A 115,343-nucleotide genomic window follows, 5' to 3' on the forward strand; every position below is an offset into this window, starting at 1 on the left:
CAGGCTGCCGATAAACACGCCCGATGCCAGTTCGCCGATATCGGACAATTCCGGCACCCATACGCCATCGACAAACACGAGCCGATGCGAATCGGCCCATTCATGAGCGCGCACCAGACGCGCCGCTTGTTCAAGCGCGCGATGATCGGCGCCCGGCGAGAAATGCAGCAGTTTCTGGTTCAGACCATCGAGGTTCGTGTATTTCCACGCCTCGTCCGCACGCGTCGGAAATCCTTGCACACGAAACTGTTCGAACGCACGCAAGCGCCGCTCGTTCATCCATTGCAGCCTCGCGCCTGGCAGCGTCGGTGCGAGCGTTCTGAACATTTCGGTCAAGTGGTCGAGTGATTCATGCTTCATACCGCCACCTGTGCGGATGCAGACGGATCTTCCGCGCCTTCGGTCAACCAGCCATAACCGCGCTGTTCCAGTTGCTGCGCCAGTTCACGCGTGCCGGACCGCACGATCCTGCCGTGCGACAGCACGTGCACATAGTCCGGCACGATATAGTCGAGCAGGCGCTGATAGTGCGTGACCATCACAATCGCGCGCTCCGGGCTGCGCATCGCATTAACGCCTTTCGCGACGAGTTGCAGCGCATCGATATCGAGCCCTGAGTCGGTTTCATCGAGAATCGCGAGCTTCGGTTCGAGCACCGCCATCTGCAAAATCTCGTTGCGTTTCTTTTCACCGCCGGAAAAGCCCTCGTTGACCGCGCGATGCAACAGGTCATCGTTCATCTGCATCGCGGCCATCTTGCCGCGCAACAGGTCGAGAAAATCGATCGCGTCGAGTTCGGGCTCGCCGCGGTGCCGACGCTGCGCATTGAGCGCCGCCCTCAGCAGATAGACATTGCTGACGCCCGGAATTTCGACCGGGTACTGAAACGCGAGAAAAATACCCTCTCTCGCGCGCTCTTCAGGCGCAAGCTCGAGCAGATTCGACCCAAACCACGACACCTCGCCGCCGGTAACCTCGTACAGATCGCGACCGGCCAGCACATTCGCTAGCGTGCTCTTGCCGGAGCCGTTCGGCCCCATGATGGCGTGCACTTCGCCCGGCTTCACATCGAGGTCGACACCGCGCAGGATCTCGTTGCCTTCGACGGTCGCACGCAAATTTCTGATTCTCAGCATGATTTGAACGCTCCTTGCCTGCTGTTAGCCGACGCTGCCTTCAAGGCTGATACCCAGCAGCTTCTGAGCCTCGACCGCAAACTCCATCGGCAACTGATCGAACACTTCCTTGCAGAACCCGTTGACGATCATCGACACCGCGTCTTCCGCCGACAGCCCACGCTGCATGCAGTAAAACAGCTGGTCTTCGCCGACGCGCGACGTCGATGCTTCGTGCTCGACCTTCGCGGTTGGGTTCTTCACCTCGATATACGGGAACGTGTGCGCGCTGCAGCGGTCGCCCATCAGCAGCGAATCGCATTGCGTGAAGTTGCGCGCGCCTTGCGCTGAGCGTGCGATACGCACCAGCCCGCGATACGCGTTGCTGCCACGGCCCGCGGAAATGCCCTTCGACACGATCGTGCTGCGCGTATTCGCGCCGATATGAATCATCTTTGTGCCGGTGTCCGCCTGTTGGAAATGGTTGGTCAGCGAGACCGAATAGAACTCGCCGATCGAGTTGTCGCCGCGCAGAATTACGCTCGGGTATTTCCATGTGATCGCCGAGCCGGTTTCGACCTGCGTCCACGAAATTTTCGAGTTCTTGCCGCGACAGTCCCCGCGCTTCGTCACGAAGTTGTAGATGCCGCCGCGGCCGTTTTCATCGCCAGGGTACCAGTTCTGCACGGTCGAGTAGCGGATCTGCGCGTCCTCGAGCGCGACCAGTTCGACCACCGCCGCATGCAGCTGATTTTCGTCGCGCATCGGCGCGGTGCAGCCTTCGAGGTAGCTAACCTGCGCGCCCTTGTCCGCAATGATCAAGGTGCGTTCGAACTGCCCGGTGTTTTGCGCGTTGATACGGAAATACGTCGACAGTTCCATCGGGCAGCGCACGCCGGGCGGCACATAGACAAACGAACCGTCGCTGAACACCGCCGAATTCAGCGCCGCAAAGAAGTTGTCCTTGTGAGGCACAACGGAGCCGAGATACTGCTTCACCAACTCGGGGTGATCACGCACCGCATCCGAAAACGAGCAGAAAATAATGCCGAGCGCCGAGAGTTTTTCGCGGAACGTCGTCGCCACCGACACGCTATCGAATACCGCGTCGACCGCGACGCCCGCGAGCATTTCGCGTTCCTTCAGCGGCACGCCAAGCCGTTCGTACGTGCGCAGCAGTTCGGGGTCCACTTCGTCAAGGCTCTTCGGAGCGCCATTGCGCGCCTTCGGCGCCGAGAAATAGACGATCGACTGATAGTCGATCGGCTCACGGCGAATCGACGCCCATTGGGGCTCGGTCATCGTGACCCAGTGGCGATATGCCGCAAGCCGCCATTCGAGCAAGAACGGCGGTTCGCCTTTTCTTGACGAAATAGCGCGAATCACGTCTTCGTCGAGGCCCGGCGGCAACGAGTCGGCCTGCACATCCGACACAAAACCATGCTTGTATTGTCGGTTTACGAAGGGGTCGAGTTCGGTCATCGTGTCTGTCATGAGTACTCTCCGTGCGATCCGTTTTGCCTCTAAACCCAGTTTAAGCTTTATCAGGAGGCCTTTATGTCGATACGGGTTTAGGGTCTTGTCGCGCTGCAGTCCATAATGCGAAGCATGATTTCACCTGTTTGAACCCTCTCAATCACCTTGTTTCCCGGATGGCTACCCAAGCGTTGACGTTTGTCCAAACGTAAGGCGAAAGGCGGTCCCAGCGTGAAGCGTCACACGAATCGCGTGTGACTTCTTCATCGGGAAAATCGGGTGTGGTGCGGGGGCTTTTCAAATATCAACACGCGTCAAAGCGTGCCAAAGGGCCTGCGTTCACTGCCATGCGCGCTTCGGTTCCGCCCAATCTTTTCGGAAACGCTCAGTTCCGATTCAATCTCCGTTTGTATCGCCCACGCGCTTTGATTCAGTGTGATCCGAATGAGCATGTGTTTGATCCATCCGGACTGCAAGCAGACGGACACCGCTTCCTAAAGTTGACCTACGCCATCGCCGATGGCGACGGATCGACCTACTGGCTGTCCGTACGCACCGCAACCCATTGGAGAACATGATGAAGAACCGCTTAACCCGCTCCGTCATTGCCGCCGCCGCGATTGTCGTTGGCACTACATTCGCCGGTACCGCCGCGCATTCCGCGCAAGCCGGTGAACTAACGCGTGCGCAAGTGCGCGCCGAACTCGCGCAATTGCGCGCGGCCGGCTACGACCAGTCGGTCGGCGAAGACGTTCACTATCCGGACGCGCTTCAACAATCGCAAGCGCGTGTGAGCGCGACCGGATCGGCAAGCGCGCGCCGCGACGATAGCTCGGGCTACGGTGGCACAACCGCCGGCACGTCGTCGTGGGGCCGCGACGGCGATAGGCTGCGCGTCGACAACGACGGCATGAAGCCCATCTATTTCGGTCAATGAAGCGTTACGTTCGGCTTGTCTCACTCACCGTCACTCACTCATCGGAAGAAAATCATGAACCTCTATACCGACTTTTTGCGGGTTATGAGCCGTGGCGACACGCTCGGCGCGAACCTGGTCCGCATTGCGCTCGCGATTGTGTTTCTTTGGATCGGCGCACTGAAATTCGTGCCATACGAAGCGGATAGCATTACACCGCTAGTCGCACAAAGCCCCGTGATGTCATTCTTCTACGAGCATCCGAAGGAGTACGCGCAGCACATGACAAAGGAAGGGCAACTCGTGCCCGAGCAACGCAAGTGGCAGCAGGCGAACAACACGTATGGCTTCTCGCGCGGTCTCGGTACGCTGGAAATCGTGATCGGCCTGCTCGTGCTGTCGAACTTCGCTTCACGCAAACTCGGGTTGCTCGGCGGGTTGCTGTCGTTTCTCACGCCGTTCGTCACGCTGTCGTTCCTGATCACGACGCCCGAGACCTGGGTGCCCGCGCTCGGCGATGCGCAGTATGGCTTCCCGTTTCTGTCCGAACACGGGCGGCTGATCATCAAGGACACCGTGATACTGGCCGGCGGCATCGTGATCATGGCGGATTCGGCAAAGCGGTTGCTGCTCGAGCGCGAGCTCGTCACGCCCTCAGCGGTCCGCCTGATGCACGCGAAACGCAGCATGTCCTGATGGACGCTCGAGCAGGCCGGCATCCGATATCGCTTATAGCAGTCGCATCGCCTACTTCCAGAACACATAGTTCGCGAAGTACGGCGAGTAAGCAATCTGATGCTCGGCCGTGCACATCGTGGCCGGCGCGCTGCCGCCGACCGTGTTCAGCCGTTGCACGAAGCGCACGCTCGAAAGCTGGCCGGGTTTATCGCTATGCGTCGTTTCGAGCAGCAGTTGCGGGATGCTGCCCGTCGATGCACTCGCCATCTGAGCGACCGCATGGCCGACGATGCGGCTGCCGTCGTCCGCCTGCCACGACGGACCCGCGTCGTGGTGATACACCGGACGCCCCAGCGTGTCGTAAAGCGTCGCTTGCGGGTTTTTAAACAACCACGATAAATGATGCGAACTGTCGTATTCGCACGAGTAAACCTGCACGCCGGTCGCGGTTGTCGATGCGAACAGTTGCGCGTTCATCGGCATGAGCGACGACGCGGTCGGCACAGCGGACTGCGCGGGCGCTGATCCACCTGCACACGCGGCGGTCAGCAGGGAAAGGACGCTAGCAAGCGTAAATTGACGGCGGTACATGGCATCGGTCTCCGGAAAAAAGCCTGTCCCGGAAACATTCGAGCCGGCATTTCTATTCCGTGTGGCGCGCGGCTATCGTTGCCGAACGCACAACCTTACGGAAACCTGATTGAATTGGCACCAAAAGCGGGCATTGAAACCGGCATTTCGCGACCCGCATTGAAGCCCGGCGTTTACCTCATTGTTGTGGTTTGCCGGACGCCAATTGCTCATTACGTTCCGTCAGAAACTGGATCAAGCCGTCGATCCCGCTTTGCTGGATTTTCTCGCCGAACTGCTGCCGATACGTCTGCACGAGCCACGCGCCGACCACGTTCAGGTCATACACGCGCCAGCCCTGCGGCGTTTTGTGCAAGCGGTAGTCGATCTCAACCGGTTGCGCATTCGTCTGCGCGATCGTGCGCACCACGGTATCGGTATCGCTCGGCGCGATCCGCATCGGCGGGTACGAGATCATCTGGTCCGGACGCAACTGCGCGAGCGCGCCCGCATACAGGTGAATCAGCAGCATCTGGAACTGATGCACGAGTGTTTTCTGCTGCTCGGGCGTCGCGGTCCGCCAGTAACGGCCTACCGCGAGTTGCGTCGTGTATTGGAAATCGATGTACGGCAGGATGTCCCGGTTCACGATGTCCATGATGCGGGGGATATCGTTCGGATCGATCGCCTGGGCGCGGACTTCGTCGAGCACCTGCTGCGTGACCGTTTTGATCAACGTCTGCGGATCGGATTTGTCGTCGATCTGCGCAAATGCACTGCCGGACCAGATGAACGTCGCGGTGAACGCGGCGATCAGGAAAAGCTTTTTCATGGGCGCAAATCCTCTCCGAATGCATTATTCCGGCCTTCGCCGCAACCAGTCGACGATGGCCGCTTATGTGACAAAAGCGATGACAAAAAGCGGTGGCAAGAGTGGTGGCAACAGCGGTGGACAACAGCGGCGACAACAGCGCCGCCGACTCGTGCGACGCGCAGCGCGTAGGTTAGCATTGCGCAGGAAATCGCGACGGGAACCACCCGAAACCCTGGGACGCGCGGATGTCGCGCCGCGCGGCATCGGCGGCAGCGGTTATGCGGCCACCTATCGCCGTAGCGGCACGCGACGTTCGGCCGGTAGTGCCGGCCAATGCGCCGGGCATCGAGCACCGCGGTTACGGCCGCGTAGCGCTCGCTGGCAAAGCGTAGGCCGTCCGGCGTCAGCGCGACCAACGGCCCTGCTCGCGCAGCGCTTCGTAGCACTGGTAGGGATCGTTGAAAAAGGCGCGGCACTGAAATGCAGCGGCCTTCATCGGCGAGGCCTGCCGAATCGAAGCAGAGGACGCCAGATGACGCCCTCTTCCCGATTACAGATCTCGCGACGCTTTTATTCGGTCTTTAAACGCGCACCTATTCGGTGGCCGCATGAGTGGACGCGGAAGGCGACGCCGCGTTTTCGGGGCCCACGGGTGACGATTGCGCCAGTCCTGCCGCTTGGGCAGGTTGCGTCGGTTGCAGCGCGTCGCCCGAGGGGGTGGACGTTGCCGTTTGCTGCTCGGGCTTCGGCAGCTGTTCAGCCGACTGCGACTGCAGTTCGGACGCCGGCGCCTCTTCAGCGGCCTGCGATTGCCGCTGGTGCGGCTGTGCCTGATCAGCCGTCCGCGGCTGCTGTTCAGCGGTCTGCGCCGCACCCTCTGCGTTGCGCGGCCGGCGCGGGCCGCCGCGTTGCGAATTGCGCGCGAAGGCCATATCGCGCGCGCTAACCTGCCCGGCGGGCGCGCCGTTCAGATCGACACGCGCGGCGCCCTCGGTCAGCGACATCCAGTAGCGGCTGCCGCGGCACCACGTCGCAATCGCTTCGCGTACTTCAGCTTCGCTCAACGACAGTTCCTGCGCATGCGGCAACAAATCTTCGAGAATGCCGATCTTGAGCGGCAGCTTCGGCGCGGGCTTCTTCGGAAAGGCGGCGGGGAACCGCTTTTGCAGCTTGCCAATTGCGTGCACGACCGGATCGACCGGCTCCTGCTGCGGCCGGTTTTTCTGGCGCCCGCGCGGGTCCGCCTGACGCGGATGCCCCGCCTGCGGACGTCCTTCCTGGCCCGTTGGATGACCGGCTGATTGACCTGCTGGCTGCGCTGCGTCCGAACCAGCCGGCCGCCCCTGAGCACCGCCGTGCGGCTTGCGCGCGTGCGGACGGCCCGGGCGCTCGCCCGGTCTCGCCTGCTTCGGCGCACCGTGCACGCCCTGCGGGCCGCCACGCCTGCCGCGGCCCTCGCCGTCCTTACCGGCGCGTTGTTCCGTCGACGGTTGCGCGGAGTCTTGCGCCGTTTTTTCCGCGGCTTCCTGCTGCCGTGCCTGCCGCGCCTGCTGCTGGAGTTGCTTCTTCAACTCCGCCAGTTGTTCGAAACCCATGCTGTGTCCTGCAAAATTGACGCGTGATTCTACCAGTCCTGTGTGATGCTCCGGCAGCACGGGTCCAAGCACCGCGCCGCCAGCCGTCGCGCTTACCGCTTGCGCCATGTTTCGCGCATGACCATCAGCCGCAACTCGGTCATGTCTTCAATCGCGTAGCGGATGCCTTCGCGGCCCAGGCCCGAGTCCTTCACGCCGCCGTACGGCATGTTGTCGACCCGGAACGACGGCACGTCGTTGATCACCACACCGCCCACTTCCAGCTCGTCCCACGCCTCGTGCGCATGCGCGAGCGAGTCGGTGAAAATTCCGGCCTGCAGACCGAAGTCGCTGTCATTGACCGCCGCGAGCGCATCGCTGAAATGCTCGAAGCGCTCGAGAATCGCGACCGGCCCGAACGCCTCCTTGCGATACAGGTCCGTGTCGCGCCCGACATTCTCAAGCAGCGTTGCCTCGAATTTCGCGCCGTCCACCTGGCCGCCCGCGACGATCTTTGCACCCGCTTTGACCGCGCTTTCCATCCAGCCCGCCAGACGCTTCGCTTCCGACTCGGAAATCATCGGACCGACGAAGGTCTTCTCGTCCTTCGGATCTCCCATCTTCAGCGACTTCGTTTTGGCGATCAGCTTTTCGCGCAGCGCGTCATACACGCTCGCGTGCACGAGAATGCGCTGCACGCCGATGCAGCTCTGCCCTGACTGATAAAACGCGCCAAACGTGAGACGGTCGACAACATAATCAAGTTTTTCGCGCTGATCGCCATCGACCACCGCCGCCGCATTGCCGCCCAGTTCAAGAATGACCTTCTTCTTGCCGGCTTTCTTCTTCAGATCCCAACCCACCGCGGGCGACCCGGTGAATGAAAGCAATTTGAAACGTTCGTCGGTCGTAAACAGATCGGCGCCATCGCGGTGCGCGGGCAGGATCGAAAATGCGCCCTTCGGCAAATCGGTTTCCGCGAGCACTTCACCGATGATCAGCGCGCCGACCGGCGTACGGCTCGCCGGTTTCAGCACGAACGGCACCCCGGCCGCGAGACCCGGCGCGACCTTGTGCGCCGCCAGATTCAACGGGAAATTGAATGGCGAGATAAAAGAACACGGCCCGATCGGCACGCGCTTCACATAGCCGTGATAGCCCTGTGCACGCGGCGAGATTTCCAGATTGATCACTTCGCCATCCATACGCACCGATTCTTCCGCCGCGACCTTGAACGTATCGATCAGCCGCGTGACTTCGCCGCGAGAATCGTTGATCGGCTTGCCGGCTTCGATACACAGCGCCATCGCGAGTTCATCATAGCGTTCGCGAAAGCGCTGCACGCAATGCTCGAGCACCGCTTGCCGCTTGAACGGCGGATACGCGCGCATCGCTGGCATCGCATCGGCCGCGAAGCCGATCGCCGCATCGATGGTTTTCGCATCGGCAAGCGCGACGCGCGTCGCGACCTCGCCGGTGAATTTATCGGTCACGTCGAGATCGGTATTGGCCGCGACCGGTTCGTTTGCAAGGTAGTACGGGTAGGTCTCTTTCAACATCGCAGGTTCTCCCTGGAGACAGTCCTGATTCGGATCGGGCTCAGCAAATCGCGTGCCCCGGCAGCGCGGCACGTGGGCCGCATGCAGGCTGGCCCGTTAAAGCTGCGCCGATAGCCGTTTGATTTCGCGATTGAGCACACGCTCGTTGTCGGAATAGTCGATCGGCACGTCGATCACATGCACACCCGGCGTCGCGAAGCAGTCGCGCACGAGCGGCGCGAATTCGGCCGCCGATGCGACCCGATGTCCATGCGCGCCGTAGCTCTGCGCATACGCGACAAAGTCAGGATTCGACAGCGTCATCCCATAGTCCGGGAAATTCATGTTTTCCTGCTTCCAGCGGATCATGCCGAACGCGTCGTCGCGCAGGATCAGCACGACCAGGTCGAGCTTCAGCCGCACCGCTGTTTCCAGTTCCTGAGAATTCATCATGAAGCCGCCGTCGCCGCATACCGCCATCACCTTGCGCTCCGGATGCACGATCTTCGTCGCAATCGCCGACGGCAACCCCGCGCCCATCGACGCGAGCGCATTGTCGAGCAGCAACGAATTCGGCTCGTGCGCACGGTAGTAGCGCGCAAACCAGATCTTGTACATGCCGTTGTCGAGGCAGATCATGCCGTCCTCGGGCATCGTCTCGTACACGTCGTTGACGATGCGCACCGGGTACATCGGAAAACGCTCGTCGTGCTGGCCTTTCGCGAGATGCGCCTCAAAGTGCGTCTTGATCTCGGTGAAGCGCGAGAAGTCCCAATGCTCGCCGCGCCCCTTGAGCGCCTCCTTCAGTTGCCACACCGCATTCGCGATGTCGCCGACCACCTCGATTTGCGGGAAATAGACGGCGTCCACTTCGGCGCCGAGAAAATTCACATGAATCACCGTCTTGTCGCCGCTGTCGGCGCCGCGCATAAAAAACGGTGGTTTCTCGATCACGTCGTGGCCGACGTTAATAATGCAGTCCGCGTGATCGATCGCGCGGTGCACGAAGTCGCCGTCCGAGAGCGTCGCATTGCCGAGCCACTGCGGATGCGATTCGTCGATCACGCCCTTGCCCATCTGTGTCGTAAAGAACGGGATACCAACCTGATCGACGAATTCGCGCAACATATTGCAGGTGGTTTTGCGGTTGCCGCCTGCGCCGATCATCAGCAGCGGGCGGCGCGCCGCGGCAATCGCTTCGACCGCGCGCGCGACGGCTTTTTCCTCGACCACCGGCCGCCGGCTATAGCTCTTTGGAATCGGCTTGCCGTCGCCTTCTTCGTGCGCGACGTCCTCCGGCAATTCCAGATGCGTCGCGCCGGGCCGCTCTTCCTCGGCGCGCCGGAATGCTTCGCGTACCGAAGCAGGGATGTTGCCTATCGATACGATCTGGCGCGTGTATTTGGTGAGCGGCTCCATCATCCGCACGACGTCGACAATCTGGAAGTGCCCCTGCTTGCTTGCCTTGATCGGTTTCTGGCCGGTGACCATCAGCATCGGCATGCCACCGAGTTGCGCGTACGCGGCAGCGGTCACGAAGTTGGTCGCGCCGGGCCCGAGCGTCGAGATGCAGACTCCCGTGCGGCCAGTCAGGCGTCCATAGGTCGCCGCCATAAAGCCCGCTGCCTGTTCGTGGCGCGTCAGAATCAGCTTGATACGCGAGCGGCGCAGCGATTCGAGCAGATCCAGATTTTCTTCACCCGGAATGCCGAACACGTATTCGACGCCTTCTGCCTCCAACGATTTGACGAACAGATCCGATGCTTTCATAAGGAGCCTCTGTAAAGCCAGAATGAGTGCGCGGGATTGAAGCGCGGGATGTAAAGCAGAATGCCGGGCTGACTAGCGGAACGTTGTGGATTACGCGCGCGCTGGCATTGGCGTACCCGCGCGGTGTCACGAATGAAAGCTTACTCTTTCACGCGCGATCGTGCGTTGCATGAATTAGACGAATCGCAAAGGCGGGCTCGAAGGCTTGAGCGCACGCAATAAGCCGCGGCGTCTAGCGCGATCTACGCGGTCAGCGAAAAGACCGCTGCGCGCGATCGCACGCGCAGCGGCCTTCGGTTTGTTCCGCGACCGGACGGACAGGCCGGGCGCGATCAGTGCATCACAGCCGTCAACGCTTCAATTGCTTGACCAGTTCCTTCGCAGCGGGGCCGGAGGACGCCGGATTCTGCCCGGTCGTCAACAGACCGTCGACCACCACATACGGCTCGAAATCTCCGCCCTTCGAGTAGTGGCCGCCCTGTTCCTTCAACATGTCTTCGACGAGAAACGGCACGACCTTGGTCAACTGGACCAGTTCTTCTTCGCTATTCGCAAACCCGGTGACCGGCCGGCCTGCAACGAACGGCCGGCCGTCCTTCCCTTTGACGTGTCGGAACACACACGGCGCATGACAGACCGCGGTGACCGGCTTGTCGGTCGCGATGGCCCGCTCGATCAGCGCAGCGGAGTCCTTGTCTTCCGCGAGGTCCCACATCGGGCCATGTCCGCCTGGATAGAACACGGCGTCGAAGTCGTCCATCGACATCGTCGACAGCTTATGGGTCGACGCGAGCGCCGAGGTCGCTTGCGCGTCCTTTTCGAAGCGGCGGGTCAGATCCGTTTGAAACTCGGGTTCGTTGCTCTTCGGATCGAGTGGCGGCTGGCCGCCTTTTACCGATGCAAGTGTCAGTTCCGCGCCTGCTTCCTTGAATACGTAATAGGGTGCCGCGAGTTCCTCGAGCCAGAAGCCGGTTTTTTTGCCGGTATTGCCGAGTTGGTCATGCGAGGTCAAAACAATCAGGATTTTCATATCGATTGCTCCAGAGTGTGCTTGCCGCTTACCCGCTTGCCGCCACCGCGATTCAACAAGAATGCTGAATCGCCGGCAAGTCATCTTTGGACGATCTTGTCAAATAGGCAAGGCGCGTTACAACTGCTCGAGCGCATTCACTTCAAGCAAGGTCTTGCGAAGAATTTCGACCCGCGTCCGAAGATTGATTCGATGCGACGCGGCCCACAGGACTTCGATAGGTGAACCATCGAAGCTCGCGCAGCACGAAGCGGGCCGGCTGACGCGACGCATCTTCTTTCTGCAGCACACCGATCCATCTTTGTGCAGCGAGGTCATCGCGAGTGGCGATGCGTTGCGCGCTAACGGATGGTCTTCAGGTATCGCGAGCAGCATCGGACCTTCGAGTACGGGCGCGGCCTCGAGGTCGGCGTCTTCGTGCGGCGGATCGCGCACCAGTGCGATTGTCGAGGCTGTGCTAGCGCGATCCTTCCAATTGATCTGTTGATTGATGGTTGGCGCCATTGCGCCCGCCGCCGCCCGCGGGCAGGTTCGCGCTGTCCAGCAAAGACCGCGCACGCACATTCGTGCCCGCCTGGGGCATACCTTCGTATAGGTACCGCAGACTGTCATTTGCAGATCGAACACCACCGTAGGATTTTCACGGGGCTCAAGCAACGATATGGTCGAGCTTTAAAGGCTGTACGCGTGTCCCGTCGATATCGGCGGCGAGGCCGGTTCCGCTCTCCGGCCGCCGCAGACACGACATGGTCGATGTTCCGTCCTCACTGACGAGGTGATTCGCGATGTCGTCGTTTATCAGTCTTTCCGGCCAGCCATCGATGCTGGCCGCAACCGGCCGCAGCGTGGGCACGCCGCTGCCGCCGGCGCAGCCGCGTGCGCTGCTGCGTCAAGAGACCTGCTGGCGTCGCATGCCGCTCGAGCACGCCGACGGCGGCACGCCGCCCAGCGAAGGCCCGGTAGTGCTCGCACGCTGGGCAATCGACTGCGAGGGGGAAGGCACCGCCGTGGGCCCACAAGGCTACTACGTGGTCGCGCTCGCGTTACGGCCGACCTTACTGCGTCTGTCCACGAACGGCAGCGTGTTGCACGACGGCCCGATCGATCGCGGCATGGTGCAGGTGACCGCGCCGGCGACGCCGACCGAGTTCCGTGCGCATGCGCCGGCGGATTTCCTGCATATCTACCTGTCCGCCGACTATGTCGCGCAATGTCCGGATACGGCGCTCGCGAAGCGCATGCAGGAAGCGCACGATGCGTGTTATCCGTTCATGCGCGACAGCGTGATCCGCCAGCTGATGCACGTACTGGTCGAAGCGCTCGAGAGTCCCGACCCGGCGAGCCGCTCCTGTGTGGACGCGGTGGCGCGCGCGATCGCGGCGCGCGCGCTCGGCATCGCGCTGCAACCGCCGGCCGCCGCTCACGCCGATGCCGGCAAGACGCCAGCGCTCGAAAACTGGCGCCTGCAACGGACCATCGCCTTTATCGACGACCATCTCGATCAGCCGATCTCGCTGCAGCAGCTCGCCCATGCGGTGGGCCTGTCGCCCACCTATTTCGCGGCGCGCTTTCGCGCGGCGGTCGGTGCATCGCCGCGCCTGTTCGTGATGCGGCGGCGTATCGAGCGCGCGAAGGTGCTGCTCGCGTCGACGCGGATGAGCATGATCGACGTCGCTCTGAATGTCGGGTTCAGGACACAGTCCCACTTCACGACGGTATTCGGCCGCCAGGAAGGCGCAACGCCATACCAATGGCGGATGCGCTGCGCGAGCGCCGAAGACACCGCCGCGCCTGACGATCCGCTTCATCCAGCGGGCGACACGTTGCCGGACCATGCGGACATGCGGGTCCACGAGCGGGTCCACGATACGGGGGCAGCGGCCCAGTTGCAAAGCGCCGCGGCTGGAAGCTGACTTGCGACCGATCGTTGCGCGCACAGCTAACGGCTGGGTGCGCATGCCGGGCGGTTTGCACGCTTGCAGGTTCGCATGCGTGTGCGTCGAGCGTTCAGTCCGGCATCACGAAGCAATGCTGCGCGACGCTCTCGTGAATCACAAACTCGTTCGCGCGTCCTGCGCGCACGTCGAGCAGCATGCGTTCGAGTTCGGCCAACTCGGCGCGTAGCGCGTCGGTGTCAGTGGCATGACGGTCGTCCAGCGCATCGCTAACGACGCGCCGCCGCACCATGATTTTTTCTATCGCGCGCGAGCGCGTCAAAAACAGGCGTTCCATATTTCTTCGTCAAATCGTCGTGCATGCGGCAGGCAGGCCCGGCCGCATGCCGTCGATTCGACTGCTTACCGCGCGCATGATTCCTTCGTGTGCGGAAAAAACTTCGACCGAACATCGGCGCGCCTGCAGCGTTCGCGAAACGTCGATTCCGGCGCTTATTCCTCTTCGGCGTATTCCCTCTTCCGACTATTCCTCTTCGATACTCAGCAGGTTATCGTCGCCATCGGTCCATCTCGGTTCCGGGCTGACAAAGCGCGCATCGCCGAATAGCGACTTGTAGCGATTCGGCTGCGCACGCAGATACTGCTTCGGCGCACGCACCCGCGCCCCCAGTTCCGCGGCCGCGTGCCACGGCCAGCGCGGATCGTAAAGCACCGTACGCGCGAGCGCGATAAAGTCCGCATCGCCGGTCGCAATGATGCTTTCCGCATGCTCGAAGCTGCTGATCATCCCGACCGCGATCACCGGCATACGCACCGCCGCTTTCACCACGCGCGCAAGCGGCACCTGATAACCGGGACCCACCGGTATCTCCTGCGCGGGATGCAAGCCGCCGCTCGACACGTGGATCGCGTCGCAGCCGCGCGCTTCGAGCGCCTGTGCGAATGCAACGGTCTGCTCGATGTCCCAGCCGCCATCGACCCAGTCGGTGCCGGACACCCGCACGCTGACTGGCCGATCATCCGGGAATGCCGCGCGCACCGCGTCGAACACTTCGAGTGGAAAACGCATACGGTTCTCGAGCGAGCCGCCATATTCGTCGCTGCGCTGATTCGACAGCGGCGACAGGAATTGATGCAACAGATAGCCGTGCGCGCAATGCAGCTGAATCAGATCGATATCGAGCGCGGCAGCACGCCGCGCGGAAGCAGCGAACGCTTCGCGCACGCGTCTGAGTCCGTCCCGGTCGAGCGCGGCCGGCGGGTGATCATGCGGATCGAAGCCAATCGCGGACGGCGCTTCTGTCTGCCAGCCGTTCGGGTGGCCCGGCGCAAACTGCATCCTGCCCGCCCATGGCACTTCGGTCGACGCCTTGCGGCCCGCATGGTCCAGTTGCAATCCGATCGGGATGGTCGACCAGCGCCGCACGCTTTCCAGGATGTTGCGCATCGCGGCCTCGGTCGCGTCGTCGTAAAGCCCGACATCGCCGTATGTGATGCGGCCCTCCGGCACGACCGCGGTCGCTTCGATGGTCAGCAGCGCGGCGCCCGATAGCGACAGCTGACCGAGGTGAATCAGATGCCAGTCGTTCATGCAGCCGTGTTTCGCCGAGTATTGGCACATCGGCGCAACCACGATCCGGTTCGGCAGGTTCAGGCCGCGAACCTGTATCGGTCTGAAAAGGGCGGATTGAGCCAAGATGGTCTCCTCGATCAGATTACCGCTTCCGTTGGAACACGCGCGTTTGAACGCGATATCGCTCGTCATCGAGTGTAGGTGATCGTCATGCGTATGCGGCGACCTGGTTTGCATAGCGTGCGGCTGCAGGAGTGCGTGCGCGATAGTTGTCCGGTAGCGCGATACGCTGCAATAATCGGTGCTGGCGCCGTTCCAGTCGTGATGCGGCGCAACGGAATTCATCGGCGGATTAACGCCATTTGACGCTCGCGGTACCCCGGTCCGACTGCCCGCCTTGTCATGGCCTCTCCTTCTCCTTCGCCTTCGCCTTCGCCGGATAGCCGCCGACGGAAAGATGCACAGTCTGCCGCGTTCGGTGCGCTGCCTGAAGAGGCCAACCATTACGCGCAACTGCGCCATTTCGGGTTCGTCTGGTCAGCCGGCATCGTCGCGTTCGCGCTAATTACATGGGCATGCATCGCGCTGGGGATCGACGAATCCGCCGCAAAATGCATTTATCTGACGGCGATTGTGTTTCTGTCGCTGATCGATAGCTTCGTATCGTCGGTCGTCTTCTGTGTAATCGCGGTTTTTTGTCTCGACTACTTTTTCGGACAACCGCCGTTCACGTTGCGCGTTCCATCCGCGGGACATCTGCCCGATCTGCTCACCTTCCTCGCCGCATCGCTCGTGATTACCGCGCTCGTGCGGCACACGCACAAGCTCGGACGCGCGCAACGCGAGCAGGCGAGCCTGCTGGATCTCACGCACGACACAATCGTCGTGCGCGACACCGGCGGCGCGATTACTTATTGGAATCGCGGCGCGCAGCGGCTGTATGGTTGGGAGAAAGACGAAGTGCTCGGCAAGCCGCTGCACGAATTGCTGAAGACGCACTTTCCGGTCCAGCTGCAGCAGATTGTCGACACGTTAGGCGCGACCGGCCACTGGGAAGGCGAACTGGTCTGCACCACACGGGACGGCGCGGAGCGGGTTATTGCGAGCCGCTGGTCGCTGCAACGCGGCGCTGACGGCGAGCCGGTCGCGACACTCGAAAGCGGCACCGACATCACCGACCGCAAACGCGCGGAAGACGCGTTGCGGCGGAGCGAAGCGACTTATCTTGCCGAAGCGCAGAAGCTCAGCGCGACAGGAAGCTTCGGCTGGGACATCGAAAGCGGCCGTGTGTTCTGGTCCGAGCAGAGCTTTCGCATTTTCGGCTACGAGACCGATATCGAGCCGACGCTCGACCGGGTCATCCAGCGTATTCACCCTGACGATATCAACTTCGTGCATGACCTGGTCGAGCACGCATCGTCGGGTCGGCATTCGCTCGATTTCGAGCACCGTCTATTGATGCCGGATGGCACGACGAAATATCTGCACGTTGTCGCGCATGCGATCGAGGCCGATCGGCTGCGGTACGCGGGCGCGATCATGGACATTACCGCCGCACGGCAAACCGAGTTGCGCTTGCAGGATGCGCAGGCCGAACTCGCACGGATCACGCGTCTGACGATGCTCGGCGAACTGAGCGCATCGATCGCGCATGAAGTGGGACAGCCGCTCTCAGCCACGGTAACCAGCGCGGAAGCGTCACTGCGCTGGCTCGACCGCGATCCGCCGCGCCTCGATGAAGTAAAGAGCGGCCTCACACGCATCATCAGCGAAGCACAACGCTCGTTCCAGATTGTCCGCCGTGTACGCACGCTCGCACAGAAAAACCCGGTGCAGAAGGCCGCGATCGACGTCAACGAGATCGTCAACGAATCGGTCGCGCTGATTCAGCGTGAAATTTTTCGTCACCGCGTGCCGCTGCAATTGAAGCTCGCGCACGACTTGCCGCTCGTGTTCGCAGACCGGATACAGTTGCAGCAGGTCGTGATCAACCTCGCGATGAACGGTATTCAGGCGCTCGACGGCATGATCGACCGGCCTCGCGAACTGTCGATCGAAACGCGCACTGGGCCTGCGCGCGACGATCCAGTCGTGATCGCCGTGAAGGATAACGGCGCCGGCATTTCGCGCGAGAATGAAGCACGGCTATTCGAAGCATTCTTTACGACAAAGCCGCAAGGCACCGGAATCGGGCTATCGATCTGCCGCTCGATCATCGAAGCGCATCACGGGACGATCCGCGCATCGAACAACGATGGTTACGGTGCGACCTTCGAATGCGCGCTGCCGCGGGCTTCCGCGGACAGCGTCGACGAGTTCTCACGCGCAGGCTCGCCGGCTTGACATTGCATGCCTGCAGAAACCGAGGCCTCAAATAACCGCGGGCGCGGTGACGATCGACTTCAATTCCGGCACCGGATGCGCGAGCTTCGCAAGATCGGGACGCGGACGCCGCAGCGCCGCGTCGCGCTGCCAGTGTGCCTCGAGCGACTGCGAGATATCGAGCAGCCGCGCGTCCGCGCGGTGCGCGCCGACCACCTGCATGCCGAACGGCATGCCCGCATGATCGACGCCGCATGGCAGCGAAATCGCCGGGTTGGTCGCAAGCGTCACCAGGTAAGTCAGCGCGAGCCAGCGGTAGTAGTTCGCCAGCGGCTTCCCGTTGATCTCGGCGAGATACGGTTGCGACCATGGAAATGGCGTGATCGGCGTGGTCGGCGACACGATCACGTCGTAACGCTCGAATACCTTCTGGAAACGCCGGAACAGATTCGTTTGCTCGGTATGCGCCCATACGACATCGGCGAGCGACATCGCACTGCCCATTTCGTAGTTGGTTCGCGTATTCGCGCCGAGCAACGCCGGGTCGCGTTCGTAGATCTCCTTGAAACTCGCGACGAAGTTCTGCGCACGGATGATATCGAAGCAACGGTCTGCTTCACCCATGTCGAGATCGAGCGGCTCGCACACTTTCACATCGCGCGCGAGCGCGTCGATCTTCGCGCGGAACGTTTTGCGCAGGTTGTCGTCCACGGCGCTCACGCCGAAGTCTTCCGTATACGCGACGCGCAGCGTGGCGAGATCGACCGGTTTGAAATGCGCGAATGCGGCGGCGTCGCCTGCGATGCTGATCGGGTCGCTCGCTTCGAGGCCGACGGTGGCCGCCAGTTGCAGCCGCGTGTCCGCGACGTCGCGGCCCATTGGACCGACCACGCTAATCGGCGTCCAGCCGAGCGTGCGTTGATCGTTCGGCACGAGCCCCGGCGACGGACGCAAGCCGACCACACCGCATAGCGCAGCCGGAATGCGCAGGGAACCGCCGGTATCGGAGCCGGTGCATATCGGCAGCATGTCGGTGGCCAGCGCCGTGGCCGAACCGCCGGACGAACCGCCCGCATTCAGCAGCGGGTTAAACGGATTCCCGGTTGCGCCCCACACTGCATTGCGCGTGTTCGCGCCCGCGCCGAACTCGGGCACGTTGGTCTTTGCCGCGACGATCGCGCCGGCCGCCCGCAAACGCGCAACTAGCACATGATCGTGCTGCGGCACATGCGCGCGGTAGATCGGCGAGCCGTAGGTGGTCAACAGGCCCGCGGTTTCCTCGAGGTCCTTGATGCCGACCGGCAAGCCGTGCAGCGGACCCAGCGGCTCGCCGCGCAGCACCGCCTGCTCGGCACGGCGCGCGGCGTCGCGCGCGCGCTCGAAGTCGGTCGCCGCAATCGCGTTGACCGCCGGGTTCAGCGCTTCGATGCGCGCGATGCACGCGTCCAGCAGTTCGACCGGTGACAGTTCGCGGCTGCCGATCATCCGCCGTGCGTCGACTGCCGAGAGAGCAACAACTGATTCATCCATTTCCGAGGCAATCCTTATGATTCGATAACTGGGCGATGCGCACGCCGCTGTGTCTGCCGTTGCGCGTGACGCGATCCCATTAGTTTGCCACGTCAAATGATTCGATGCTGCGTGTAATAACCTGCCGTCGCCTGCTAGAACGACATGACGCCCCAACGTGAAAGGAAAATGCAACGCGCCCCGCAAACCGCTTATGACTGAACGGCCCACTCGTGCATTATGTCTATGCCATGATGTCGCTCACGACGCGCCACACTCGCCTTCGACTTACCTTCGTTTCGCTTACTCGTTTCGTTCACCCTTCACCCAGAATGCACATGGAAGACTATTCGATATTCCACGCCGGCAACGTGGTCCTGCAATCCGGCATCACCTTTCGGGACGCGAAGCTCGCTTACAAAACGCATGGCCAGCTCGCCGCCGACAAGTCCAACGTGATTCTTTATATGACGTCGTTTTCGGCGCATCACTACGACGTCGACTGGATCATCGGTCCCGGCAAGGCACTCGATACCGACCGTTACTTCGTCGTGGCGACCAATCTGTTCGGCAACGGCCTGTCGTCGTCGCCGAGCAATGCGGTCGAGCCGTTTAACGGCGTGCGCTGGCCGAACTTCACGATCGCCGATAACGTCGCGATCCAGCATCGTCTGATCACGCAGCATCTGGGCATCGACGAATTGCAGCTCGCCTGCGGCTGGTCGATGGGCGGCATTCAGGCCTACCATTGGGCCGCGCTGTACCCGCAAATGGTCAAGCGTCTCGCGGTGATTTGCGGCGCCGCGAAGACGTCCGCGCACAACAAGGTGTTTCTCGAAGGCATTCGCGCGACGTTGACGACCGACCCCGCGTTTCAGAATGGCACGTTTGTCTCGCGCCCCGAACGCGGATTGCGGGCGATGGGCCGCAGTTACGCGGCAATGGCGATGTCGCAGACTTTCTATCGCGACGAACTCTGGCGCCACGCGGGCTTTTCTTCGCTCGAAGATTATCTGGTGATGGGCTGGGAAATGAACTTCCTGCGGCGCGACGCGAATAATCTGCTCGCGCATTTGTGGACGTGGGAACACGCGGACATCTCCGCGAATCCGATCTATCACGGCGATTTTCGCGCGGCGCTGCAAGCGATCACCGCGAATGCGCTGATCATGCCGAGCGAGACCGACCTGTATTTTCAGGTCGAGGACAACCGGCTCGAAGTCGAACAGATGCGACGCGCGAAGCTGCTGCCGATTCCGTCGGTGTGGGGACATCGCGCCGGGCTGCCGACCGCGAATGTCGAAGACGCGGCATTTATCAGCGATGCAATTGGACGGCTGCTTGCGGAGTGAGCGGGGCTCGCCGGGCGCTTGAATCGGTGCGGGGGCATGTGGCCGGTTCATCCGCGTAGCTGGGCTGTGCGACCGGTTCGCGCGGTCGGTTCGCGCGGTCGGTTCGCGCGGTCGGTTCGCGCGGTCGGTTGGATTACACGCCGTCCCCCATGAACAGCGAGCGACCGTCCGTCCCGCCGCGCGGCAAGCCGAGAAAATCGAGCATCGCACACGACCACGCGTCGATATCGACGCTATCCGCGATCGTCACCTATCCGTGAGCCGAACCGGCCAGCAACAGGATGTCGTCTCCTTGCATCCGCAGCTGCCGCACCGTGCGCCACACTTCAGCCACGCAGCGATCCGCATGCGGGCGGGCCGCAGAAAGGTTGGGCATCATCCGGGGCGCGATCCGCACGGGTCTCGCGCATGGGCTGATCACCGACGAAGCAACGGCGTCGGCGTTGCTGCAGGGTTAGCGGACACGGATGTTCGGCGCGGAATGACATTTTGTGAACCGCATCATCGGCCGAACAATGACAGACGCAAACGTTAGCGCGACGCGGACATCGGCGGCTTCGAGCCGTGATCATTGAACGCACGCCCAAGTTTCAGACGCACCGCGACATGCGCGAGCCTTGCGCGATCGACCGACACACCGAGCACTTCCGCGGTTTCCTCGTAGGTCAAGCCTTCGACCTCGGCAAGCAGCAACGCGGCACGCTCGGGCGGCGCGAGCGAACGGAACTCGGACAGAATTCGGGAATGAACGTCCGCATTTCGCGCACGCCGGCGCGCCGCGCCACCGGACGTGTCACGCCCGGCGCGGCGCGAACGCTCATATCGCTCGTACGCGGAGCCGCTTCTCAGCACGCTATGCGCGGCAGCCAGCATGCGCACCAACGTCTCGCGTTCGCTCACCGGGTGTCCCGCGTCGGCACTCGCATTGCACGCATTGGCGACCATCGCCTCAGCAAGCGGCACGTCCTCGGTGACCCGATAGGCAAACGACCATACCCGCGAAACGAGCGCGCGTAAAACTGCTGGATTCGAGACTGCATTCATGCGTAGTGCTCCGCTTGGACAAACGCCGTGATTGTTTAATCGAACGACGCAGCAAGAGCTTACACAGACGGCGACAGTCACGCTATGCCAATTACGTCAATTTTCTTGCTCATTAGGGGCTTTCGCTGTTGGCATCAGCATCATGCAAGATATCTGGAACAATACAACGCGAATGTTGCAATTTTCCATTAAGAGAATCTTTCTTTTCTGTTTAGTGATAATTACAGCATTTTTACGATGACAATGCGCGACCTGGCGTGGCATTGCGGCCATGCATGCGGCGCAGGATGGAATGCCGGAGAATGCCGGCGCTCGATTTAAGGCGAAAACCCGCTGTCGCATCTCCACATTCTTCATGCGGCGCATGCGGTCGGCTTATGGTTTTTTTGAGCGGAATTTTGACTACTTGAGTTAAACAGGCAAGGCGGCTTTGCCGGTTGATTTGGCAATTGCGCGAATCCGAACGCAATGAGCAGCAATGAATTATTGAGCGATTACTGTTAGCCGGCGGTGCCTGATGGTGCCTGGGGCCTTGACCGCCGCCGGCTTCAGGCAATCAATAGTACGGATAAGGCGCGTACATCGGCGGCGCAGGTGCGTAGTACCCGCGGGGCGCCGGCTGGTAGTAGTACGGTTGCGGCGCATAGACCGGCGCCTGCGGTTGCGCGATTGAATTGCCCTTGGACGTCATACATTGCGCGTATGCCGCGTCATACTGCGCCTGCAGTCCGCCAGCCGCGTACGTCGCGCCGTTCGCGCCGACCGCGCTGCCCAGCAGCAGCCCGCTGCCCGCACCGATTGCCGCGCCGACGCCGGCATTACCCGCTGCCGCACCGAGCAGCGCGCCGGCCGCCGCGCCGCCGAGCGTGCCGAGCGCGGTGCTGTTTACGCTGTTCTGCGTTGCGCCTTGTGCCGCGCCCTGCGCGTTGCTTGAACGGTACGCGTAGTCGCGACACGCGTAATCGTCCTGCTGGAACTGGTTGAGCGGTTCGCCCTGGCGCGGCAGCGCGACGATGCTCGGGCCCGTCGGCGGTGCGACTGCACAGCCGCCCAGCGCGAGCGCGATCGCGGCAACCGGCAGCACGACGAGGATAGTTCGGGTTCTGGTACTCATACCGGTTCGGTCTTCAATGAGAGTTTCGATAGTGGAACGTTAGACGAAATCCGACCCGGCATGAGTTACCGGATCGTTACTGGATATTTTCGCCGATGTGGGGCGTCGACGCAGCGAGTACCGTGCAAAAGCTGTGCGCCATCGGCGTCGTACGCTATATCGCGGATGCCGGTAAGAAATGCTTACCAATGTAACGCGCCCGTTGCGACGGCGCCGCGCTTTGGCCGCGTTTTTGGCACGTTTTTGCTACTTTTCGCGCTATGCAGCGGCGCCCCAACCCTCCCTTCATCTGCCCCAACGCAGTGCCGGCGTATGCACCGGACTGTCCCAGTGCCGAATCATCTCCGCGTCGAATGAGCACACCGTGAGCGACGCACCGGCCATGTCGAGCGACGTCGTCGGCGAGCCGACCTGCGCACGCGCGATCTTCAGACCACGTTGCGCCAACCACGCGCTTGCCGAGTTGAATAGCAGATACAGCTCGCTCAACGGCGTGCCGCCCAGTCCGTTGACCAGCACGAGCAGTTGCGCGTCGGCCGCCGGCTCCAGCTCACCGACGATGGCCGTCAGCAGTTCGTCGACGATCGCATCCGCGGGCTCGATGCGCGCCCGACGGCGTCCGGGCTCGCCGTGAATGCCGACGCCGATCTCGATCTCGTCATCGCCAATCGCAAAGGTCGGCTTGCCGGCGGCCGGCACCGTGCAACTCGAGAACGCGACGCCCATCGACGCGATGTTCGTCACCACCCGCTCGCCGAATGCCCTGCATCGCTCGAGGTCCGCGCTGCTTTCGGCGAGGCTGCCCACCAGTTTCTCGACGATCACCGTGCCCGCGACACCCCTTCGCCCGGTCGTATAGCTGGAGTTTTCGACGGCGACGTCGTCATTGACCCGCACCGTTGCATTCGGCACTTCACACATCTCGGCAGCCATTTCGAAGTTCATCAGGTCGCCGGAATAATTCTTCACGATAAAAAGCACGCCTGCGCCGGTATGCATGCCGCGACCGTCTTGCCATTCATAGCGTCCCCTCCTGTGCTGTTTCGTCACGGTTGCGTATATCGATCTTGCGCCCAACCGCCCGTGCCGTGTGGCCAGCGGGCGGTATCCGCACAGAACGTAGCGCTTTCGTCGCGTGAATACAGGCGTTTAGCGGACGACAGTTGCCGGATCACGGCGGCGGCCGCATGCGCCTATGAACACCAGCCGGCGCGGCCCACATTGCCACACATAAGGCGCGCGCCCGACTGCTGGTACAGTGGCGCGTCGGTGCACGGCGCCGCCCTGACCAGCATCCGTGTTCGCCGCAACATCCTCACCCACCAGCATCGGGAGAACGCACATAATGATCCGATCACACAGTCCGTTTTTTGTACGAAGCGCGCTGACCGCTGCCATCGCGGCAGCTTTATCGCTCGCCGGCTGCTCGAGCAGCACGCCTGTCGAATTTTCGCTAAAGGGCGCCGATGCCCCATCGCTGACGCGCGCCGACGATCTCGACTTCGGTCCGATGGACCACTCGATCGCCGAATGCAAGACCGTGTCGCACAACGCGGGTGCCGGACGCTGCACGCAAGTGCGCGCGTATGAGTCGTGCATGAAGACGCGCGGCTACATCACCGTGCTCGGACCGGAGAACCCGTCAGGCTGTGGCGACCCGGAATGGGAACAGGACGTGCGCAAATGGCTGAAGTGAAACGACATCGCGCGGCCGTTCAGACTCGCATGGATAGAAAGGAATAGAGGCGGGAAACGGCGCGCGCACGGCGGCGAACCGCAATAACGAGTCCGCTGGACGCGGCCCGGGCCGGCGCGCGATTCGCCAGCAGCGCTTATGCACCGCTTGTGCGCCGATCGCGCTGCGATCAATCGAGCAGTTTCAACGCGAGATCGGCTGCCTGCCGCATCTGTGCGCGCGCCCGGCCGGTCTTGCCGATCACGCGCATCCCTTGCAGCATGCATAGCATCAGGCGCGCGGTCGCTTCGCCGTCGATGCGCTTTGGAATCGAACCGTCTTTCTGCCCTGAGCGGATCAACGTGGCCAGCAGGGTTTCAGTCTTGCGGAAGCTGGCGGTCACGCGTTGCGCGACCTCGGCATCGAACGTGCCAAGCACCATCGCGCTGCCGGCCAGCATGCAGCCCCGCTTGCCCATCACGCCTGATGACGCATCCGCATAAAACGTCAGGACCTGATGAATCAGATCGCGCGCCGGGGCGTCCGTGGCGATGACTTGCCGCAGCGATCCGTCGCGCGTGGTCATCGCGCGCTCAAGCGCGGCGACGAACACCGACTGCTTGTCTTTAAACGCTTTATAGACACTGCCGGATGCGAGTTCCATCGCATCGGTCAGATCGACGATCGAGGTGGCGTGGAAGCCGCGCTCGCAGAACACCGCCGCGGCTTTGTCGAGCGCCGCGTCGATATCGAATTCGCGAGGGCGGCCCCGGCCTCTGGCTGGCGCTGCGGCGGTCGTATCAGTCATGCACGCATTATAGGGAAGGGCTAAATTCTTAATCAAGCCGGTTAATTGTAATTCAGCCGGTTGTTAGCCAAATGACAAATGCGTGTCTGTTACGCCGCCCCTATTCAATAAGCCGTCAAACCTTTGTATAGGGTTTGTCAGACTTTCTTGATCGTTGATTACCTCTTGTTCTTACGCTGCGCCGAAGCACGCGCGCCGCCGGCTGCCATCGGCTTGGCCGCATCGACCGCATCGCGCAGTAGCCGGTTTTCCTCGGTCTTCCGTTGCAGCAGCGATTGCAGATGCTGGATCTTCTCGACCGCGGCGCTCAGATCGGACACGAGCGCCGGCGGGTTACGCAGTGCGCCGGCTCGCGGCCGTTCTTCGACCAACGGAAGTTTGCGCGCCCGCGACGCAGGCGCAGCCGGTGGCGCCGGCTGTTGCAATGGAGCGGGTCGCGCTCGCTGCTCCGCTTCCCCCGTCGGCACGCGCGGCACGTCAAGCACCGACGACAGGCGAAACCCGACGCCGCGCACCGTCTCGATCGCGAGGCTGTTTTGCAGCGGTTCGAGCGTTTCCCTCAGTGACTTGACATAGACGTCGACAATGCCTTCCTTGACCGGCGAGCCAAACCAGACATTGCTGATAATGTCCTTGCGCGAAAGAACCTGGTACGGGTTCTCGACGAAAAAGCGCAGCAGCCTGTAGCAGGTCGGCCCAAGTTGAAGCTCGACTTCGGATTCAGGTTCGTCCTGGTCCAGCCCGGTCCGCGCGAACGCGCGACGCGCATCGAAGTCCATCGTCAGCGTTTCCACCGATACGCGATGCCGCACATCAGGATAGGCAATCGGCCGCAGCACGACCTGGATACGCGCAATCAACTCGCGCATGCCGAACGGTCTTCGGACGTAATCGTCCGCGCCCGACTCGAGTGCACGGATGCATTCGTCCTCGTCGGCGCCTTCTTCGCCTAGCACGATAATCGGCATGCGGCTGGTCGCCGCGCGCGTGCGCAAATCGTTGATCAGCGACAAGCCGGACGCGTCCGGCAATTTCCAGCGCAACAGAACAGCCTGAGGCTGCTGCTGTTCGATTAACGTCATCGCGCGCTCGACCGAAAATGCCGCCAACGGTTCATGCCCCGCCTGCCGAACCTCGTTCCACAGAAGTTCCGCGCTCGACGTATCCCATTCGACGATCAATATCTTTGCAATAGTTCCCATATGCGCGATGGCCCAGTCGAAGGCGCCTCTCAAGCAGCATGCCTCCGATCGTAAACGTCGGGCTCGTTCCTATAAACATCCGGTCATCCGGATAATTCGGTGCACTTACCCGATGTGCGCGACGCCGTCCACTGCATGCCGCAAATCGGCATCGCGTAGCACGTCCAGAATGCGCCGTAACGGTGCATTTCCGGGCACCAGTGCGGTTCTTGTCCTTACCCTGCGCGACGGTTGAGCGCGCAACTGTCGCACCAACTACATAAAGGAAACATAAACTTCCAAAATAAACGGAAACCAGAACTGCGGTTTCACATCCGAAACACCATTTCTTCAAGCTCGTCGGTCGCGCTCGGAAACGACCCACTGCACCGGCTCGCCCCTTTTCCGTGCAAATGTGCCGGCGGAAAAAAAGGAGTCGTCATTTCCATAACATTCTATGCAGCAGGTATATTCCACGGATCGTGGAGTGTCTGTCCTGTTATCGCTTATGTGTGAAATCGCGCCGGACCCTGCTGTTCGGAGGTCAAGGAAGCCGCAGTGGTGCAAACGCGGACAGCGATGCGTGCTGACTGGTAGACAGATGTGCGCGGCAGCGAACGTGCCGGGCGAAGTATCGAATCGTTTTGCGGATGCGGCTAATCGACCGTGTGGATCACGGGCGGACGCAGCCCGTCCGATGCCGTTTGCGGCGCGGACATCGCCCACGGCGGCGGCGGCAAACCGGTCAGCGTGCCGTTGTCGCTGGCCGGTGCGTTATCTTTGGACGCGGCGTCAAACACGCCGGATGCGGTGGCCCTGCCCGCCACCGTGTCGCGACTTTCGCCGCATGCGGCCAGCAGCACGCATGTGGCTAATACGGCAAGCGGGTACGCGTTCGTGAATGAGCGCGGCATCGGCATCTCCTCGAAGTTGTCGCGGTCGGCCGGCGACGCGCGTTGCATCTGGCGCGCGACCGGCCGACGCTTTTGCTACTCACGGGCGCAATAGCCGGTATGCGTCGTTACGACGCATACCGGTCGGCCTGCCGCGGTTACCGCGGCTTTACCCGCGCTCAACTGCCCAGAGCCGGGTCGGACGTACTGTCGCGCCCGGTCTCGACGTGCCCGGCAATCCGCCACTGCGTGTCGCTATCGGCGTCAACGGTGATTGTCAGGTCATACCAGCCGTGCGACTTGTGCAGATCGACCGTCACCGTGTTCACGTCGTTGCCGTGCACACGCAGCGACCCTTCGACGTGCGACGACGCATAGGCGCTCAAGATCCTGAACGTGCACGGCTTGCGCCCTTCGTTCTTCAGACGCAGCTGCAAATTGCCGTTAGCGACGTCGTAGCCGTCCGCGATCTGCACGCTGCCGCGCTCATGCCGCTCGAGCGTGTCCGCCTTGCCGACGAAGTGGCGCAGAAAGCCATTCGGACCGAACACCGAGAAGTCGTAGCGGCCGCCGGGAGCCAGCATCAGTTGATCGGCGAGGTCTTTGCCCGCTTCGACGGTATAGCTGCGCGGCAGATCTTGCGCATTGCCCGAGTAGACGAGGAAGTTCGCGCCCAGTCGGCCGGTATTCGTGATGTGCAAACGGAATGCATTGCCCTGGCCGTTCACCTCTCCGCGCACGAAGAACTCGTAGCCCAGCGCGCGTGCGGGCCGTACCCCCGCTTCCTGTTTCGGCAGCGACTGCGTGCCGGGCACCGCGGGCACCACATCCGGATGGCGGTTCTTGTCCGCCGGGAACGACGTGGCGGGCATCGACGGCACGTGGCGGTTCGGGTTGCGGAAGTCGAACGCGGACGTCAGATCGCCGCACACCGTGCGGCGCCACGGCGTGATGTTCGGCTCGTCGAGGCTGTGACGATGGCCGCGGTCGAAGCGCTTCTGGATAAAGCGGATGATCGACGTATGGTCGAACACCTCCGAGCACACATAGCCGCCCTTCGACCACGGCGACACCACCAGCATCGGCACGCGCGGCCCGAGACCGTACGGAGCCGCCTGATTGCGGCCGGAACCCGGATAGAACTCGTTGGCAGTCGATACCGTCGAGCGGCCGGTGTCCGGCGTCGACGATGCAAATGGCGGCGGCACGTGATCGAACAGACCATCGTTTTCGTCGTAGGTAATCAGCAGCACCGTCTTGCTCCAGACTTCCGGATTCGACGTCAGCGCCTCGAGTACCTGGTCGACGTACCACGCGCCGTAGCTCGGCGGCCAGTTGCCGTGCTCGGAAAATGCTTCGGGCGCGGAGATATACGACACTTGCGGCAGCCGGTTGTTCTTCACATCATCCCGCAGGATGTCGAAGTAATTGCCGCTTTTCAGAACATTGGTGCCGGTGCGTGTCGCTTCGTAAAGCGGACTGCCCGGCTGCGCATTCCGATACTGGTTGAAATACAGCAGCGACGTGTCGCCGTAGTTGCCGATAAACGGATTGTCGGTCCAGCCCCAGGAGCCCGCGGCGTCGAGGCCGGTGCCGACGTCCTGATAGACCTTCCACGAAATGCCGGCTGCCTGCAGCTTCTCCGGGAACGTACTCCACGAATAGCCGGCTTCCGCGTTATCGATCACCGGACCGCCGCCGGTGCCGTCGTTGCCGACCCAGCCGGTCCACATGTAGTAGCGGTTCGGATCGGTCGGCGTCATCGACGAGCAGTAGTACCCGTCGCAAATCGTGAACGCGTCCGCGAGGTTGTAGTGGAACGGCATATCCTCGCGTGTCATGTAGAACATCGTCGTCGCGCTCTTCGCGGGCACCCATTGATCGTAGCGGCCGTTGTTCCAGGCCGCGTGCGTGCCGATCCAGCTGTGATCGAGGTCCTCGACGAACTGCTGGCCAAGATTCGGCAGATCCGGACGGAACGGCAACACGTAACCGTCCGCGTTCGGGGCCGGCTGGTAGAACACCGACTTGCCGGTGGTGAGCGGAATGGCCCGTGTGTCGCCGAAGCCGCGCACACCGCGCAACGTGCCGAAGTAGTGGTCGAATGAACGGTTCTCCTGCATCAGCACGACGATGTGCTCAACGTCCTCGATCGTGCCCGTTGCGTTGTGCGCGGGGATGGCCAATGCGTTGCGAATACCAGCAGGAAAGGCTCCGAGTGCGGTGGCTGCGCCGGCGGCTTGCGCAGCCGCGCGCAGAAAATCGCGACGGCTATTTGAAGTCATATTCGTTTGTCACTCATCTCGAGAGGTAGGGATGGCCGCGAGCGCGATCCACTTGCGCTAGACCGGACGCCTATGTATCGGCGCTCGCACATGCCAGGACGGACTGCGAACGTAATGCAGCGAAAGCCGCCCGCAAGCTTGGTCGAGAAAAATGACTCGCTGATGGCAAACGTTTGCGCGAGAGATAGGTGTACTGGCGGCATATGCCTGGCATTGCTGGATAACCACGGTTCGACGGTCAAATTGCAAGTGCTTGTGCCGATTCGGTTTTCTGTCCGACAATCGGTTCGTTGAACAAGCAGATCGCATCGACGAAGGAAGCAGGCGGCGGCTTGGCCGCGGGACAATTTGTCTGAAGTGCTTTCCCTGGTGCCCGTGCCAGACGAATGCTGTTACGCGCGCGCGTTTGTTTTTTTGTGAGGTACCGCGAAGCGAGCAACGTGTGATGCATACACCGCGGGCTGCGCATGTGACATCTGGCTTTCATAACCGCAAGCGATACTGTTCCCATTGATTCCTGACACAGCCGACAAGCATGCCAATCGTACGTGTGCCGGCTTGTGCTTGCCGACCCGGCGCGGGCGCATGATGAATCCATCGCATGGGCCGGTCGCGCGCCCGCGTGTGTGGGCTCGTGCTCGAGATATCCTGTGCCGGTCACCTGACAGGCAGCGTGCCTTTCGGGCATCATGGCGTGCCGCGCGATTCACCGCGCGACATCGACCACGACTCTCGCTCCCCGTTACCGACGTATGAACGCCTCCCCGCCCTCTCCCGCGCAACGCGGTTCCTTACACGCGGCGCTCGAAGTGCTTGCGGTCTTTCTCAAGCTCGGACTCACCAGCTTTGGCGGGCCAATCGCGCATCTGGGCTACTTTCGTCGCGAGTTTGTCGCGAAGCGGAACTGGCTCGACGATCAACGTTATTCGGACCTCGTCGGCGTATGTCAGTTTCTGCCCGGCCCGACCAGCAGTCAGGTCGGCTTTTCGATTGGACTGCTGCGCGCGGGGTGGCCTGGCGCGCTCGCGGCGTGGTGCGGCTTCACCTTGCCCTCTGTGTTGTTGCTGCTGGCCTTTGCGGTGCTTGCACCGCATCTCGCGGGCCGTCTTGGTGATGGTCTCGTGCATGGGCTGAAGCTCGTCGCGGTTGCAGTAGTTGCGCAGGCGGTATGGGACATGGCGCGGCGCTTATGTCCGGATCGCCAGCGCGCGGCGATCGCGTTGTGCGCCGTCGCCGCGCTCGGCTTGCTGAGTACCGTCTACGCGCAGTTGATCGCGATCGTGTTGGGCGCGCTGCTCGGCCTCGCGCTGTGCCGCACGCCGCCATCGACGGATGCGGTGGTCCCGACGGGCGGCTCGGGACTGCGCATATCGCGCGCGGGCGGCGTGCTCGCGCTATTGCTCTTTGGCGCGCTGCTGCTCCTGCTTCCGGTGTTTGTGCAATCGCATGGCATGCAGGCATTGAAGGTATTCGACGCGTTCTATCGATCCGGCGCGCTGGTGTTCGGCGGGGGTCACGTCGTGCTGCCGCTGCTGCAACAGCAAACTGTCGCGACCGGCTGGATCGCGCCGAACGATTTTCTTGCGGGCTATGGCGCGGCCCAGGCGGTGCCCGGTCCGCTCTTCACATTTGCCGCGTATCTCGGCTGGATGATGTCGTCGCCGCCGAATCACTGGGCCGGCGCGCTGATCGCTCTCGTCGCAATCTTTTTGCCGGGCATGCTGCTGGTGATCGCTGCCCTGCCATGGTGGCAGTCGCTGCGCGCGCGGCCCACGGTCGCCGCGTTGCTTGCCGGCGTGAATGCGGCGGTGGTCGGCCTGCTCGCGACCGCGCTGTACTCGCCGGTGTGGACGAGCGCCGTTCACACGCCAGTCGATTTCGCTATCGCCGCGCTCGGTTTTGTGCTGCTGGTACGGTGGAACACGCCACCGCTCGCGATCGTCGCACTCTGTGTGCTCGCGGGTGTGGCAAGCGCCGGGTTTTAAGTTAATCGGCGACGCTGGGAGCGGTGGTGGCGGCGATGGAAGCCGCAACGCCCCACTCCCAGCAGTGCACGCCGTTGCCCGTCACTCCGGGCGCGCGGATTTGATCAGGTTGTCCCGCAACTTGATCACCGCTTTCTGCAGCTTCGCGAACTCTTCCGCGTTCAGTCCGGTCGCGTCGACCAGACTCCGCCCGAACGCATTCTCGCGCAGTGCGCGGCCCGCGTCGGTCAGACTCACCAGCACCTGGCGTTCGTCCGATGCATCGCGCCGCCGTTGCAGATAGCCCATCGCCTCGAGCTTCTTCAGGATCGGGGTCAGCGTGTTCGATTCAAGAAACAGTCTTTCACCGAGCGCACTGACGGTCACGCTGCCCATCTCCCACAGCACGATGATCGTGATGTATTGCGTGTACGTCAGACCGAGTTCGTCGAGGATCGGCCGGTATGCGCGGCCGAACGCGAGATTCGCCGAATAGACCGCAAAACACAGGAAGTCCGCGAGCCGCTGCGTGGCCGGGTCGGACGAATCGGTCGCGACGCTGGCCGGATCGGCCGATGGCCGCGCCGATTTCTGCGTGGGCCGGTCAGCCAGCCTGTCGTCGCTCCTGTTGGCCGGGCGGTTTGCGGTGCGCCGGGCAGGCTTGCCGGACGCAGCCGGGCGCAGCTTGTCCGCCACGCCGCTGGTGTCGCTGGTACGTGAAGTTTTCATCGGGTCCCTCTGCTGCGTTGCCATTGCGGCATTCATCGGATGCGCCGCGTCGTGCTCCAATAATACATCGGATGCGATTTAATCGAAAGTGCTTGACTTTGCTCCGCGCATCGACAATCATTCACGCATCCGATTCAATCGCATGCGATTTAAAAGCGACGATCGGCAGCTAACCTCTTATTCCATAAGGAAACTTGTCATGTCCCGCATCGAGAAAGTGCTGTACACCGGCAAAACGCACACGACCGGTGGCCGCAACGGTTCATCGCGCAGCTCGGATGGCAACCTCGACATCCAACTTTCCCCGCCCGGAACGGGCGCCGGCACGAACCCGGAGCAACTGTTCGCCGCCGGCTGGTCCGCCTGCTTCATTGGCGCGATGCGGCGCGCTGCCGCCGCGCGGAAAGTGGTGCTGCCGCAGGACGTGACGGTGGATGCCGAAGTGGACCTCGGCATGGCCGGCGACGACTATTTCCTGCAAGCACGGCTGAATGTGAGCCTGCCGGGCCTCGCGTCGGACGTCGCACAGGCAGTCGTCGACGGCGCGCATCAGCTGTGCCCTTACTCGAAAGCGACCCGCGGCAACATCGACGTGACACTGAACGTCATCTGAGCGTTGCCCCGTTCCCGATTCCTTTTGGCCTGTGTCGAATATCTGGAGTTTGATCATGAAGACCACGTTTTTCGCTGTTCTATTCGCTGCCACCGCATCGCTGGCTTCGCTCGCGTCTCCCGCTTTCGCGAGCAACTACGGGCCGGCGCCCTTTTACCGGCCATCCGTCAGCGACGCGCGTCCTGTCCCGCAAGCTGCGACCAGCGCGTCCAATGACGCCGGCGACGCACAGCAGGCGTACGGCGGCATGAACGACAGCAACTCGCAATCGTCTGCCGGCCGGCATATGCCGACATGGCAGCAAGGCCTGTTCGCGCATCATTGATCGTTGCGAGTCGTGCGGCTGGTTTGTTCGGCGTGAACTCGCGTGCCGTGGCGAAAGCGCACGATAGAAAGACAGCGAGGTTGACGGAGCAACCGTCACACCTCGCTGTTCATTTTGGACTGCGTCGTTCGTATCTGGCGTTACGCCTGCGCATCCAGTTCCGCGACTGTGATCAGTTGCCTGAAATGATGGCGCCACAGCGATGTGCCGAGTTCGCCGCTGCGGTCAATGGACGAGCCCACCGTCAGGTCTTTGACGAGCGTTGGCGTGAGCCCCGCATCGAACAGCATGAAGCCTGCGGCAAGCACGCAGGTTTCCGTTTGCATGCCGCAAACCAGCACGCGCTCAGGTTTCATCGCGACGAGATGGTCGAGCATCTCACGCGGTGGCAAATAGCCGTACTTGATAAACACCCGGTCGACATCGACGAGGCTGGCGTCGTCGGCCGCCGGATGCCGGCCAAGCTGCCGTTCGAATGGCGTACGGCTTTCGTCATGCCGTTCCACGGTCGCAACTGACGGCATCCGGTTTGCGACTGCACGAATACCGGTAACGAGCCAGTGCGGGGGAGAAAATGAGGCTTGCACGTCGACGACAAGTAGAATTTCGCGCATCGATTTCGCTCCTCTCTTTACGGCCGGTCATGCGTTGCGCGCAGCTAACCAGCGGTGCGCTCGCCGGTACGGGCTACATCGCGTGATGCGGTCCATGTATCACATGTTCCGCCTATCACTCGTCCATTGCTCGTCCATTGGTCGGGTACCGCCGGCCTACCGTGCGCCTACCGTGCTGCCGTCGCTACCGACCGCTCGCCACTACCCGCCCGCGACGCGACCACAACGCCCGTCGATCAGTTCGCGCTACCGGGCGACGCATTGCCTGCGGCAAGCAGGCTTTGATCAACCAGTTCGAGCTTCAACGGCTTATCGGCATCGAGTTGCTTCCTTTCGATCACACGCTTCCATGCACCGTCTCTGCCGGGCTCCCGGTAAAACGCGACGATGGCAATGAATTTTGTATCGGACTGCAGCGGCTGCGTAAGACTCGCGGATGCTCCCGGATTCAGCACCGTCGACACGCTCGCCGCCTGCAAGTCCTGCGCAAGTACGGTACGGTCGGTCTTTAGCAGATCGGTGTAGGACGCGCCGTCGAATTGCTGACGGTCTTTCAGTTGATAGATGCGCACCGCGACAGAATTCGGCCGGCCCGCGTCGTCAGGGTTCAGCGCAGCCCGCGCGGTCAGGTCGACGTTGAGGGTCTTCACCTGCTTGAAGAACACCGCGCGATATGCGCCAGACGACGTGTCCGACACTGCCTGCCACGCGCCGCAACCGGACAGCAGCAACGACGTGCAGACACCGGCCGTCCACGCCAGACAACCAGACCAGGTGCTTCGTCGATCATGCATGATGTGTGCTCACAAATAGGGGTTCGGCGTCGACGCCGGCAACGCTTCGCAAACGCCGAGCGCGATATTGAGGGTATGCTCGTCCGCGGACGGCAGCACGGTTGTCCAGCCAAGCCGCGGCGCGGGGCCGGCGGCGACTGCTGGCGCGCCGAGCAGCGGCGGCGGCGCCAGCCCGGATGGGATCGTCATCCGCAAATGCACATCGGCCTTTACACCCGCATAAAGCCGCACATACGCGATCAGTTCCCGGTGAAGCCACGCGCCGGGCAGTAGCTCGTGAGCTTGCCGCGCGTCGGCGGGACTGAGCGTCGCGCATACCGCGCGGCTGCGGTAAATGATTCGCTTGCCGAGCACGTAACCGCTGCCGAGTCCGCGACGACTGCGCGCTTGCGCGCTCGCGCCGGCTACCGGTGCATCGTCTTGCATCACCGTTGACGTCAACGGGCACGGCGTCCCCGTTCGCGCGGCGACCGGCCAGAACTCGTCGACCCGCACCGAGGCGCCCGGCGCCGCAAGCGCGATGACGCCGGCGAGCCCTTCGGGCGTCCGCGTGCGCTGAACCAGCAGACCGAGCAACGCGAGCATCCGGGACGCGGGCAAGCCGGCACGCGACGGCTTGTCGCCCCATCCGAAGCCGGCGAGACATAACAGGTTCAGCGAATGCGCGTCGACACCGCCTGCGCGAAAACTTTCCGGATAGCGATATTTCTTCCACGCGCGAAACAGCAAAGTCACGAACCGGTGATTGAACTGGTCAAGAAATGCCTCGACCGCGTCATGCCCCTCCTCGCGCAACGCGATCTCGTCGACCATATGCGACGGCACGGCGGCATCGACGCCGTACAAGCCCATGAAGGTCGTGCGAACAGTCGGTGGCGCGCGTCCGTCTTCGTCGTCGAACTCGACCGCGGCGATTTCGCCTGCCGGGAAGCCGAGCCGTGGTCGCGGCCTGAATCGGACCGGCTCGTCTTCGAGTGTGTCGCGTGTACCGAGTCCGGGGCGGGACGGAGCGCATGCTTCGAACAGCCGGCACAGCTGCATAAAACTCATGCGCGGCGCCCGCGCGAGCAGCGACATGACAAGCGGTTCCAGCATCGGCATGCCGGCCGGCTCCATGGCCCGATTTATAGGCTGATTCATAGCCCGATTCACAGCGCACCTCGCTGCGTCTTGCTGCGTGGCCACTCAGTGCGGACCTTCGAAGGCAAGCTCACGATCGACAGTTTCGTGAACAGATTGATTTCCGCGTACAGCGCGAAAAAGCGATGCAACAGTTCGCCGAACAGCATCACGTCGCCGTCGCCCGCGAATGCGTGGGAGTCGAGCGTAACTTCGATATGCACGCCGCGCTCGACCGCACCGCCCGACACTTCTTCGAGCAAGCTTTGCGACACCCACAGAATGCCGGCCAGACGCCGGCGGTTCAGTTCATCGTCGGTCCAGTCGTAGAGCGCGAGCGCGCCACGCAGCACCTCGGCATCCATCATCGACAGAAAGTTCGGCGCCAGATGCGACAGCACCCTCCACTGGAAGCGATCTCCGGTCGGCGGATAAAGAGGCAGCGTCGGTGCGACCAGATTGCGCACACCGGACACATTCGGTGTGCTCGCCGCCAGCTCGCTGATGCTCGCCTCACGCAAGCCCTTGCGCGGCAACAGGCCGTTCGTGCCGGTCACGCGCAGCGACAGGCTTTCCTCGGGCAACGATTCGATCGTCTCCCATGCATGGCCGCCAACGATGACCCAGGTCTCGTGCAAGCCACTGACACCGGGACGCACTCGCGTATGGAAATAGCGTTCCGGTGACTCGTGCCGCAGCATGCCGCCGCGATGACGGAAGGTCGCGAACGGCACGTATTCGTAGCGTTCGGCGGTATCGTGATCGAATGACTCGATCGCATCCACTGAGTACGTTTCGATATGCTCGCCGTGATGGGCCGCCGGCACGACGCGGTATTCCGTTTCGTGATGGTCGATTTCAATCGGCTTCGCATCGAGCTCGAACAGGTTGATCACCGGCGTGCAGAAAAGCCGCACGTTCTCGGCGCTGAAACGCTGGTCCGACGGGAACGCGTGCTTGAGAACGAGCTCCAGCTCGAAACGGGTTGAGTTCGCCGGCAGCCTCGCGATATCGAGTCCGAGCAGGTCGACAAACAGAAACTTCTCGCGGAACGTGAAGTATTCGAGCAGCAGCTGATACCCGGAAAACGCTGCTTCGGCCTTCGGCCACAAGCGCTCTTCGGTCGAAAAGCCGGCGGGCTCGCACGTCACACCGGCGAGCGGCTGCGGTTCGCCGTCGCGCACTTCAGGGATGCGCCACATTACCGTGTCGAGCTGGCGCGTGAACGCGAGATGCATGGCAAACGCGGTCGGCAGATCCGCATTCAGATGCAGCCGAAGCCGCGACAGATCGGTCTCGGCGCGGCGCGCCGAAGCATGAAGCGCGAACCCGAGACGGATCACCGAACGTCCATCGTGACGCACCGCCGGCAGCGCGTGCGTGAGCACGAGCGGCTGCAGCATCACCGGCTGGGTGGTGCGATACAGGCAATGGATCGCTTTCGGCGATGTGCTTTCCGCGCCGGCAGGCGGCGCAATGGAGACGGGTGCCGAGCGCACGGGGACGCCAGCGGGCACCGCCGTGCTCTTTTGCAGCTTTTCGATCGGCGGCGCGAGTTCGACCACCGACAGCGATGGGATCATCCGCAAGTAATGCGGCCATAGCAGGCTCACGAGACCTTCGGTAAGCTCCGGCAATTCGTCGTCGAGCTTTTGCTGCAAGCGACCGGTCAGAAACGCAAAGCCCTCGTGCAGGCGCTCGACGTACGGGTCGCGCTCGCCGACGCGATCAAGGTTCAGCATGCGCGCACGGTCGGGATGCGCCTGCGCGAATTCCTTGCCGGACTCGCGCAGGTAGCGCATTTGCGCTTCGTAGTAGCGCAGGATCGGATCGTCGTTTTCCATGTGATGTGAGTCGCTATGACAAGGTCAGTGCGCGTGCGGGGTCGAGCACGGTCAGTTCGGCTTGCAGTTCGCCGATCCGGCGAACGAGCGCCGGTTTGTCAGCGTCCTTGCGATTGCTCATTGCCTTCAACGCTCGAGCCAGTTGTTGCTTGACCTCGAAGGTCAGTGCGGGCTCCCAGCGCGTCAGCGGCAGCGACCGCGAAGATGCGTCGAGTTCGGCGAGCAACGCGAACGCCGTATCGGGACGGCCCGCGTAGTCGGCGATGCGCGCCATTACCAGCCGTTGCAGATAGCGATGACGATCGGTCTTCAATCCAGGCAGCGCGTCGAGCCAGCTGAATGCGGCCTCGATGCCTTCGCGTGCGGCCAGATCGCGCGCTTGAGCTTCGATTTCGGGCCAGTCGCCGGCCGCACCGCTATCGCTATCGACCGACACCGGCAACGGCGCGACGCTGTCGCCGGCTTCGAGATCGCGCACCACGGCGTGCCGGGCGATCCATTCGAGTGTGGTGTCGTCCGCGAACGGCGTACCGTCGTCGAATGCAAGGCGTTCGATACCAGGCAGACGTTCGAGGAATAGCGCGAAGTCCGTGCGCAGCAGTTCGCGCCATGTGCTGTACGGCGCGCCGACGTGGTCGAGCGCGACATGCTGGAAGTACTGCAGGTCGAACCACAGGTGATTCGTGCCTTCCATGAACGCGCCTTCGATACGCTCGAGCAACTCATGCCATTGCTTTTGCAGCACCAGGCGTTTGAGTTGCTGACGCTGTTCGCCGCGCGGCGGCACGAGACGCGTACGCAAGCTTGCATCCGACGGCGGGACTTCGTGCAGTGTGTCCCAGCGGACGCTGCGCACGAGGCGCACGGACGGCAAATAGCCATTTTCTTCGTCGCGCAGCCAGTTGGCCATCACGCGTATCTGGTCAAGCAGGTCGCGCGTCGACTTGATCGCGGCGGGTGCTGATGATGTTTCCGTTGAGTGACGCTGCGCGGCGGTGGTGCGCGCTTGCGCCGTTGCGGCACTGTGCGTGGGTTGTTCGTTACGCTCGAAGCGTACGATAAGCGGCTGCAAGTTCGGGCGGGCAGCGTCGGTCCATGCATTCGTGCATGCGACGAGACCATCGAGTGCGGCGATCGCGCGTTCGAGATCCGCGGGGGCGAAGTCGCCGCGGCTCGCGAGCAGGTCGAGCATGCGCGTCGTCGCGAGCATATCGAGCGCGGCCTTCTTCGCTTCCGGGCGCGCCGGCAGGATCGCTTCGCCAAAGCGGTCGACGAGTGCGGCGACCAGTTCGAGTCCGTCCGCGAACCCGGCAGGACCCTCCTGGCGCAGCCGCGCGAACGTGTAGTAGCCTGCGACGCGCAGGTCCTTGCCTGTTTCCTTCGTCAGCTGCTCACATGAACGGATGATCGACGCGTCGTCGATGCCGGACAGCTTGTTCGCTTCGTCCTTGAGTTCGAAGAATGCGTCCTCGTAGCCGGGGTCGCGGCCGACGGGCGTGTCGCTATCGCTAGCCAGCGGTTGCAGCCATGCGTCCCATGCGTGGAGACGATCACGCGACAACTGTGCGGCGTCGCGCGCGGGGAACAGGCTTTTCAGCAGACTGGAGAGCATTATTGAGACTCCAGCGTAAAGCCACCAGGCAGCGGTGTCGCGGCCCGTTTTGCCGCAACGATCGCTTCAGGCGGCAAAGGCGGCGGATTGATCGAGGTGAGTTTCGCGGCGCTGGTCCTTGCTGCTTTCGTCACGACTTTCGTCACGAAGATGCGTGCCGGCAGCGTGAAGTGACGCAGTGCAAGCACGTCGAGCGGACCTGCGCCTGCCTCACTGCGCAACTGGATGCGCAGCGCGACACTCTGGCTTTGGTCGGGCGTCCATGACAGCAGGTAGCGGGCGTTGTCCTGTTGCGACACGCTCGCGCGCTCGAGCAGGCGGACCAGTCCGAACCGGCCTTGCGTATCGAGCGCCGAGCGCAAACCGCCCTGCTCGGTCTGCCATTCGATATGCGACAGGTTTTCGAGCGACTGGCCCGGCCATTCGAACGGCATCCATTCTTCCTGCTGATTGAAGTAGTGCAACTCGCGGCCGGATAACACGAATTTCACATCGGTGATACCGGGCGTGGGTACCGCGCGCAGTTCGTAACGCACGTGTGCGTCGCCGGATGGGAACAGCACGGTTGACACGCGTGTCAGCTTGTTCAGCGCCACGAGGAAGTCGGGGTCGAGGGTCAGCGTGCCGTGGTTTGCGCCTTGCGTCGCGACCCACCGGTCGCCCTGGCGTTCGACGACGCCGGCTAGCTGCGTCATGACGAACTGCGCGATCACGCCGTTATCGACGCGCATGAAGCGGGCCATTTCGGGTATGGATGCGTCATTGTCGGAGTCGGCGAATGGGTAGCGGCCACCGAAGGTGCGGTTCCAGTCGGACAGGATCGCGCTGCGCCAGATTTCGTTGAGGCTCGATGCTGCCGGTTGCACGACGACCTGCCACGTTTGGTCCATCGGTGCGGCGAAGAGATTGCCGAAGCCCGCCCATTGTTCGCCGAGGCTCGCGGCGAGCCGGCTCGAGTAGTCGCGGCTGTCGGCGATGTCGGAGGTTTTGCCTTGCAGCACGGCTTGTGCGGCGAGGCGCGACATCGCGTCGGGGTCGGGGCTCGCGATCATCTGCTGGACTTTCAGGCGCATTGCGGTGACGCGCTCGAGGTAGCGGGCGAGGGATAGGTCGCTGGTGGTGGTGAGTTGAGCCGCATCCTTGCCGCTCGCCGGTGCGGCTAATACGAGATCGCTACCCGCGACGCGCAGAATGGGCCCGAATGCGACCGCCAACGGAGCTGGCGGCGATTGCACCTGTTTCGACGGATCGTTGTCGCGGGTCGTCACGAATTGCTGTGCCTTGCTGACTAGCGTATCGGACAGCGAATGTGCACTCGCCCCGGCGCCTGCCTGATAGACCACCGCGTTCATCAGCGTGACGAGCGGCGAACGTTGCGGGTCGCCGAGAAGCGACAACTGGTCGGCGGTCGCGGACAGCGTCTGCGCAGGCTGCCAGCGCAGACTGTTCAGAAACAATGCCCACGCCCGCGCGTAATCGTTGAAGTAGCGTTGACGCAATTCGGCTTTGAGCGTCGACGATGGATGGCTGGCCGCCTTGAGATCCGACAACACCCAGTCGTTCGCGATGTTGCGTTGTTCGCTTGCGTCGTCGACTGCTTTCGAGATCCGCTCATCCCATGCCGCGCGCGTGTATACGCCTGGCACAGTCGCGGCCGTGCTGAACAGGCCACGGCTCGTTGCGCCTCCTGACGCGCGTTGCTGTGCGGCGTCTCCGAGCAGCGTCGCAAGCGAAACCGCTGGATATTTCGGTGCCGCGTCGTCGAGGATCTGCTGATAAATCGCATCGGTCGAATTCTGGATGCCGCGCACCCCAATGACCGTCTGGCGCGTCGACGCAATGAGGCCGGCGTCCGGCGTAATGGCCGGCAGCTTGCCGCTGCCGAGGTGGTTCGCGAAGAATGCGATTGCATGCTCGCGCATGTCTTCCCACGTGCCCGCCGACAGCGGCGAGTTGGCCGGGCGTGCTGGTGCGGCCGTGGCGGCGAGTTGCGGCGTCAGGAATGCTGCCACCGCATGCTCGGGCTTCGCGAGCATCAGATATGTTTTGAGCGTGTCGTAAGCCGCTTGTGTCTGCGTCGCGCCGCCGCTCGCGATTTCAGCGTCCGACAATGATGCGAGCTGCCGCAGGCGGGCTTCGAGCTTGTTACGGATCGGTGCGACGAGAATACGACTCGCGGCATTTGCATAGCCGGGCCACAACGCAATGAGTAGCGCGCTGTCGCGATTCAGGCCGAAGCGCGTTGTCCATGGCGCGCCAGTGCGCTGATGGGCTTCCAGCGTATCGATTTGCTGGTCGAGGCTATCGAGTGCCTGCATCGCCTGTGTGCGGTCCTGCACGATGGAGAGTTGCGCGACCCGTTGCGACGCAATCTCGATCGTCGCGCGGTTGGTCAGCCCGGACACCATGGTGCCGGCCGCCCAGCAACCGGTTAGCGCGATCGTGACCCATGCGGAAGTAGTCGACCATGAGAAGCCGATGCGGCGTCCATGTGTGCCTCGGCTGTGCTCGGCGACCGTTTGCCAGATCGTACGGTGTTGACGTGCATCCTGTGGCTCGTCGCTACGCTCACCGGTCGACATTGCGAGTGCGAGTTCGCGCACGTTGAATAGCGGCGCGAACAGCAGACCGTGGACCGCGTTCCGCCCAATGCCGGACTTCGCGGTTTGCATCACAAGACCCGACAAGGCATCGCGCAGATTCGAAATATGCTGCGATAGTGTCGCGGCGTAGCGATCGCGGGGATTGTTCCCGAGACGCACGACGCCGGCTTCCGCGAGATTGCACTCGAGGTGCCGCAGCGATTCGTCGATTTCAGCGGCCCGCACGCGTGGGGTTGTCCAGGTGAAGCCGATCGCTTCGTCGGAACGCGACGATTCGTCGTTGAATTCCGTCACATTGAGCAGATAGGCGGGGGCGGCCCAGCGCAATGTGCGCGCGTGACGGGCGAGCCGATGCACGAGTGCTTCGGTATCGAACCTCGCGTTCGGCGCGCTGCGGTCTCGCTCGACCGCGATGATCGCGTCGACCGGGCGACGGCGACGCAGGCGACGAATCTGCTCTAGCCAACCGGTGTCGAGCGCGGTGCCGGATTGTTTCGCGTACAGCAGCACCGTGCTGCCGATGATCGCGAAGCCTGCTTCGGCGAGGCCCGGGGCCAAGCGGTTGACAAACGGTTCGTCGCCGGCGATGAGTACCCAGCGATCGCGATAACGCCAGCGCCAGCCGTGCCGGTCGCGCAGCGAGTCTTGAAGACCCTGCGCGCGCAGCGAATTGAGGTCGACCTTTTTCGCGGTTTGTGGCGCGCCAATGCGGGCCGCCGGATCGCGAGCGTACGGGTTCGCCCGGCCACCGGGCGCATGCCGCGCGACGACGCTCCAGGCGAAGGCCAACCCCGCATGAAAGGCGAGGAGCAGCACGCCAATGGTGATCACGGCGCCGACGCGACGGATCGGCGACGGATCAAGACCCGCGCCGTGCAAATAAACGAAGACGGCCGCGGCGACTGTTATCGCCGACACAAGGACCCAGTACCCTGAAATCTTGATAATGCTCATGCGTGCGATGCCGATTGTGTTTGTGCGCGGGAAGGACGACAAACGGCAAGCCGCAGGTGTTCTTCGTGCGAGGCGATGAGTTGAGGAGCGCCGGTTTGCACCGCGTGTTCGATGGCGAGCGCGACGGCAAGCCAGCCTGCGCAGACACCGGGATTGCCGATCGCATGATCGACATCGTGTACGCCGGTGAGCCCGGTTGTTTCGGAAACGCGTAGTTTCAGATTCGACGCGGCCTGAGCCAGTGCGCCTTTTTCCATTGACGAAAGGCCGGCCTGCCAGAGATCGCTGATATCGGCGGGCGTCGATTCGCCCCATTGCAATACCTTGGACACGGCGGCATCAAGGGCGGAAGGTTCTTGCACTTCGACGGGGCGGTGCGACAAGGCCAAGATGGGCAACGCATATCGTTCGGCAAGCGGCGCCCACGCAAGCAGTACGGCGACCGCCGCCTCCGCGCTCGATTGCGGCGGGTTGTCGTGAAGCTGTACCGAAACAAACAACGTCGCTCGCTCAAGCGATGGGCCGCCACGAATATCGAGCCATTCGTCCAGCGCCATCATTCCTTTGTTCGAGGACAGTAGCTGCGCCTGCACGGGCCGAAGTTTCTGTGCAGCCCAGCAGGATTGCCATGTGTCGAGCAGCTGTTGTTGAGTCGAATCGCCAGGCAGGTGAAGGCGTACGCTGAAGGGAATCCGGTTTGGTATTGCGGACACGGCGCCTTCGATCTGCTTGATCAACGCTTTGAAGCAGGCGCGATGGCGACCGGGGTCTTGATCGTCTTCCTTCAGATCCAATGCGGTGTGGCGTATTGCTTCGGTGCCGGCGTGCGATGTCTTCGCACTCAACGTGTATTCGCCTTTGGCCATCTTGCCGGCAATGGACGCGGTGCCTCGTTGGGTCAGATAGGCGTAGCCGAGAACGGCCAGCGGCTCGCTCGCGAAAAGCAATGCCGCTTGACGGTCTTCGGAGCGGACTGCACGCTCGGCCGCGAGACGCTGGGTCTGCTCGTCGTAGTAGTGAAGGCGCAGACCAAACGCGAGGCTCCATGCAAGAGCAGGTAATGCGAGCACGCTTATCCAGAACCATGCGGTCTGGGTGGGCTCGCCTTTTGGCCAGGTGAGCACGGCTATCAATGCGCCTGCTGACATCACCAGCACGAACAGGACAAACCAGACGATTGCTCGCGGTGGTTTGGGCTCTGGCTTCTGGAGGTCGAGTGCGGGAAGGTCTACCGGCATGACAGGTGTTTCAGATCAGGCTTGAAATCAGGTGGCAACCGCACATCGCTCGATGGCCGTGGAGTGCAATCGGGACGCCATCGTCGAGCATCGCCCTTGCGGAAACGCTGCGTTGTCTCTCCGCGTAGTCCTGCGCGGATCTGCGTGCACCATATCCCGCTTTCAGGACATTTCGCCCCTGCACGTATCGTCGTACCGAGTGCGACGCGAGCTGGCTTCGGGAGTTCGTCAACCTTGGACGTTTTGCTTGAAGAGCCCGACAGCGGCAGGCCCGTTGCCGGATCCAGGTTCTTCTCCTGGGCTAGCTGGTTGATCAGTTCATCGGATGGCTTTGCGGGGATGTTTGCCCGTTCTCTTTCCCATTCAAATGTGCCGTCCCATGGCGGAAGTTGTGCTGGAGGCAATGGAACGATCTTGTCAACATCCGGAACCTTTGGATTGCTCAGTTGGTTGCGATCCAGAAAGTTTCTTATCAAATGATATCGTCGGGAACGTTCCGCATCTTTGGATAGATCCAGAAAGAACTTTTCGGTCGCCTCAGGTGGCATCAGATATGCATTTTCGAGATTCAAAGCAGCCAAGCTGTTTCCTTCTGCCACACCCCGCTGATATGCCATGGCCGCGTCATTAACCTTCCCGTTAAACTGAAAATCGACTCCTAGTTCATAAGCTGCGCGCCCATGCCCTTGATCGGCTGCACACTTCAGCATCTGTCTCGCAATGTCAGGAGCCCGGTCGTGCGGGGCCAGAAGTTGAGCAATGTAGTATTGAGAATCGGCGTTGCCGAGATCGGCCGCTTTCCTGATGTATTTCAGCGCGAGTTCCTGGTTCTGCTTAAGCCCATAGCCTGACTCCAGGTAATAACCGATGTCGTAGTAACCCATCGGAATACTCTCGCTAACCAATTGGCTTGCCCACTCGACTGCCTCATGCGGAGCATCTGGCGAACTCGCCATGCCCTGCGACACCAATTGCTGCACGTTATGGTTTGCCTTGTAGTGTCCGTGAGCTGCGGCGATGCGGTAGTAGCGCGCCACCTCGTCAAAATCTTTCGGGCCATCGCGCGTCTGCAGGTAACGGCCGTATCGGAACAGCGCATCCGCATCCTGGTTGAGCACGGGCAAGCGGACTGCTTCGTGCGTGCAGGTGAATGCCAGATTGGCGCGTACGTTACCTACGTCCGCGGCTCCAGGCAGCGCATCACTCCTGGAGCAGCCGCTTGCCAGTAGTGCAACCCCCATCGCCGTTGCGAAACGTTTCATCGACGTAGCCAGCATTACGCACGGCCCTCGTAGGCTGTCAGCGTCCAGATCACGTCCGTGGTGTAGCGACGCTTTCCAAGCATGCTGTCCAGCCACGCGAATATGCGTGGCTCGTAGACGTCCAGCATCGGCATCGCCTCGCCCCTGCGGAAACGCTGCGTCGTCTCACCGCGCAGGCCTGCGCGGATCTGCGTGCACCAGATCCCGCTTTCAGGACATTTCGCCCCGGCACGTACGGTCGTACCGATTGCTACGCGAACTGGCTTCGGGAGTTCGTCAACCTTGGACGTTTTGCTTGAAGAGCCCGACAGCGGCAGACCCGTTGCCGGATCCAGGTTCTTCTCCTGGGCTAGCCGGTTGACCAGGTCATCGGATGGCTTTGCGGGGATGTTTGCCCGCTCCCTTTCCCATTCAAATGTGCCGTCCCATGGCGGCAGTTGTGCCGGAGGCAATGGGACAATCTTGTCGATATCGGGAACTTTAGGGTTGTTTAGTTCATTTTGACCAATAAATTTTTGAATCAACCCATATCGTTTGGAGCGCTCCTGATCCCCTGGCAGATCAAGAAAACCCCCCACGTCAGCCGCAGACGGGGATAGAAAAGCATCCTGAAGAAATAATGCTGCCCCACCGTCACCAGCCGCCACTCCTTTCTGAAATGAAACGACAGCATCGTGATATTTCCCACTCTGTTTGAGATGTATGCCCAATGCAACAGCTGCGAGTCCGTGTCCCTGGTCTGCAGCACACTGACGCATTTTCCTCGCAATATCCGGCGCCTTATCACGGGGGGATAATAGGCTGGCAATGTAGTACTGAGCTTCAGCATTTCCCAGGTCGGCGGCCTTGCGCATGTACTTCAATGCCAATTCCCTGTTCTGTTTCAGGCCATAGCCAGAATTCAGGTAATAGCCGATATCGTAGTAACCCATCGGAATCCCCCGACTGACCAGTTGGCTTGCCAAATCAACCGCCTCATGCGGAGCGTCTGGTGAATTCGCCATGCCTTGCGACACCAGTTGCTGCACGTTATGGTTTGCCTTGTAGTGTCCATGTGCTGCGGCGATGCGGTAGTAACGCGCGACCTCGTCAAAATTTTTCGGGCCATCGCGCGTCTGCAGGTAACGGCCGTATCGGAACAGTGCATCAGCCTCCGGATTAACCATAGGCAGTCGGTCCGCTTCGTGCGCACAGGTGAACGCCACGTTGGCATGTACTCCAGCGATGTCATGCGAACCGGGCAAGTCACTCTCCTTCGAACAAGCACTAAAACTGGCAATTACAGTCAAAGCTAAAACAAGGATCCTCATTATCAATCCAAATACGTTCGACGCGGATCAGCTCTATAAAATCCAACCAAGGACGCGTGCGGTTTTTCTATTCCACTTGATTTTATTTCATCATTTATCATGACAATATTCCTCCATTTTATAAAAGCATTATAAGCATCCAGCCTTCCATTTTCGCCTATTTTCCCAATCCCCTTTCCATTCGTATGAATCCCCCACAACTTCTCCCTCAACGGCTGCGTCACCCGCATCGACTCATGGAAAATATTCAATTCACTATCCACCTCCATACTGCGAAGATTGACGTTCGCCGAGCCATGTGTGACAAACACGTCGTCAATAATCATCAGCTTGGAGTGGATATAAACCTCCTCCCACGGCATGCCCTTCGGCGTGTCCGGCGGCACAAGCGTGCAGATGTGCACGTTGAGGCCGGGAATACTCAATTTCTGCGGATCCTCGGTTCTGGCCTTCTCAAGTTGAGTCTTCAGCTCGTTGACGCGTCGCGCGGCCTCAGCGGCATCCTGCTGACTCGCGGCGAGGTTGTTTACCGCATACTGTGCCGAGCTTGAGAATGGATCGACCGCCGCATGCATTGCACTGTCGAGCGCCTGGTCAGCTCTTTTCTTTGCCTCAAGCGCCTGTGCGTATTCCGTCTTCAAGTCGTCTGCGCGTTCAAGTTTCGCTACTCCCGGCAGCACATCCGCACGTCCCAGCGCATTGAGCATGTGATACGTACTCACAGTGCCCGCACCCATGCCATCGTCACTGGAATTCGTCACCACAAAGAGGTAAAGCGGAGTCTTGCGCCCCCCCTGCCTGGTAAGCCTTGACCAACGCCACCAGCTTCTCCGCCAGTGGTGGAAAACGGAAATACTGATTCTCGATGTACACGAAGTTGGTCGTGTTGTTGATTGCCTGCAGGTACAGCTTCTCGATATCGCGAACGCCGTCTTTGGCAGGCACCACGCCGCCCAACCGGACGTCTTTGCCCTGCTGCGACTGCGTGCGCAGAATCTGCGCCATGACCGCGACGTCCCCATCCTCGGTACGCGGCAGTCGTTGCGCCTCTTTCTTCGAGGCCTCCCGGTGCCTGGCAAGTTGCTGCCCCGTCGCTGCGTCCCACGCTTCGCAGAAGTTCTGGTTCAGATCGATCACGATCGGCCCCGTCACCCTCGCGGAAATATCCTGTCGCGGCAGAAACCCGTTACGACCCATTTGCGGATGCATCCGCTGGTAGCCATGGCTATTGCTGTCCCAATACTCGTCCAGCGTGTTGTGCCCCATCACAAAACCGGTCGCCAGTTCGGGATGCTCATAGTCGATCAGCACCGTCTTTTGATGGTGCGACGGCGCTGCACCCATCGCGGCGCTATTCATCACCTTCGCACTCGTACTCCGATCGGCATACGCACTGTCGTGCGCCGTCCGCCACGCAATCTCGGCGCGTTCAGCCATGTCGAAATCGCGTGTCGCGAATTCGATGTTGTTGAACGCCGGATCGCGAGATGGTAACTGCGCATGCCTGACCGCCTGCTCGCCCACTTTCTCCATCAGGTTCGCCGGAAAAGGCAGAAGGTCGGAGGCGGTCAGGTTCGTCCCCCGCTGGTTCTTCCCGTCCAGCTTGACCTGCCCATACCACCACGTATCGAACTCCCGTTGCGTCGAGTTCCGGTTATCCGGCTTGGTCGAGAATCGCCCGCCCGGCATCATTTTTTCCAGGAACTGCGCCGCGTGTGCCTTGTCGCCCCACACCAGCAAGCGCACTTTGACGTTCTGCCGTGCTCTCTCCAGTAACAGTTGCCCGATTGGCAGCGTGCCGTGCCCCGACGCGCCACGTTTGAAATACATCGATGGCTGGAAGCCCCAGCACACGATGTCGATACTGTGTTTCGCTGCGGCAATCGCGTCATACAGGGTCCCAAACGCCTCCTCCCCGTTCACCAACGGGCGGTGCGTGGCCTCCTTCGGCGCGTACTCCGCTCGCTGCACGCAATACGGCAAGGTCAGCGTCGCCGTGTTGCCGCGCGAGCGCGCGATCGGCACGTTAATCGCGGCGGGCTGGCTCATGACAGGGCCTCCGAGCCGCTGCCTTTCGTATCGGAGTTCAACATCCGGGCGTAACGCTGGCGATGCGCTGAACGATCCACTCCATTGCCATCCGCACCGTACTCGAAGAACTGGAAGCCCTGGTTCGCCAATTCACCATTCACCGCATCTCCGCGGAATTCGTCGCTTACCGGAATGTTGAAAGCGATGCCATTGGCCAGTTCGAGCCGATAAGATTGCGTGCCCGCTCGATGGTCAACTGCAATGTAGCCAGTCGCGTCGGTCACACCTTGCGCGACCAACGCACCTCGTGCGAACAGCTTGTACGGAACGTCTTGAGGAATCGCCGCCATCGCGGACGGCGAGGATGCGAGGTTTAGCATCATGCGCTCAGCCGGCAGGTTATTCGGCAGAACCGTGCTGACTTGCGCGGATGCCGCCGTGGGTTTGTTCCACGATGCGCACTTTTCGAGAATATCCCCCGGCGTGCAGTTCTCGATTCCATTGGCGCTGATCCTGATGTAAGACCCGCCGGCGCCGATCCAGATCTCCTTGTACGCGGTCAACACCAGACAACCGTCGACGCTGCTGATGGTCAGGTCCTTCAGCGCGGTCAACGCCATCTCGTCGCCCTGCGCCTGCATCGACACCTTCCCCTTCGCAGCGAGCAGCTTCATGCCCAGCTTCGCGGCAAACATCGACACCGCGTCGCCCGCAGCGACTGTGAGGCTCCTGGCAACGCCTATATCTCCGTTGCCACCCGCGGTTGCGATAAGGTTCTTGTCGGCCGCAAGCTGCAAATGGTCGCCGGACACCAGTGCCACGCCTGCGGGCGCGCTAACCAGCACGCCGGCCTTCCTCAATTCGCTCAGCGTGTCATTCAGCAAGGCCTTCTGCTTTGAATAGTCCGCAGCGATTGCCTCGGCGGCCTGCGCCGCGTTGGCCAGCGACTCCATCTGCTGCAACGCCTGCTCGAGCAGACGCTGGGCCGGCAGCATATCCAGTTGCTTACCGTCCGCCGTGGCCTGCTCGTGGGCGGAAACGTACACCCCCTTCACGCCACGTACCGCAACGTGTTCGTCCGAACGAAGTTCCGCACCCTTACCTCGTTCCTTGCGATTCGCATCGACCATGTGCCCGAGATTGAGCTCGCTGTGCTGGTAGGGGCTCATTACATGGACGTGCTCGTTTCCCTCCTTGTCCTCCATCCGCATCGTGTTGCCGCCGGCTGTCACGATCAGGTTGCGCGTGTGATTCAGATTGTTGACAAGGTCCGGATGCAGGCTATCGTGCATCGCACCGATGATCACCGGTCGATCCGGATTGCCCTGCGTGAAGCTGATCGCCACTTCCGCCCCGTCGATCAGCGGAAAGTGATGTCCGTAGTTATCGCCGCTATACGGCTTCGCAAACCGCACGGGCCGGCTCGTGCCGCCCGGACTCCATTCATCGAGATCGAACGGCAGCACGATCACATACCAGCCTTGTTCAGTCAGGTACGCGTACTTGTAATTGCCGGGCGATGTGATACGCGCGGGCAGAATGCCGTCGATCGCCGGACGCTGGATTGCCGTCATCGGCGTGCGCCAGACCTGATCCGACGGAATCCCCTTGAAAGTCACGCCGTATGACTGGCCGCGACCGCCATGCGATGCGACCGACGTCACTAAAATGCCGTGCTTTGCGTCGGCGGGTATCGGGTCGACCCGCATGACCTCGCCCGCCTCAAGCCAGAATGGATTGCCCGCCCCCTTGAAGGTGATCTGGCTTGCCAGAAGCGCTTCGTGCCGCAGACGGGCAATGCGCTTGCCCTCTTCCAGCGTTTCGTAGTGCTCGCCCCAGCGGTAATCGACAGCGTGGGTCGTCTTGTCTTCCCGCGCCGCGTTTTCTTCGACAAGCAGATTCACGTCCGCCTGACGATGGTTATAGTCGTGCAGCCGCACCGCCTCCGGCACGCGCCGCATTGCCCGGCCAAGAGTCCTGATCGCATCCGCGCCGACGCTTTCGAGCCCGGAGTCGCTTCGATGCGGAACCGTGCGCTGCTTGCGCGCGTACGCGTCCAGGTCGTCGCCGAAGACAATGACCGCGCGGTCTTTGTTCTGCTCCCAGCGGAACCAGATGCCTTCTTCCGCGCAAATGCGCTGGATAAAACCAAACGTCGTTTCGTGATACTGCGTGACGTACTCGTGGCGCTTGTACTGCGCACGCAGCTGGAACATGAAATCGACGCCGGCCTGGAACCCGTAGTGCCGCAATGTGTCGGTGACAATTTCCTCCACCGACTGCTTCTGGAACAAACGGCTCGTCACCCCGCGGTTCAAGTCCGCGAGCTTTGGCTCCAGCACCACGCTGTAACGCGTCTCGTCGGCGGACGTTTCAAATTCGTCGAACTGCGTGATGATGCCGTGGATCGTGTACGCCGGCGGCTTGTCGCTAAACTGCTCCGCGTTCTCTCCAAACATCTTGCGGAGATAGGCGAGGTTCGGATCGATTGGATCGACAATAAACTTCGCCGGCCGACCGAGGACCTGGTCCATCGGGATTCCGGCCACTTCGCTCGTGAACTCGATCTCATATCGATACAACTCACCAAGCGCATCACGCCCTGTGAATTTCACCACTGAGAAGGGCGCCGGATGTGGCGCCAGCTTCAATTCATAAGCCTGCGAAGGCAGAACCATCGACATATCCGACCTCTCCTCACCATCGTGCGACCAGCAAATGGACTCGCGCTGCTGAAACGCCACTCACGGCGTTCCAGCAGTTCACGCGAGTGGCTCACGGATCAGTTCTTCGCCTTCGGCATTTGCGACACCAGTGACAGCCCGATGTCCATCCCTTCGACCTGGAAGTGCGGCACGATAAACAGCTTGATGCGGAAGAAACCGGGGTTGTCGTCGATGTCCTCGACCGTCACCTTCGCTTCGCGCAGCGGGTGGGATGCCTGCAATTCGTCACCCGGGTCTTTCATCTCGGTAACAAGGCCCTTGATCCAGTTGTTCAACTCGAGTTCGAGCAAACGCCGGTCTTTGGTGGTACCGATGTTCTCGCGCTGGATCAGCTTCAGGTAGTGCGCGATGCGCGACAGCAGGAAAATGTACGGCAGTCGTGCATTGATACGGCTGTTCGCGGTCGCTTCCTTGGTTTCGTACATCGCAGGCTTCTGCGCGGAGTTGGCCGAAAAGAAGCACGCGAAGTCGTGGTTCTTGTAGAACGACAGTGGAATGAATCCGAGGTTGGCGAACTCGAACTCGCGCGTCTCCGGAATCAGCACCTCGGTGGGGATCTTCGGCTGTGCGCCGGTGCCCAGGTCGTACAGGTGCACAGGCAGGTCTTCGACCTTGCCGCCCGCCTGTGGGCCGCGAATCTGCACGCACCATCCGTTGTTGACGAAACTGCGCACCATGTTCGCCGCGAACGCGAATGACGCGTTGACCCACAGGTAACGATCGTGGTCCGGACCTTTGACTGCTTCCTCATAGTTAAACGCACGCACCGGGGTCGTGTCTTTCCCATATGGCAACCGTCCCAGCACGCGTGGCATCGTCAGACCGACATAGCGGGCATCGTCCGTATCGCGGAAACTCTTCCATTTGATGTACTCCGCGCGATCGAAGTAGTTGCCGATGTCCTGTATCGACGCGACCTCTTCCATCGTCTGCTTGCCGAAGAACGCGGCCCCGACCGAGCCAATGAACGGCATATGCGCGGCCGCCGCGACCTTCGAGATATTGCGCAACAACGCCACGTCCTGCGGCGAATTGGCGAATTCGAAATCGCTGACCATCGCGCTGACCGGCTGGCCGCCCGGTGTGTCGTATTCCTCGATGTATGTCAGGCGGTACAGACCGCTCTGAATGATCTCCGGCGTGTCTTCGAAGTCGCGCATCAGCGCGTCCTTCGACACATCGAGCACTTCAATCTTCGCGTTCTTGCGGAAATCCGTGCGAGACACCAGCATTTTCAGCCCGCGCCAACGCCCTTCCAGCGCCTGGAAATCCGGGTGATGCATCACCGCGTCCAGTTGACGGCTGATCCGCCGGTCGATCTGGCCGATATGAAAATCGAGCAGCGATTTGTCGAGGCGGTCGACGGGCTGGCTCGCGTGACTGATCAATTCAAGGAACGCGCCCATGCCGCGCGCGATTCGTTCGTCAGCCGACGCCTCGGACAGCATGTCGCTATCGCGAAACGCCTCGAGTGGCCGCGCCTCGCTGACGGGCTTCAGATTGATCTTGCTGCACAGTGACGCATACAGGCTGTCGGCGGGATCAAACGACGCAGCCTGCGGTGCGTTCAGTACGACGGTTTCGGTTTCCCCGTGGCGGGATTCGTTCGGTTGCTTCATTTCGTTGTCTGCCTGCGTTCGTACGGCTAGGTGATTGCGGAATGCGGTCAGTGCCGGTTTGTTCGATACACGCCTACGCATGTCCCTCCGGCTGCGTAGCCGCGTTTCCAATCTGCGCGAGTTCGCCGCGCAGCCTGTCCGACAGATGCTTGTCCTTCAGGATTTTTTCGAACTCGCGACGGAACGTGCCGTTGTCGAGCAGGTTCGACTTCAGGTCGCGCAGCAGATTGCGCACCGCAAGCAATGCCTGCAGTTCGGGAATCTGCCGGGCAACCTGCTCCGGCTCGAAGTCCTTCATCGAGCGGAACGCGAGATTCACCGGCAGCTCGGAGCCGTCGCCCGCCAGCGTGTTGTGCGCGTCGAGCTTGAGTTCAGGCGCATGGTCGGCCAGCACGGCGTCGAAGTTGTTCTTGTCGATGTTCACCTTCTTGCGCTCGGCGAGCGGCGCCTGCTCGCGGCCCGCGCTGAAGTCGCCGGCGACCAGCAGTTTCAGCGGCAATTCGACCTTTTTCTGTGCCCCTCCCGTATGCAGGTCCAATGTAATCGAGACGCGACTCTTCGGAATTTCGCGCTGGAAGCTGTCCATTCAAGCCCTCTTAAAACTATTCAGATAATGGAATTCCGCAGACCGCATTCAATCAATGCTGGCGCTCTGCTCAGGATAAACGCGCAAGTCATTATCGCTCAAATAAATTCAAGCAGACTTTTCTCGCAATCGTCCGGCTGATTATGTTCGCATGAATTTCAAACAAAGAGATACCCCAAAACGACAATTTGACAAAACTTTGCAAACCCCGTCTGAAGGAGTCTTGCCGCCTCTTGCACGTTGTGCTGCGGAACCTAGACGGCATAGGAATTCTCCAGATTCAAATATGTGACTGACGCATTTAATTTAACAATTCTTAAATGTCTTTAAATATCTTAAATTCACCGAAATAACCATTTGCCATTGATTTATTCATCGCGTACACTCCGCCATCACGAATACCAATCCAGTAAATCAAGCGCACCGCCAATTCGCCTCCATCTGTACCATGACTTAGGAATTTTCACGTCTCCGTCTTATTGCGATTTCATGGTCGCGTTTTCATAACTCGTAAATTTTCTTAACCACACGCATGCGGATCGATAAACCGCTTTGGCACGAAGGCCTGATCCTTACCCAACAACACTTTCAGCAACAGGAACGGTGGGCTGAGTTCTCGCTGCTCCAAGTGGCCTCGGCCGCGCTCGCCGAGCCATGGGGCACGCTTGGCGTCGAGGTCGACGAAGAAGCGCTCGATGCCGGGCGCCTCAAACTCACGCGTTTGAAGCTGCGCTTTCCGGACGGCACACCGTTTGACACGGCCGTCACCGATGCGCTACCGCCCGCTCGTGACCTCACGCAGGGTCTACCAGCCGATCTGCAAAGTGTTGTGGTTCTGGCCGCGTTGGCATTGCCGGACGCGAACGGCAACAACTGCCGCTTCGATGAAGCCGCACTCGCGCAGCCGCGCCGCTCGTTCCGGGATTTCGTACGCGTTACCGACCGCAACGGCGCGGGCGAAACGGAAATCGCCGCGGAGCGCCACGCGGTGCGTCTGTTATTCGATTTCGAGCCGTGCGCGGACGCCACCGTATGTGCAATCGCGCGTCTCACACATACGAGCAGCGGTCAATTCAAGCTGGACCATCGCTATGTGCCGCCGTGCCTCACGCTGGCGAGCCATCCGTTGCATATCGAACGCGTCAACCGCGTGGCGGACATCCTGCTGTCGAAAAGCGTCGCACTCGGTGCGCGGCGCGGCGAGCGCATTGAGCAGGTCACCGAATACGGCGTGGCGGACGTCCAGTTGTTCTGGCTGCTTCACTGTATTCATGCCGCGTGGCCGCAGCTACGATTCCTCGCGTCTCATTCAGGGCAACCGCCTGAACGCCTGTATGCGGTGCTCGCGCAACTGACCAGCGCGTTGATGACGTTCTCGACGGGTGCGCAACTCACCGATGTTCCGTCCTATGACCACGCGCGTGCCGACGAAATCTTTACGCGGCTCGAAACGAAAATTCGCGAGTTGCTTGACGCGATCATCCCGTCGCGGGTCGTGTCGATCGCGTTGACACACAAAAGTGCAACGACATGGATCGGCCACTTCCTCGACGAGCGCATCGCCACCCACGCGGCGGACTGGTACCTGTCCGTCAGTTCGTCGCTGCCGCCGTTCGAACTGGTCGAGCAGTTTGCCCGGCTGTGCAAGATCGGCGCACCGGATGACGTTGAGCACATCGTGAACTCCGCGCTCGCGGGCATTCCGATCAAACCGGTACAACGCGTACCGTCAGCCATCCCGGTCCGCCTTGACAACCACTATTTCGCGTTGGACGCCGACGATCCGGCACACGCGCGCATGCTCGCCGCCCATGCGTGCCAGATCTATCTGCCTGCGTCGATTCCCGACGCAGCACTTCAACTTCACGCGGTGCTGCGTTCATGAGTCTGTTCAATTTCGCTCACCGCCGGGCCGGTTTGGTCGATCGATCGACCGCCGCAACGGGCGCCTCGTCACCGAGCATGCGCGGCCTGCTGCGCGATACCGCGCTGCTTGTCACTCAATTGGCCACCAGCGGCAACACAAAAAGCTTCGATACATTGCGCAACAAGGCCAACCAGCGAATCGATGAATTCGCGGCGGCACTGGAACGCTGCGGCTACCCAGACGACGTACGCGAGGACGCGCTCGTTGCGCAATGCGGCCTGATCGACGAGATGGCACTCACTTATTTGCCCAGCAACGACCGATCGCGATGGGATGCGCACCCGTTGCAGATCCAGCGTACGAACCGGCACGACGCGGGCGAGCGAGTGTTCGAACGGCTCGAACACCGGATGCGCGAATCGTCGCCACACGTCGATCTGCTCGAATACTATGCAGACGTTCTCGCACTGGGATTTGTCGGTCGTTACGCATCCCCCCGCCGGAAATCGTCGGGACCGGGCGACGCCGAGGGCAACGCAGAACGGGCCGCGTTAGTCGCTGCGCTTAACGCGCAACTGGACACGCTGCGTCCAGAGCGACATCGGCCAATTGTCGTCAACCGATCGAGCTGGCATATCACGAACTGGCTCTACCGCCTGTCGCCATGGGCGATTGTGTGCGTCGCCAGCGCAGCGGCCACCGTGGTATGGCTCGTCTGGAGCGCGACGCTCGATGCAAAGCTCGCGAGCCTCGTAGCGCAGGCGGTACACCGATGAGTACGACGTCAGCAAAGGCGACGGCGTTCGAAAATGCAGCGTCCCAGCCCAGGCCAACGGAGCCATCACCTTTTGAGCACGACGTTCACGGTTCTCCCACGAACGCAATCAACCGTGCCAGCGCGAAACCCGTTGAAGCGACGGAACGCGATACGGATGAAGGTCTTGGTTACCCGTTTCGCTCCGTTGTAGCGTTCGCGGCGGTGCTCGCGCTCGCTGTTCTATGGCTCGTGCTGCCTGTCGGTCGCGCGCTGGCGTCGCTGAGCACCGTGGTAATCGGATTGCTTGCACTCGTGCTCGTGTGGACGCGGACCCGCCAGATCGCGTTGGCTCGCGCGCAAAATGCGCAAGTGCTAACTGCGCTCGGCATCGCAGCTGCGGAAATCCCCGTCCGATTGCGTACACGCATGCCGCTTGTTCTCGTCACCGGCGATGGCTTGCCCGCACTATTCGATCGCGACGGCGACACGCGTTTCGCGTATGTCGGCGACGGTGCGATCTGGTTGCGCGCCGACCGGCATCAAGACGTACCGAGGCTGTCGGTCGCGGTCAGACAATGGCGCGACGGACGCGCACCAGACGGCGTTGTGCTGTCAATCGCGCCCGCGCTGCACGCGGGTGTCGACGGGCTGACACAACGGCTGCGCAGGTTGCGTGAAGCATTGGCAGATGCATCACGGATGCTCGGCGCGCGCTTGCCGACCTACGTCGCGATCTATCAGCGCAGCGCCACCGCGAAGCGGCTCATCGGATCGTCCGACGGACCGGCGGGTGACGCGACCACGTCAGCAGCACTGCAGGCAACCGGTTCATCGCCTGGCGTCGCCACGCCTCAGTGGTATGGCGTTTCATCAGACGTACCCCTCGCGTCGCAAGAATTTGATCAACGTGCACGCGAACATCGCATTGACGCCGTCCTTCGCGCCGCAGAAGCAGAAGCGCGACAAACAGGCACATCGGGCATCAGCGCCGCGGCCCGCGCCGCCGCGCTCGCGTCGCTCGTCGACTGGACCGGGCGTGCCGTGCTCGACGTGCTGACCGATCATCGGCAGCCGTCCGCGCCGTGCGCGCTGTATGGCGTGGGCTGGATCGATTGCGGCCCCGCAACGGGCTCGGGCAAGCCATGGGAACTCGACGTCGAATCCCAAACGGCAGTCGTGCCGGCGAGCGTCGCCGCGTCCCCAGCGCCGTGGCCGCAGCCGCAGCCGCTCATTCGCGCGATGCCGCGGCGGCTCTGGGTGTCGCCACGAGTCGCCGCGCTCGCGCACGCATTCGCCCTTACCGCGTGCGCGGCCGGCGTCGCCTTCTGGGGCGCCACGTTGAACAACACGAAACTGCTCGATCGCGTCAGCGCCGATCTCGGACGGTACGCGACGATCCCGCCGTCGCACGACGCAGCCCGACGGGACGCACTGCGCGCGCTCGTTGCCGATCGCGACCAGCTCGACCATTTCGCGCGCCTGGGTATCCCCCTGCAACTGTCGTTCGGCATGTACCGCGGCGCGCAACTGATCCCCGTGCTCAACGACGCGATTTCGACCTATCAGCCGCCACCGGCGCCACCGATGGTCGTCACGCTCGACAGCATGTCGCTATTCGACAGCGGCAAGGCGCAACTCAAGTCCGGCTCGACACGCGCGATGGTCAGCGCGCTCGACTTGATCAAGTCGAATCCGGACAAGCGGATCCTGGTCGCGGGTCACACTGACGCCATCGGCAATCCGGACAGCAATCTGAAGCTGTCGGTCGCGCGGGCCGCCGCGGTACGCGACTGGCTGACTGACGCTTCCGGTATTCCCGCCACGCAATTTGCGATTCAGGGATATGGCGACACGCGGCCCATCGCCAGCAACGACTCGCCCGAAGGACGCGAAAAAAACCGTCGAGTCGAGATCACACTCGTACCCGATCCGGCGCGATAGCCGACGTCAGAGGGCGAGCCGTGCAAAGAGACCCACACATCGATTCGTTTTAGTCCCCGAAGCACCCCGCTTCGGGAATCGGAAACCCCGGAGCGAGCTCCGGGCGATTGTTGCAGTACGTAGCAAGTTCAGGAGGGAGTGAAAGATGGCAATTCCGGCCTATATGTGGCTCAAGGACGATGGCGGCGCCGACATCAAAGGTTCGGTGACGGTGCAAGGCCGTGAAGGCAGCGTCGAACTCGTCGCGTTCGATCACGGCGTGCACATTCCGACCGACGGCAACACCGGCAAGCTCACCGGCACCCGCGTGCACAAGCCGATTACGCTGACAAAGGAAACCGACTCGTCGACGCCGTATCTGTACAAGGCGGTGACGAGCGGCCAGACGCTGAAGTCGGTCGAGATCCGGTGGTACAGGATCGACGACGCGGGCAAGGAAAAGGAGTACTTCAACACGAAGCTCGACAACGTGAAGATTGTCGCGGTGAAGCCGAAGATGCTCGACATCAAGAATCCGGACTATGAAAAGCACAATCATCTCGAAGACGTCGAATTGCGTTACGAGACGATTACCTGGTCGTATAAGGACGGCAACATCATCCACAAGGACACGTGGAACGAACGTTCCTGATCCCTCGAATCCGCGTCGTAACGGGCTCGCGTGCACGCACGCCGCCTGAGCGCGCGCGTATCGCGTCGCCCGCCCGCGCTGCCCGCACAGCGGCGCGGGCGGGCTCATCGCTCGAAGGCAGCGGCGTTTCTATCTGCCGCGCGATTTACCCTCGGTTTTCAACAGCGCTAATTGACCTCGGTATTTAACGGCGCCACTTGACCGCGCCACTTAACCACACTACTTCAACTGTGCGATCTCACAGGTAGGACGATCGAAGCATGCCCGTTACGAACACCCGCGACACGTCCACGCTGCTGCGCAAGCTCAACGCTCATTGCGCGCACGCGCTCGAGTCCGCCGCGAGCCTTTGCCACGCTCGCCTGGCAGGCGAGATCACGGTCGAACACTGGCTGTTGAAGCTACTCGCGGCCGGAGACGGTGACATCCCCGCGCTGCTGACGCGTTGCGAAATCGACATCGACGCGCTTTGGCAGGCCTTGATCGAATCGATCGATCGCGCGCCGCGCAATCTGCGCGGCAAGCCGGCGCTTTCCCTGCAGGTGGCCTGCGTGCTGGAAGACGCGTGGGGCTACGCATCGCTCGATACGATCGGCCATGCAACGAACGAGGCCATGAGCAAAACGATCCGCTCAGCCCATCTGCTGCAGGCAATCGTCGATGCACCGCACGTCTTGCATGCGCGCAACGTAGTGTCGCTGCTGCCGTTGTCGAGTGCGCACATCGGACAGTTACTGCCGCGGCTCGGCCAACTGTCCAGTGAAAGCGCGCCGTCCCTGTCTACTGAAGAACGATCGCCAAACGCGCCGATTTCCGTCGCGGGCTCCCGCTTCTCAGCCGATCAACGTCCGTCCTCGACCGATCAACCCGCACCGGTCAGCGGCCACCCCTTCTCCGCCGCGCTGCCCGCCTCCGGAGAATCGCTCGCGCGCTTCGCGATCGACCTGACCGACAAGGCGCGCCGCGGCGATATCGACCCGGTGTTCGGACGCGACCGCGAAATCCAGCAGATGATCGATGTCCTCGCGCGGCGGCGGAAGAATAATCCGATCCTTGTCGGCGAACCCGGCGTCGGCAAAACGGCGCTGGTCGAAGGCCTCGCGCTGCGCGTCGTCGAAGGCAACGTCCCGGGCGTGATCCGCGACGTGCGCATCCTCACGCTTGACCTCGGCCTGCTGCAAGCCGGTGCCGGCGTAAAGGGCGAGTTCGAGCAGCGTCTGAAAAACGTGATCGACGAAGTGCGCGCGTCCGCAGTGCCGGTCCTGCTGTTTATCGACGAGGCGCATACGTTGATCGGCGCCGGCAACGCCACCGGCGGCGCCGATGCGGCCAACCTTTTGAAGCCCGCGCTCGCGCGCGGCGAATTGCGCACGATCGCCGCGACCACATGGTCCGAATACAAGGAATTTTTCGAGCGCGACGCGGCGCTCGAACGACGCTTCCAGATCGTCAAGGTCGACGAACCCGACGATGACACCGCGTGCCTGATGCTGCGCGGACTCGTGGAACGCTATGCGCAATACCATCGCGTGCACATTCGCGATGATGCGCTGGTCGCGGCGGTCAAGCTATCGCGCCGCTACATTCCGGCGCGGCAGTTGCCAGACAAGGCGGTCGATCTGATCGACACGGCCGCGGGCCGCGTACGCATGGCGCTTGAATCGCCGCCGGCGGACCTGCTGCGCGCGCGCGCAGCGGTCGCTGCACTCGAACTGGAACGCACGACGCTCGATGCCGACAGGAACGCCGGTATCGACCACCGTCCGGCACGGCGGGAGACGCTCGACTCGCTGCTCGACGCGGCAAACGAAGCGTGCGCGACACTTCAGGCGCGCTACGAACGCGAATATGCGCTCGTCAACGCGCTCCATCAGCAACGCGACACGGCCGCCGGGACGCGCGACCCGCAACCGTTCGCCGCCGCCCGGCAGGCGCTCGCCGACGCACAAGGCGCCGCACCGCTGGTCTTCGCCGATGTCGACGCGCTGGCCATTGCACGGGTGGTCGCCGAATGGACGGGCATACCCGTCGGCAACCTCGTCGAAGACGAATTGCGCCGGTTGTTGTCGCTCGAAACCGAACTGGCACACCGGGTCGTCGCCCAGCATGGCGCGCTCGCCGCACTCGCGCAGCACCTGCGTACCGCAAAAGCCGGACTGGCCAACGAACAAGCACCGCTCGGCGTATTTCTGCTAGCCGGGCCGTCCGGCGTCGGCAAGACTGAAACCGCGCTGGCACTGGCCGATCTGCTGTTTGGCGGCGAAGCCGCGCTGACCACCATCAACATGTCCGAGTATCAGGAATCTCACTGCACATCGCAGTTGAAGGGCTCGCCGCCTGGATACGTCGGCTATGGGCGTGGCGGCATCCTGACCGAAGCCGTGCGGCAACGTCCATACGGCGTGATCTTGCTCGACGAGGTCGAAAAAGCGCACCGCGACGTGCTCGACCTGTTCTATCAGGTGTTCGATCGCGGCACGATGCGCGATGGCGAAGGACGCGAGATCGACTTCCGCCACTGCGTGATTCTGATGACCTCCAATCTCGGCACCAGGCAGATCGACGAAGCCACACTCGACAACCGATCCCTATCGCAGGCCGAGTTGCTCGACGCGATCCGCCCTCAGCTCAACGCGCATTTCCAGCCGGCGTTGCTCGCGCGCTTCCAGACGTTGATCTATCAGCCACTCGACGTGGCGGCGCTCGCGTCGATCGTGCGCCTCAAGCTCGCGAAGGTCGCCGAGCGCCTGCACCGCCAACACGATGTGCAGTTCGCGTGCGAGGACGATCTGATCGATGCCTTCGCGCAGCGATGTGTCGAACGCGAATCCGGCGCACGCAACGTCGATGCGTTCCTTAACCAGCGCATTCTGCCCGTGGTGTCGCGCGAATTGCTTGCACGGATGGCCAGCGGTTGCTCACCGGCGGCGATCCGGCTATCGGGCTCGCCGGACGGCGATCTGACCATCGACTTTATCGAGAGGGACGACTCGCCCGTTGAGATCCCGGCGTGCGCATCGGTCACGCGGTGACACCCCCGATTTATCGTAGAGAAACGCCATGCCAGCCCGTCCTTCCCTCTATGACGTCCTGCTCGCGCATATCGGCGGCGAGCCGCTCGATGCGTACGACGACCGCACGCTCGAATGCATGAGCGTGCAGCAAAACATCCGGCGCATTCTGAATACCCGCGCCGGCGCGCTCAAGCATTTACCGGACTATGGGCTCCCCGATCTGACCAACGTCTATAAGGCGCTGCCTGCCTCCGCGCATCTACTGAAAAGCCAGATGGAAACCACCTTGCTGAAGTACGAGCCGCGGGTCCGCTCAATCGACATCGAGATTATCGAAAACGATGACCCCGGCGTCCTGGTCAGCTTTGAAATGGTCTGCCATTTGCGCAAAAGCGGACTCGTGCGGTTCGGCACGCATTTCGAGCCGCCGGGCCGGATGCGGATCGTCCGTCGCTGACCCCCGGCACCACAGCCGTCGCGCGAAGCCGGAACACCCGCCACGCACGATCCTTTTCCAAAACGCACGGCACACCGCGTCGTGCGGGTACGCACGGTCATGCTCCGTTTAAAATGGACTGCTCGCGCCGGTTCAATGACGGACAAAGCGCCGCGAGTCAGCACCCGCGCGGCCCAACCAACCCGCGCCCCAACTCAAGCCGTTCAGCGTTTTGCAAGGTACCTTCATGCGCATTCTGGTCGTCGAAGACGAGCCCAAGACGGGCGCCTATCTGAAGAAAGGGCTTGAAGAGTCCGGCTATAGCGTCGATGTCGCGACTGACGGCGCCGACGGCCTGATCCTCGCGCAGGAAGAAGACTACGACGTGATCGTGCTGGACGTGATGCTGCCGACGATGGACGGCTGGGCCGTTCTGAAAACCCTGCGCGCGACGCGCTCGACACCCGTGCTGTTTCTCACCGCGCGCGACGACATCGACGACCGCGTGCGCGGCCTCGAACTCGGCGGCGACGACTATCTGGTCAAACCGTTCGCGTTCGTCGAATTGCTCGCCCGCGTGCGCACGCTCGCGCGTCGCGGCCCGCCGCGCGAAAGCGAACTGCTGAAAGTCGGCGACCTCGAAATCGACGTGAACCGGCGTCGCGTGAAACGAGGTGCGACCCGCATCGACCTGACGCCGCGCGAATTCTCGCTGCTGCAACTGCTCGCGCGCCGCCAGGGCGAAGTGCTAAGCCGCACGCAAATCGCGTCGTATGTGTGGGATATGAACTTCGACAGCGACACGAACGTCGTCGAAGTCGCGATCCGCCGGCTGCGCGCCAAAATCGACGACGGCTACGAAGTCAAACTGATCCAGACCGTGCGCGGCGTCGGCTACGTGATCGACTATAAAGAGTCCAACTGATGGCCGGCCGCTCGCTGACCACGACACTCGCGCTCGCGTTTGCGGGAACAACCATCGCGGTGTTCGCGCTGGTCGGCAGCGTGCTCTATTTCGCGCTCGAAAAGCAGGTGACCCAGCAGGACGACGACGAGATCGTGCTCGCCGCGCGCCACACGCGGCGTCTCGCGAACGAATTGCGCTCCGCCGACGACGTGCGCGCGCATGCCGACCGTCTGATCAGCCAGGTGCTAGGCAATGCCACGCTGTCGATGGCCGTGCGCGACACGAACAACCAGATGCTGCTCAGTCACAACATCGACGGCGGCGCGACGTCGATGATCGAGCCGCTGGTCGCGACGCAGCGGGTCCCGCAATCCGCGCGCATCACCGAAACCGCGATCGCCGAAGCGCGGCGCGACTCGCGGGTGCCCGTGCGTGGCCTCGCTGCCGACGCATCGCTCGCCGACGGCAGCACGGTAACAATCGTCATCGCGCGCGACATGTCCGACCGCTGGCTGCTGCTCGATCACTATCGCGACCGCCTGTACGGCGCCGGCTTCGCCGGGATGCTGCTCGCGTTCCTGATGAGCTGGATGCTGGTCCATGAATCGCTGCGCCCGCTGCGCCAGCTTGCCGCGCACGCGGCACAGGTGACTGTGGACCGGTTGCACGAGCGGATGAAAATCGACAACGCGCCGCGCGAGCTCGCGGCGGTGATCGCGTCGCTCAACGCGATGCTCGAGCGGCTCGCGGGCGGCTTTCAGCGAATGTCCCAGTACACCGCCGATCTCGCGCACGATATGCGCACGCCGCTTGCGAACCTGCGCGGCTCGAACGAAGTCGCGCTCGCGCGGCCGCGCAGCGCCGAAGATTACCAGGCGGTGCTCGAATCGAACCTCGAGGAATGCGAGCGCCTGTCGCGGATGATCGAAAGCGTGCTGTTCCTCGCACGCGCCGAGCATCCGCAATTCGCCACGCATATGAAAACGGTCGATACACACGAGGAGCTCAAGCGTGTCGCGGACTACTTCGAAGGTCTCGCCGACGATGCCGGCGTGCAGGTGCACGTCACCGGCGCCGGTGAAGTCCGCGCCGATCCCGAGTTGTTTCGCCGCGCGGTGTCGAACCTGCTGGCCAATGCGATACGCCATACGCCGCGCGGGCGCGAGATCAGGCTCAGCGCCGAACCGGGCGCGCATGCGGTGCGCGTGACGGTCGCCAATCAGGGTTCGCGTATCGATCCATCCGCGCTCGAACGCGTGTTCGACCGGTTCTACCGCGCCGACCCGGCGCGCCACCACGCGCCGGCCGGTCCCGCCTCGACCGGTCTGGGCCTTGCGATCGTCCGCACGATCATGGAACTACACGGTGGCAGCGCGTACGCGGAAAGCGACGAAGCCAGCACGCGCTTTATTTTGCGCTTTCCGAAGACGTAAGCACTGCGCGATCCCATCCGCCGCCGAGCGCCCTGAGCAGCTGCACGCTTGCATCGATACGCCGCGCGTCGATCTGATCGACGGTGCGCTCGTTGGTCAGCGCGATCGTCTGCGCAGTCACGACGTCGAGATAGCTGACCGCGCCGGCGTTGAACTGATTCGTCGTCAGCAACAGCGAACGCTGCGCGGCAGTGGCCGCGAGCTGCTGGCTTTGCGCTTCGCTCGCGAGTGTCGAAAGCGCGGACAGCTGGTCTTCGACCTGCTGGAACGCGACCAGCACCGTTTGCCGATAGTCGGCGACCACGCCGTTGTACTGTGCGTGCGCACCTTGCAGCGCGGCATTGCGTCGGCCGCCATCGAACAGCGTGCCGGCGAGTTGTGCCCCGAGCGACCAGAACAGGCTCGGCGCGGTCAACCAGGGCGCGAAGAATGTGCTTTCGAGGCCGGAACTCGCGGACAGAGTCAGGCTCGGGTAGTACGCGGCGCGTGCTTCGCCGATTTGCGCGTTGGCCTCGGCGACGCGTCGCTCGGCCGCCGCGATATCGGGCCGGCGCTCGAGCAGTTGCGACGGCAGCCCCGGCGGAATATCGGGCACCGGTACCGCCGACGTGTTCGGCGCTATCGTGAACGTCGACGCCGGCTCGCCGATCAGCGTCGCGATCGCGTGCTGCAACTGCGCGCGCTGCACGTCGATATCGGTGTCCTGCGTGCGCGTGCTTTCAAGCTGCGTTTGCGCCTGCGCGACCACCGACGCATCGACCACGCCGATCTGAAACTTCTGCTGGACGATCTTCAGCGCGGCCGCATAGGCGGTCAACGTGTCGTCGAGCAGCTTCTTCTGGATATCGAGTGCACGCAGATCGAAGTAGTCGGCGGCGAGATCCGCGCTGACCGACAGACGCACCGCGTCGAGATCCGCCTGGGACGCCTGTGCCTCGTCGCTCGCCCCCACCACCGAATCGCGCACCCGGCCGAACAGGTCCGGCTCCCAACTTGCGTTCAGACCGACCGAGTAGTCGGGCAGCGTCAGGCCCGCCTTCGATAAATGCTTGACGTTCTGCGACGACCGGAACCGCTCGGCGGAGGTCCCGGCGGTGACCGTCGGGAAGAATCCCGAGCGCTGATACGCAACCATCGAACGCGCCTCCTCCAGTTGCGCGATCGCTTTCTTCACGGTCTGATTCGATACGTCGACGCGTGCTTCCAGGCTATTCAGTTCAGCGTCGTTGAAAACGGTCCACCAGGGGCCGCGCGGCGCGGCATCTCCGGGTGCGGCGACCGACCAGCCATTCGCGGGTTGCGGCGTTGCCGACGCGCCCGCGAAGTGGGCCGGTACGTCGACATCGGGCTTCGTATACGCCGGCAGCGTCGAACAGGCCGCCAGCGAGACGGCGAGCAGGCCGGCAAGCGCCGCGCGTGAGGCAATGCCAGAGGCGGCTGTCGGTGCGGCCTTCAGTGCGCCGCTCGGGACTGCCGTTGGCGTATCTCTCAGCGCGCCACTCGGCGCAACCCTCTGTGCACACGTCAATGCGCCCCCGAACACGCGTCCAAGCGCACCTCTCACTGCGGCGTCGCACCGACGCATCCATGATACGGGCAGGTTCGTCATCATCCGCTCCTGGTTCTTCGCACCGTCGGCTCTCATTTGCTGGCCACCGCCGCGCCGGGCGCCGGCGCTTCAACCGTGATCGGTTCGCCCGTTACGATCGAGTCGCCGGGATTGTTGATCACGCGATCGGTCGTCGTGAGCCCGGTCGCAATTTCGACATAGGTGCCAAAGTCGCGGCCGATCGTCACCGTTTTCAGCTGCACCGTGTTATCGGCGCCAGCCAACGCCACGGTCACGCCATCCGGCCGGAACAGCAGCGCGCTGACCGGCAGTTCGAGCGCCGGGTTCGCAGAATCCAGCTGCAGGTGCACTTGTGCATACGCGCCCGGCAGCAACGCACCGCCGGCATTGTCGACGTCGACTTCGACGCGCAGCGTGCGGCTCACCGGATCGATCGCGTCGGCGCTACGCGCGACCTTCGCGTCGAAGCGTCGTCCCGGGTATTGCTGCGTCGTCAGGTAGACAGACGTGCCCGGCTTGACCTCGCTCGCATCGTTTTGCGGCACATCGATGTACACGCGCAGCGTGCTCGTCTGTTCGACATGGAACAATTCGCCTGGCATCGTCGCGAGACCCGGCGCGCCGCCCGCGGTGACAAGCGAACCGATGTCGACGTTGCGCGCGGTCACGACGCCATCGAATGGCGCAGTCACCTTCTCATACGACACCAGTTCCGACAGCCGCGCGACGTTCGCCTGCGCTGACGCGAGAATCGAGCGCTTCGCCTCCATGTCACTGGTTTTCGCGTCGGCGTCCTGCGGCGCGACCGATTGCGTCTTCAACAATTCGTGCCAGCGCTGCGCGGTCGTATTCGCGTACGCGTAGTTCGCCTGCGCGGTCGCTTCGTCCGCGCGCGCCTGGCGCAATTGCGCGTCGAGCTCCGGCGTTTCGATCACGGCCAGTGTCTCGCCGGCTTTAACCTTCGCGCCGATGTCGGTGTACCAGTGCGTGACATACCCGCTCGTGCGTGCGTAGATCGATGCGTCCGCGTACGGCATCACCGAGCCCGGCAACAGCAATTCGCTCGATGCGGGCGCAGGCTTGGGCGTCACGATCGACACCGGCAGCGCACGTTGCGCGGCGACCTGATCGGTCAACGCGCGCTTCGCTTCGAGCCGCGGCATCACACCGATCGCGAGCAGCACCGCCGCCAGTCCCCCCAGCGCGAGCAGCGCGTGATAGCGCCGTTTCACGACCGGCCGCGGCGATTCCGGCGCGCCGTCGCTGTGTGCGGGTGCGCCGCTTTCGTTCTGTTCGTTCGAACGATCAAGTTGGGTATCGGTATCGGGGGTGTTCATTGCGGTTCTCTGGCGAAAGGCATGGCGAACGGACGGGTCAGGCTGGATTACGCATGAGCGGAAGACGCACGGTCGACAGCGCGCGCGGCGCTGCGCTTCGCGAGCCAGCTATGCACGACGCCAAACACGACTGGTACGAAGATCAGCGTCGACAGCGTGCCGGCGGCGAGGCCGCCGATCACCGCGCGGCCGAGCGGCGCGTTCTGCTCGCCGCCGTCGCCGAGACCCAGCGCCATCGGCAGCATACCGATCAGCATCGCGAGCGCGGTCATCAGCACCGGGCGAAAGCGGCTGAAGCCCGCATCGAGCGCGGCCTCCATCGGCGGCATGCCCGCGGCAAGCTTTTCGCGCGCGGTGTTGATCACGAGAATGCTGTTCGCGGTCGCAATGCCAATACACAGAATCGTCCCGGTCAGCGCGGGCACGCTCAGCGTCGTATGGGTGGCGAACAGCATCCACGAGATGCCGGCAAGCGACGCCGGGTAGCCGGTCACGATAATCAGCGGGTCAATCCACGACTGAAAATTCACGACCATCAGCAGATAGACCAGCATGATCGCGAACACGAGTCCGAACCCGAGCCCGTTGAACGATTCATTCATCGACTGCACCTGGCCGCGCACGACGATCGACGAGCCCGGCGGCAACTGCGCACGCGCCTCGTCGACCAGCTTCGACACGTCCGATGCGACGCCGCCCAGATCGCGGCCTTGCGCGGATGCAAAGATGTCGAGCACCGGCTGAACGTTGTAGTGCGACACGACCGCCTGCTGCGTGACGCGCGTCATCGTGCCGAGCGTGCCGAGCAGGTTCTGCGGGTTCACCTTCGGCGAAATTGTCGTGATCGGGATATTCGCGAGCGTCTGCAGCGAATGGATGTCGTATTGCGGCACTTCGGCCATCAGCGGGTAGCTGACGCCGTTCTTCGGGTCGAGCCAGAAATTCGGTGAAGTCTGCGAGCTGCCGGACAGCGCGATCAGCAGGTTCTGCGCGACGTCGCGCTGCGTGAGGCCGGCCTGGATCGCCTTCGTGCGGTCAACGTCGACGTTGATCGCCGGTTCGTCGCCGGGCTGCTGGATGCGTGCGTCGACGAGGCCGCGCACGCCGCGCAGCTTCGTCAGCAGATTGTTCGCAACCACGCGGTTCGCATCGAGCTTGTTGCCGACGATCTGCACGTCGATCGGCGCGGGCAGACCGAAGTTCAGAATCTGGCTGACGATGTCGGCCGGCAGAAACGCAAACGTGACACCGGGAAACGACGCGTTCAGCACGTTGCGCAGCTTCGCCACGTATTGGGCCGTCGGCTTGTGATCGGGCTTCAGCGAGATCAGGATATCCGCGTCTTCCGAGCCGATCGGGTCCGACGAGTCGTAAGTCAGGTTGATGCCGCTGACCGGCACGCCGATGTTGTCGAGTATCGAGCCCTGCTCCGACGCCGGAATCACGGTGCGGATCTTCGCTTCGACTTCGTCGGTAATGCGCGCGGTTTCTTCGATGCGGGTGCCGGTCGGTGCACGCAGGTGCAGCCGGATATCGCCGGTATCGACGGCCGGAAAAAAGTCACGGCCGATAAACGGCACCAGCACCAGCGAACCGACGCACACCAGCACAAACAGCGGAATGAAGCGGCGCCGCTGCTCGATCGCACGTTCGAGCGCACCGCGATAGACCATGCGCACTGCCTCGAAGCGCCGCTCGAAGCCCGCCTGGAAACGCGAGAACACCGCGAAGCGGCCTTGCGGCGCGCCCTCCTGTTTCTTCCGTGCGCGCATCAGGTACATCGCAAGCGTCGGAATCAGCGTGCGCGAGAAAAAGTACGACGCGCACATCGCGAACACCACCGCTTCCGCGAGCGGCACGAACAGGTAGCGCGCGACGCCCGACAGCAGAAACATCGGCACGAATACGATGCAGATCGACAGTGTCGAGACAAAGGTCGGCACCGCGATTTCGCCGGAGCCGTTCAGGATCGCATCGTGCAGGTCCGCGCCGTTCTCAAGGTGATGTGTGATGTTCTCGATCGCAACCGTTGCGTCGTCCACCAGAATGCCGACCGCGAGCGCGAGGCCGCCCAGCGTCATGATGTTGATCGTTTCGCCGAGCGCCGACAGCGCGATCAGCGAAGTCAGCACCGCCAGCGGAATCGTGACCGCGATAATCAGCGTTGCGCGCCAGCTGCCGAGAAACAGCAGGATCATCGCGGCGGTCAGGCACGCGGCGATCGCCGCCTCGCGCACCACGCCGTCCACTGCCGATTTGACGAACACCGACTGATCCGACAACGGCGTGATTTTCAGCGAACTCGGTAAACCGGCGGCGATCTTCGGTAATCTGTCCTTCACCTGCTGGATGATCGTCAGCGTCGATGCGCTGCCGGTCTTTTCGACTTCCAGTAGCGCCGCGCGCTTGCCGTCGCTGCGCACGATGTTCGTTTGCGGCGCATAGCCGTCGATCACATGCGCGACGTCGCGCACATACACCACACCGCCGTTCACCGTCTTGATCGGCAGGTTGTTCAGTTCCGCGATCGTATTGGTGCTGCCGTTCAGCTCGACGTTGTACTCGCGCGTGCCGATCTTCGCGGTGCCGCCGGGCAGAATCAGGTTCTGCGCATTCACCGCGTTGACCACATCGAGCGGCGCGAGACCCTTCGCCTGCAACGCGGCCGGATCGAGTTCGACCATTACCTGGCGAACCTTGCCGCCGAACGGCAGCGGCACGGCCGCGCCCTGCACCGTCGCGAGCTGCGTGCGGATAAAGCTGTTGCCGAGGTCGTACAGCTCCTGCTCGGGCAGCGTGTCGCTCGACAGACCCAATTCGAGCACCGGCACGGTCGACGCGTTGTACGTGATGATGTTCGGCGGCAGCGTGCCGGGCGGTAATAAACGCAGCAGCGACTCGGAGTTCGACGACGCCTGCGCGACCGCGCGATTGATGTCGGCACCCGGATGGAAGAACACCTTCACCACCGCGACGCCGTTCAGCGATTGCGATTCGATGTGTTCGATGTCGTCGACGTCCGTCGTCAGCGCGCGTTCGTAGATCGACGTGATGCGCTGCGCCATGTCCTGCGCGGACAGACCGTTGAACGACCACACGATGCTGACCACCGGCACGTTGATATTCGGGAAGATGTCGGTCGGCGTGCGCATGATCGCGAGCGGACCCATGATGAACAGCAGCACAGCCAGCACGATGAACGTGTACGGGCGCTTGAGCGCGAGCTTGACGATCCACATGGCTGGGCTTCCTCGACATTGAACGGTGTGCCGGCGCCTTCGCCGCCCGCTGCGGCCACGAAGGCTCTCGTGATGGGATGTAGTGTGCACAGCGAGCCATTACCCGATACCGACGCATTGATTACGGCTCTGTTATCTACGCGTGGCGGCCGAAATGACAGATTCGTCATCTGCTCGTCAGGATCGGGTCAACGTGCGATTTCAACAATGACCGTGTTGTCAACCATCAGAAGGAACACGTCATGAAATCGCTGATTCACGTTGTCGTTGCTGCATGCGCGCTTAGTGCCGCCACCCTCGCTTTCGCGCAGGCGTCGAACGGTCCGGTCACGCGCGCCGAAGTACGCGCGGATCTCGTGCAGGTCGAGCAGGCCGGTTATCAGCCGGCCGGCAATCAAACGGAGTTTCCGCAGAACGTTCAGGCGGCGGACGCGCAGGTCGCCGCGCAACAGAATTCAACCACCGCAGCGGTGGGTGGCATCGCGGCAACGGGTTCGTCCGCATGGGGCAGGCGTGCGCTGCCCGTGTCGATCGCGTCGGGAAATGAAGAGGCTTCGGTCTATCAGCATCACTGAAGCGACGAGTGCCGTGAAGCAACGCATTACATCGCGTCGCGTCGTGTCGAAGGCGGGGCGCTGCGCGATATGCGTTACGTCGCGCGACGCAACGCGCCGCCGCGCAAGCGGCGTTCAGTCAATTCGCACTTTTGAGCGCGTCGTATTGATCTTTTGTGATGCCGCGGCCTTTATAGAGGAAGGCGGCCAGCTTCCATATCGTATCGTCGGATTGCGTTTTGCCGAATGACGGCATCGCGGTCATGTTCACGCCGTGCTTGATCACCCAGAACATCAGCGGTGGGTTGTTGCGGCGGGTCGCCGCGAGCAGCTGCGGCGCGGAGGGCTGAATGCCCTGACCGACCGGGCTCAGCGTCCGGTCGGGCGCGCCGTGGCACAGCGCGCATGTCGAATCGTACATACGCGCGCCCGCGCGAATATTATCGAGCGACATCAGGTCGGCCGGCGGCGAATCCTTGCCGCCGTAGCGATGCAACGACGCTTCGTAGGTCCGATGCAATGCCCACGCGATAATCGGGTTGTCCTTCGAAGCCGCCGATACGTTGTAGATACCGGAGTAGATAAACGCGAAGCCCGCCGCGACAGACAGCACGAGCAACACAACCACCGTCGCGACGACGGTGCCGATTCGGGAATGAGTGGACATGCTTGTGGGACCCTTTGTACGTGACCGGTTTATCGGAAGGTGCGGCAACGACGGCTGCAACCGGATGCCTGCCGGCATGGTCGTTACTGAGCAGGTCTGGGCGCTGCCTGTGAGGCCGATAGTAAGGCGCGCCAGTTTTCCGCCAACCGTCACGCAGATTACCGTTTTGTTATCTTCGGGTGAAACGGGTCCGCCCTCTTTCGGCACGCGACGCAGGATTGTCAATGTGCACGCGCATCGGCGCGTTCGGTGCACGATCGGTGGCAAGCTCGTTGAGAACGGTGCCGTGCTCAGCCGCGCGGCTCCCCCCGCGACGGTCGATTGAAGCGCTGCTCGACCATCGTCTTGCCCCAATGCGTGCCTTCGGCTTCGTGAGTCAGCATGAAGCCCTCGGATTCGTAAAGATGCCGCGCCGCGTCGAGCCCTTTGAACGTCCACAGAAACGTCTCGTTGAAACGCGCATCGACGAAATCCAGCGCTCTCGTCAACAGCTGGCGGCCGATGCCCGTGCCGCGCAATGCATCGTCGACGATAAACCAGCGCAAATGGGCCTTGCCGGTGGTCTCATCGCCGTCGATCGCGATCGACGCGAGAATCCGGTCATCGTCAACGTAACACCACAGTTCCTTTCCGCTGGCGGGCAGTTTGTCCGCGAATTCGGCCAGTTCGGTGGCGACACGCCGCTCGAAAAAAGAGCCCAGGCCCGACTCGCGTACGTAGTAGCGTCCGTGCAGGCCCGCGATATCGCCGATGCATCCGGGCCGATAGCCGGTTTCGATCTGACGGCGCGGGACGAGCGCGGCCGCGGTTCCCGCGGTCTTGCCGGCATCGTTGTCGAGCGCGAGCGCATCCGCATAGAGCGCGAGCGATCGCACCAGCGCCTGCTGGTCCTCCGGCACCAGCCGGCGCAACGCATTCGACACCTGGTCTGTCGCAAACCGGTCGATTCTTCTGCGCAGCTTTTGCCCTTCTTCGGTCAGGAAGAGTTGCGAAGAACGCGCGTCGTCGCTGGCGGTCTCGCGGTAGACGAGGCCGGCTGCCTCGAGTTTCGCCAGTTGCCGGCTGGTGTTCGATTTGTCGAGCCGCAGCAGATTGGCGAGGTCGCGCGCCGGTAGGCCCGGGGCAACTCCGATTTCAAGAATAGCGTGACAGGCGGACGGCGCGAGCTCGCTATTGGCCAGCGTCGAGCGCATGAAGCCGAGTTCGCGCACCAGCTTGCGCGAAAACTCGCGCAGTTCGAGGATCGTGCGATCGCGCGGCTGTGCCGGCTGTTCAACGTAGTCCATCTCTTCGTCTCCCATATCGTTATTGGTTGCGATGTGCAACCAATATAATTGCGGATCGCAACTTGTTCAAGGTGTTTTTCGTGCCGTCCGATGTTTCGAAACAGTCGCAGACAGGGCGCTGCTAAACCCGATTCGCCTGCACACAAGCTTTTGTACGCGATCAACCTGGCCTGCCTGTTCTGGCGCTTATACGATCGTCACCTGATGCCGCGCTAGCGTCCGCGTTGAACGTCGAGCGCGGCGACTTCATTCGAGCCGAAGCGACGCCGCAGCATGCAGGCGTCACCGCAATTCCTCCGAAGAGAAAGCTTCGCGCGCAAGTTGTGTGCATGCGCCACGACAGTGCGTCGACGCACAGTGCGGCGCTGCGCGGATGCGGTGCGTGGACGCACCGTCTCGCGCACTGTAACGGCGGCGATGTTTTCAGATTCCGGTACGTCCGCACTTCGGCGTGGTCTGCGTCGCGCCACAGCAAGATGGTCTGATCGATTCAATTCCGCCGTCCACCTTCGGACGAATCTCGACAACTGGCGCGTAACGCGCGGAGCGAGCGTGTTTCTACCGATGGGTGCCCGGCGCGCTGCTCTCGATCGGCGACCCGCATGCGTCTCAAGGTGACTCCGAATTGTGCGGCACCGCGATCGAATGTTCACTGACAGGTGATTTCCAGCTGGTGCTTCACAAAAAGGAGACGCTTGGCAAGCAGGTGTTTGCGGACCTCACCTACCCGCTGGTCGAAACGGTCGACGAATGGGTTCTTCACGGGTTCAGTTATCCAAATTATCTGGCGGAGTTCGGCACCAGTGCACAAAGCGCCGTTTACGAGAATTCCACCCTTGATCTCGCCATGCGCGACGCGTTCATCAAGACACGGCGATTCCTGATGACCATCAAGGGCTTTTCCGAAGATGAGGCGATCTCGCTGATCTCCGTCGCCGTTGACTTTGGCGTGACGCAGGTGGTGGATGGCAACTGGGGAGTGCACGCGATCATCCGGAAAGCGCTCTTCAAGACGTGAATTGGCAGGTTACGAGCTTCAGTGCGCGTGCGGACAAGAGTTTGTTCGCTGCCAGCCCGATATCGTTATTTTGACTTCCCTACCATGGTCCTCACGTGAACACAGGCGCACGCGCCATTCGACAGGACTGACTGGACCATGGATTCTCCCGCACATCGTGCGATGCCCGGCCATGGGCGCTTTCAATATTCGCCGATCAACGATCGCCCTGCTTATCGCTGGCCTGACGGTTCCCGGCTCGCGGTCTATATCGGCTTTAACATCGAGCATTTTGCGTTTGGCGAAGGACTGGGCCCGACGATCGGCCCGGTGATGCCCGAACCCGATGTGCTCAATCACGCGTGGCGTGAGTATGCACTGCGCGTCGGCGCCTGGCGCTGTCTCGATCTCTTCGATGAACTCGAGCTACCGACCGCCGCGATCATCAACACCGCACTCTACGATCACTGCCCTGAGCTGGTCGCCGCCTTCGCTCAACGTGGCGATGAACTCGTCGCACACGGCCATACCAATTCGGAACGGCAAGGAACGCTGTCCGAACACGACGAACGCGCGCTGATCGTTGCATGTCGCGAGCGCATCGCGATGGAGAGCGCGCAACAGCCGGCTGGCTGGCTATCGCCATGGCTCTCGGAAAGTCTTGTCACCAGCGATCTGGTCGCGGAAGCGGGTTACCAGTACACACTCAACTGGTGTCACGACGATCAGCCCACGCGCCTGCGCACGCGCAACGGGCAGCCGCTGTGGGCGATTCCGTACCCGGAGGAAGTCAACGATATCCCGATGATTCTCGCGCGTCAGATGGACGCAAGGTCGTTCGCCGATCTGGTGATCGATCACTTCGAGGAAATGCTGCGGCAATCTAGCCGACAGCCACTGGTAATGGGCATCGCGCTGCATGCGTATCTGATGGGGCAGCCGCATCGCCTGTGCCACTTGCGCAGGGCGCTCGAGCATATTGCCCGTGCGCGCAACGAAGGCCGGATCTGCATCACGACGCCGGGCTCGATTGCAAGCCACATGGATTTCCTCGGCCGTTAGATCGATTCCTTTTCAATCGCGCGACGGTTTGCTTCTTCTTTCATTTCTCTCACCCTAAACAGGATTCGCCATGATCATGTCAAAGGCAATCAAGCTGCTGTTCTGCGCAGTCATCGGACTGCTCCTCGCTCAAGGCGCGTCAGCACAAACGTGCGAACCGTCCAAGGTGGCCCAGAAATATCCATCGCTCGCGGGCAAGACCATCAAGATCGGCGTCGACCCCGAGTCGCCACCCTACGCGTTTCGTGACAGCAAGGATTTCAACAAGATCATCGGTGCGGATGCCGACATGGCGCGCGCTGTGTTCGACTGCGCCGGCGTGAAAACGGAGTTCTTCACGGCCGGATGGCCAGGCCTGCTGCCAGCGCTGCGCGCCGGACAGATCGATGTGATGTGGGACTTGCTGTATTACACACCGGAACGCGCAAAGGAGACGAGCTTCGTCACCTACATGCAGGCAGGCACCGGTGGTCTGGTGGCAGCGGGCAACCCGAAGAAGATCGACGACATCTCCAGGCTATGTGGCCTCACGGTCACGGCCGGCATCGGCACCGTCGAGCTGACGATGGCACAAGCGCAGGCCGCCAAATGCAAAGCGGAGAACAAACCTGATGTGACGATCATGACGTCGGCCGATATTGCATCGGGCGCGCGCCTCGTCGCAAGCCACCGCGCCGACGTCATGATGTACGACCTGGCGCTCGTCGATGGTCTCGCGAAGCAGAATCCACAGCTCTACACACGCGGGTTCATGGTGACAAGCGGCATGAAGATCGGTGTGGGAGTGAAGAAGGGCAACGCCGATATGATTGCCGCCGTATCCGATGGACTCAAGATCATGCAGGCGAATCAGACGCAGAAAAAGACCTTCCAGAAGTACGGCGTCGATCCGTCGCTGGAAATGCCGACCACACTGCTTACTCAATAACGTCGCCTGCGCGGCACACGACGTCGCTTTCCGGCGACGTCATGGATCAGGTTCGTCAATGAAGGCATTACGTATTCGACACAAGGTCATCAGCATTGCTGGGGTGCTTGCGATGCTTGCAGTGCGGCCAGCAATGGCAGCCGGTCTCGATGGCGCCCAGGTGTTCGACGGTTTCAAGGAACTGGCGGGTTATGTCGGCTCGCCTTTTCTGCTCGGCGGCGCATGGATTGCGGTGAAGATCACGCTGATAGCAATGTCGATCGGGTTGGTGCTCGGCCTCGGACTCGCGCTGATGCGCTTGTCGCGGTTCAAGGCCCTGAACTCGGCAGCGTGGGGTTATATCTGGTTCGTGCGTGGGACACCGCAATTGCTGCAACTCGTGTTTATCTTCGACGCGCTGCCGCTAATCGGTCTGCGCTTCGATGAATTCACGACTGCGGTAATCGGCTTTGCATTGAACGAGGCGGCGTTCAGTGCCGAACTGTTCCGCGCCGGAATTTTGTCGGTGAACCGTTCGCAATCGACCGCGGCCGCCGCGCTCGGCATGGGACCGTTTCTGACGCTACGCCGCATTATCCTGCCGCAATCGATGCGCGCGGTGATCCCGGGTCTCGCCAACGACACCATCGGCATGTTGAAGCTGACGTCGATCGCGTCGGTGATCTTCGTCAATGAGCTGACGTTCCGCTCCCAACAGGTGGTCGGGCAAAATTTCAAGTTCTTTACCGTGTTCGGCGCGGCAGCGGTGATCTATCTGTTCCTGACGAGCGGAATCTCGCTGGTTCAGGTGTGGCTCGAAGGCATCTTCGATCACGAGCGCGACCGCAAGCTCGCGTTCACGTGGTTTGGACTGCGCGCATCGACGCGTGAGCTGAAACCCGTCGATGCGCCACCTGATTTACCGGGCGCCGTCAAAGAGCCGGAGGCGAACGATCACGCATGGATCAGTACACTGCTGCCCGCCGAAAGTCGCACGCAACGGCATCCCGATGAACCGTTTGTCGCGTGCAGGAACGTCTGGAAATCGTACGGCAAACGCGAGATCTTGCGCGGTGTCGACCTGTCGATCGCGCATGGCGAAGTCGTGGTCATTCTCGGTCCGAGCGGCTCCGGTAAAAGTACGCTGCTCAAGTTGATCAACCATCTTGAACCGCTCGACTGGGGAACCATCAAGGTCGATTCGCAGTATGTCGGCTATCGCGAGGTACCCGGCGGCGGCGGCACGGTGCGGCCCGTGCACAACCTCGCGCGTGCCCGAGCCGAAGCGCGTGTGGGCATGGTGTTCCAGCATTTCAACCTGTTCAGCCATTTGAGTGCGCTTGACAACATCGTCGAAGCGCAGCGGCAGGTTTATGACGTGCCGCGTGCCGAAGCCGAAGCGCTTGGGCGCGAGCTGTTGAAGAGCGTGGGCCTCGCCGCACACGCGGACTTCCTGCCCCATCGGCTGTCCGGCGGACAGCAGCAACGCGTGGCGATTGCCCGTGCACTCGCGATCAAGCCCAAGTTGATGCTGTTCGACGAACCTACTTCCGCGCTCGATCCGGAACTGGTTGGCGAAGTGCTGGGTGTGATGCGCGGGCTGGCCGACGCCGGCATGACGATGGTCGTGGTCACGCACGAAATCCGCTTTGCCCGCGATGTCGCCGACCGTGTCGTATTCATGGATGGCGGCGAAGTCATCGAGCAAGGAACGCCACAGCAGGTCATCGATAACCCGACTCACGAGCGTACCCAAAAATTCCTTAACGTCGTCGCCACCTAGATATGAGGTACAAATGACGGACTTCGAAACGTTCAATCTCGGCCGTGTCGCGCTCCAATCCGGCGCAACGCTGCCTGACATGCAGCTTGGCTACAAGACGTATGGCCGGCTGAATGCGGCGCGCGACAACGCGATTGTCTATCCGACCTTCTATAGCGGCACCCACGCCGACAACGAGTGGCTGATTGGCGAGCACATGGGTCTCGATCCGCGGGAATACTTCATCATTGTGCCGAATATGTTTGGCAACGGTGTATCGAGCTCCCCCAGCAACAACCCGCCACCCTATGATCGTGGCCGCTTTCCGCAAGTGACGCTCTACGACAACGTCGTCATGCAGCACCGTCTTGTGACCGAAAAGTTCGGCATCGAGTCGCTCAGGCTGGTCACCGGCTGGTCGATGGGCGCGATGCAGACGTACCACTGGGCCGCGATGTATCCGCACATGGTGGAGCGCATTCTGCCGTTCTGCGGGTCGGCACGGTGCTCACGGCACAACTTCGTGTTTATCGAAGGGCTTAAAGCCCCTCTGCTGCTGGACCCTGATTTCAACGGCGGTTTCTACGATGCAGCGCCAACGCGTGGCATGCGCGCGGCTGCCCGCGTATTCGCCGGTTGGGGCTTTTCACAGGCATTCCTGCGTCAACGGCTAGACATCGAGGCAATGGGATACGGGTCCCTCGAGGACTTTATTATTCAGTTCTGGGAAGGCGATTTCCTGAAGAAGGACGCGAACAATATTCTGTCGATGATGTGGAGCTGGCAGCACGGCGATATATCCGCGAATTCGCTTTATAACGGCGATTTCGATCTGGCGTTGCGCAGTATCACGGCCAAAGCTATTGTGATGCCGGGACGAACGGATCTGTATTTCCCGCCGGAAGATAGCGAGTATGAAGTTTCGAAGATGCCCAATGCACAGTTGCGGCCTATCGAGTCGGTCTGGGGGCATTTCGCAGGCGGCCCTGCGGCCAATGCTGCGGATGTCAGGTTCATCGATCAGGCAGTGAGGGAAATTCTGGCGATGTAGTGTATGCGGCGCCGCGTGCGCTCGCGCGGCACGCAAAAAAGCGCGGCATCCAGCCGCTTAAAGACGGCCCGATACCGCGCGCTTTGAAACCGCCGCGAAGATGGAGCGGGAAAGAAACAGAGCGGTCAGTCGGGCATGCCCTGCCCGCGCGTCTCCGGCAAAAACCACGGCAGCACGATGCCGAGCACATACACGGAGCCAAGCGCCAAAGCCGCTTGCGGCACGCCACCGAACGATTTGATCATGCTGCCCGCGATAATCGGAAACACCCACGCGATCAGCCGCGCCGCATTGAACACAAAGCTGATCGCAGTCGAACGCACGGTGCTCGTAAACAGTTCGCACGGGTAGATGGCCATCCATACATACGCGCAGCCCAGCGTGAAGAACCCGTTGATCGGCGCGATCACCATCATCGCCTCGACGCTCGACGTGAACCTGTAGGTGATTACCGTCGTCACTAGCGCGCCGACAAACGACAACGACAAAAACGGCTTGCGGCCGATCGCATCGACAATAAATCCGGACACCATATACGCGACGATCGCGCCGACCGTGTACGAGATCGACACCTTCGAGCCCCACGACAGCGGATCGGCAATGCTTTCCGCTTTCGCAATCGCGATGGTGAAGGTCGGCAGCCAGCTCGATATCGCCCACCAGCCGACTGTGGTGACAATCGACAGCACGAGCAGAATCACAGTGCGCCGCGCCGCTTCACGTTCGGTGAAAAGTTGCGCGAGCGTGAATGGACGCTTGCCGTCCTGCGCCGCCGCGCCGGCGCCCGCCGCTTGCTCCGACGTGGCATTCCAGCGCTTCTCGCGCACCGCACGCTGCCATTTCTCCGATTCATTCACATTGCGCCGGATATACAGCACAAACAGCGCGGGGACCGCGCCCAGCACGAACATCAATCGCCAGGTTTCGGCGCCAAGCGGATGCAGCGTCGACATCGCGTACCAGATCACCGCGGCGATCAGCGTGCCCCAGCCGAAGCCCGATTGCAGAAAGCCCGCGCCTTTCGCGCGCGCCTGTTCGGGCCAGGTCTCGGATAGCAGCGCAATGCCGGTGCTCCATTCGCTGCCCATTGCGAGGCCCGTCAGAAAGCGGAGTGCGCACAAGGTCCAGACCGTATCGGAGAACGCGGTGAAACCGGAGAACAGCGCATACAGCAGCACCGACCACAGCATCATCCGTTTGCGCCCAACGTAGTCGGCCAGAATGCCGCCTACCAGTCCGCCGATTCCCCAGCCGAGCAACGTGATGCCGATCACGACGCCGGCATAGACGGTTGTCGATGCGGCCTGCGCCGGGGTCAGCAACGAATGCAGCATCGGCCCGAGCACGACGACGAGTACGAGCGCTTCGTAGCCGTCGAAGATCCAGCCGAGAAAGCTCGCGCGCAGCACGCGCCAGTGCATCGCCGTCAGTCCTTCGTACCAGCGGCCTCGCGCGCGGACTGCAACCTGCCCTTGTTCCATCTATCTGTCTCCTGTTGTTGCGGTTCGATCGAAGTATGCGTGTCGACGCCGCGTACTCCGGTCTCATGCAACCTGTTGCCTGATGACTGCCGATACTTTAACGATGCGGTCCGATCGCGCGCCGGCATTCCGCAAAACAGCCACTGTACCGCTAGCGCTGACCGAACGATGCACCGCTAAACACCTTGCTCACGCCGCGCGGTTCGCTGCGCCAGTATTGCGGCGGCGCCGTCACGCTGGCGCCGAGTTCCGCGGCCGCATGCCACGGCCAGCGCGGGTCCCACAGCACCGCGCGGGCCAGCGCGACGAGATCGGCTTCGCCGCTGCGAATCACCTTGTCCGCGTCCGCCGGTTGCGTGACGAGGCCCACGCCCATCGTCGTCATGCCAGTCGCCTCGCGCACCGCCTTAGCGAACGGGATCTGATAATGCGGGCCGAGCGGGATCTTCTGCAGCGGCGACAGGCCACCGGTCGATACGTCGATCCAGTCGCAGCCGAGCTGCTTCAGACGCCGCGCGAGCTCGATCGTCTCTTCGACGTCCCAGCCGCCCGCGACCCAGTCCGTCGCGGACACGCGCACGCCAAGCGGCTTGCCTGCGGGCCACGCGGCACGCACCGCGTCGAATACCTCGAGCGGAAAACGCATCCGGTTCTCGAGCAGGCCACCGTACTCATCAGTGCGTTGGTTCGACAGCGGCGACAAAAACTGATGCAGCAGGTAACCGTGTGCGAAGTGTAATTCGATTGCAGAAAGTCCGATGCGTGCCGCGCGGCGCGCGCTCGCTGCAAAGGCTTCGCGAATGCGCCGCAAGCCGACGTGGTCGAGTTCCGCGGGCGCGGCCTCGTCGTCGCGCTGCGCGATCGGCGACGGTGCTAGCGTCCGCCATCCGCCGTCCGCCGCGGCGATCAGCGTGCCGCCGCGCCATGGCGGTTCGCTCGATGCCTTGCGTCCCGCGTGATTCAGCTGCATGCCGATCGGCATGTCGCTGAACTGGCGCACCTCGTCGAGCACCCGTGCGAGCGCGTGCTCGTTGTCATCCGAATAGAGTCCGAGGCAAGCCGGCGTGATGCGGCCTTCCGGTTCGACCGCGGTCGCTTCGAGCAGCAGCAACGCCGCGCCGCTCAACGACAGATTGCCGATATGCGTGCGATGCCATGCACTCGCCGATCCGTCGATCGCGCTGTACTGGCACATCGGGCTAATCACAATACGGTTCGCGAGTTCGAGCGAGCCGAGCTGGAGAGGAGAGAAAAGTGTTGCGCTCATCGATAGGCTGGTTTCAACGAAGGAATGAATCGGGTCGCGTCGGCGTCCTGAATCGAGCGGGGCGTCACTCCGGCTTCGTGGCCCGCGATGGCTACGCCACCGCCTTTGGTGCCTCGGTATGCCCGCGCCCGGTCTGATATGCGCTATAGAATGCGGGTGACGCGACGGTTTGAGAATTTCTGATTGTTCATAGCAGGCATCGCGAATCGTGATGGATCGGCGATGGGTCGCGCACAGCGGTCGTTGCGATGAGAAGCCCGTTTCCCCAGGGAAAACCCGGATACGAAGAGGAAATCATGCGTGTGACCGGAAGCCATCCGCTGCGCTTCGACATCGAGTCGTTGCGGATCTTTGTCGCGGTGATCGAAGAAGGCAGCATCGCGGCGGCGTCGGGCAGAATGCATCTGGTCGCGTCGGCAGTCAGCAAGCGTGTGTCGGATCTTGAAGTCGAAGCCGGCACACCGCTTTTGTACCGGCATAGCCGAGGGGTGCAGCCGACGCCCGCCGGTGAAGCGCTCTACCACCACGCGAAGCGCCTGATCGAACACTTGCAGCAGATCTCCGACGAACTGTCCGAGTACTCACAAGGTCTGCGCGGTCATGCGCGCATCTATGTGAACTTCACTGCGATGGTGTTGTATCTGCCCGCCGCGCTGCATTCTTTCTTGCGCGTCAATCCGCAAGTGCGCATCGATATGGTCGAGAAAACCAGTGACGAAGTCGTGCAGGCGATCACCAGCGGCATCGCGGACCTAGGCATTTGCGCGGCCACGCGCGATACGCTCGGCGGTTTGCCGGTCCGGCCGTACCGGCTCGACAAACTGGTGCTGATCGTGCCGCGCGCGCACCGCCTCGCCGATCGCACACAAATCGCGTTCGACGAAACACTGGACGACGACTTCGTCAGCATGCCCTACGGCACGTCGATTCCGAAGCTGTGTCGCGCGGCCGCCGAGCGCGCCGGGCGGCGCTTGCGCGTGCGCATCGAGGTAACGAGCTTCGAAGGCGTGCGCAATATGGTCGGCGCGGGGCTCGGCATCGGCGTGCTGCCGGAGGGCAGTGTGCTGCCCTACCTGGAGTCGGCCGGCATTCGCGTCGTCGAGCTCGAAGAGCCATGGTCGTTGCGGCCGCTGATGATCATCGCGCGCGACTTCGACACGCTGCCGATGCCGGCGCGCATTCTCGTCGATCATCTGCAGAAGGATGGCGTGGTCAGGACTTGAGTTGGGCCGCATCCAGTTGCGTCAAAAACGCCTGTATCGCGCGATTGAATTGCTCAGGCCGCTGCAATGGCGCGAAGTGACTGACTCCATCCAATAGCAGCCATCGCGCACCGGGAATGCTGCGCGAAAGATATTCCGCGTGCTCACGCCTGATGAACTCGTCGTGCTCGCTGTGCACGATCGTGACCGGCACACGAACCTCCGCGAGTTCCCGTGCACTCCACTCCGGCTGCGTTTTCTGCATCGTGCTGACCGCCTGCACAAACTCATCGAACTTCGACGGCGTGGCGGATAGCTGCGCATAGTCCTTAACGTGCCGTGAGAAGCACCGCTCGATTACCGGTGTCGCTTCGAATGGCTGCGCACCGCTCGGGTCCATATTGCAGCCGAAGAACAACACGCCGGCGACGCGCCCAGGCGCTTGTCTCGCGAAAATCAACGCGGTGCACGCGCCGTCACTCCACCCGACGAATGCAGCGCGCTCGACCTCCAATTCGTCGAGCACCGCGTGCACGTCCGATGCCATCAATTCGTAGCTATACGGACGTGCATCGCGTGTGCTGCGGCCGTGTCCGCGGCTGTCGATGGTGATCACATCATGGCCCGCGGCCAGCAGCGCCGGCACCTGGTGCCCCCAGTTGCCGCTATGACCAAGGCCGCCGTGCAGGAGCACGACGGGCGCGCGACGCACGTCATGCAAGCGGTCCGCATGCTCGCCGTAAGCCGCATACCAGATCTGCGCGCCATCGTGTTCGACATGGCCTGCGCGCCCGCTCGCCGGTAACGGCGGTGCGCCGACCCGGCCGAATTGCTCGAGATCGTCGTCGAATGACTCCATGCTGTCTGCCTCCCTGTTGTCCGATCGGTTCGACGCTTTCGCACTGCTCGCGTCTGGTTGTGTCTTCGACTTCTTTGCGCGACTGCGGAATTCCGCGCTCGCGGCCGGTGTTATGGCAGTGCGTTTGTCGTGTTCATCGGCCGACGGCGGGCAACGAGATCTGCGTACGGACGCGATGAGCGAATACGTTTCTAACCGGAGAAATCATCGATGAGACGACTTTATACAATGATCAGGGCCGGTGTGGCGGTCGCCGCGTTGTTTGGCGCAGCCGGCGCGTGCGCACAGATGACCGCACCCGCGAGCGCGAATGCAACCGCAAATCCACCCGCGAGCGCACCTGCGAGCGCGCGCACGGCTAGCGCGGCTTTCGGGTTGCCTGACATTCCGTTGCGCGGCTTGCCGACCGGACGCCCGGTGAAGAAACAAACCCTGACGCCCGCCCAGTTCACCACGCTGCTGCAACAGGCATCGCCCGCGCTGCTGCAACTGGCCGGCACGCCGAAGTGCACGGTCAGCATCTATTCGGTCGGCTATAACACCATCGGCGGCCGCCACGAGCCGACGACCGCCGCCACCGCGGTGATGGTGCCATCCGGTTCAGGCGCCGGCTGCTCGGACACACACTCCGTCGTGCTGATCGCGCACGGCACGTCCGTCGACAGGAATTATGACCTTTCGAGCCTGACTGGCGACATCAACGGACAAAACGAAGGCCTCAGTTCGGCGGCGATCTTCGCCGCACAAGGCATGACGGTCGTCATACCGAACTACGCGGGCTATGCCGGCTCATCGCTGAACTACGCGCCGTTCCTGGACGCCGACCAGCAATCCGCGGATATGATCGACGCGCTGCGCGCCGCGCGGCTTTCGCTTCCGGTCGTGCTGCGCGACAGTGTGCTTGGAAAACTGTTTATAACTGGATACTCGCAGGGCGGATATGTTGCGATGGCCACGCTGCGCGCGATGCAACGTTTGCCGCTCGAGTTTCATCCGATAGCCGCGGCGACAGGCAGTGGCCCGTATGCGCTATCGGATCTGATCGACCGGGAAATCGACGGTGCGCCGAGCGCGCTTGCGCCGCTGCTGTTCGATCTGGTGGTCAATAGCTGGCAGCAGTCGTACGGCAATATCTATCGGCAGCCGACCGATACGTTCGCTACGCAATACGCGGCGAGCGCACCTGGCCTCTTCCCCGGAACGGTGCCGCAAAACACGCTGTTCGCGCAGAATGTGATCCCGCAAAACGCGCTGTTTCAAACCGGTTCGATGCCGCCGCCCGATTTGTCGAACCCCGACACCAAAGTGGTCGTGCAGGCTGGCTTTGCACCGCAGAACTTCTTCCTGAGCACGAATTTCCGCGAGCAACTTGCCGCCGATGTTGCCGCCAATCCGTGCAGTAATGCGACGACCGGTCAACATATCGCGAACTGCACGCCGACCACCGGCCTGCGTCAGGATGCGCTGCGTAACGACCTGCTCGATTTCAAGCCTGATGTGCCGCTGCAAATGTGCGGCGCGCATTCGGACAGCCTTGTGTACTTCTTCAATACGCAGATCGCCGCGCAGTTCTTCCAGCAGGAAGGCGTGCCGGCGTCGAAGCTTAACGTGATCGATGTGGACCCGGGCACCGCGGCGCCGTCCGGTCCGTTTGCTGCGCTGCAGGCCGGGTTCGTTGCGGCGCGCGCAAGCGAAGCCGCGCAATTGGGCAATTCGCCGGGCGCAGCGCTGGAACTCGCCGAGGACGTGCATACGCTCGCGGCGCCGTTCTGTGTGATCGGCGCGCGCAGCTTCTTTCAGAGCTTCAGGTAAGCGTGCTGGCGCCGCAAGCGCGTAAGTCAGTGGATGGACTCATCGCGCTTGCGACGCGTGCCGCCGATTCGATCCTTATTGGATCGAAGCCGGATCGCGTCGACGGCGCGCTTCACTCGCGAACGCCAGGCGCAGCGTGTTACTTGGGCTGCGCAACATAGCGCAAATACGGCTTCAACGTCTTGAAGCCTTGCGGATATTTCTTGTTGGCGTCCGCATCCGATACCGACGTTGGAATGATCACATCGTCGCCCGGCTTCCAGTTCACCGGCGTCGCAACAGCATGCTTTGCGTTGAGTTGCAGCGAATCGAGCAGGCGCATCACTTCGTCGAAATTGCGGCCCGCGCTCATCGGGTACACCAGCATCGCTTTCACCTTCTTGTCCGGTCCGATCAGGAACACCGAACGTACCGTCGCGTTGTCGGCCGCGGTACGCGTGCCGCCGCTCGCGTTCGGATGAATCATGTCGTATAGCTTGGCAACGCTCAGATCCGAGTCGCCGATCAACGGGTAGTTGACCGCATGGCCCTGGGTTTCCTCGATATCTTTCACCCATTTCTCGTGATCGGTCACCGGGTCGATGCTCAGACCGATAATTTTCGTGTTGCGTTTGTCAAACTCGGACTTGAGGCCAGCCATGTAGCCCAGTTCGGTCGTGCAGACAGGGGTGAAATCCTTCGGATGGGAAAACAGGATCGCCCATTTGTCGCCTATCCAGTCGTGAAACCGGATCGTCCCTTCGGTGGTCTCGGCAGTGAAATCGGGCGCTTCTTCTCCTAGACGAATCGACATTTGGCAGTCTCCATGGTTAGGCGCGTCAAGGGTGCTTCGGCCGTGGACGCGAACGGCGAATGAGGCTGCTTGAATTGTAGTCAGCGAACAGGCGACCGTTTCACGCGCAGTGCGGTGTTTGTGCGGAAATTTATCGTTCGTGAGCGTCGGCAATAGCCGTCACTTCCGACGAAATGGATTGCCGCAATGCAACGAGGCGGTGCGCATCATTCGATGTGGTTTGAATGATGCTGCACCGCCTAACGAGGGCCACGCACGATGACGTGTCGCGCCTAAGCCCTCACCTCACCCGCCTTTCACGCAAAGTCCGTTGAAACCGCAAGCGCGTGCCACGTTTCAAGCTCGCTTTCGACCAGGCGATTTTTCGCGTTGATTCTCGCGACGGTGTCAGAGCCAAGCGGCAAGCGCACCGGCGGATTCGTACTATCGGCAAGCGTGAGCATGGCCGCCGACAGTTTGCGCGGATCGCCCGGCTGTGCGTGATTCGCGCCCGCGGCGACATCGCGCGTGACACCCACCGTTTCCGCATAGTCCGCAATGTGCTGCTTCGTCGATACCAGCGAGTTATCGTTCAGGAAGTCGGTACGGAAAAAGCCCGGCTCGACCACCGTCGCGCGCACGCCGAGCGGCGCAAGTTCGGCGGCGAGCGCTTCAGTCAGGCCTTCGACCGCGAATTTGGTCGCGCCATACACACCCCAACCCTGATACGCGGAATAGCCGCCGATCGACGAGATATTGATGACGTGGCCGCTACGCTGCTTGCGCATTTGCGGAAGCACCGCGCGCGTGACTGTGAGCAGACCGAACACGTTGGTGTTGAACACCGATTTGACTTCACTGTCGCTCGCCTCTTCGACCGCGCCGAGCAGCCCATAGCCGGCGTTGTTCAGCAGCACGTCGATCCGCGAAAAGCGTGCGACTGCAGCTTCGACCGCCGCGGCCGCGTCAGCTTCACTGGTGACGTCGAGCTTGACGGCCAGCAGGTTCGGATGATCGCCGAGTTGATCCAGCACCGCCTGCGGATTGCGCGCCGTCGCGACGACACGGTCGCCCCGCTGCAGCGCGTCGCGCGCGATCAATGCGCCAAAACCGCGCGATGCGCCCGTGATAAACCACACCTTGCCTGCATTTGCTTGTGACATGATTCGCTCCTTTGAAGGTTAGGGCTTCATGCTTTCGGTACTGCTGCCGGGTGACACGAAGCTGGTGACACGAATAGTAGGCGTGCACCGATCTTCAAACTAGAGCGATGTAGCTTGAATGATTTTCAACCTATGGTTGCTAATTGGTCAGCATGATAACGAGCGTTTTGCAGCGCAGGCAGCCGCGAGTTCCAGCGGTCTTTGCGCAGCGCGCGATGCGCGCCGCGTTCGTTCGTCTGATGTTTGAAGCGCATCGCGTGTTTCGCGCGCACGGAGTCTGGTCAGCCGATCAGTTCGGCCCCACCACGTTGTGCGGCACATACGGCGCTTCGAGTGCGGCAATCTCGTCCTGCGTCAGTTCGAGACAGCGCCGCAATCGCGTCGGTCAGGTGATGCGGCTTCGACGCACCGATGATCGGCGCAGTGACGCCCTGCTTGCGCGCGACCCACGCATGCGCAATCTGCGCACGCGGCACGCCGCGCGCCTGCGCGACCACGGCCACCGCTTCGACGACTGCACGATCCGCTTCCCCGCCGGCTGGCATCGTACGCGCAAAACGGCTAGCGTAGCGCGACGAAACCCGGCGTGACGATAGCTTTGCTTCAAAGGGTTTTCATGCGGCGGCCGATTACGGCGCGCGCGTCGCGTGGCGGACTTTTGCTACCGCCTGCGCGCTGACCGCCGGCGCCTGATTGTTCCAGTTGTTGCGCACGAAAGTCAGCACGTCCGCGATCTGCTGATCGGTCAGTATCTGGTGATACGTCGGCATCGGGTAAGGCGCTGGAACGCCACCAATAACCAGCGGCCCGGTGCCGTTCAGTGTCACATTGATCAGCGAGACCGGATCGGGTTCGAGCACGTTCGGGTTGCCCGCAAGCGGTGCGAGCCACGGCGCCGCGCCGCGTCCACCCGCGCCATGGCAATGCATGCAGTAGGTCGCATAGGTGTGTGCGCCCGGCTTGCCGGGCAGCGCGGTCAGCATCATCTTTTCGCCGTCGGGGTGACGCATGTACGGCGACCCATCGTTGTCGCGACCGCCCGGCAGCGACTTGATATAGCGTGCGATAGCACGCGTGTCCGCATCGCTCAGCATTTGCGTGCTGTTGTTGATCACGTCGGTCATCGAACCGAATGCGGTTGCGTGCGCGTTCGCGCCGGTCCGCAGGAACGTGTTCAGGTCGTCCTCGCTCCAGCGCCCGAGGCCCGTGTTGTGGTTGCCCGTCAGGTTGGACGCAAACCAGTTTTCAAGCGGCGCGCCGGTGAGAAACGCACGCCCGCTTTCGTCGAGCGCCTGCTCCTGAAACGCAAAGCCACGTGGCGTATGGCAAGCCCCGCAATGGCCCAGACCCTGCACGAGGTACGCGCCGCGGTTCCACTGCGCGTCCTTGTCCATTTTCGGCCGATAGCGCGTGCTGTCGAGAAACACGACATTCCACAGTTTCAGCGGCCAGCGCATGTTGAGCGGCCATGGAATGTCCGTCGCGCGGTTCGCCTGCTTGACCGGCGTCACGCCATGCATGAAGTACGCGTAGAGCGCTTTCATGTCGACGTCACTGATCTTCGCGTACGACGGGTAAGGCATCGCCGGGTACAACGCGCGACCGTCCGGCGCGACGCCTTCGCGCACCGCGCGCGCGAAATCGGCTTCGGTGTAGCGGCCGATGCCGGTGTCCGGGTCAGGCGTAATGTTGGTCGAATAGATCCGGCCCATCGGCGTCGTCATCGGCAGGCCACCGGCAAACGGCTTGCCGCGCGGAGCGGAGTGGCACGCGACACAGTCGCCAGCCTTGGCGAGGTATTCGCCGCGCGCGACGAGCGCCGCATCGGCGCCTGGCCCGGCGGCGTAAGCGCTTGATGCGCCGGCCGTCAATGCGGCCAGCGCCGCCGCGGCGTGCGATGTATACAAGCGAACGCGGCGTGCACGCACGCGCAGTGCGCGCGGCCACCGGCAGTAAAGGCGCAAACTCCATCCGACTATCGTCATGCTGCCTCCCTATGCCGTCTGGCCGGAACGCAACTGATCGCCGACCGGCAACCGCCGCACACGCGTGCCGGTCGCCGCGAAAATCGCATTGGTCAGCGCCGGAATGACCGCCGACGTGCCCGGTTCGCCGATGCCGCCGGGATCTTCGTCACTCTTGACAATGATCGTTTCGATGCGCGGCGCCTCGTTGATCCGCATCACGCGATAGTCGGTGAAGTTGGTCTGTTCGACGCGGCCGTCCTTCAGCGTAATCTCGCCCCACAGCGTCGCGGTGATGCCGAAGATCGCGCCGCCCTCGATTTGCGCCCGAATGGTGTCCGGATTCACGACGTGCCCGCAATCGACCGCGCAGACGATCCGCTCGACGCGCACGTCGCCATCTTTCACGTCGACCTCGGCGACCATCGAAAAGAAGCTGCCGAATGCGTTCATCACCGCTATCCCGCGCCCTTTGCCTTTTGGCAGCGTGGTGCCCCAACCGGCGGTGCGCGCCGCGACATCCAGCACGTTGCGTGCGCGCGGCGCTTTTCCGAGCAGCGCGCGACGGTACTCGACCGGATCGGCTTTTGCCTGAAGCGCAAGCTCGTCGATAAAGCTCTCGACGACGAATGCGCCGCGCGTCGGGCCCACGCCGCGCCAGAATGCGGTCGGCACGCCGCGCGGTTCCTGACGCACATAGTCGATCCGCTGTGCATGGATTTCATACGGCAGCATCGCCGCCACTTCGATCACGTCGGGATCGATGCCTTTCTGAAACCATTGCGGATACCAGCGTGCGACGATCGACGAGCCGGTGATCCGGTGTGTCCACGCGACCGGCTTGCCGTTCGAATCGAGCCCGGCGGACAGACGATCGTAGTAGCACGGACGGAACATATCGTGCTGAATGTCTTCCTCGCGGCTCCACATCACCTTCAGCGGGCCGTCCACCTGCTTGCCGATGGCCACCGCCTGCGCGGCGACATCCGCTTCGAGCCGGCGGCCGAAGCCGCCGCCGATCAGAAAGTTGTGCACGATGACTTTTTCGGGCGGCAGCCCGGTTGCCTTTACCGCGACATCGACCACGCGTGTCGGCACCTGCGTGCCGATCCAGATCTCGCATTGATCGGCCGTCACATGAACGGTGCAGTTCATCGGCTCCATGGTTGCGTGCGCAAGGAACGGCTGCTGATAAACCGCATCGAGCTTCTGCGCGGCGTTTTTCAAACCCGCGTCGACGTCGCCGTCGTTGCGCGCGACCGCGCCCTGGTGCTCCGCTGCGCGGCGTAAATCGTCGAACAAAATGGCGGTCGTCAGTTGCGCATTCGCGCCTTCGTCCCAATCGATCACCAGCGCGCTTGCGCCGCGCTTCGCGGCCCATGTATGGTCGGCGACGACCGCGACCGCACGATCGAGCTTCACGATCTGCCGCACGCCCGGCTGCGCAAGCGCGACGCGATCGTCGACCCGCGCGAGCTTGCCGCCGATCACCGGGCAGTTGACGACCATCGCGACCCGCATGCCGGGCTCGCGGACATCGATGCCGAAGCGCGCGACGCCGTTCACCTTTTCAGGCGAATCGAGGCGTTTATGCGGCGTGCCGATCAGCGTGAATGCCTGCGGCTTTTTCAGCGCGACGGTTTTCATCAGGTCCGCATCGACCGGCAACGCGGCCGCGCGCGATGCGAGTTCGCCATAGCCAAGCGTGCGCCCGCTCGCGGTATGCGTGACGACCGCGTTGCGCGCGACGCAGCTATCCGGCTCGACCTGCCACTCCTGCGCCGCCGCACGGACCAGCAGCGTGCGCGCAGCGGCGCCGGCGCGCCGCATCGGCTCCCATGTCGCGCGAATCGACAGGGAGCCGCCGGTGGCCTGCTGGCCGAGCAGCGGGTCCGCGTACAGTTTCGCGTCGGGTGGCGCGTGCTCGAGTTTCACGCGATCGAGCGGCACTTCGAGCTCTTCGGCAATCAGCATCGGGATCGCGGTGTACACGCCCTGCCCCATCTCGACCTTCGACACGACGAGCGCGACCGTCCCGTCCGGATCGATGCGGATAAACGCGTTCGGTGCGAATTCATCGGGCGGCACGTGCAGCGAACCGTCGCCCGAGATCACGCTGGCCCGCGGCGGGTTGCCATCGCTGCGCGCGTTGAAACTCACGCCAAGCAGCAGCCCGCCGCTCGCCGCGATACCGACACTCAATCCGGCGCGCAGGAAATCCCGCCGGCTGAAAGCGCGCTCCACGCTGTGCGGCGCGTTACGCATGTCATGCGCCCTTCGCCGCTTGTTTGATCGCCGCGCGAATGCGCACGTAGGTGCCGCAGCGGCAGATGTTGCCCGCCATCGCGACGTCAATGTCCGCATCGCTCGGCGTGGGATGCGCGGCAAGCAGTGCCGCTGCCGACATGATCTGGCCGGACTGGCAGTAGCCGCATTGCACGACATCGAGATCCAGCCAGGCCTGCTGCACTTTGCGGCCGGCGGGCGTGTCGCCGATCGCTTCGATCGTCGTCACCTTGCGCTGGCCGACGGCGGCGATCGGCGTCACGCACGAGCGGATCGGCTGGCCGTCGAGATGCACGGTACACGCGCCGCATTGCGCGATGCCACAGCCGAACTTCGTGCCGGTCAGGCCGACGAGATCGCGCAGCACCCATAGCAGCGGCATTTCAGGCGTCGCGTCGACTTGTTGGTCTTGTCCGTTGATGTTGATAGTGAACATCGTTGCTCCCGCGTTTGGTCAAGCGCGTTGTGTGGAGTTCCGGTGATGCGTGCGTCGACATCGCGCCGCTCCGCGCGGCGCTGCCGACATCGAACAGGTGGATCTTCTATCGGCGCAGCGGCCGCGGTTTGCCGATTCGAACGGATCGTTTCGCGAAACGTCGTGCGATGCGGACAGGCGATGCGCGTGAAGTCGTTAGCACATGATAGGCGCGCAACGCGTCATCGGCCAGGAGGAAAATTTGAATGGCTCAGGGTCATGCGCGACGTGGGTCGCGCCGGTCCGCGGCAGAGGCTACGGAGATAGGCCCTCAAGTGTGCCGCTTACGTGGTGTGTTTCCGCGCGGCCAATACGGGTACGCGCGATAAATCTTTGCATCCCGAATGATTGGCGCACGGATGTGCGCGACGCGACGCGCACGGGTGCGTCACGGTTACTTTGCGCTTTGCCGCTTGTGCACCGGTTCTTCGTTGAAGAACTCGTGCTGCTCGCTCTCGTTCAGGCCGTTCAGAATGCTGACCGTCTTTTCGTTGATCAGATTCTCGACCGTGTTCGTGATCGTATTGCCATAGTGGCTTGCGAGTCGTTCGAGATTGCGCTTCGTCGAAATCCGGACGAACACAGACAACCGCTCGGCCCCTCCTCCCGGGCCCAAATGGCGCTGCCGGTACCTTCGCTGCTTTTCGGAGTTTGATAGTCCCATTGCGTCAATTCCACGGTCGTTCCGTATGAATCCATTCCTGCTGGATGCCTAGTTCTCGCTTCAATGGATATCGGCCGCAACTCAATCGGCATTTAGGGTTGGGCAAAAGTTATGCGGTAACCGCAGCGACCGGAGGGTGCCGCACTGTTACGGCAAAGCCGCTCCCAGAGCGGCTTGGGGGACATTGACGAGCCTTTTTTAGCGTCGCGTGGACGGCTTTTTGGGTTCGCTTGACGAGCCTTCACTTCGCGGAAAATGACGTGCTTTGGGTGGCGCTCTTTATGCAATGGCAAAGCATATAAATGGCATTTCTTTCAATTGCCATACGAATTCGCCACTCAATGAGAGTGGAACGCGTGCATGAATCGCGGCGGAAGATCCTCTTTGCGATGGCGCATCTGATCGTCGAAGAACGTCGCGAACCGCGCAGCCGTAATTGCCTTGCCGAGATAGAAGCCTTGGGCGAGATCGATATGCGCGCGGCCGACTGCATGGAACTGGCTCACGCCTTCCACGCCATCGACGACCACCGCCATATTCAAACGCCGCCCCGCGCTGGCGAGCTCCTGCAGCTGGTGCGCGCGTGCGCCCTCTTCGAGGCCCATGACGTCGCGATCCACTTTCACGAATTCGCAGCCCGCTTGCGCCAGCGACTCGAGCTTGTGCGACGCCGAGCGCACATGCGATACGCCAATGCGAATCTTGTCGTTGCGCACCTTTGCGATTGCGGACATCACTCCGGCGACATCGTCGACCGGCAGTTGCAACACCACATGACTCGCTTGTGCCAGGCGATCTGCCATCTTGACCAGTTTCGCAATCGAGTCGGATGATTCGAGCATCGACGCCGGCACATCGACGATCAAATACAGGGATTCACTCTGGTTGAGCCCTTCGAGTTCGGTTGCCGCGGTTTCAAACACGTAGTTGAGGATGCGCTCGGCAATCGGGCTGCGATCGAGTTGCTCCATGTACCATTCCGCGCCGCGAATGCCATGAACCGAATTGCGCCAGCGCAGCATCACTTCCAGTCCCACGCACTTCTGCGTGCGCGTGAAGAACACGGGTTGATACTCGAGATGAAATTCGTTGCGCCGCAAACCGCGCCGCGCCGCGCGCGCGAGCGTCGCGCGCGGGCTGAACCAGCGCGCACGCGCCAGCATCAAGCCGGCAATGATCGCGCCCAGCAACGCCGCGCCAAGCAGGATCGCGACGCCGACGCGGATCAGCATCTGCCATGGAATCGCGGGACCTGCCGACTCGGTGTCGTGGCTAACGGGTTGGGTGATCGGTTGCGTGTCGTCGGCAGGTGTTGTCGCCAGACGCGTTGCCGACGGCTGAACGAACGATGCGCCGATCATCCCACTTGAGCTCGACGCATTCTGACTCAGCGCGGCGCTTGCGTCGGATGCGACGATGACGGTAGCGGCCTGCTGCGCGGCGGAATCGTTGGATGTCGACGTCGACGTTCGCTCACCGCTTTCGCTCTTGCTTGCCACATGGGTAAAACGGCAGGCAACGCGCGTATCGACATTGAGCGCCTGGTCCATCCCCATGCCGCCAAGCGGCGCGGGCAACCGAACCACCGCGGGCCCCGCGCAATCGCGGCCTGAAAAGGTCCCGTCAGCGAGATCGGTCGCTGCCGTCGACGCGGACTGCGTCAGCGCAACGGCCGCTGCCGCATGGGCCGCTTGTGCGGACATGCAGACAGCCAAGACCCATAACACCCCGATGTATCTCGATCGCATAGTCGTGTGGTTAGTGTTGCCGCACTTGTCGTTCATTCCGGATGGAATGGCCCGCCGGCCCGGCTTCTAAAGACCAGGCTCAACGGACTAACGCGTTTGCGTCGGAATGCGAGCGGCAAATTGCCGGACGCAAACGTATGCGCAGCGGCGAGCAATTGGCGTCCTGAGACTACGCAAACGAGGACCTTAAAGGCCCCGAATTATAAGGACGCTATTCAAGCCGCATTTCACTCCGGTTACCCGGTAACCGGTAAGCTGCGATGAGAGGGAGCGGGAAAACAGGCAGGAATCTTTTATCGACACGCCGCGAGCGAATGAATCGACGGTTGGACGTACGATTTCCTGCTGCGCGTTCGATTGTTTTTATAACGCGTAAGTCTAACGCGCGAAGGCGGCGCTGTGTAGACGCACCGCGCGGTGTAGCGGGACCGGTTACGCACTAACCTTCAATTCCCGCCTGTTAGCAGCCGGCCCGCGGGAGTCAGGTGTCGCTCCACATCCGCAACAGGTTGTGATAGCAACCAACCAGCGTGCGTCGCGCCGTTTCGTCGGCGTTCGATGCGTTCAGCCGCTGAATCGAATTGTCCATATCGAACAGCAGAGCGCGCTGCGTGTCGTCACGTACGAGGCTTTGCGCCCAGAAGAAGCTCGACACTCGCGCGCCGCGCGTGACCGGCCGCACCTGATGCAGGCTCGTGCCCGGATAGACGATCGCGTGGCCGGCCGGCAGCTTCACTTCCTGCACGCCAAACGTGTCTTCGATCAGCAATTCTCCGCCATCGTATTCGTCCGGCGGCGTCAGAAACAACGTGATCGATACATCGGTGCGCACGCGGTTGCCGCTGCCCGGCACGAGCCGGATCGCGCCGTCGACATGCGCTCCGAAATGCATGCCGCCTTCGTACCGATTGAAGAGTGGCGGATACACCTTGTTCGGCAACACGGCGCTAATAAAAAGCGGATTGCGTTCGAGCGACGCGACGATCCGGTCGCCCATTTCGAGCGCGATCGGCGACCCTTCGGCAATCTGCTGATTATGTTTGACGGGCGCGCCCTGATAGCCGGCGGTCGCGCGGCCGTGGACCCAGGAGCCGGTTGCCGCTTCGAGTTGCGCGCGCATCGCGGCGGCGTCGGCGGGACTGAGTACGTCGGGGATCGAGACAATCATCGTTTAAAGCTTCCTGCGTGACCGCGCGCCGACTTGCGAAGCGCGTGCGCGCGGCATTCGTGGGATTCGCCTGCGGAGATCAATAGAAGCGATAGTTTACCGTTGCAAGGAACGTGCGGCCCTGAGCCGGCACTGCACGGCCGCCGTCGGACGCGATCACCTGATCGAAGTAATGCTTGTTGGTCAGGTTGATCAGATTCAGCTGCACGTCATAGTGTTTCTGGTGATACGCGGCCATTGCGTCCCAGCGCGTGTAGCCCGGCACTTCGACACGGTTATTGGTTGCCGCGTAACGAGGGCCCGTGTACACCGGACCACCGCCGATTTCCCATTGCGGCGTGATCGCGTACGTGGTCCACAACGTGAGCATATTGCGCGGCGTGTTAGCTGGCACATTGCCCTGCGTACCGTCTCTCGCTTCGACGATTTCGCCGTCCATATACGTGTAACCGCCGAACACCTGCCACTTGTTCGTAATGCGACCGGCCACGCCCAACTGGTAGCCGCGCACGCGGATATTGCCGTCGAGCGTGTACGTGCCGTCGACATTCTGCGTACGTGCGTTGGTCTGCTCGATGTTGAACAGCGACTGCGTGAGCGACAATCCGCCGCCGAGCAGATCCCATTTGGAGCCGACTTCGTACGACTTGTTATGCACAGGCGGCAGGCCCTGTTGCCCGTTTGTCAGCGTCAGCGCTTCGAGTGACGGGTCGAATGACGTGCCGTACGACACGTAGTACGACTGCCAGTCGGTCGGCTGCCAGATCACGCCGCCACGCACGCTCGTGAAGAAGTTGGTTTGTGCCGCATAGCCCGGCGCATTGATCGAGTTGTTGATCGACGCTTCATAGCGGTCCCAGCGCACGCCGCCGACCACCTTCCAGTGCTGGCCGATCGACACCGTATCGTTCGCATAGATGCCGATGCCGTTCGCGCTGGATTCCGCAAGATTGCCGCGCGTGATCTGCAGATTCGACGGCGTCGGCACGTACGGCGGATTGAGCAGCGGCACAATCGCAATCGTATTGCTCGGCAGGCCGGGCGTGGTCGCGGTGTACGACTGGTTGCCATACGTCTCGTGACTGAGGTCGACGCCCGTCAACAGGTCGTGCTTCAGGAAGCCGGTCGCGAACTTCGTTTCGAGCTCGGTGGTGTTGTAGATCGAATGATCGTTGATCACGCGGTCCTTGCCCTGCATCCTCACGAACAGTTGCGACGGACTGAGCGTCGTGAAGTTGCCGTTCGACAGCGCCGGCGACGTCGCGAGCGGCCCGGTCAGCACCGCGGCCGGATTCGACGCGCGCACGTCGGTGCTGTAGTGGCTGTACTGCGTCTGGTTGCTCAGCGTGACATTCTCGTTGAAGCGATGCTTGATGCGCGCGGAGAACGTCTGCACGTCCTGAATCGTGCGGTCATTTGTGAAACCGTAGAACGTCGACGGGCCGACTACCGACGCCGGATGACCGTTCAGCGACGGCACGCCATAGTCAGGCTGATCGCGGTTGTGCTGGATCAGCGCGGACAGCGTGATTTCGGTCGGCGTGCCGATGCCGAACTTCACTTCCGGCGCGACGCCGTAGTCCTTGCTCTTCATCACGTCGCGGGTCGAACCGAGTGACTGGCCGAACGCATTGATACGGAATGCTGACGTATCGGTAATCGGCTGATTCAGGTCGACCGTGGTGCGGTATCGGTCACTTGTGCCGGCCTGCACTGATACGTCGGCGCGCGGCTTCAGTGTCGGCTGCTTGCTGACCTGGTTGATCACACCGCCCGTCGATCCGCGGCCGAAATACAGCGAAGACGGGCCGTACAACACGTCGATCGATTCGAGGTTGAACGTATCGCGATAGTACTGTCCGCGATCGCGGAAGCCGTCGAGATAAATGTCGGTGCGTGCGCTGAAGCCGCGCAGGTTGATGTTGTTGCCAATCGAGCCGCCTTCGGCCGCCGCGATCGTGATGCCGGGCACATTGCGCAACGCATCGGTAAACGATGAGGCAGCCTGCGATTGCAGCACCGCCTTCGGCACGACGACCGCCGCTTGCGGAATATCGCGCAACGCAGTGGGTATTTTCGCGCCGACACTCGACATTTCCGGCTGGAAATCGTCGTTCGCGTCGGTCTGGCCGGTGACCTTCACCGCAGGCAAGGTCGCGCCCGGTGCGCTGCCATCTGCGGCGGCGGCACCATCGCTCGCGGTTTTCGCGTCCGGCGTACCGGCGGGCGCCTGAGCGACTTGTGTGCCGGCAGGCGCGTTCGGCGCGGCCGTCTGCGCGTAGAGCGGCGTCGCGAAAATGGCCATCACGGCCGCCGCGAGAGGCGTAGTCTTCAACATCCTGGTTCCCTGTCGTTATCAGTTGGTTCTTATGAGCCGGCAGCGTGATTGCGCCACCGGCGCACGCGAATGGCGTGCGGGGACCACCCCCGTCGGTGCTGAACGCGGCAACCGGCGTGTCGTATCGGGTTATTCTTAGTTAGATTCGGTTACAACTTAATGAGAATCGGTATCATTACATGAATGACAATTGTTCGCAATTGTTGGCCGGCCGAGATGTGGTCGAAACACGTCAGTCGATAATTTGAAAGAATTTGAAACGGCCGCGCCGAAGAGCTGCGTCTCAGCGCCGCACGTCGCGCGTAAGTCCGTTTCGCACAAAGAAAAAGGCGGCACTTTACGTGCCGCCCTAGCTACTTGCGCCGTATTTCCAGCGTCTTGCTACGCCGCGATCAGCGCACCTTGCCCGCCTTCCACGCTGAAAGCAGCTGGTCGTAACTGACCGTCTCGCCCTTCGGCTTTTCGTTCGCGAGCTTTTTCCACGGCGCGTGCTGGTCGGACAGCCACTTTGACGGATCGCTTTCGGGGTTCAACTCCGGCGCGCACGATTTCATCCCCGCGCGCTGCAGACGCGCCAGCACCTGATCCATTTCCTTCGCGAGGGTGTCCATCGCCGCCTGCGGGGTCTTTTCGCCCGCCACCGCGGTGCCGACGTTCTTCCACCACAATTGCGCCATCTTCGGATAGTCGGGCACGTTGTTGCCGGTCGGCGTCCATGCGACCCGCGCCGGGCTGCGATAGAACTCGATCAGGCCGCCGTACTTGTCGGCGTTCTTCGTGAAGTAATCGCTATGGATGTCCGAATCGCGAATAAACGTGAGACCGACGATCGACTTCTTCAGCGACACCGATTTCGACGTCACGAATTGCGCATAGAGCCAGGCGGCCGCGCGCTGATTCGCGGGCGTCGACTTGAAGAAGGTCCACGAGCCGACATCCTGATAGCCGTTCTGCATGCCGTCCTTCCAGTACGCGCCATGCGGCGACGGCGCCATCCGCCACTTCGGCGTGCCATCGGGGTTGGTCACGTTGCCGGGCTTCAGCATCGACGCGGTGAACGCGGTGTACCAGAACACCTGCTGCGCGATGCGGCCTTGCGCCGGCACTGGACCCGCCTCGCTGAACGTCATGCCTGATGCTTCGGGCGGCGCGTACTTCTTCAACCAGTCGATGTATTTGGTCGTCGCGTAGACTGCGGCCGGACTGTTCGTGCCGCCGCCGCGCGACACCGATGCGCCCACCGGATGACAGCCGTCCGGTGTCACGCGAATGCCCCATTCGTCGACTGGCATGCCGTTCGGAATGCCCTTGTCGGCTTCGCCCGCCATCGATAGCCATGCGTCGGTGAAGCGCCAGCCAAGCGACGGATCTTTCTTGCCGTAGTCCATGTGCCCATAGACCTTCTCACCGTCGATCGACTTCACATCGTTCGTAAAGAACTCGGCGATGTCTTCGTACGCGGACCAGTTCACCGGCACGCCGAGGTCATAACCGTACTTCGCCTTGAACTTGTCCTTCAGGTCCTTGCGCGCGAACCAGTCGGCGCGGAACCAGTACAGGTTCGCGAACTGCTGGTCCGGCAATTGATAGAGCTTCTTGTCCGGTGCGGTCGTAAAGCTCGTGCCGATGAAGTCCTTGATGTCGAGGCCCGGATTCGTATACTCCTTGCCCTCGCCCGCCATATAGTCGGACAGCGGAATGATCACGCCATAGCGATAGTGCGTGCCGATCAGATCCGAATCGGAGATCCATCCATCGTAGATGCTCTGGCCCGACTGCATCGACGTCTGCAGTTTCTCAACGACGTCCCCTTCCTGGATGATGTCGTGCTTGACCGGAATACCGGTGATCTCGGTAAACGCCTTTGCAAGCGTTTTCGATTCGTAGATATGCGTGTCGATCGTTTCGGATACCACATGAACTTCCTTCACGCCTTGCGACTTCAGCTTGGCCGCCGTATCGATGAACCATTTCATCTCGTCCATCTGCTGCTGCTTGCTTAGCGTGCTGGGCTGGAACTCGCTGTCAACCCATTTCTGCGCTTCGGGCATGCCCGCCTGCGCGGTGTGGTTCGCCAACGCGCCTGCAACGACGCCAGCGACCGCGAGCGCGACGATCCGTCTCCTGTGTTGCATGGTCTTCTCCTGTGTCTCCACACCCCTTGGATCATCCGCCGGCGGCCGCTCGGGGCATCAACGGAACCGGTCTCTTCGAACCTGTATTTCCTCTACCCCTTCCACATCACGAGCAGCAGCACGACAACCGACGCCGCGAAGCCCGGCCAGATGCTCGCGCCTTCGCTCGTCAGTGCGAGCCAGCCGAGGTTCACGTATGCGGCGGCGAGCAAGCCGATAAAGAGCCGATCGCCGCGCGTCGTCGAGATCGGCAGAAAGCCCTTGCGTTCGACGGTCGGCGCACGCCACTCCCACACGGTCATGCCGGCCAGCATCACGACGACGCACGCAAAGAAGATCGCGACTTCCGGCGTCCAGTACATCCACGTGAGCATCACACTCTCCCCATCGCGAAGCCCTTCGCGATGTAGTTGCGGACGAAATAGATCACCAGCGCGCCGGGAATGATGGTCAGCACGCCGGCCGCCGACAGCACGCCCCAGTCCATGCCCGCCGCCGACACCGTGCGCGTCATCACCGCGGCGATCGGCTTCGCGTTGACGGTGGTCAGCGTGCGGGCGAGCAGCAGCTCGACCCAGCTGAACATGAAGCAGAAGAACGCAGTCACGCCAATGCCCGCCTTGATCAGCGGCACGAAGATCTTGACGAAGAAGGTCGGGAACGAGTAGCCGTCGATATACGCGGTCTCGTCGATTTCTCGTGGCACACCGGACATGAACCCTTCGAGAATCCACACGGCGAGCGGCACGTTGAACAGCATGTGCGCAAGTGCGACCGCGATATGCGTGTCCTGCAAGCCGACGCTCGAATACAGCTGGAAGAACGGCAGCAGGAACACGGCGGGCGGCGTCATCCGGTTCGTCAACAGCCAGAAGAACATATGCTTGTCGCCGAGGAAACGGTAGCGCGAAAAGGCGTACGCGGCCGGCAATGCGACGAGCACCGACAACACCGTGTTGATCACCACATAGATGATCGAATTGATATACCCCCAGTACCACGACGGGTCGGTGAAGATCACCATGAAGTTGTCGAATGTGATGCGCTGCGGCAGCAGCGCGAACGTCGACATCGTCTCTTCGTTGGTGCGCAGCGCGATCGATAGCATCCAGTACAGAGGAATCAGCGCAAACAGGATGTAGACGATCAATACGATCGCGCGAATCCAGCGCCGCTGGCCGGTCCGGTCATGCATGCTCGCCTCCTTCCGCGGCCGGGCCGCCTTTGCCGACACGACTCATCCAGTTGTACAGAATGAAGCACAGCAGCAGGATGATCAGGAAATAGATCAGCGAAAAAGCCGCTGCGGGACCGAGGTCGAACTGGCCGACTGCCTTCTGCGTCAGGTACTGGCTAAGAAACGTCGTTGAATCGCCGGGTCCGCCGCCGGTCAGCACGAACGGCTCGGTGTAGATCATGAAGCTGTCCATAAAGCGCAGCAGCACCGCGATCATCAGCACGCCGCGCATCTTGGGCAGTTCGATATGGCGGAAAATCGCAAAGCGGCTCGCGCCGTCGATCTCCGCGGCCTGGTAGAACGCATCGGGAATCGCGCGCAGGCCCGCGTAGCACAGCAACGCGACAAGCGGCGTCCAATGCCAGATGTCCATCACGAGCACGGTGATCCACGCGGCCGTCGGGCTCGCGGTGTAGTTGTAATCGAAGCCGATCCGATTGAGCCCGTAGCCGAGCAGCCCGATGTCGGGGCGCCCGAAGATCTGCCAGATCGTACCGACTACGTTCCACGGAATCAGCAGCGGCATCGCGAGCACGACGAGCGCTGCCGATGCGCGCCAGCCCGACGCGGGCATCGCCAATGCAAGCGCGACGCCGAGCGGAATCTGGAACAGCAGCACGCACGCGGAAAAGACGATTTGCCGTCCAAGCGCGCCGCGCAGATCCGGGTCGGTCATGATGTTGCGAAACCATTCAGTGCCGACGAACACGTGCTGCGTCGGGCTGATGATGTCCTGCACCGAATAGTTGACCACCGTCATCAGCGGCAGAATCGCGGAAAACGCGACGCATAGAAACACCGGCACCACGAGCAGCCATGCCTTATGGTTGATCGGCTTGTTCATCGTATGGTCCTTTCCGTGACCTTGACGGGAATCCGTTCGTCGTTGCTGAAGAACACCGTCTCCGGCACCGCAAGCTTGAGCCACACCGCGGCTTCGGGCACCCGCACGTGCGGTTCGAGCTTCGCGTTAAATAGCTGGCCATCGCATTGCGCGGTGACCAGCTGATAGTTGCCAAGCTGTTGCGCACGCAACAACTGCGCGCGAGCGGCACCGGGCTCACCCTCGTGCGCCAGCCGCACGAATTCCGGACGAATACCCAGCTTCAGCGGACCGCCAGCGTGCTTCAACGCGGCAAGCGTGTCCGGATCGAGCACCACGCGCTGTGTACCGAGCATCACGCCGTCGGTATCCAGTTCGACCGGACACAGGTTCATCCCGGGACTGCCGATGAAGTAACCGACAAACGCGTGATCAGGCCGCAAAAACAGTGCTTCCGGACCCCCTTTCTGCACCACGCGGCCGTTGGTCATCACAACGACTTCGTCGGCAAACGTCAGCGCTTCGACCTGATCGTGCGTGACGTAGATCAGCGTGAGCTTCAGCTGCTGGTGAATTTTTTTGAGCTGCCGGCGCAGCATCCACTTCATGTGCGGATCGATCACCGTCAGCGGTTCGTCGAACAGGATCGCCGCGACGTCTTGGCGCACGAGACCGCGACCCAGTGAAATTTTCTGCTTCGCGTCGGCGGCGAGGTTGCTCGCCTTGCGCGGCAACTCGCGCGTCATGTCGAGAATCTCGGCCACTTCATGCACGCGCTTCTTTACTTCCGATGCCGCCATACGACGGTTGCGCAATGGGAACGCGAGATTGTCGAACACACTCATCGTGTCGTAGATCACCGGAAACTGGAACACCTGTGCGATATTCCGCTCACGCGGACTTTGCGCGGTGACGTCTTGCCCGTCGAATAGCACCCTGCCTTCGGAAGGCGTAATGAGGCCCGAAACAATGTTCAGCAGCGTTGTCTTGCCGCAGCCGGATGGCCCAAGCAGCGCATACGCGCCACCGTCTTCCCAGACCATGCTCATCGGTTGCAATGCGTAGTCGTCGAGCGTCGCGGGGTTTGGCCGGTACGCATGCGCAAGATTTTCGAATTCAATGCGCGCCATGGGCCGCCTCCGGACTGGAAACAAGCGTGGCGTCCGCGCCGAATACGAAGAACTCGCCGGGGTCGACGAATACATCGAGCTGCGCGCCCAGCTCGATCTGATGCACGCCCTGCAGCTGCGCAATCAGATCGACGCCGCCATTGAGCGTGTGCAGATGCAAATACGTTTCGGAGCCGCTGAGCTCCGCGAGTTCGAGCCGACAACGCACCGGCAGTGCTTGCGGCCGGATCGGAGAAAGCCGCAGATGTCCGGGGCGTATGCCGATGCGACAGGTGCCGTTCGCGCCCTGCGCGGCACGCGCGCCGCGCACCGGCACCTCAATACCAATCGGCAAACGTGCGCTACCGCTTCCGGTCAGCTCGCTCGTCAGCATATTCATCGGCGGATCGTTGAAAACCGCGGCCGCATCGACGTTTACCGGTGCGTTGTACACGTCGAGCGTCGGGCCGAACTGCAACACACGGCCTTTGTCGACAATCGCCGTATAGCCGCCAAGCAGCAATGCCTCGAGCGGCTCGGTCGTTGCGTAGACAACCGTCGTGTTGCCATCGGCGAACAGCGTGGTCAGTTCAGCGCGCAGTTCTTCGCGCAGCTTGTAATCGAGATTGACGAGCGGCTCGTCGAGCAACACCAGCGACGTGCCCTTGTTCAGCGCTCGCGCAAGCGCGCAGCGCTGTTGCTGGCCGCCCGACAGTTCGCCAGGCCGCCGGTCGAGCAGGTGGTCGATATGCAGTTTCGCCGCGACTGCGTGCACGCGCCGGCGGATTTGCGCAGCCTCGACTTTCTGCAACTTCAACGGCGACGCAATGTTGTCGTACACGGTCATTGCTGGGTAATTGATGAACTGCTGGTAGACCATCGCGAGATTGCGCTCGCGCACGCTGACGCCGGTCACATCGCGCCCGTCGACCAGCACACGGCCGGAATTCGGCCGGTCGAGCCCGGCCATCACGCGCATCAACGTGGTCTTGCCCGCCTGGGTCGGCCCTAGCAACACGTTGATCGCACCAGGCACGAGTCGCAGATCGACGCTATATAGATGCGTCAGCCCGCCCGCCATGACGGTGACCCGCTCCAGTTCCAAGACCAAATCGCTCTCCTCTTTTAATGCTTTTAAGGTGCTGCTTTCGTCCTGCGTGCTGCCCCACCGTGTTGTCCGATGTTCAAAAAGGAAATCAAAACAACATAGAGAATGTCCCTTTTGTTCGTTTACGTTTAAATCGGGGTTAACCATACAACTGCGAGACACCAAACCATCACATGTCTTACGCATATCTCTCATCTAACTCATAGATGAAAGGTGATGGTTGGCATAGTGGAATAGAGCAGCGCACAACGCTATCGAGGAAAAACGCGAAGACGCGCAGCCATCGCCGCACGCGGCGATTCGGCATTGAAGGCAATGGGACGGGAAGCGATCAGGCCAGGCGGGAAGTCGACTGCCTGCGCACCAGCATTGGCAGAGGCGCCGTCACCGCGGGCGGCGGCACCTGCCCACGCGGCTCATGAATCAGACGGATCAACAGTTCGATCGACGCCTGCGCGATCGCCTCGGTGTTGATTGCCACCGTGGTCAGCAACGGGCGAACCTGGCGCGCGAGTTGAATATCGGTGATGCCGATCACGGACACGTCATCCGGCACCTTGCGGCCGAGCGTGGCGAGCGCCTGCAATGCGCCGATCGCGAGCAGATCGTTGGTCGCAAACAACGCGCTCAGTTGCGGCTCGCGCTCGATCAGTTCGATGCAAGCGGTAAAGCCGGCATCGATGGTGTCCGGAATCTCCAGCACCGACGCGTCATCGGGTTCAAGACCAGCTTCGCGCATCACTCTCCGAAACCCTGTCGCACGTGCATCCTGCAAGCCACCGCAACCATTGCCAACCAGCATGCCAATATCGCGGTGCCCCAGTTCGAGCAGATGCCGGGCGGCAAGCGCGCCCGCATGCGCGAAGTCGACGGCGACACAAGGCAACGCGGGCAAGCGCTCCGGGTGCTCCCACAAGCTCAATACAATTGGCGCGCCCACCGCCGCTGACTCGCACAGTTCGTTGACCGCCATATCGGTGTTGAGCACCAGCACGCCTTCCGCTAGCGTCCCGGCAATCTGCGTCAGATACGCGCGGCTGATTTCCGCGTCGTCGTCGGTATTGCAGACCATCAGAAAGTAGCCGGCGCGCCTCGCGGCACGCTCCGCGGCCAGCACGAATTCCGGATAGAACGGGTTCGCGATGCTCGACAACATTAGCGCGAGAGTTGGCGAGCGGCCCTCGGCCAGCGCGCGCGCGTTCAGGTTCGGCCGATAGCCAAGCTCGCGGATCGCGCGCATCACACGCACCGCGGTTTCCGGGCGCACTTTCTTAGGATTGCGCAGTACGTTCGAAACCGTCGCCGCGGTAACCTGCGCGCGCCGCGCGACGTCGCTTAATGTCGCCATACCGTTTTTGGCAGAAAGTGAAAGGCCGGGAATCCCACATTGAGAGACTGCGAATCAGATGTTGCACACCGCTCGCCTGCTTTGATAACTTTGATCGCAAATACATAGGAGACAGACATGAGCGCACCATCGAGCACATGCGAATTTAAACGCTTAAACCCTTGCCACGCAAGCCTGTTGGCGATTTTTTTTAAAGCGAATTTAAGCGTTTAAATCCAGGGAAAACACCATGTCCGCTATTTCCCTGACGAATATCCAGAAGACCTTCGGCGCGAACGCGCCGGTCATTCGCGATCTGAACCTCGAAATCGGCACGCACGAGTTTTGTGTCTTTCTCGGCCCCTCCGGTTGCGGCAAGTCGACCTTGCTGCGCATCGTCGCCGGACTCGAGGATCAGACCGATGGCGACGTATCGATCGGCGGCCAGTCGATGAACGGCGTGCCCGCGGCTGAACGCGGCGTGGCGATGGTGTTTCAGAGCTACGCGCTCTTTCCGCATATGAGCGTCTACGAAAACATGGCGTTCGGGCTGAGGCTCGCGAAAAAGCCGAAAGCGGAAATCGACCGCAAGGTGCGTGAGGCCGCGCGCGTGCTGCAACTGGAGGCGCTACTCGAACGCAAACCGCGTGAGCTGTCGGGCGGCCAACGCCAGCGCGTGGCGATCGGCCGCGCAATCGTGCGCGAACCGGGCGTGTTCCTGTTCGACGAACCATTGTCCAATCTCGACGCCGCGCTGCGCGGCCAGACCCGTATCGAGATCGCGCGGCTTCATCAGCGCTTTGCGCAGGCAAGCGTCGTCTATGTGACGCATGACCAGATCGAAGCGATGACGCTCGCCGACAAGATCGTGCTGCTGCATGCCGGCGCCGATACCCAGCGCTTTGGCAGCATCGCGCAGATCGGCGCGCCGCTCGAGTTGTACCACCGGCCGCGCTCGAAATTCGTCGCCGGCTTTATCGGTTCGCCGCGCATGAATTTCCTTGCCGGCGAAGTCGACGGAATTGCCGATCAGCACGTTAACGTGAGACTCAACCAAAGCGATACCGTGCTGTGCGTGCGAGTCAGCGGTGCGCGCATTAAACGCGGGCAGCCCGTCACGATGGGCATCCGTCCCGAACACGTGAGGCTCGATGGCGATATGCAAACGCTCCCCGTCCAATCGCTGTTGACCGAGCAACTCGGCGAACACAGTTACCTGCACGTCGAATACGCGGGCGGCACGCTGATCGCAAAAGCGCCCGGCGATGTAGCCGTGCGTAACGGCGAGCGTCTCGCATTGCGTCTGCCTGCGGACGCGTGCCATCTGTTCGACGAAGAAGGCGCCGCAATGGAACGCACGGTTGTAACGCAAACGCAGCCTGTCGTGCTGCAAACCGCGTGAGCTGAGCACCGCGCGGACAGCGCCTGCCGGAGATTGCATCCTTGGCAGCCGGCCATAGAGCCGGCGCGGCAGGCACGAAGACCGCCGTCCGCATCGCGCGGACGGCCCACAACGTAGTTAAGGAGACACCTCGATGATTCATCAGCACCTGAGCCGCATTGCGGGGCTCGCTCTTCTCAACAAGCGCTCGATCACGGCGGCTCTCGCGGTGTCCGCGGCACTGCTGTCGGGAGTCGTCACCGATGCGCAAGCCGGTACGCTGAACGTCAACGTGTCCGCGCGCGGCAATCAGCGCTCGACCTGGCAGGACGCGTTCGACAAGTTCAAGAAGGCGAACCCAGACGTCGATCTGAAGGTGACCTACATCACCGAAGAGCAATATAAGGTACAGATGGGCGGCTGGCTCGCGACGGATCCGCCTGACGTCGTGTCGTGGCACGACGGCGAGCGCATGGCGTACTACGCGAAGCGCGGGCTGCTCGAAGACCTGTCGAGCGACTGGTCGAAGAATGGCTGGAGCCAGCAGTACGCATCGGTGAAAGAGGCATCGACGTATAACGGCAAGCAGTATGCGGCGCCGCTCGGATACGACGCATACGGCTTTTTCTATCGCAAGGATCTGTTTGAAAAGGCCGGCATCAAAAGCGAGCCGAAGACCTGGGACCAGTACCTCGACGCCTGCAAGAAGCTGAAGGCGAGCGGCGTTGCGCCGATCGCTGTCGCCGCGCGCGATAGCTGGACGCTTGCCGCATGGTTCGACTACCTCGACCTGCGTATCAACGGCAACGCGTTCCATCAGAAGCTGATGGCCGGCGAAGTGCCATACACCGACCCGCGCGTGAAGAAAGTCTATACGACGTGGAAAACGTTGATGGACAACCACTACTACATCGATAACGCGCTGGCCTACGACCTCGATTCGATCTCACCTTTCCTCGTCAACGGCAAGGCATCGATGATGTTGATGGGCACGTTCTTCTCGGCCAGCATTCCGGCCAACGTGAAGGATCAGATCGGCTTTATGCGTTTCCCGGTTGTCGACCCGAAGGTACCGATGGCGGAAGACGGTCCGGTCAACGTGCTGCTGATTCCTGCAAAAGCGAAGAACAAGGCTGACGCACGCAAACTGCTCGCGTTTATGGAAACGCCTGAAATCAACGCGGATCTCGCACGCGGCTGGGGTCAATTGCCGTCGAACAGCAAGGCGACCGAGCCGGAAGATCCGATTTCGAAGGTCGGCTTCCAGACGCTTGCCAACACCACCGGCGGAATCGCGCAGTTCTACGATCGCGACATGACGAAAGAAATGGCCGACGAAGGCATGAAAGCGATGCAGCAGTTCTATAACGATCCGTCGCAGATCGATTCGTTGCTTGCCAATCTCGAAGCGACCCGCAAGCGCATTTACCACAAGTAAGGCGCTTGCCTGTTGCACGGTTTAACTGATACGTGCAACCGTCAGCTGGGCGCATCGCATACGTAGTAAACGCGAAAGCGAAAACCGTCGCGATGCGCCCGCGAATCACCCGCTGTCCGCCCCAGGCGTGCAGCATCGAACGAGGTTTGCGTCATGTCTACCACTCTCGGCCGCCTGCCCGCGGCGCGCGGCCGCCGCGCGTCCGTGTCCGGGCGCGCACGCAATCGCGCAGCGTTCTTTTTCCTGCTGCCAGGCTGTGCGCTATTCGCGCTATGCGTGATCTATCCGATTTTCAGCAGCATCGCGCTCAGCTTCTACAACTGGGACGGCATGACGCCGAAGGTCTTTGTCGGCCTCGCAAACTATATCGAACTGTTTCACTCGGCCACCTTCTACGTTGCGCTGAAAAACAATCTGATCTGGCTGGTGTTTTTCCTGCTCGCGCCGCCGCTCGGTCTGCTGTTCGCGCTGTATCTGAACCAGCAGGTGAAAGGCATCCGCATCGTCAAGTCGCTGTTCTTCGCGCCGTTCGTGCTTTCCGGTGTGGTCGTGGGTCTGGTGTTCAGCTGGTTCTACGATCCGACCTTCGGCTTGCTAAAGCTGATTGTCGGTCATGGCATTCCGGTACTCGGCGATGCGCACCTCGCGACGTACGGCATCGTGTTTGCCGCGCTCTGGCCACAAACGCCATATTGCATGGTGCTTTATCTGACGGGTCTGACGTCGATCAACCCTGAGGTCGTCGAGGCCGCGCGCATGGAAGGCGCGAAGGGTTTCAAGCTGCTTTGGCACGTGATCCTGCCGCAACTGCGCCCGGCGACCTTCCTCGCGATCGTGCTGACCGTAATCGGCGCGCTGCGCAGCTTCGATCTGATCGCGGTGATGAGCGGCGGCGGCCCGTTCGACAGTTCGACCGTACTCGCCTATTTCATGTACGACCAGGCGATCAAGTACTACCGCGAAGGCTATTCGGCGTCGATTGCCGTCGTGCTGTTCGCGATCATGCTCGTCTATATCGTGTTCCATCTGCGCCGGATGCTGCGCGAAGAACGCTGATTCACGCATCGCGCACAAGGAGAACCCTGATGTATCCGCTTCCCGTCGAACGCTGGAAAACGTGGAATCGCACGATCTACAAAGCATCGCTGCCGATCGCGCTCTTCATCTGGCTGCTGCCGATGCTCGCCGTGCTGATCACGTCGATCCGTTCAACCGACGAACTGGTGCAAGGCGATTACTGGACATGGCCGAAGCATTTCGCGCTGCTCGAAAACTACGGCACCGCGCTCACGCAAACGCCGATGCTGCACTACTTCGCCAATAGCGTACTGATTACCGTGCCGTCGGTGCTCGGCGCAATTTTGCTCGCTTCGATGGCGGGCTTCGCGCTAGCCACGTATCGCTTTCGCGGCAATATCGTCGTGCTGTTCACATTCGTCGCCGGCAACTTCGTGCCCGTGCAGATCCTGATGATCCCTGTGCGCGACATGGCGCTTAAGGTCGGGCTTTTCAACACCGTTTGGGCGCTGATCATTTTTCACGTCGCGTTTCAAACGGGCTTCTGCACGCTGTTTCTGCGCAATTTCATCAAGCAGTTGCCATTCGAGCTGATCGAGGCCGCGCGTGTCGAAGGCGCGGGCGAATGGACAATCTACGCGCGCATCGTTTTGCCGCTGATCCGCCCCGCGCTCGCGGCGCTTGGCATTCTCGTCTTCACGTTCGTGTGGAATGACTACTTCTGGGCACTGTGCCTGACGCAGGGCGACGATGCCGCGCCTATCACCGTCGGTGTCGCCGCGCTTAAAGGGCAATGGACCACTGCATGGAATCTCGTCGCAGCCGGCTCGGTGCTGGCCGCGCTGCCCTCCGTGCTGATGTTCTTCGCGATGCAAAAACAGTTCGTCGCCGGTCTGACGTTCGGCGCAAGCAAGGGCTGATCCGTACGACTCGCACTGAATACGTACGGACATGCGCGTCGATCGCGATGCGCGGCCGCCCGCTGATATCTGGAGAAAACGACAATGCAACTGGGTGTTTGCTACTACCCCGAACAATGGCCCGAATCGATGTGGGCAGACGACGCGCGCAGAATGATCGAACTCGGTATCACGCACGTCCGGATCGCGGAGTTCGCGTGGAGCCGCATGGAGCCGCGTGCGAGCGCGTACGACTGGACATGGCTCGATAGCGCGATCCGCACGCTCGCCGACGCGGGTCTGAAAATCGTGCTCGGCACGCCGACCGCGGCGCCGCCGAAGTGGCTCGTCGATGCGATGCCGGACATGCTGCCGGTGCGCGCCGACGGCACCACATGGAATTCCGGCTCGCGCCGTCACTACGACATATGCAGCGAAGCATACCGGCGCGAATGTCTGCGTATCGTCGAAGCGATGGCGCAGCGATATGGTGCGCATCCGGCCATCGTCGCCTGGCAGACCGATAACGAACTCGGCTGCCACGAAACCGTGCCGAGCTATTCAAAGGCCGCGCGAGCGCGCTTCCAGGCGTGGCTTGCCCGCCGCTACGAAACCGTCGAGCACCTGAACGCGCGCTGGGGCACCGTGTTCTGGAGCATGACGTACCTGTCGTTCGATACCATCGAGTTGCCGAATCTGACACCCACCGATGCGAATCCGGTTCACCTGCTCGACTTCCGGCGCTTCATGTCGGACGAAGTAGCGAGCTTTCACCGCGAACAGGTCGATGTGCTGCGCCGGTACGCGCCGAACGCGGACATGCTGCACAACTTCATGGGCTTTTTCACGACCTTCGATCACTACCGGTTTGCATCGAACAACAGCATCGACGTTGCCGCGTGGGACAGCTATCCGATTGCGCGTACTGAAGTCATCGCGCTCAGCGACGACGACAAGGCGCGCTATGCACGCACCGGCCACCCCGATGTATCGGCATTCGATCACGACCGCTATCGTGCGATCGGACAGGGCCGCTTCTGGGTGATGGAACAGGAAGCGGGCCCGGTGAACTGGGCGCCATGGAACCCGGTTCCGGCGCCGGGCATGGTGAGGCTCTGGGCATACGAAGCACTCGCGCACGGCGCGGAACTGGTGTCCTACTTCCGTTGGCGGCAGGCGCCCTTCGCGCAGGAACAGATGCATTCGGGCCTGAATTTGCCGGACAACACGTTATCGCCGGGCGGTCGTGAAGTGGCGCGCGCCGCGCAGGAAATCGCGCAAAATGAAGCGTTATCCTCGCTGGCGCGCAGCCGTGCCGGTTCACGCGCGCAAGTTGCGCTCGTATTCGACTACGAGACGCAGTGGATGTTCGAAATCCAGCGGCATGCAAAGGAATTCGACTATCAAACGCTTGCGTTCGAGTATTACCGGACGTTGCGCGAAATGGGACTGGACGTCGATATCGTTTCAGCGCATGCGGATCTATCGCGGTATCGGCTGGTCGTCGTGCCGAGTCTTGCGACGTTGTCCGCGCGCTTTGTGCAGACCATCGAAGCGTCCGCTGCGCAATGGGTGATTGGCCCGCGTACAGGATCGAAGACCACCGATTTCGCGATTCCCGCCGAGCTCGCGCCGGGCGCGCTGCAAACGCTGCTGCCGTTCAAGGTGCTCGAAGTCGATTCGCTGCGGCCGACGCTGCAACCGTCGACGGTGCTCGACGGCGTGTCGGGCATCGCATTGTATTGGCGCGAACATCTGGAAACGCGCGAGGGCGTGAGCGTCGTGGCGCGCTTCGACGACGGCTGGCCCGCGATCGTCGCGCGCAAGCAGGTGCGCTATGCAAGCGCGTGGTTCGATACGGCGTTGCATCGCGCATTACTGGCAGGCGCCGCGCGCGATGCGGGGCTGCCCGTGACGTATCTGCCTCAAGGACTCCGTCTGCGGCGTCGCGGCGATGTGACGTTCGCGTTCAACTTCGGTGCAAATGCAGTCGAAGCACCAGCTCCTCATGGCGCCCGCTTCGTGCTGGGTCAGAAAACGCTTGGCACGGCCGACGTCAGCGCGTGGGTCGACGCATGACCGCCGCAACCGATCGCGACGTGATAGCGGCCCATGCATCGTACGCAGCGACAACGCTGACGGTCGATGCAAGCCGCCCCGCCGATCCGCCATTTACGGGCACCGTGCAAATGGGCTCGAACACATCGCCCGGCGGCCACACGATCGGCATCAACAGCCGCTATCTGACGCGCGACGGCGAGCCGTGGTTGCCCGTGATGGGCGAACTGCACTACACGCGCGTGCCCGACGCGCATTGGGACGACGAACTCGCGAAGATCGACGCGGCGGGCGTCGATATCGTGTCGTCCTACGTGATCTGGCGTCACCACGAGGTGCGCGCAGGCGAATTCGACTGGAGCGGTCTGCGCGATCTGCGGCGGTTCGTGCAGGCGTGCGCACGCCGTGGACTGCTCGCGTTCGTGCGGATCGGACCATGGGTTCACGCAGAGGTCCGCTATGGCGGCCTTCCCGACTGGGTGGTCGATCAGGTTCCGACGCGCAGCGACGACCCGCTGTATCTGCAGTACGTGCAGCGTTTTTTTGCGCAGATCGCGACGCAACTTGACGGACTATGGTGGAAAGACGGCGGTCCCATCATCGGCGTTCAGCTCGAGAACGAATACAACCTGACGGGACCGCAACAGGGCGCCGCGCATATCACGACGCTCAAGCGCATCGCACGCGAAGCCGGCCTCGATGCGCCGCTTTATACGGTAACCGGCTGGGACAATGCCGTTTTCCCACACGGTGAAGTCGCACCTGTATTCGGCGGCTACCCGGACTTGCCGTGGGGCACGGTAACCACGATGTCGCCGCCCAATGAAGTGTACGGATTGCGCTTTACGAGCCGCGTTGGCGGCGATCTGGGCGCGCAAACGCACAACAGCGAAGCGGGCGACGCCGATGCGGTGGCCGGCGAAACGCCCTTTCTCGGCGCGGAATTCGGTGGCGGCCTGCCGACGATGTACCGGCGCCGTCCGGTGCTCGACGCTGACGACATCGCCGCGATGCTGCCCGTGCAACTGGGCTCGGGCGTCAACCTGTACGGCTATTACATGCTGCATGGCGGACGCAATCCGCCTCGCGACCTGAGTGGACAGGAATCGACCGCAACGGGCGGATATAACGATCTGCCCATCATCAACTACGATTTTCAGGCGCCGTTTGGCGCGAACGGCGAAGCGCATCCGGTGCTGGGCAAACTGCGGCCAATGCATCTGTTTCTACGGCAATGGGGCAGCGCGCTCGCAACGTGCGCGGTGTACGCACCTGATGTTTTGCCGCGCGGTGCCGACGATCTGGATACGCCGCGGTTTTCCGTGCGCGCGAACGGCGATCATGGCTTCCTGTTCTTCAACAATCACGTGCGGCAGCACGCGATGCCCGCGCGACGCTGCGTCCAGTTCTCCGTCAGGCTCGCGACCCGCACGGTTGTGTTGCCCGCCAAGCCCATCGACATTGCGCCGGGTAGCGGGTTCATATGGCCGATCGGACTGCCGCTCGGCGACGCACAACTGCGTTACGCGACTGTACAACCCGTCACACAATTGCCAACACCTGAAGGCGACATGTATGTGTTTGCCGCCATCGACGGCATCGCGCCCGAGTTCGCGTTCGAGGCCGGCTCGGTGACCGACATTTCACCCTCCGCTGAAAGCGCCGAACCACAGACGATCGATGCACTCGACGGCGCGCGTGTCGTGCGACCGGTTGTGGGCGAAGCGTTAATCGTCACATGCGCGGACGGACAGCGCATCACCCTGCTCACACTCGCGCGCGAAGATATAGAGCGGCTTAGCGTACTGCCGCTCGCGGGACAACACCGACTGATCCTGACCGACGCGACTGCATTCGAACGCAATGGCAACCTCGTGTTTCGTTCCATCGGCTCCGCATCGTTCGACGTCGGTATCTATCCGCCGTTAGCACGCATGCCCGACGCGACGACGGATACTTATGCGTTTACGCTTACGCCGCCGCAACCCGGCGTGTTCCAGCGCTTTTCCGTTTCTGTGGCGCCGGTTGCGTTCGAAGCCAGCTTGACTCCATTGCGCGCGGCACGTGCGATGCCACCGATCGTACGAGGCGGCACCGCAAAAGCGGCCGTTGAGCCTGCCCCGGAATTGTTCGGCCACGCGGCCGCGTGGCGCATCGATCTGCCTGAGCCGGCACTGACAGCGCCCGGACTGAGCAACGCGTATCTGTCGATTCGCTATATGGGCGATGTCGGGCGTCTGTTTTGCGGCCCCGATCTTATCGACGACCATTTCTACAACGGCTTGCCGTGGCAGATCGGCGTGCGCAATGTGAAGATCGATCCGGGTCAGCCGTTGATGCTCACCGTGCTACCGCTGCGCGCCGATGCACCGATCTATCTCGACGCACGCTACGACCCAAGACCGCACACGACCGATCAGGTAGCCGAAGTGAAAGGCGTTAGCTGGGTCCCGGAGTATGAAGTGACCGTTTTCCCCGGAAGCGTGATGCGCGAAAGAATCTGAATCCCGATCGACCGCGAACCGCTCGTACACAATTACGATTCTTTTTCTTCCATTCGTCGTAATTTTGCACTGGGTTTACATCCAGACGCCTACGCTATTTGCCCCTAAACGACAGGGGCAACTCCGTCTGCCCGCAACTCATCATGCCGTACTCGTGGAAAGAGGTGGCAGAGGCCTGGTGCATTACGCTGGACGACTTTCTCGGAACGCACGAGCCAAGCCTCATGGATTTCGACCCGTTCGAGCGCATCAACAAAGACGTACAGCGGTTTTCGATCGACCCGTTTGCGGCAATCCAACTCCCGGGGCAATCGGGGCTCACCGCGCATCTATTGAAGTCGACCGTTCCGCATGTTCGTTTGACATCCGTGCTTATGAAGGATGGACGACGCGCCGGCTTTGTCGCTCGCAGACCGGAAGGCTGCGATCTTGTTAGCCTTGAGCCTGATTTGAGAGGCAAAGGCCTCTCTCCAGAGTTGCTGCTTGCGACCCGCGTTTTACGCGCATCGTTGAAGTATTCGGATGTAGTGGACTTGCAACGCGCATCAAAGCAGTTGTTTTGCGGCGGAAGCTACTCGGTTGCGGGACTGGCGTCCGCGCGCGCCGCTCATCGGC

The 115,343-nt window shown here is 62.0% G+C and carries 90 protein-coding genes and 3 pseudogenes (1 of these 93 only partly in view); 32 read left to right on the top strand and 61 right to left on the bottom strand.

Features of this window, described 5'->3' with window-relative positions; translation table 11 throughout:
- The 3 genes in view from sufD to sufB are tightly spaced (at most 24 nt apart) and all read right to left on the bottom strand, a layout consistent with a single transcriptional unit that may run on beyond the window.
- Positions 1-360 carry the 5' end (the start) of a Fe-S cluster assembly protein SufD gene (sufD, locus tag BX592_RS11085; protein ID WP_134191820.1) on the bottom strand. It extends 972 nt beyond the left edge of the window, so 360 of the gene's 1,332 nt are visible here — the first part of the coding sequence; the start codon lies at positions 358-360; the stop codon falls past the left edge of the window.
- Entirely contained in the window at positions 357-1,136 is a 780-nt protein-coding gene (gene sufC / locus BX592_RS11090; RefSeq protein ID WP_134191821.1) for a Fe-S cluster assembly ATPase SufC, read from the bottom strand. Before sufC ends, sufD begins: the two co-directional genes overlap by 4 nt.
- A 24-nt stretch (positions 1,137-1,160) precedes the next feature.
- Complete coding sequence (gene sufB / locus BX592_RS11095; protein WP_134191822.1) at positions 1,161-2,609, bottom strand: Fe-S cluster assembly protein SufB; 1,449 nt, start codon at positions 2,607-2,609, stop codon at positions 1,161-1,163.
- Between the two features lie 559 nt (positions 2,610-3,168).
- On the opposite strand from sufB, the gene BX592_RS11100 reads away from it, so the two are divergent.
- Positions 3,169-3,528 (top strand): DUF4148 domain-containing protein, encoded by a 360-nt coding sequence (locus BX592_RS11100; RefSeq protein ID WP_134191823.1) that lies wholly within the window; start codon positions 3,169-3,171, stop codon positions 3,526-3,528.
- Positions 3,529-3,582: 54 nt separating this feature from the next.
- A complete protein-coding gene (gene rclC, locus BX592_RS11105) occupies positions 3,583-4,203 on the top strand; it encodes a reactive chlorine resistance membrane protein RclC (protein WP_134191824.1) in 621 nt (206 codons plus the stop codon).
- 51 nt (positions 4,204-4,254) lie between these two features.
- Here rclC and BX592_RS11110 read toward each other — a convergent pair whose 3' ends face one another.
- The 7 genes from BX592_RS11110 to BX592_RS11140 all read right to left on the bottom strand — a co-directional run bounded on the left by BX592_RS11110 (position 4,255) and on the right by BX592_RS11140 (position 11,985).
- Positions 4,255-4,776, bottom strand: a complete 522-nt coding sequence (locus BX592_RS11110; RefSeq protein ID WP_134191825.1) for a DUF3455 domain-containing protein — start codon at positions 4,774-4,776, stop codon at positions 4,255-4,257.
- A 178-nt stretch (positions 4,777-4,954) separates the two neighbouring features.
- Positions 4,955-5,587 carry an MlaC/ttg2D family ABC transporter substrate-binding protein gene (locus BX592_RS11115; protein ID WP_134191826.1) on the bottom strand — a complete coding sequence of 211 codons (633 nt, stop codon included), beginning with the start codon at positions 5,585-5,587 and terminating at the stop codon, positions 4,955-4,957.
- A 575-nt stretch (positions 5,588-6,162) separates the two neighbouring features.
- On the bottom strand, positions 6,163-7,164 hold the full coding sequence (locus BX592_RS11120) for a ProQ/FinO family protein (protein WP_134191827.1): 1,002 nt from the start codon (positions 7,162-7,164) through the stop codon (positions 6,163-6,165).
- Positions 7,165-7,256: 92 nt separating this feature from the next.
- The gene (locus tag BX592_RS11125; protein WP_134191828.1) at positions 7,257-8,702 is read right to left on the bottom strand and encodes an aldehyde dehydrogenase family protein; all 1,446 of its coding nucleotides are present in this window, start codon (positions 8,700-8,702) and stop codon (positions 7,257-7,259) included.
- A 96-nt stretch (positions 8,703-8,798) separates the two neighbouring features.
- Entirely contained in the window at positions 8,799-10,451 is a 1,653-nt protein-coding gene (locus BX592_RS11130) for an acetolactate synthase large subunit (protein ID WP_134191829.1), read from the bottom strand.
- Between the two features lie 349 nt (positions 10,452-10,800).
- Positions 10,801-11,481 (bottom strand): type 1 glutamine amidotransferase domain-containing protein, encoded by a 681-nt coding sequence (locus BX592_RS11135; protein WP_134191830.1) that lies wholly within the window; start codon positions 11,479-11,481, stop codon positions 10,801-10,803.
- A 117-nt stretch (positions 11,482-11,598) separates the two neighbouring features.
- Entirely contained in the window at positions 11,599-11,985 is a 387-nt protein-coding gene (locus BX592_RS11140) for a LysR substrate-binding domain-containing protein (RefSeq protein ID WP_134191831.1), read from the bottom strand.
- Positions 11,986-12,266: 281 nt separating this feature from the next.
- Here BX592_RS11140 and BX592_RS11145 point away from each other — a divergent pair, with 281 nt between their 5' ends.
- Positions 12,267-13,394: a helix-turn-helix transcriptional regulator gene (locus BX592_RS11145; protein ID WP_134191832.1), complete on the top strand. Its 1,128-nt coding sequence runs from the start codon at positions 12,267-12,269 to the stop codon at positions 13,392-13,394.
- A 94-nt stretch (positions 13,395-13,488) separates the two neighbouring features.
- Here the strand turns inward: BX592_RS11145 and BX592_RS11150 are convergent, their stop codons facing one another.
- Both BX592_RS11150 and BX592_RS11155 read right to left on the bottom strand, forming a co-directional pair.
- Positions 13,489-13,713: a hypothetical protein gene (locus tag BX592_RS11150; RefSeq protein WP_134191833.1), complete on the bottom strand. Its 225-nt coding sequence runs from the start codon at positions 13,711-13,713 to the stop codon at positions 13,489-13,491.
- Positions 13,714-13,899: 186 nt separating this feature from the next.
- The gene (locus tag BX592_RS11155) at positions 13,900-15,072 is read right to left on the bottom strand and encodes an NADH:flavin oxidoreductase/NADH oxidase (RefSeq protein ID WP_134191834.1); all 1,173 of its coding nucleotides are present in this window, start codon (positions 15,070-15,072) and stop codon (positions 13,900-13,902) included.
- Positions 15,073-15,351: 279 nt separating this feature from the next.
- On the opposite strand from BX592_RS11155, the gene BX592_RS11160 reads away from it, so the two are divergent.
- Positions 15,352-17,292, top strand: a complete 1,941-nt coding sequence (locus BX592_RS11160; protein ID WP_134191835.1) for a PAS domain-containing sensor histidine kinase — start codon at positions 15,352-15,354, stop codon at positions 17,290-17,292.
- Positions 17,293-17,319: 27 nt separating this feature from the next.
- On the opposite strand, the gene BX592_RS11165 is transcribed toward BX592_RS11160, so the two are convergent.
- Positions 17,320-18,801 carry an amidase gene (locus tag BX592_RS11165; RefSeq protein WP_134191836.1) on the bottom strand — a complete coding sequence of 494 codons (1,482 nt, stop codon included), beginning with the start codon at positions 18,799-18,801 and terminating at the stop codon, positions 17,320-17,322.
- Between the two features lie 317 nt (positions 18,802-19,118).
- Between BX592_RS11165 and BX592_RS11170 the strand changes: the two genes are divergently transcribed.
- On the top strand, positions 19,119-20,132 hold the full coding sequence (locus tag BX592_RS11170; RefSeq protein WP_134191837.1) for an alpha/beta fold hydrolase: 1,014 nt from the start codon (positions 19,119-19,121) through the stop codon (positions 20,130-20,132).
- Between the two features lie 368 nt (positions 20,133-20,500).
- Positions 20,501-20,590 carry a sugar-binding domain-containing protein gene (locus BX592_RS34840; RefSeq protein WP_279589182.1) on the top strand — a complete coding sequence of 30 codons (90 nt, stop codon included), beginning with the start codon at positions 20,501-20,503 and terminating at the stop codon, positions 20,588-20,590.
- A 73-nt stretch (positions 20,591-20,663) separates the two neighbouring features.
- On the opposite strand, the gene BX592_RS11175 is transcribed toward BX592_RS34840, so the two are convergent.
- From BX592_RS11175 to BX592_RS11190, 4 genes and pseudogenes are all read right to left on the bottom strand, one after another.
- Positions 20,664-21,176 carry an RNA polymerase sigma factor gene (locus BX592_RS11175; RefSeq protein ID WP_134191838.1) on the bottom strand — a complete coding sequence of 171 codons (513 nt, stop codon included), beginning with the start codon at positions 21,174-21,176 and terminating at the stop codon, positions 20,664-20,666.
- A 96-nt stretch (positions 21,177-21,272) separates the two neighbouring features.
- Positions 21,273-21,533 carry a hypothetical protein gene (locus BX592_RS11180; RefSeq protein ID WP_134191839.1) on the bottom strand — a complete coding sequence of 87 codons (261 nt, stop codon included), beginning with the start codon at positions 21,531-21,533 and terminating at the stop codon, positions 21,273-21,275.
- A gap of 199 nt (positions 21,534-21,732) precedes the next feature.
- A complete protein-coding gene (locus BX592_RS11185) occupies positions 21,733-22,290 on the bottom strand; it encodes a YMGG-like glycine zipper-containing protein (RefSeq protein ID WP_134191840.1) in 558 nt (185 codons plus the stop codon).
- 285 nt (positions 22,291-22,575) lie between these two features.
- Positions 22,576-23,295 (bottom strand): annotated as a pseudogene (locus BX592_RS11190) (dihydroxyacetone kinase subunit DhaK); the annotation flags it as partial.
- A gap of 340 nt (positions 23,296-23,635) precedes the next feature.
- On the opposite strand from BX592_RS11190, the gene BX592_RS11195 reads away from it, so the two are divergent.
- Complete coding sequence (locus tag BX592_RS11195) at positions 23,636-23,986, top strand: hypothetical protein (RefSeq protein WP_134191842.1); 351 nt, start codon at positions 23,636-23,638, stop codon at positions 23,984-23,986.
- Positions 23,987-24,155: 169 nt separating this feature from the next.
- Here the strand turns inward: BX592_RS11195 and BX592_RS11200 are convergent, their stop codons facing one another.
- From BX592_RS11200 to BX592_RS11215, 4 genes are all read right to left on the bottom strand, one after another.
- A complete protein-coding gene (locus BX592_RS11200) occupies positions 24,156-24,773 on the bottom strand; it encodes a TetR/AcrR family transcriptional regulator (RefSeq protein WP_134191843.1) in 618 nt (205 codons plus the stop codon).
- A 158-nt stretch (positions 24,774-24,931) separates the two neighbouring features.
- On the bottom strand, positions 24,932-26,008 hold the full coding sequence (locus BX592_RS11205) for a winged helix-turn-helix domain-containing protein (protein ID WP_134191844.1): 1,077 nt from the start codon (positions 26,006-26,008) through the stop codon (positions 24,932-24,934).
- A 602-nt stretch (positions 26,009-26,610) separates the two neighbouring features.
- Positions 26,611-26,916 (bottom strand): hypothetical protein, encoded by a 306-nt coding sequence (locus BX592_RS11210; RefSeq protein WP_134191845.1) that lies wholly within the window; start codon positions 26,914-26,916, stop codon positions 26,611-26,613.
- A gap of 110 nt (positions 26,917-27,026) precedes the next feature.
- Positions 27,027-29,132 carry a phosphocholine-specific phospholipase C gene (locus tag BX592_RS11215; protein WP_134191846.1) on the bottom strand — a complete coding sequence of 702 codons (2,106 nt, stop codon included), beginning with the start codon at positions 29,130-29,132 and terminating at the stop codon, positions 27,027-27,029.
- A gap of 752 nt (positions 29,133-29,884) precedes the next feature.
- Here BX592_RS11215 and chrA point away from each other — a divergent pair.
- Entirely contained in the window at positions 29,885-31,117 is a 1,233-nt protein-coding gene (gene chrA / locus BX592_RS11220; RefSeq protein ID WP_134191847.1) for a chromate efflux transporter, read from the top strand.
- Between the two features lie 81 nt (positions 31,118-31,198).
- Here chrA and BX592_RS11225 read toward each other — a convergent pair whose 3' ends face one another.
- A complete protein-coding gene (locus BX592_RS11225) occupies positions 31,199-31,606 on the bottom strand; it encodes a MarR family winged helix-turn-helix transcriptional regulator (protein ID WP_243849492.1) in 408 nt (135 codons plus the stop codon).
- Positions 31,607-32,024: 418 nt separating this feature from the next.
- Between BX592_RS11225 and BX592_RS11230 the strand changes: the two genes are divergently transcribed.
- The gene (locus BX592_RS11230; protein WP_134191849.1) at positions 32,025-32,438 is read left to right on the top strand and encodes an organic hydroperoxide resistance protein; all 414 of its coding nucleotides are present in this window, start codon (positions 32,025-32,027) and stop codon (positions 32,436-32,438) included.
- 55 nt (positions 32,439-32,493) lie between these two features.
- Entirely contained in the window at positions 32,494-32,763 is a 270-nt protein-coding gene (locus BX592_RS11235; RefSeq protein WP_134191850.1) for a hypothetical protein, read from the top strand.
- Between the two features lie 140 nt (positions 32,764-32,903).
- On the opposite strand, the gene BX592_RS11240 is transcribed toward BX592_RS11235, so the two are convergent.
- From BX592_RS11240 to tssB, 14 genes are all read right to left on the bottom strand, one after another.
- A complete protein-coding gene (locus BX592_RS11240; RefSeq protein ID WP_134191851.1) occupies positions 32,904-33,377 on the bottom strand; it encodes an isochorismatase family protein in 474 nt (157 codons plus the stop codon).
- Positions 33,378-33,613: 236 nt separating this feature from the next.
- Positions 33,614-34,171, bottom strand: coding sequence for a type VI secretion system lipoprotein TssJ (gene tssJ / locus BX592_RS11245; protein ID WP_134191852.1), 558 nt, complete (start codon positions 34,169-34,171; stop codon positions 33,614-33,616).
- Between the two features lie 9 nt (positions 34,172-34,180).
- Positions 34,181-35,272: a type VI secretion system baseplate subunit TssG gene (gene tssG, locus BX592_RS11250; RefSeq protein ID WP_243849470.1), complete on the bottom strand. Its 1,092-nt coding sequence runs from the start codon at positions 35,270-35,272 to the stop codon at positions 34,181-34,183.
- A 47-nt stretch (positions 35,273-35,319) separates the two neighbouring features.
- Positions 35,320-37,134: a type VI secretion system baseplate subunit TssF gene (gene tssF, locus BX592_RS11255; RefSeq protein WP_134191853.1), complete on the bottom strand. Its 1,815-nt coding sequence runs from the start codon at positions 37,132-37,134 to the stop codon at positions 35,320-35,322.
- A 13-nt stretch (positions 37,135-37,147) separates the two neighbouring features.
- Positions 37,148-38,746: a type VI secretion system protein TssA gene (gene tssA, locus BX592_RS11260; RefSeq protein ID WP_134191854.1), complete on the bottom strand. Its 1,599-nt coding sequence runs from the start codon at positions 38,744-38,746 to the stop codon at positions 37,148-37,150.
- Positions 38,746-42,303, bottom strand: coding sequence for an ImcF-related family protein (locus BX592_RS11265; RefSeq protein WP_134191855.1), 3,558 nt, complete (start codon positions 42,301-42,303; stop codon positions 38,746-38,748). The genes tssA and BX592_RS11265 overlap by 1 nt, the downstream gene beginning before the upstream one ends.
- Positions 42,300-43,541, bottom strand: a complete 1,242-nt coding sequence (locus tag BX592_RS11270) for a hypothetical protein (RefSeq protein ID WP_134191856.1) — start codon at positions 43,539-43,541, stop codon at positions 42,300-42,302. Before BX592_RS11270 ends, BX592_RS11265 begins: the two co-directional genes overlap by 4 nt.
- Complete coding sequence (locus BX592_RS11275; RefSeq protein WP_134191857.1) at positions 43,532-44,803, bottom strand: SEL1-like repeat protein; 1,272 nt, start codon at positions 44,801-44,803, stop codon at positions 43,532-43,534. The genes BX592_RS11270 and BX592_RS11275 overlap by 10 nt, the downstream gene beginning before the upstream one ends.
- A gap of 14 nt (positions 44,804-44,817) precedes the next feature.
- Entirely contained in the window at positions 44,818-46,113 is a 1,296-nt protein-coding gene (locus BX592_RS11280; RefSeq protein ID WP_134191858.1) for an SEL1-like repeat protein, read from the bottom strand.
- 2 nt (positions 46,114-46,115) lie between these two features.
- Complete coding sequence (locus BX592_RS35010) at positions 46,116-46,820, bottom strand: phospholipase D-like domain-containing protein (RefSeq protein WP_341803975.1); 705 nt, start codon at positions 46,818-46,820, stop codon at positions 46,116-46,118.
- 37 nt (positions 46,821-46,857) lie between these two features.
- A complete protein-coding gene (locus tag BX592_RS35015; RefSeq protein WP_341803977.1) occupies positions 46,858-48,138 on the bottom strand; it encodes a phospholipase D-like domain-containing protein in 1,281 nt (426 codons plus the stop codon).
- A gap of 20 nt (positions 48,139-48,158) precedes the next feature.
- The gene (locus BX592_RS11290; protein ID WP_134191859.1) at positions 48,159-50,828 is read right to left on the bottom strand and encodes a type VI secretion system Vgr family protein; all 2,670 of its coding nucleotides are present in this window, start codon (positions 50,826-50,828) and stop codon (positions 48,159-48,161) included.
- A gap of 98 nt (positions 50,829-50,926) precedes the next feature.
- A complete protein-coding gene (gene tssC / locus BX592_RS11295; RefSeq protein WP_134191860.1) occupies positions 50,927-52,489 on the bottom strand; it encodes a type VI secretion system contractile sheath large subunit in 1,563 nt (520 codons plus the stop codon).
- 73 nt (positions 52,490-52,562) lie between these two features.
- A complete protein-coding gene (gene tssB, locus BX592_RS11300) occupies positions 52,563-53,075 on the bottom strand; it encodes a type VI secretion system contractile sheath small subunit (protein WP_134191861.1) in 513 nt (170 codons plus the stop codon).
- A 532-nt stretch (positions 53,076-53,607) separates the two neighbouring features.
- Between tssB and tssK the strand changes: the two genes are divergently transcribed.
- From tssK to BX592_RS11340, 8 genes are all read left to right on the top strand, one after another.
- Positions 53,608-54,960 carry a type VI secretion system baseplate subunit TssK gene (tssK, locus tag BX592_RS11305; RefSeq protein WP_134191862.1) on the top strand — a complete coding sequence of 451 codons (1,353 nt, stop codon included), beginning with the start codon at positions 53,608-53,610 and terminating at the stop codon, positions 54,958-54,960.
- On the top strand, positions 54,957-55,718 hold the full coding sequence (locus tag BX592_RS11310; RefSeq protein WP_243849471.1) for a DotU family type IV/VI secretion system protein: 762 nt from the start codon (positions 54,957-54,959) through the stop codon (positions 55,716-55,718). Before tssK ends, BX592_RS11310 begins: the two co-directional genes overlap by 4 nt.
- Positions 55,715-57,640 carry an OmpA family protein gene (locus BX592_RS11315; RefSeq protein WP_134191863.1) on the top strand — a complete coding sequence of 642 codons (1,926 nt, stop codon included), beginning with the start codon at positions 55,715-55,717 and terminating at the stop codon, positions 57,638-57,640. The genes BX592_RS11310 and BX592_RS11315 overlap by 4 nt, the downstream gene beginning before the upstream one ends.
- A 145-nt stretch (positions 57,641-57,785) precedes the next feature.
- On the top strand, positions 57,786-58,271 hold the full coding sequence (locus tag BX592_RS11320) for an Hcp family type VI secretion system effector (protein WP_134191864.1): 486 nt from the start codon (positions 57,786-57,788) through the stop codon (positions 58,269-58,271).
- Positions 58,272-58,531: 260 nt separating this feature from the next.
- On the top strand, positions 58,532-61,303 hold the full coding sequence (gene tssH / locus BX592_RS11325; protein WP_134191865.1) for a type VI secretion system ATPase TssH: 2,772 nt from the start codon (positions 58,532-58,534) through the stop codon (positions 61,301-61,303).
- A 28-nt stretch (positions 61,304-61,331) separates the two neighbouring features.
- Positions 61,332-61,742: a type VI secretion system baseplate subunit TssE gene (gene tssE, locus BX592_RS11330; RefSeq protein ID WP_134191866.1), complete on the top strand. Its 411-nt coding sequence runs from the start codon at positions 61,332-61,334 to the stop codon at positions 61,740-61,742.
- Between the two features lie 226 nt (positions 61,743-61,968).
- Positions 61,969-62,646, top strand: a complete 678-nt coding sequence (locus BX592_RS11335; protein WP_134191867.1) for a heavy metal response regulator transcription factor — start codon at positions 61,969-61,971, stop codon at positions 62,644-62,646.
- Complete coding sequence (locus BX592_RS11340) at positions 62,646-64,061, top strand: heavy metal sensor histidine kinase (protein WP_134191868.1); 1,416 nt, start codon at positions 62,646-62,648, stop codon at positions 64,059-64,061. The genes BX592_RS11335 and BX592_RS11340 overlap by 1 nt, the downstream gene beginning before the upstream one ends.
- On the opposite strand, the gene BX592_RS11345 is transcribed toward BX592_RS11340, so the two are convergent.
- The 3 genes from BX592_RS11345 to BX592_RS11355 are packed head-to-tail and all read right to left on the bottom strand — an operon-like array spanning position 64,036 to position 70,207.
- Complete coding sequence (locus BX592_RS11345) at positions 64,036-65,706, bottom strand: efflux transporter outer membrane subunit (RefSeq protein ID WP_243849472.1); 1,671 nt, start codon at positions 65,704-65,706, stop codon at positions 64,036-64,038. The two genes, BX592_RS11340 and BX592_RS11345, sit on opposite strands and share 26 nt — an antisense overlap.
- Positions 65,703-66,968 (bottom strand): efflux RND transporter periplasmic adaptor subunit, encoded by a 1,266-nt coding sequence (locus BX592_RS11350; protein ID WP_134191869.1) that lies wholly within the window; start codon positions 66,966-66,968, stop codon positions 65,703-65,705. Before BX592_RS11350 ends, BX592_RS11345 begins: the two co-directional genes overlap by 4 nt.
- Positions 66,969-67,015: 47 nt before the next feature.
- Positions 67,016-70,207: an efflux RND transporter permease subunit gene (locus BX592_RS11355; protein WP_134191870.1), complete on the bottom strand. Its 3,192-nt coding sequence runs from the start codon at positions 70,205-70,207 to the stop codon at positions 67,016-67,018.
- Between the two features lie 242 nt (positions 70,208-70,449).
- Here BX592_RS11355 and BX592_RS11360 point away from each other — a divergent pair, with 242 nt between their 5' ends.
- Positions 70,450-70,782, top strand: coding sequence for a DUF4148 domain-containing protein (locus tag BX592_RS11360; RefSeq protein WP_134191871.1), 333 nt, complete (start codon positions 70,450-70,452; stop codon positions 70,780-70,782).
- A gap of 118 nt (positions 70,783-70,900) precedes the next feature.
- On the opposite strand, the gene BX592_RS11365 is transcribed toward BX592_RS11360, so the two are convergent.
- Both BX592_RS11365 and BX592_RS11370 read right to left on the bottom strand, forming a co-directional pair.
- Entirely contained in the window at positions 70,901-71,428 is a 528-nt protein-coding gene (locus BX592_RS11365) for a c-type cytochrome (RefSeq protein ID WP_134191872.1), read from the bottom strand.
- 290 nt (positions 71,429-71,718) lie between these two features.
- Complete coding sequence (locus BX592_RS11370; protein ID WP_134191873.1) at positions 71,719-72,714, bottom strand: helix-turn-helix domain-containing GNAT family N-acetyltransferase; 996 nt, start codon at positions 72,712-72,714, stop codon at positions 71,719-71,721.
- Between the two features lie 424 nt (positions 72,715-73,138).
- Here BX592_RS11370 and BX592_RS11375 point away from each other — a divergent pair.
- The 5 genes and pseudogenes from BX592_RS11375 to BX592_RS11395 form a co-directional block, all read left to right on the top strand.
- Positions 73,139-73,732: pseudogene (locus BX592_RS11375) on the top strand (acetamidase/formamidase family protein); the annotation flags it as partial.
- Between the two features lie 138 nt (positions 73,733-73,870).
- Positions 73,871-74,773, top strand: a complete 903-nt coding sequence (locus BX592_RS11380) for a polysaccharide deacetylase family protein (protein ID WP_134191874.1) — start codon at positions 73,871-73,873, stop codon at positions 74,771-74,773.
- A 70-nt stretch (positions 74,774-74,843) separates the two neighbouring features.
- A complete protein-coding gene (locus tag BX592_RS11385) occupies positions 74,844-75,701 on the top strand; it encodes an ABC transporter substrate-binding protein (protein WP_134191875.1) in 858 nt (285 codons plus the stop codon).
- A gap of 58 nt (positions 75,702-75,759) precedes the next feature.
- A complete protein-coding gene (locus tag BX592_RS34845) occupies positions 75,760-77,463 on the top strand; it encodes an amino acid ABC transporter permease/ATP-binding protein (RefSeq protein WP_134191876.1) in 1,704 nt (567 codons plus the stop codon).
- 13 nt (positions 77,464-77,476) lie between these two features.
- Positions 77,477-78,493, top strand: a complete 1,017-nt coding sequence (locus tag BX592_RS11395) for an alpha/beta fold hydrolase (protein ID WP_134191877.1) — start codon at positions 77,477-77,479, stop codon at positions 78,491-78,493.
- 125 nt (positions 78,494-78,618) lie between these two features.
- Here BX592_RS11395 and BX592_RS11400 read toward each other — a convergent pair whose 3' ends face one another.
- On the bottom strand, positions 78,619-79,974 hold the full coding sequence (locus tag BX592_RS11400) for an MFS transporter (RefSeq protein WP_134191878.1): 1,356 nt from the start codon (positions 79,972-79,974) through the stop codon (positions 78,619-78,621).
- A 151-nt stretch (positions 79,975-80,125) separates the two neighbouring features.
- Positions 80,126-81,241, bottom strand: a complete 1,116-nt coding sequence (locus tag BX592_RS11405; RefSeq protein ID WP_134191879.1) for an NADH:flavin oxidoreductase/NADH oxidase — start codon at positions 81,239-81,241, stop codon at positions 80,126-80,128.
- A gap of 296 nt (positions 81,242-81,537) precedes the next feature.
- Here BX592_RS11405 and BX592_RS11410 point away from each other — a divergent pair, with 296 nt between their 5' ends.
- Positions 81,538-82,464 carry a LysR family transcriptional regulator gene (locus BX592_RS11410; RefSeq protein WP_243849474.1) on the top strand — a complete coding sequence of 309 codons (927 nt, stop codon included), beginning with the start codon at positions 81,538-81,540 and terminating at the stop codon, positions 82,462-82,464.
- Here the strand turns inward: BX592_RS11410 and BX592_RS11415 are convergent.
- On the bottom strand, positions 82,454-83,302 hold the full coding sequence (locus BX592_RS11415; protein ID WP_134191880.1) for an alpha/beta fold hydrolase: 849 nt from the start codon (positions 83,300-83,302) through the stop codon (positions 82,454-82,456). The two genes, BX592_RS11410 and BX592_RS11415, sit on opposite strands and share 11 nt — an antisense overlap.
- Positions 83,303-83,512: 210 nt before the next feature.
- Here BX592_RS11415 and BX592_RS11420 point away from each other — a divergent pair, with 210 nt between their 5' ends.
- Positions 83,513-85,114 carry an alpha/beta hydrolase family protein gene (locus BX592_RS11420; protein WP_134191881.1) on the top strand — a complete coding sequence of 534 codons (1,602 nt, stop codon included), beginning with the start codon at positions 83,513-83,515 and terminating at the stop codon, positions 85,112-85,114.
- A gap of 139 nt (positions 85,115-85,253) precedes the next feature.
- Here BX592_RS11420 and BX592_RS11425 read toward each other — a convergent pair whose 3' ends face one another.
- From BX592_RS11425 to BX592_RS11505, 17 genes and pseudogenes are all read right to left on the bottom strand, one after another.
- Positions 85,254-85,907 carry a peroxiredoxin gene (locus BX592_RS11425; RefSeq protein ID WP_134191882.1) on the bottom strand — a complete coding sequence of 218 codons (654 nt, stop codon included), beginning with the start codon at positions 85,905-85,907 and terminating at the stop codon, positions 85,254-85,256.
- Positions 85,908-86,203: 296 nt separating this feature from the next.
- A complete protein-coding gene (locus BX592_RS11430) occupies positions 86,204-87,049 on the bottom strand; it encodes an oxidoreductase (RefSeq protein WP_134191883.1) in 846 nt (281 codons plus the stop codon).
- A gap of 289 nt (positions 87,050-87,338) precedes the next feature.
- Positions 87,339-87,582: pseudogene (locus tag BX592_RS11435) on the bottom strand (aldo/keto reductase); the annotation flags it as partial.
- Between the two features lie 96 nt (positions 87,583-87,678).
- Complete coding sequence (locus BX592_RS11440) at positions 87,679-89,034, bottom strand: cytochrome c (protein ID WP_134191884.1); 1,356 nt, start codon at positions 89,032-89,034, stop codon at positions 87,679-87,681.
- A gap of 9 nt (positions 89,035-89,043) precedes the next feature.
- Positions 89,044-91,278 (bottom strand): xanthine dehydrogenase family protein molybdopterin-binding subunit, encoded by a 2,235-nt coding sequence (locus tag BX592_RS11445; protein WP_134191885.1) that lies wholly within the window; start codon positions 91,276-91,278, stop codon positions 89,044-89,046.
- A gap of 1 nt (position 91,279) precedes the next feature.
- Entirely contained in the window at positions 91,280-91,735 is a 456-nt protein-coding gene (locus BX592_RS11450) for a (2Fe-2S)-binding protein (RefSeq protein ID WP_134191886.1), read from the bottom strand.
- 433 nt (positions 91,736-92,168) lie between these two features.
- Positions 92,169-92,363 (bottom strand): hypothetical protein, encoded by a 195-nt coding sequence (locus BX592_RS11455; RefSeq protein ID WP_243849476.1) that lies wholly within the window; start codon positions 92,361-92,363, stop codon positions 92,169-92,171.
- 413 nt (positions 92,364-92,776) lie between these two features.
- The gene (locus tag BX592_RS11460) at positions 92,777-94,141 is read right to left on the bottom strand and encodes an EAL domain-containing protein (RefSeq protein ID WP_166676337.1); all 1,365 of its coding nucleotides are present in this window, start codon (positions 94,139-94,141) and stop codon (positions 92,777-92,779) included.
- Between the two features lie 526 nt (positions 94,142-94,667).
- Entirely contained in the window at positions 94,668-95,354 is a 687-nt protein-coding gene (locus BX592_RS11465) for a Fe2+-dependent dioxygenase (protein ID WP_134191889.1), read from the bottom strand.
- A gap of 79 nt (positions 95,355-95,433) precedes the next feature.
- The gene (locus BX592_RS11470; protein WP_134191890.1) at positions 95,434-97,692 is read right to left on the bottom strand and encodes a TonB-dependent receptor; all 2,259 of its coding nucleotides are present in this window, start codon (positions 97,690-97,692) and stop codon (positions 95,434-95,436) included.
- A 392-nt stretch (positions 97,693-98,084) separates the two neighbouring features.
- Positions 98,085-99,827, bottom strand: a complete 1,743-nt coding sequence (locus BX592_RS11475; RefSeq protein WP_134191891.1) for an ABC transporter substrate-binding protein — start codon at positions 99,825-99,827, stop codon at positions 98,085-98,087.
- Between the two features lie 92 nt (positions 99,828-99,919).
- A complete protein-coding gene (locus tag BX592_RS11480; protein WP_134191892.1) occupies positions 99,920-100,201 on the bottom strand; it encodes a DUF2160 domain-containing protein in 282 nt (93 codons plus the stop codon).
- Positions 100,201-101,022, bottom strand: a complete 822-nt coding sequence (locus tag BX592_RS11485) for a carbohydrate ABC transporter permease (RefSeq protein WP_134191893.1) — start codon at positions 101,020-101,022, stop codon at positions 100,201-100,203. Before BX592_RS11485 ends, BX592_RS11480 begins: the two co-directional genes overlap by 1 nt.
- Positions 101,015-101,908 (bottom strand): carbohydrate ABC transporter permease, encoded by an 894-nt coding sequence (locus tag BX592_RS11490; protein WP_134191894.1) that lies wholly within the window; start codon positions 101,906-101,908, stop codon positions 101,015-101,017. The genes BX592_RS11485 and BX592_RS11490 overlap by 8 nt, the downstream gene beginning before the upstream one ends.
- Positions 101,905-103,017: an ABC transporter ATP-binding protein gene (locus BX592_RS11495; RefSeq protein ID WP_134191895.1), complete on the bottom strand. Its 1,113-nt coding sequence runs from the start codon at positions 103,015-103,017 to the stop codon at positions 101,905-101,907. The genes BX592_RS11490 and BX592_RS11495 overlap by 4 nt, the downstream gene beginning before the upstream one ends.
- Positions 103,004-104,107 carry an ABC transporter ATP-binding protein gene (locus tag BX592_RS11500; RefSeq protein ID WP_134191896.1) on the bottom strand — a complete coding sequence of 368 codons (1,104 nt, stop codon included), beginning with the start codon at positions 104,105-104,107 and terminating at the stop codon, positions 103,004-103,006. The genes BX592_RS11495 and BX592_RS11500 overlap by 14 nt, the downstream gene beginning before the upstream one ends.
- 328 nt (positions 104,108-104,435) lie before the next feature.
- Entirely contained in the window at positions 104,436-105,452 is a 1,017-nt protein-coding gene (locus BX592_RS11505; RefSeq protein ID WP_134191897.1) for a LacI family DNA-binding transcriptional regulator, read from the bottom strand.
- Between the two features lie 229 nt (positions 105,453-105,681).
- Here BX592_RS11505 and BX592_RS11510 point away from each other — a divergent pair, with 229 nt between their 5' ends.
- The 6 genes from BX592_RS11510 to BX592_RS11535 all read left to right on the top strand — a co-directional run bounded on the left by BX592_RS11510 (position 105,682) and on the right by BX592_RS11535 (position 114,728).
- On the top strand, positions 105,682-106,833 hold the full coding sequence (locus tag BX592_RS11510; protein WP_134191898.1) for an ABC transporter ATP-binding protein: 1,152 nt from the start codon (positions 105,682-105,684) through the stop codon (positions 106,831-106,833).
- Positions 106,834-106,966: 133 nt separating this feature from the next.
- Positions 106,967-108,250 (top strand): ABC transporter substrate-binding protein, encoded by a 1,284-nt coding sequence (locus BX592_RS11515; protein ID WP_134191899.1) that lies wholly within the window; start codon positions 106,967-106,969, stop codon positions 108,248-108,250.
- 153 nt (positions 108,251-108,403) lie between these two features.
- Positions 108,404-109,306, top strand: a complete 903-nt coding sequence (locus BX592_RS11520; protein WP_134191900.1) for a carbohydrate ABC transporter permease — start codon at positions 108,404-108,406, stop codon at positions 109,304-109,306.
- 29 nt (positions 109,307-109,335) lie between these two features.
- Positions 109,336-110,187 (top strand): carbohydrate ABC transporter permease, encoded by an 852-nt coding sequence (locus BX592_RS11525; protein WP_134191901.1) that lies wholly within the window; start codon positions 109,336-109,338, stop codon positions 110,185-110,187.
- 84 nt (positions 110,188-110,271) lie between these two features.
- Complete coding sequence (locus tag BX592_RS11530; RefSeq protein WP_134191902.1) at positions 110,272-112,245, top strand: beta-galactosidase; 1,974 nt, start codon at positions 110,272-110,274, stop codon at positions 112,243-112,245.
- Positions 112,242-114,728, top strand: coding sequence for a beta-galactosidase (locus BX592_RS11535; RefSeq protein WP_134191903.1), 2,487 nt, complete (start codon positions 112,242-112,244; stop codon positions 114,726-114,728). The genes BX592_RS11530 and BX592_RS11535 overlap by 4 nt, the downstream gene beginning before the upstream one ends.
- Positions 114,729-115,343: the final 615 nt, after the last annotated feature.

This window comes from Paraburkholderia rhizosphaerae (assembly GCF_004366595.1).
GTDB classification, from domain to species: domain Bacteria; phylum Pseudomonadota; class Gammaproteobacteria; order Burkholderiales; family Burkholderiaceae; genus Paraburkholderia; species Paraburkholderia rhizosphaerae.

Excerpts from the sequence above, each read along its gene's own strand:
- BX592_RS11480 (WP_134191892.1), bottom strand. The coding sequence starts at position 100,201 with ATGCTCACGTGGATGTACTGGACGCCGGAAGTCGCGATCTTCTTTGCG.
- BX592_RS11315 (WP_134191863.1), top strand. The coding sequence starts at position 55,715 with ATGAGTACGACGTCAGCAAAGGCGACGGCGTTCGAAAATGCAGCGTCC.
- BX592_RS11385 (WP_134191875.1), top strand. The coding sequence starts at position 74,844 with ATGATCATGTCAAAGGCAATCAAGCTGCTGTTCTGCGCAGTCATCGGA.
- BX592_RS11130 (WP_134191829.1), bottom strand. The coding sequence starts at position 10,451 with ATGAAAGCATCGGATCTGTTCGTCAAATCGTTGGAGGCAGAAGGCGTC.
- BX592_RS11510 (WP_134191898.1), top strand. The coding sequence starts at position 105,682 with ATGTCCGCTATTTCCCTGACGAATATCCAGAAGACCTTCGGCGCGAAC.
- BX592_RS11210 (WP_134191845.1), bottom strand. The coding sequence starts at position 26,916 with ATGCAACGCGCGTCGCCGGCCGACCGCGACAACTTCGAGGAGATGCCG.
- BX592_RS11320 (WP_134191864.1), top strand. The coding sequence starts at position 57,786 with ATGGCAATTCCGGCCTATATGTGGCTCAAGGACGATGGCGGCGCCGAC.
- BX592_RS11400 (WP_134191878.1), bottom strand. The coding sequence starts at position 79,974 with ATGGAACAAGGGCAGGTTGCAGTCCGCGCGCGAGGCCGCTGGTACGAA.
- BX592_RS11495 (WP_134191895.1), bottom strand. The coding sequence starts at position 103,017 with ATGGCGCGCATTGAATTCGAAAATCTTGCGCATGCGTACCGGCCAAAC.
- BX592_RS11535 (WP_134191903.1), top strand. The coding sequence starts at position 112,242 with ATGACCGCCGCAACCGATCGCGACGTGATAGCGGCCCATGCATCGTAC.
- chrA (WP_134191847.1), top strand. The coding sequence starts at position 29,885 with ATGAACGCCTCCCCGCCCTCTCCCGCGCAACGCGGTTCCTTACACGCG.
- BX592_RS11380 (WP_134191874.1), top strand. The coding sequence starts at position 73,871 with ATGGATTCTCCCGCACATCGTGCGATGCCCGGCCATGGGCGCTTTCAA.
- BX592_RS11405 (WP_134191879.1), bottom strand. The coding sequence starts at position 81,241 with ATGAGCGCAACACTTTTCTCTCCTCTCCAGCTCGGCTCGCTCGAACTC.
- BX592_RS11460 (WP_166676337.1), bottom strand. The coding sequence starts at position 94,141 with ATGTCCGCACAAGCGGCCCATGCGGCAGCGGCCGTTGCGCTGACGCAG.
- BX592_RS11445 (WP_134191885.1), bottom strand. The coding sequence starts at position 91,278 with ATGCGTAACGCGCCGCACAGCGTGGAGCGCGCTTTCAGCCGGCGGGAT.
- BX592_RS11525 (WP_134191901.1), top strand. The coding sequence starts at position 109,336 with ATGTATCCGCTTCCCGTCGAACGCTGGAAAACGTGGAATCGCACGATC.
- BX592_RS11365 (WP_134191872.1), bottom strand. The coding sequence starts at position 71,428 with ATGTCCACTCATTCCCGAATCGGCACCGTCGTCGCGACGGTGGTTGTG.
- BX592_RS11360 (WP_134191871.1), top strand. The coding sequence starts at position 70,450 with ATGAAATCGCTGATTCACGTTGTCGTTGCTGCATGCGCGCTTAGTGCC.
- BX592_RS11340 (WP_134191868.1), top strand. The coding sequence starts at position 62,646 with ATGGCCGGCCGCTCGCTGACCACGACACTCGCGCTCGCGTTTGCGGGA.
- sufB (WP_134191822.1), bottom strand. The coding sequence starts at position 2,609 with ATGACAGACACGATGACCGAACTCGACCCCTTCGTAAACCGACAATAC.
- BX592_RS11120 (WP_134191827.1), bottom strand. The coding sequence starts at position 7,164 with ATGGGTTTCGAACAACTGGCGGAGTTGAAGAAGCAACTCCAGCAGCAG.
- BX592_RS11465 (WP_134191889.1), bottom strand. The coding sequence starts at position 95,354 with ATGATTGTCTCGATCCCCGACGTACTCAGTCCCGCCGACGCCGCCGCG.
- BX592_RS11165 (WP_134191836.1), bottom strand. The coding sequence starts at position 18,801 with ATGGATGAATCAGTTGTTGCTCTCTCGGCAGTCGACGCACGGCGGATG.
- BX592_RS11275 (WP_134191857.1), bottom strand. The coding sequence starts at position 44,803 with ATGAAACGTTTCGCAACGGCGATGGGGGTTGCACTACTGGCAAGCGGC.
- BX592_RS11520 (WP_134191900.1), top strand. The coding sequence starts at position 108,404 with ATGTCTACCACTCTCGGCCGCCTGCCCGCGGCGCGCGGCCGCCGCGCG.
- BX592_RS11195 (WP_134191842.1), top strand. The coding sequence starts at position 23,636 with ATGATCCGATCACACAGTCCGTTTTTTGTACGAAGCGCGCTGACCGCT.
- BX592_RS11345 (WP_243849472.1), bottom strand. The coding sequence starts at position 65,706 with ATGAGAGCCGACGGTGCGAAGAACCAGGAGCGGATGATGACGAACCTG.
- BX592_RS11290 (WP_134191859.1), bottom strand. The coding sequence starts at position 50,828 with ATGTCGATGGTTCTGCCTTCGCAGGCTTATGAATTGAAGCTGGCGCCA.
- BX592_RS11215 (WP_134191846.1), bottom strand. The coding sequence starts at position 29,132 with ATGACTTCAAATAGCCGTCGCGATTTTCTGCGCGCGGCTGCGCAAGCC.
- BX592_RS11515 (WP_134191899.1), top strand. The coding sequence starts at position 106,967 with ATGATTCATCAGCACCTGAGCCGCATTGCGGGGCTCGCTCTTCTCAAC.
- BX592_RS11335 (WP_134191867.1), top strand. The coding sequence starts at position 61,969 with ATGCGCATTCTGGTCGTCGAAGACGAGCCCAAGACGGGCGCCTATCTG.
- tssJ (WP_134191852.1), bottom strand. The coding sequence starts at position 34,171 with ATGCATGATCGACGAAGCACCTGGTCTGGTTGTCTGGCGTGGACGGCC.
- BX592_RS11240 (WP_134191851.1), bottom strand. The coding sequence starts at position 33,377 with ATGCGCGAAATTCTACTTGTCGTCGACGTGCAAGCCTCATTTTCTCCC.
- BX592_RS11160 (WP_134191835.1), top strand. The coding sequence starts at position 15,352 with ATGGCCTCTCCTTCTCCTTCGCCTTCGCCTTCGCCGGATAGCCGCCGA.
- BX592_RS11415 (WP_134191880.1), bottom strand. The coding sequence starts at position 83,302 with ATGGAGTCATTCGACGACGATCTCGAGCAATTCGGCCGGGTCGGCGCA.
- BX592_RS11430 (WP_134191883.1), bottom strand. The coding sequence starts at position 87,049 with ATGTCACAAGCAAATGCAGGCAAGGTGTGGTTTATCACGGGCGCATCG.
- BX592_RS11470 (WP_134191890.1), bottom strand. The coding sequence starts at position 97,692 with ATGTTGAAGACTACGCCTCTCGCGGCGGCCGTGATGGCCATTTTCGCG.
- BX592_RS11425 (WP_134191882.1), bottom strand. The coding sequence starts at position 85,907 with ATGTCGATTCGTCTAGGAGAAGAAGCGCCCGATTTCACTGCCGAGACC.
- BX592_RS11475 (WP_134191891.1), bottom strand. The coding sequence starts at position 99,827 with ATGCAACACAGGAGACGGATCGTCGCGCTCGCGGTCGCTGGCGTCGTT.
- BX592_RS11280 (WP_134191858.1), bottom strand. The coding sequence starts at position 46,113 with ATGAGGATCCTTGTTTTAGCTTTGACTGTAATTGCCAGTTTTAGTGCT.
- BX592_RS11115 (WP_134191826.1), bottom strand. The coding sequence starts at position 5,587 with ATGAAAAAGCTTTTCCTGATCGCCGCGTTCACCGCGACGTTCATCTGG.
- tssE (WP_134191866.1), top strand. The coding sequence starts at position 61,332 with ATGCCAGCCCGTCCTTCCCTCTATGACGTCCTGCTCGCGCATATCGGC.
- sufC (WP_134191821.1), bottom strand. The coding sequence starts at position 1,136 with ATGCTGAGAATCAGAAATTTGCGTGCGACCGTCGAAGGCAACGAGATC.
- BX592_RS11140 (WP_134191831.1), bottom strand. The coding sequence starts at position 11,985 with ATGGCGCCAACCATCAATCAACAGATCAATTGGAAGGATCGCGCTAGC.
- BX592_RS11235 (WP_134191850.1), top strand. The coding sequence starts at position 32,494 with ATGAAGACCACGTTTTTCGCTGTTCTATTCGCTGCCACCGCATCGCTG.
- BX592_RS11125 (WP_134191828.1), bottom strand. The coding sequence starts at position 8,702 with ATGTTGAAAGAGACCTACCCGTACTACCTTGCAAACGAACCGGTCGCG.
- BX592_RS11110 (WP_134191825.1), bottom strand. The coding sequence starts at position 4,776 with ATGTACCGCCGTCAATTTACGCTTGCTAGCGTCCTTTCCCTGCTGACC.
- BX592_RS11355 (WP_134191870.1), bottom strand. The coding sequence starts at position 70,207 with ATGTGGATCGTCAAGCTCGCGCTCAAGCGCCCGTACACGTTCATCGTG.
- BX592_RS11100 (WP_134191823.1), top strand. The coding sequence starts at position 3,169 with ATGAAGAACCGCTTAACCCGCTCCGTCATTGCCGCCGCCGCGATTGTC.
- BX592_RS11490 (WP_134191894.1), bottom strand. The coding sequence starts at position 101,908 with ATGAACAAGCCGATCAACCATAAGGCATGGCTGCTCGTGGTGCCGGTG.
- BX592_RS11505 (WP_134191897.1), bottom strand. The coding sequence starts at position 105,452 with ATGGCGACATTAAGCGACGTCGCGCGGCGCGCGCAGGTTACCGCGGCG.
- BX592_RS11200 (WP_134191843.1), bottom strand. The coding sequence starts at position 24,773 with ATGACTGATACGACCGCCGCAGCGCCAGCCAGAGGCCGGGGCCGCCCT.
- rclC (WP_134191824.1), top strand. The coding sequence starts at position 3,583 with ATGAACCTCTATACCGACTTTTTGCGGGTTATGAGCCGTGGCGACACG.
- BX592_RS11145 (WP_134191832.1), top strand. The coding sequence starts at position 12,267 with ATGTCGTCGTTTATCAGTCTTTCCGGCCAGCCATCGATGCTGGCCGCA.
- BX592_RS11180 (WP_134191839.1), bottom strand. The coding sequence starts at position 21,533 with ATGAAGAATGTGGAGATGCGACAGCGGGTTTTCGCCTTAAATCGAGCG.
- BX592_RS11485 (WP_134191893.1), bottom strand. The coding sequence starts at position 101,022 with ATGCATGACCGGACCGGCCAGCGGCGCTGGATTCGCGCGATCGTATTG.
- tssB (WP_134191861.1), bottom strand. The coding sequence starts at position 53,075 with ATGGACAGCTTCCAGCGCGAAATTCCGAAGAGTCGCGTCTCGATTACA.
- BX592_RS35010 (WP_341803975.1), bottom strand. The coding sequence starts at position 46,820 with ATGCTCAATGCGCTGGGACGTGCGGATGTGCTGCCGGGAGTAGCGAAA.
- BX592_RS11420 (WP_134191881.1), top strand. The coding sequence starts at position 83,513 with ATGAGACGACTTTATACAATGATCAGGGCCGGTGTGGCGGTCGCCGCG.
- BX592_RS11440 (WP_134191884.1), bottom strand. The coding sequence starts at position 89,034 with ATGACGATAGTCGGATGGAGTTTGCGCCTTTACTGCCGGTGGCCGCGC.
- tssA (WP_134191854.1), bottom strand. The coding sequence starts at position 38,746 with ATGCTCTCCAGTCTGCTGAAAAGCCTGTTCCCCGCGCGCGACGCCGCA.
- BX592_RS11265 (WP_134191855.1), bottom strand. The coding sequence starts at position 42,303 with ATGAGCATTATCAAGATTTCAGGGTACTGGGTCCTTGTGTCGGCGATA.
- BX592_RS11170 (WP_134191837.1), top strand. The coding sequence starts at position 19,119 with ATGGAAGACTATTCGATATTCCACGCCGGCAACGTGGTCCTGCAATCC.
- tssK (WP_134191862.1), top strand. The coding sequence starts at position 53,608 with ATGCGGATCGATAAACCGCTTTGGCACGAAGGCCTGATCCTTACCCAA.
- BX592_RS11410 (WP_243849474.1), top strand. The coding sequence starts at position 81,538 with ATGCGTGTGACCGGAAGCCATCCGCTGCGCTTCGACATCGAGTCGTTG.
- BX592_RS34845 (WP_134191876.1), top strand. The coding sequence starts at position 75,760 with ATGAAGGCATTACGTATTCGACACAAGGTCATCAGCATTGCTGGGGTG.
- BX592_RS11370 (WP_134191873.1), bottom strand. The coding sequence starts at position 72,714 with ATGGACTACGTTGAACAGCCGGCACAGCCGCGCGATCGCACGATCCTC.
- BX592_RS11185 (WP_134191840.1), bottom strand. The coding sequence starts at position 22,290 with ATGAGTACCAGAACCCGAACTATCCTCGTCGTGCTGCCGGTTGCCGCG.
- BX592_RS11175 (WP_134191838.1), bottom strand. The coding sequence starts at position 21,176 with ATGAATGCAGTCTCGAATCCAGCAGTTTTACGCGCGCTCGTTTCGCGG.
- BX592_RS11270 (WP_134191856.1), bottom strand. The coding sequence starts at position 43,541 with ATGCCGGTAGACCTTCCCGCACTCGACCTCCAGAAGCCAGAGCCCAAA.
- tssG (WP_243849470.1), bottom strand. The coding sequence starts at position 35,272 with ATGCCGATGCTGGAACCGCTTGTCATGTCGCTGCTCGCGCGGGCGCCG.
- tssH (WP_134191865.1), top strand. The coding sequence starts at position 58,532 with ATGCCCGTTACGAACACCCGCGACACGTCCACGCTGCTGCGCAAGCTC.
- BX592_RS11450 (WP_134191886.1), bottom strand. The coding sequence starts at position 91,735 with ATGTTCACTATCAACATCAACGGACAAGACCAACAAGTCGACGCGACG.
- BX592_RS11135 (WP_134191830.1), bottom strand. The coding sequence starts at position 11,481 with ATGAAAATCCTGATTGTTTTGACCTCGCATGACCAACTCGGCAATACC.
- BX592_RS11150 (WP_134191833.1), bottom strand. The coding sequence starts at position 13,713 with ATGGAACGCCTGTTTTTGACGCGCTCGCGCGCGATAGAAAAAATCATG.
- BX592_RS11530 (WP_134191902.1), top strand. The coding sequence starts at position 110,272 with ATGCAACTGGGTGTTTGCTACTACCCCGAACAATGGCCCGAATCGATG.
- BX592_RS11310 (WP_243849471.1), top strand. The coding sequence starts at position 54,957 with ATGAGTCTGTTCAATTTCGCTCACCGCCGGGCCGGTTTGGTCGATCGA.
- tssF (WP_134191853.1), bottom strand. The coding sequence starts at position 37,134 with ATGGAAAACGACGATCCGATCCTGCGCTACTACGAAGCGCAAATGCGC.
- BX592_RS11395 (WP_134191877.1), top strand. The coding sequence starts at position 77,477 with ATGACGGACTTCGAAACGTTCAATCTCGGCCGTGTCGCGCTCCAATCC.
- BX592_RS11230 (WP_134191849.1), top strand. The coding sequence starts at position 32,025 with ATGTCCCGCATCGAGAAAGTGCTGTACACCGGCAAAACGCACACGACC.
- tssC (WP_134191860.1), bottom strand. The coding sequence starts at position 52,489 with ATGAAGCAACCGAACGAATCCCGCCACGGGGAAACCGAAACCGTCGTA.
- BX592_RS11350 (WP_134191869.1), bottom strand. The coding sequence starts at position 66,968 with ATGAACACCCCCGATACCGATACCCAACTTGATCGTTCGAACGAACAG.